Here is a 90,342-nt window from a genome sequence, read left to right on the forward strand (position 1 = left end):
CCCGGAGGCGCACCGTGAGCGGCGCGCCCCCGGGGGCGCGCCGCTCACGGTGCGCCTCCGGGCCCCACGCCGCCCCTGACGATGGAGTCACGATGACGACCGCATCGACGCCCGTCGACGCCGAGCTCCCCCGATCCGCGGGGCTCCGGCGCCGCCACACGGCCGGGCTGCTGATCCTCCTCGCCGCGGTGGCTCCGCTGCCCTTCACCGCCGCCTCCCCGGCCGTCGCCCTCGGCGAGCCGACCTCCACCGACCCGATCGCGCCGGACACCGCCGACCCCGCGATCGAGTTCCACGACGGCGACTGCTCCATGGTCGCGACAGCCCGGGCAACCCCGTCGTGATGCGGAAGGCGCCCACCCTCGCGGCACTCGGCACCACCGCCCCGACCACCGGGTACACCGACACGGACCCCGGCGGCTGATCCCTCGTGCCGGTCGAGCAGCTGCCCCTCCCTGCCGGTCGAGCAGCCGCCCGGCGGCGTATCGAGCCCTTCGTGCTCCGCACACAGGCTCCGACACGCCCCTGACGGCGCTGCTCGACCCAGCAGGGCTCGGCACCCCGAGATCCTCTCCCCCTCCCTGAACCGCACCACTCCACTGAAGGAGCACCATGCCCCCCACCACCACACCCGCGCGGCGAGCGCCGCTGCGCGCCGCGCTCGCCGCGCTCGGCCTCGGAGCAGTGCTGCTCTCGGGCCTCGTCGCCCCGGCTCCGGCAGCGCAGGCGGCCGATGCCGTGATCCCGCAGCAGGGCCTCCTCGCCGACTACCGGTTCACGCAGACCACCGGCAGCACGGTCCCGAACACCGTGAGCGGAGGCGTGGGAGCCGCCACCGTCCGCAACGCGACCGACGCGCTCTGGACCGGCACGTCGCTCCGCCTCACCGGCGGCCCCAAGAGCAGCACCACCGCCCCCTGGGTGCAGCTGCCCGCGAACCTGCTGACCGGTCGCTCGTCGGCCACCGTCACGATCGAGACCCGCGCCGACGCGTCGATGCTCTCGAACTTCCACTTCCTGTGGAACATCGGCAGCGACAGCACGAACCAGTACTGGTTCGCGTCCGTCCGCGACCGGGTGCGCACCGCGATCACGACCAGCGGAGGGAACGGCGAGAACAACGCCCGCAGCGCCTCCGCCCTGACCGCCGACCGCTGGTACAGCCTCACCTCGGTGATCGACGGCAGCGCCGGCACGATCTCGTTCTTCGTCGACGGCGTCCAGGTCGCCTCGGCGCCCACCGCTCTGCGCCCCTCGTCGGTGGCGGACCAGTCGCTGAACACGATCGGCCGAGCACCGTACCCCGACCCGTTCTACACGGGCGAGGTCTCGGCGTTCCGCGTCTACGACCGCGCGCTCACCGGGGCGGAGGTGGTGGCCGTGTCGAGCGTCGACGCGAAGCCTCACGCCTCCACGTTCTCCCCGATCGCCGCCGCCGTGCTGGCCGGGGTCGCCCCGCTCACCGTCGACGACTCGACCACGAACCTGCCCGACTACGGGGGAGCGGTGACCTGGTCCTCCAGCGACCCGACCCTGCGCGTCTCGGCCGACGGCCGCACCCTCAGCGCCGACCGCCCCGCCGTGGGCCAGGCCGCGCGCGCCTCGACGCTCACCGCGACGGCGTCGATCCGCGGAATCGTGCAGACCCGCTCGATCGCCGTGACGGTCGAGCCGCAGGTCGGCGTCGACACCCCCTACGGCTACATGATGGTCCACTTCGTCGAGGACTCCCAGGGCTACGCCGAGAAGATCTACCTCGACGTCTCCCGCGGCGACGACCCGGAGAAGTGGGACCCGCTCAACGGCGCGAAGCCGATCCTGGCCTCCGACCTCGGCACCACCGGTGTCCGCGACCCGTACCTGACCTACAACCCCGACACGAAGAAGTACTACATCATCGCCACGGACCTCCGCGTCTTCGGCGGCGACCGGGGCCCCAGCACCTGCGACACCTGGTGCTACTGGACCACCAAGGGCAGCACGAAGATGAACGTCTGGGAGTCGAGCGACCTCGTGTCGTGGAGCGACGTCCGGCAGTTCGACGTGGCGCTCGACGCCGCGGGGACGAAGAAGCTCGAGGCCGGCATGATGTGGGCTCCCGAGGCCACGTGGGTGCCGGACTACGCGGGACCCGGCAAGGGCGCGTTCGTCGTCTACTGGTCCTCGACGGTCTACCCGACCGCGGCGCACACGCCGGGCACCGGATCCTCCCGCGTGCTCTGGGGAGCGACCACGGACTTCACGCAGGCCACCTACTCCTACGGCGGCACCTTCATCGACACCGGGGCCGACACGATCGACACCACGCTGATCCAGGACTCCGGCACGACCTACCGGATCTCGAAGGACAACGGCACCGGCAAGGGCATCTACATGGAGTCGACCACCTCGGCGACCTGGTGGCTGCCGACGACCTCGTGGACGCAGATCCAGTCGCGCATCGGCGCGGTGTGGTCCGGCGGCAACCCCGGTGGGGTCGAGGGCCCCGCGGTGTTCAAGGACCACGGCGAGGACACCTGGTACCTGTACGTCGACGTGATCCCCGCGACCGGCTACAAGCCGATGGTGACGAACGACCTCGACACGGGCTGGACCCAGCTCACCGACCCGGGCTTCTCGCTCGCCTCGTCGACCAAGCACGGCGGCATCGTCTCGCTGACCGCGGGGCAGTACGCCGAGGTCCGCTCGGCCGACGCCGCCTCCGCGGTCCGCTCGGACCTCGGCGAGGTGACGGTCGCCTCCGGCACCGACGCCGCGGCGGCTCTGCCCGCCCGCGCCGACGTCGTGCTCGCCTACAACCGGGGCACCGCCTCGCAGCCGGTCACCTGGAACACCTCCGCGGTGGCGACGGCGCCCGGCCGCTACTCCGTCACCGGAGTCGTCCGCACGATCGGTGCGAACGACAACCAGTGGGTGGGCGCGAACGGATCGACGGCCTACAACGCCGCCGACCGTCGGCTCTCGAGCTCCACGGCCGTCACGGTCACCGCGACCGTGGTGGTGACGGCACCGACCTCGACGCTCACCGCGTCCACCCGCTGCGTCGCGGGCAAGGTCGTCCTCACCGGAGTGGTGAAGAACACGGGCACGACGCCCCTCTCGGTCGTCATCCGCTCGCCGTTCGGCGCCTCGCAGACGCTGACCGCCGCCCCCGGCGCCAGCGCCTCGGCCGCCTTCACCACCCGTCAGGCCTCGGTCCCGGCCGCCTCGCTCACCGCGGGCGCCCTGACCGCGGCCTACCCGGCGCGCACCTGCTGACGCACGCGCGCCGCTGACGCCGAGACGGCCCGCCCCCGCCGAGACACCGCCCCACTGCGGTGCCTCGGCCGGGAGCGGGCCGTCTCGGCGTCGAGCGCCTCGGAGCTCCGCGGCGGCCGCCCCACATCCCGGCACGGCAGGCTGTACGGATGAGCGCGCCTGGAACCACCGACCCCCTCGACCACGTCCGCGTGCGCGGCGCCCGCGAGAACAACCTCCGGAGCATCGACGTCGACGTGCCGCGCGACGCCCTCGTCGCCTTCACGGGGGTCTCCGGATCGGGCAAGAGCTCGCTCGCCTTCGGCACGCTCTACGCGGAGGCGCAGCGCCGCTACTTCGAGTCGGTCGCCCCCTACGCGCGGCGGCTGATCGACCAGGTCGGCGTGCCGGACGTCGACTCGATCGAGGGCCTGCCGCCGGCCGTCGCCCTCCCGCAGCGGCGCTCCGGAGGCTCGGCCCGCTCCACGGTCGGCAGTGCGACGACGCTCTCGAGCGTGGTGCGGATGGTGTTCTCGCGCATCGGCGCCTACCCCGAGGGCGCGCCGATGCTGCTCGCAGAGGACTTCTCGGCCAACACCGTGCAGGGCGCGTGCCCCAGCTGCCACGGCATCGGCCGGGTCTACGACGTCCCCGACGAGCTGATGGTGCCGGACGACTCCCTCTCGATCCGCGACGGGGCGCTCGCCGCCTGGCCGACCGCCTGGCACGGCAAGCAACTGCGCGACAGCCTGATCTCGCTCGGACACGACATCGACGCTCCGTGGCGCGACCTGCCCGCGGAGGACCGCGACTGGATCCTGCACACTCCCGACTCCCCGCAGGTTCCCGTGTGGACCGACCGCTCTCCCGCGGAGGTGCGCGCGGCCGTGGCCGCCGGTGACGAGCCGCGCTACATGAGCACGTTCCTCGGGGTGCGCCGCTACGTGCTCGACACCTTCGCCGGCTCGAAGAGCGCCCGGATGCGCGAGCGCGCGGCCTCGTTCGTCGTCAGCGTCGCCTGCCCGGTGTGCGGCGGCCGGAGGCTGAAGCCCGACGCGCTCGCCGTCACCTTCGAGGGGCTCGACATCACCGAGCTGTCAGCGCTCCCGCTCGAGGAGCTGGTCGTCGTCGCGCGGCGCGTGCTGGAGCCCGGCTGGACCCCGGCCGACGGCGCTCCGCAGACCCGCCTGGCCGCGCAGCGGCTGGTCGAGGACCTCGTCGCCCGCCTCGCGCCGATCGTCGACCTGGGCCTCGGCCACCTCTCGCTCGACCGCTCCACGCCGACGCTCTCCTCGGGGGAGCTCCAGCGGATGCGCCTCGCGACGCAGGTGCTCTCGCGCCTCTTCGGCGTCGTCTTCGTGCTCGACGAGCCGTCCACGGGCCTGCACCCCGCCGACACGGAGGCGCTGCTCGGCATCCTGCGGACCCTGCGGGCGACCGGCAACACCGTCTTCTTCGTCGAGCACTCCCTCGACGTCATCCGCGAGGCCGACTGGATCGTCGACATCGGCCCGGGCGCGGGGTCGGGGGGCGGCACCGTCGTCTACTCCGGCCCGCTCGACGGCCTGCCGGGCGCCCGCGGCTCCGTCACCCGCCGCTACCTCTTCCCCGAGGGCGACCCGGCGCCGCTGCGCTCCCGCCGCACCGCGGAGCAGTGGATCGAGCTCGCCGGAGTCTCGCGGCACACCCTCGACGACCTCTCCGTCGCGTTCCCGGTCGGGGTGCTCACCGCGGTCACCGGTGTCTCCGGATCGGGCAAGTCGACGCTCGTGAACCAGGCGCTGCCCGATCTGCTGCGCGCCTCGCTCCGCGCCGACGTCGCCGAGGACGCGCCGGCGGAGGAGGGCGGGGAGGCGGACCCGCTGCTCGACGCGGCGGCGGCGGCGACCCGCGGCACCGCCTCCGGGCCCGCGGACCGCCTGCGCCGGGTGGTGCAGGTGACCCAGACCCCGATCGGCCGGACCTCGCGCTCGAACGTCGCGACCTACACGGGTCTGTTCGACCGGGTGCGGACGCTCTTCGCGGCCACCCCGGAGGCGAAGCGCCGCCGCTTCTCGGCGAGCCGCTTCTCCTTCAACCTGCCCAGCGGGCGCTGCCCCGTCTGCAAGGGCGAGGGCTCCGTGGAGGTGGAGCTGCTGTTCCTCCCGACCGTCGAGGCGCCCTGCACGGCGTGCGGCGGCACCCGGTACAACGACGAGACCCTCGAGGTCACCCTCGGCGGCCGGACGATCGCCGACGTCCTCGCGCTGAGCGTCGCCGACGCGCGCGAGGCCTTCGCCGAGGACCGCGAGGTCGCCCGCCACCTCGACGCTCTGGTGGACGTGGGGCTCGGCTACGTCTCGCTCGGCCAGCCGGCGCCCGAGCTGTCCGGGGGAGAGGCGCAGCGGGTGAAGCTCGCCTCGGAGCTGCGTCGCGCCCAGCGCGGGGACACGCTCTACCTGCTCGACGAGCCGACGTCGGGCCTGCACCCCGCCGACGCCGACCGCCTGCTCGAGCACCTGCAGCACCTCGTCGACGCGGGCAACACGGTGATCGTCGTCGAGCACGACATGCGCGTCGTCGCCGACGCGGACTGGGTCGTGGACCTCGGCCCGGGGGCGGGCCGGGCCGGCGGCTCGGTGGTCGCGACGGGCACTCCGGAGGAGGTCGCCGAGGCCGCGGGCAGCCGCACCGCTCCGTACCTCCGGGCGGCTCTGGACCGGCGCCGCTGAGCGCTCGAGGACCCTGTCAGTCCTCTCACCGAAACCTCACCGAAAACTATTGTTAACGGTAACATTCGAGGCGGCCCGCCCCCCTGGGCCGGATTTCTCAACGACGAGAGGCCTCACGAATGAGACGACGACTCCCCCTGGCCACCGTGGCGGTGATGGCGCTGACGGCGGGTCTCCTGTCGGTCGGCCCCACGGCCCAGGCCGCCCCCACCACCTCGCTCGACGCCGCGAAGGTGCTCGAGCTCCCGTTCGACGGGTCGCTCGCCGACACCAGCGGTCGTGGTACCGCCCTCGGGATGCAGAAGGGCACCGCCTCCTACGGCACCGGCCTGAACGGCCGGGCGTTCGAGTTCACCGGATCGAACGCGATCTCGCTCGGCACTGCGGCGGCGCTGCAGCCCGCCGACCTCACCGTCTCGTTCTGGTACAAGCCGACCAGCGCGATGACCGGTGAGCAGGTCTTCACCTGGAACAAGACCACCTACAACTCCGACGGCTGGTACCTCACCTCCGAGGGCGACGGCACTCCGCTCGCCCTCTCGATCGGCCCGTCCGGCGGTCAGCCGTACAAGGTCGCCGTCGAGACCGCCCGCTCCGGCTTCTTCCCCGCGGGGGAGTGGACGCACGTGGTCGCCACGTACGACAAGAGCACCAAGGCCGTCGCCTTCTACCGCAACGGGGTGAAGCAGACCGCCGTCGTCAAGACCGCGCCGTCCTCCTCCGCATCCGGCGTCCTCGGCTCCGAGAGCACCTCGACGAAGACCCTCGGCTTCAACGGCCCCCAGTACAACGGCGCGCACCTGCGCGGCCTGCTCGACGACTACGCGCTCTACAACGGCGTCGCGACCACCACCGACGTCGTCGCCCTGACGAAGGCCGGCAACCCCTCCTTCGACCCCGCGAGCATCGCCCGGGCCGACCTCGAGCTGGTCGCCCCGCCCGCGAGCACCAGCACCGGCTTCACCCTGCCCACCGTCGGCGCGAAGGGGTCCGCCCTCAGCTGGACCTCCTCCGACCCGGCGACCGTCGCGATCAGCGGAGGCACGGCCGCGGTCACGCCGCCCACCGGCTCCGCGACGCAGGTCGTCCTCACCGGCTCCGCCACCTACGGGGGCAGCACCGCGGTCACGAAGACCTACACTCTCCAGGTGCAGCCCCGGGGAGTGAAGACGTCGAACTACCTTCTGGAGGCCGGCCTGTCCGACGTCTCCGTGCAGGACCCCTACCTCGAGAACGGGGAGCAGCAGACCGTCGAGTACCTGCTGAGCCTCGACCCCGAGATGTTCCTCTACTCCTTCTACCGCGAGGCCGGGCTCACGCCGACCACCAGCGGCGGATACGGGGGTTGGGAGCGCGAGAACGGCACCCGGTTCCAGGGCCACTTCTTCGGCCACTACCTCTCGGCGCTCTCGCAGGCCTACGCGACCGAGGAAGACGCGGCCACCAAGGCGGCACTGCTCGCGAAGCTCACCGCTTCCGTCGACGGTCTGAAGAAGGTCCAGGACGCCTACGCGCTGAAGGACCCCGCGAACGCCGGCTACGTCTCGCCGTTCCCGACCCGCTACCTCCCCTCGGGCGGCGACGGCCTGCTCGTCCCCTTCTACAACCTGCACAAGGTGCTCGCAGGCCTCCTCGACGCCCACGACCAGGCGCCCGACGCCGTCTCGCAGAAGGCGCTCACCGTCGCCGGCGGCTTCGGCAGCTGGATCACCGCCTGGGCGGGCCGCCAGGCCAACCCCGGGCAGCTCCTGAACACGGAGTACGGCGGAATGAACGAGGCGCTCTACCGCCTGTACGAGACCACGCACGACCCGGCGCACAAGCGCGCGGCCGAGTACTTCGACGAGACCGCGCTGTTCCAGAAGCTCGCGAACAACGAGGACGTCCTCAACGGGCTGCACGCGAACACGACCGTCCCGAAGCTGATCGGCGCGCTGAAGCGCTACCGCGTCTTCACCGACGACCCGGCGCTCTACGCCACGCTCACCGCCGCGGAGAAGTCGGATCTCGACATGTACCGCCGTGCCGCCGAGAACTTCTGGCGCATGGTCGACGAGACCCACACCTACGCCAACGGCGGCAACAGCCAGTCCGAGCACTTCCACGCACCCGGCACCCTGTACGAGTACGCCACGAACGGCCAGACCACCGGCTACGGCGAGAACTCGACCTCCGAGGGCTGCAACATCTACAACATGCTCAAGCTCACCCGGGCGCTGTTCCAGGTGACCGAGGACGTGAAGTACGCCGACTTCTACGAGGAGACGTTCATCAACGGCGTCCTCTCGGTGCAGAACCCGGACACCGGCATGGTGACCTACTTCCAGCCGCAGACCGCGGGCTACGCCAAGGTCTTCGGGCACGAGCTCGACGAGTTCTGGTGCGACCACGGCTCGGGTATCGAGAGCTTCACCAAGCTCGGCGACTCGATCTACTTCGAGAAGCCGAAGACCGTCTTCGTGAACCAGTTCCGCTCCTCGGTCCTCCGCTCCTCCGCGAACAACCTCCGGCTGACCCAGACGGCGGACATCCCGAGCACGGACACGGCGACCCTGAGGGTCGAAGCGCTGGCCGGAGGAGCCGTGGCCGCGGACACGACCCTCAAGCTGCGCGTGCCGTCCTGGATCGACGGAGCGCCGACGCTCACCGTGAACGGTGCCGTCCGTGCCGTCACGGCCCAGGCCGGATACGTCTCGGTCGCCGTCGCCGCCGGTGACGTGCTGACCTGGAAGCTGCCCGCCGCGGTCAGCGCGGTCGCGGACACGGAGAACCCCGACTGGACCGCGTTCCGCTACGGACCGGTGCTGCTGGCGACCGAGCTCAACCGCTCGAACGTCGAGGCGTCCTATGTCGCCGGCGTCCTGGTGCGCATGGGCACGGCCGACAAGTCCGTGAACTCGAACGTCGTCGTCGCGGACTCCGCGGCCTGGAAGTCCGCGGTCCGCGGCAACCTGGTCCGCCTGCCCGACGGCGCGGACGGCAACGGCCGCACGACGATGCGCTTCGGCATGAAGAACGTCGACGCCGCGTCCGCCGCCCGGGTGTTCACTCCGTACTACAGCCTCTACAACGCCCGCTACGCGACCTACATGACCCTGATCGAGCCCGACTCGGCCGCGGCCCAGGAGCTGATCCGGACGCAGAAGGAGCAGCTGCGCGTCGACGAGACGACGATCGACTCCCTCACCTCCTTCGACAACAACAACAGCGAGGCCGACAAGAACTACAAGACCGCGCGGTCCTCGGTGGGGACCTGGCGCGGCGAGGGGTACCGCGACGGCGAGCGCTCGGCGGAGGCGTACTTCCAGTACGACATGATCGTCGACCCGGCTCTGCCGGCGAACTACCTCGGGGTCCGCTACTACGGCGGCGACGCGGGACGCACCTTCGACGTCTACCTCAACGACGTGAAGCTCAAGACCGAGGTGGTCTCGGGAGCGGCCGGAGCGACGAGCTGGTACGTCCAGTACGACCGGATCCCGGCGTCGATCCTCAGCGGTCTCGCCGCGAAGGACAGCTACAAGCGCGACCAGAGCGGGAAGTACGTGCTCGACGCGAAGGGGCAGAAGATCCCCGTCGTCACGGTGCGCTTCCAGGGCACCGGATCCAGCTACGTCGGCGGTGTCTTCGGGGTCTACACGACCGAGTCGACCACCTACGCTGCGGACCCGGAGCTGACGAAGCTCTCCTCCGACGTCGGGACGCTCTCGCCGGCTCTCGCCGCCGGGGTCAGGGACCACACGCTCACGGTGCCGGCCGGCACGACGAGCGTCTCGCTCGACCTGGACCCGGCCGTGCCCAGCGGCCTGGTGAAGGTCGACGGCGTGCTGATCGACGACACCGTCCGCCGCACCGTGCCGCTCGCGGCCTCGGGGACGACGAGCGTGGTCGTCGAGTCGTCGGCGCAGGACCACACGACGACAGCGACCTACCGCCTCTCCATCGTCCGCGCCTCCGCGGCGACGGTACCGACGACCGTGGCGGCCACCAGCCGCTGCGTGGCGGGCAAGGTCGTGGTGACGGTCACCGCTCGGAACGATGCGAAGGTCCCGGCGGGGATCACCCTCGGCTCCGCCTGGGGCTCGAAGGCGTTCACCGGGATCGCTCCCGGGTCGAGCGCCTCGCACGCCTTCACCACCCGCGCCGCCTCGGTGGCCGCGGGCTCGGCGACGGTGACCGCGACGGCGACCGTGGACGGAGCATCGGTGACCACCACGAAGCAGGCCGCGTACTCCGCTCTCACCTGCAAGTGACGTGACGACGACGGCCGCCGGGGATCGCCCCCGGCGGCCGTCGTCGTCAGTCGGAGGTGCGGTAGAGGCCCTGGAGCAGCCCGATGACGTCGCCCAGGAGGGGCGGCGGGTCGCTCCGGATCCACGCGGCGTGCACGGGGACCGGCGGGGCGTCGCGGACGACCCGGTAGGCGAGGCCCTGCCGTCGGTACTGGCTCACCGTCGATTCCGCGGTCACTCCGCGGGCGGAGCCGCTGCTGATCACCGTGAGCCAGTCGTCGACGTCGGTCGTCGGGACGGTGATCCGCGGCCGGTCGTGCTCGGGCCAGAGGTCGAGCCGGGTGCTCCCGGTCCGGTCGTCGAGCGCGAGCGGAGCGGTCGCCACCTGGGCGAGCGTGACCGTGCGCTTCGCGGCGAGCGGGTCGTCGACGGACAGGGCGCAGTAGCGCTTCTCGGTGCCGATCAGAGCCGACTCGACGTCCGCAGCCGGAGATCCGCGCCGGAGGATCGCGAGGTCGCTGAGGCCCTCCGCGAGCCCCGCGGTGGGGGTGTTGGAGCGGATCAGCCGCAGCTCGTGGCGGGGGAGCGCCGCGGCCCAGCGGCGCTGGAACTCCTGGGTGTGCTCGCCGAGAGCCGACCAGGCGTAGCCGATCCGGATCGTGTCCGTTCCGGCCGCCGCCTCCTCGCGCAGATCGTCGACGACGGCCAGGACGCGGCGGGCGTGCCGAAGCACCCGCTCGCCCGCCGGCGCGAGCTCGACGCTGCGGGTCGTCCGGTGGAGGAGCCTTCGTCCGAGGACGGACTCGAGCGCCGCGACGTTGCGGGAGACCGCCGTCTGGGAGATGCCGAGGTCGATCCCCGCGTCGGTGAAGGTCCCGGCGTCCACGACGCCGACGAACGACCGGAGGTGGCGCAGTTCCAGATCCATGACCGCATCCTATTCATGCGGTTCCCGCATCGATCGGACCGGTGATGCATTGTGAGCCGGGGCCGGACGGCTCGCAGACTTCCGGCATGACGAAGCAGCTCCCCGGCGACGGACGGACCGTCGGCGTCGCGACCGCCCTCGCGAGCGCCCTCTCGAATCAGCTCGGGGCGGCCTCCGGGACTCTGGCCTTCCCGGTCCTGGGATCCGTCGGAGTGGTCGCCGTCCGGCAGATCGTCGCCGCGCTGATCCTCCTCCCGGTCGTGCGGCCGCGGATCCGCGACCTGACCCGCGCGCAGTGGTGGCCCGTCCTGCTCCTCGCCGTGGTGTTCGGAGCGATGAACCTCACGCTCTACGCGGCCATCGACCGCATCGGGCTAGGGCTGGCGGTGACCCTGGAGTTCTGCGGGCCGCTGGCGGTCGCGCTCCTCGGCTCCCGGAGCAGGACCAGCGCGCTCTGCGCCCTCGTCGCCGGAGCGGGCGTCCTCGCGATCGCCGGGCCGAGGCCCTCGTCCGACCAGCTGGGGATCGCGCTCGGTCTCGCGGCCGCGTGCTGCTGGGCCGCGTACATCCTGCTCAACCGGATCATCGGACTCCGGCTGCCCGGAGCGCAGGGGACCGCCACGGCGACCGGGATCTCCGCCGCCGTCTTCCTGCCCGTCGCCGTCTGGACGCTCGTCTCGACGCGCCCCGACGCGGGCACCGTGCTCCTGGCGGTCGGCGCCGGCGTCCTGGCGACGGCCGTCCCGTTCGTGGCCGACGTGATCGCGCTCCGGAGGCTCCCGGCGAGCGTGTTCGGGACGCTGATGAGCGTCAATCCCGTCCTGGCCGCCCTCATCGGCGCGGTCGTGCTCGGGCAGGACGTCGGCGCGGCCGGATGGATAGGGATCGCCCTCATCGTCATCGCGAACGCGGCGGTCCTCCGGCGGGGGCGTCGCGCGCGGTGAGGCCCGGCGGCGGGCCGAGCGAGAGGTGATCCCGTCGAGATGCCGCCGCTGTGCGTTACCTGTTCGTTATGAAAAAGGCGTTTACACGACCAAACCAGGGACACCCTGGGAAACGGCAGGTCGCGGGAGAAAACTCTCCTCCATGAATGAGACAGCGGCACCCGTGCGCGAGCATCGAGCTCTCTACTTCCTGCTCGCCGCCCTCGCGGGCATCGTCACGGGCGGAGTCCTTCTCGCCGTCGCCGAGCTCATCGCCCTCGCGGTCGCCCGCACCGCGAGCCCCGTGCTCGCGCTCGGCGCCTTCATCGTCGACATCGTCCCGCGCCCGCTCAAGGAGTTCGCGATCGAGACGTTCGGCGAGAACGACAAGACCTTCCTGCTCGGCAGCGTGGGCGCCGCGGTCGTCGTCGCCGCCGCGATCGCCGGAGTGCTCCAGCTGGTCCGCCCGCCGCTCGGCCAGGTGCTGCTCGTGATCGCCGGCGGCCTCTCGATCGCCGCCATCGTGACCCGCACCGGAGCGTCGCCGCTCGCTGCGGTGCCCACGCTGGTCGGACTCGTCGTCGCCGTCGTCGTCATGCACCTCCTCTTCACGCGCCTGCGCGGCTGGCGTGCGGCCCGGGCCTCGGAGGCCAGGGGAACATCCTCCGAGGCCCGTCCGGGCGCCCTCGAGCGCCGCGGCTTCTTCCGCATCGCGCTGATCTCCGCCGTCGGCGCGGCCGTCGTCGGCACCGGCGCCCGCCTGGTCAACGCGGCGACCTCCTCCCTCGCCGGCGTCCGCGACGCCCTGCGCCTGCCGTCCCCGCGCAGCACCGTCTCGGTCCCCGCGGGCGCCGAGCTCGACATCGAGGGCATCACGCCGCTCTACACGCCGAACGCCGACTTCTACCGCGTCGACACCGCCCTCACCGTGCCCAACCTGGACCCGTCGGCCTGGTCGCTGAAGATCACCGGCATGGTCGACCGCGAGGTGACGCTGAACCTCCAGCAGATCTTCGACATGGGCCTCGACGAGTACGGCATCACCCTCACCTGCGTCTCGAACCAGGTCGGCGGCAACCTCGTCGGCAACGCCAAGTGGCTCGGCGTACCCCTGCGCGACGTGCTGAAGATGGCCGGCGTGCAGAGCGGAGCCGACATGCTCCTCTCGACCAGCAGCGACGGCTACACGGCGTCCACCCCGATCACCGCGGTCACGGACGAGAACCTCGACGCGATCCTCGCCGTCGGCATGAACGGCGAGCCCCTGCCGTTCGAGCACGGCTTCCCGGTGCGGATGATCGTGCCCGGCCTCTACGGCTACGTCTCGGCCACCAAGTGGCTCACCGAGCTCAAGGTCACCACCTTCGAGGCCGACCAGGCCTACTGGACCCCGCGCGGCTACTCCGCCGAGGCCCCCATCAAGATGTCCTCGCGGATCGACACCCCGCGGATCGGCGTCCCCGTCACCTCGGGCGCTCTCAAGATCGCGGGCGTCGCCTGGGCGCAGAGCATCGGCATCGAGAAGGTCGAGGTGAGCATCGACAACGGCGACTGGCAGGAGGCGACGCTCTCGACCCCGGTCAACCTCGACACCTGGGTGCAGTGGTTCGTCGACTGGGACGCCCAGCCCGGCTCGCACTACGTCGCGGTCCGCGCGGTCGACAAGAACGGCATGGTCCAGATCGAGGACCGCGCACCGGTCGCGCCCGACGGCTCCTCCGGCTGGCAGCGCACGCTCATCAACGTCACCTGACGCCCCGTGGAGGCGCCGATCCCCGGGGGTCGGCGCCTCCGGCGCGTCCGGCGTCCGTCGCGACGACGCCCCCGCAGTGCGGACGGCCCTGACGCGACGTCGCCTCCGCGGCAGGCACCGCGGCACGTCCCGGCCCGGCGCGCAAGCCTCCGCGGCGGCGCGGCCCGCGAAAAGGCGCCGCTCTAGCCTTCGAGGATGCGCTCCCGGCTCCTCCACCTCCGCGAATCCTTCTGGTTCCTCCCCGCCCTGTTCGGCGTCCTCGCCGTCGGGCTGGCGCTGGGGCTGGTCGAGGTCGACCACCTGCTGGTCCGCGCCGGCGTCAGCGACATCCCCCTGATCGAGGACCTGTCGCCGACCGGCGGCCGGGCGATCCTCTCGGCGATCGGCGGGACGATGCTCGGCGTCGCCGCGACCTCGTTCTCGATCACGATCTCGGTGCTGGCGACCACGTCCTCCGCCTACGGGCCCCGGCTGGTCCGCAACTTCATGGCCGACCGCGGCAACCAGATCGTCCTGGCGGTGCTCACCTCCACGTTCCTGTACTCCCTGATCGTGCTGCGCGCGGTGCACACGGAGGAGGACGCGTCGCTGACGTTCGTGCCGGTGGTGGCCGTCTCGTTCTCGGTGCTGCTCGCGGTGGGCGACGTCGCGGTGCTCGTCTACTTCATCCACCACATCGCTCTGTCGGTGCAGGTGACGACGCTGCAGCAGCGGGTGCTCGGCGAGCTCGTCGACGTCATCGAGCGGCTGCACCCGGAGGACGGGGAGGAGCCGACGGATGCGGAGGGGGCACTGCTCGCGGAGGAGGCCCTGCCGCCGGCGGGGCGCGAGCCGGTCGTGCTGCGTGCGGTGCGCGGGGGCTACGTCGAGCAGCTCGAGGTCGAGCGGCTGGTCGCCCTGGCCCGCCGCGGCGACGCGCGGCTCCGGGTGCTCGCGCTGCCCGGCGACCACGTCCTCGTCGGCGACCCGGTGCTCGAGGTCCTGGAGGGGTCCGTCGCCCAGGAGGAGGCGGTCGCCGCGGTCGTCGTCGCCGACGCCCGCACCCCGCACCAGGACCTCCGCTACGCCGTCCAGCAGGTGGTCGAGATCGGAGTCCGCGGGCTCGCGACCGGCACCAACGACCCGTACACCGCGGTCGGCGCCGTCGAGGCCCTGACCAGCGCGCTCGTCGACCTCTGCGGCCGGCCGGAGGCGCGCGGCCGCTACTCCGACGCCGACGGAGTCGTCCGCCTAGTCGTCCCGTGGCCTCGAGCGGGCGAGCTTCTGGCCGACGTGTTCCTCGCCCTGCGCTCGTACGCGATGGAGCAGCCGCTCGTCGTCCGCGCCGGCGTGCGCCTCGCCGAGCGGCTCGCGGTCGTCGCCCGCGGCGGGACCCGCGTCGAGCTGCACCGCCAGGTCCAGGCGTTCGCCGCCGCGCACGCCGCCGCCGACGGCGACGCCCTCGAGGCGCCGGCCCTGCGCGCGTCGCTCGCCGCGCTCGAGGCGCGTCTCGCGGCCTGAAGCCGGCCTGCCGGATGCTCCGGGAAGCCGCACCGCCCATGGAGTGCTCGAATCGATTCGAGTAGGCTCGGCGCATGACAGAGAACACCACTGAGCTGCGCGTGGGGGTCGTCGGCCTCGGCTTCGCCGGCACCACCCACCTCGACGCCTTCCAGTCCCTGCCCGGCGCCCGCGTCGTCGCGCTCGCCGGCCAGGAGGAGGCGCGCCTGCACGAACTCGGCGCGACCCGCGGCGTCCCCGACCTCTACGCCGACTGGGAGGAGCTCGTCGCCCGCGACGACCTCGACGTCGTCTCCATCGGCGTCCCGAACCACCTGCACCACCCGATCGCCGTGGCCGCGCTCGCGAGCGGCAAGCACGTCTTCTGCGAGAAGCCGCTCGCCACCACCGCCGAGCTGGCGGCCGAGATGGTCGAGGCCGCCCGCACGAACGACCGGGTGCTCGAGATCGCCTACAACCACCGCCGCCGCGCCGACGTCGCCTTCCTCCGCGACTACCTCGACGACGCGCCGCTGGGCGACGTCTACCACGCCCGCGCGAGCTGGCAGCGGCGCACCGGCATCCCCGGCATCGGCTCCTGGTTCACCAGCAAGGAGCTCGCCGGCGGCGGCCCGCTGATCGACCTCGGCTCCCACGTGCTCGACATCGCGCTGCACCTGCTCGACGAGCCGCGCGTGACCAGCGTCTCGGCGGTCGCGTACGGCGAGATCGGCCGCTCCGGCCGCGGAGGGCGCCCGCACGGCGTCGCCGCCACCGGCACGCACGCGTTCGAGGTGGAGGACTTCTCGAGCGCCCTGCTGCGCCTCGACAACGGCCGCTCGCTCCAGCTCGACGCCTCCTGGGCCAGCTACTCGAAGGTCGACGAGGACATCGAGGTCGAGCTGCTCGGCTCGGCCGGGGGCGCGCGCCTCCACATCGCCGACTACGCCACGGAGGGGACTCTGACGCTCTACTCCGAGGTCGCCGGAGCGCCGACCGTCTCGCACCCCGACGTGAAGGTCCCCGCCGGGCACCACCGCTCGGTCATCGCCGAGTTCCTGGAGGCGATCGCCTCGGGAGCCGACGCGCCCGCGGGCGGCCCCCGCTACTCCGGCCACTACGGCGAGTACGCGCTGCACCGCAGCCGGGTGGTCGACGCGATCTACCGCTCCGCCGCCGAGAAGCAGGAGGTGACGGTCGCATGAGCGCCCCGATCGAGGTCCTCGTCTGGAACGAGTTCCGCCACGAGACCCGCGGCGACGAGACCGTGCTGCGCCACTACCCGGACGGCATCCACCGCGTCATCGCGGACGGACTCGCGGAGTCGCTCGGCGACGCCGTCTCGGTGCGCACCGCGACGCTCCCCGAGCCCGAGCACGGGCTCACCGAGGAGGCGCTCGCGACGACGGACGTGCTGCTGTGGTGGGGGCACATCGCGCACGAGGAGGTGTCGGACGAGGTCGTCCAGCGCGTCCTGCGGCACGTGCAGGAGGGGATGGGGATCCTGGTCCTGCACTCGGGCCACTACTCGTCGATCTTCAAGGCGCTCATGGGCACGACCTGCTCGCTGAAGTGGCGCAACGACCGCGACCGCGAGCTGGTCTGGACGATCGCGCCCACCCATCCGATCGCCGAGGGCGTGCCCAGCCCGCTGATCATCCCCGAGCAGGAGATGTACGGCGAGTACTTCGACATCCCGGTGCCGGAGGAGACGGTGTTCCTGTCGACCTTCACCGGCGGCGAGGTGTTCCGCTCCGGCGTGACCTACACCCGCGGCCTCGGGAAGGTCTTCTACTTCTCGCCCGGCGACCAGGACTACCCCGTCTACCACCACCCGGACATCCGGCGCGTGCTGGCGAACGCCGTCCGCTGGGCCCGCCCGACCCGTCCGGGCACGTCCCTCACGGCCGACCACCACCCCCGGGGCTGGTTCGAGTCCTGACGCGGTCCCCTCCCTCTCCGCGGGATGCCGCTCCGGTGCGCGACACGCCGTGCCGGGCGTACCGACGTGGCGTCTCACGGGGAGGTACTGGGGGGATGCAGCAGACGGAGGGGCGCGAGCCGGACGAGGTGCGCCGGTACGGGGAGGCGCCGGAGCAGATCGCGGACGTCTTCCGCGGGGCGCCCGGCGAGGCGCACCGGCCGGTCGTGCTCGTGCACGGCGGGTTCTGGCGGGCGCGGTGGGACCGGCGGCACGCCCGGCCGCTCGCGGCGGCGCTGGCCGACCGCGGGCACGACGTGCTCCTCCCCGAGTACCGGCGCACGGGCGACCCGGGAGGCGGCTGGCCGGGCACCGGCGACGACGTCCTGGCCGTGCTCGCGGCGCTCCCGGCGCTGCTGCCCGGCGCCGGGCCGGTCACCCTCGTCGGCCACTCCGCCGGCGGCCACCTCGCCGTCTGGTCGCAGGCCGCCCGTCCGTCGCCGCACGTCGCCGCTGTGGTGGCGCTGGCGGGCGTGCTCGACCTGGCCGCCGCCTCCGCCGACCGCCTCAGCGACGACGCCGTGGGGGAGCTCCTCGGCGGCGACCTCGCGCTGCTCCCGGGCGCCGACCCCGCGCAGTTGCCCGCGCCGCCGCAGCCGACCACGTTGATCCACGGCACGCTCGACGAGGACGTCCCTGTCGCCTACAGCCGCCGATACGCCGACCGGCACCCCGCCGTGCAGCTCCACGAGCTCGCCGACGCCGACCACATGGCGCTCGTCGATCCGACGACGCCCGCCTTCGCGATCCTCCTCGCCGCGCTCGCCTGACGCGGGATCGCACCCCCTCGCCCGTCGGCGTGCGCTGGGGACGGATCGCGACGCATCGCCCGCCGACGCGCGACGGAAACAGGCCCCCTACAGGACCGGCGGGTACAGGAAGAGCGGGACCTGCGCGGTGGGGAAGGTGCGGGTGACGTAGCTGTGCTTGCCGCCGTAGTTGTACTCCTCGAGGAGCACGGTGCCGTCGTCGTTGACCTTCTGCACGTACGAGACGTGGTTGTAGGTCCACCACGCGACGCAGCCGACGATCGGGACGCTGCTGGTCGCCCAGCCCTTCGCGGCCCAGTTGTCCGGCCACTCGTAGGCGCTGCCGCCGAGCGGGGTGATGTTCCCCCACGTGTACTTCCACGGCGCGGAGGTGCGGCCGGCGTCGCGGTTGAGGCGCCAGGCCACGAAGTCGACGCACTCGCGGTAGTAGTAGCCGAGGGGCGAGAGTCCGCCGCCGTCGTCGTCGATGGTCTCGTAGGGCCACGGGTAGTCGTCGCCGACCGCGCGGGTCTGCACGGTCGAGAACTCGCCGCCGTTGGATCCGGAGAGCACGGCCGCCTGGCGGCTGGCCTCGTCGAGCTGCGCCTGGGTCGGTGCGGCGAAGGCGTCGCGGACGGCGGTCTGGCCGGCGGCGTCGGAGGAGACGGTGAGGTTCTGGAGGCCGACCCGGTTCGCGGCGGCGCGGCCGGTCGCGGTGGCGGAGGAGCTGCGGGCGCCGTACGCGGGGATCGCGGCCGTGGCGAAGAGGCCGCCGACCACCGAGAAGGTGCCGAAGGCCAGGGCGCGGCGGCTGAGGCCACGGGCTCGGGCGGCCTCGGCGGCGCGGGGAGCGACGGGGCGGGAGGCGGACGCGCGGCGCGGAGAGGCCGGGATCGACCGGGAGGCGGGGGAGGCGACGGCGGGGACCTCGACCGACACGGTCGGAGCGGGCGCCACGGCCGATGCGGCGTCGACGATGGAGTCCGCGGAGTCGTCAGCGCCTGCGGAAGCGGCGGAGTCGTCCGATCCGCTGCCCTCGACCGCGGCACCGGCGGTCGCCGCGCCCGTCTCCGCCTCGGCCCGGGCCGCACGGCGCTCGGCCTCGCGGGCCTCGCGCCGGGTCGGGGGTGCAGTGGTCGGGGTGCCGGCACTCTCCTCAGGGGTGGGAATGCCTGGCTTCGACACGCGTGCGTTCTCCTCGGATGACGGTGGTGACGGGGGTCGGGGGCCGGTGGGAATCCGGCGACGAGCCACTCTAGCCCGAGGCCCGCGCATGACGGAACGATCACGACGGATCCGGCACGGATGCTCCGACCGCTCGCGCCCGTGCGGTGCCAGGATGGGGCGCAACCGGGAAGGAGCTCCTCATGACCGCACCCACCCCCACCGGGCCCGTCCTCGTCGGCATCGTCGACGGCCAGCGACCCGAGGTCCTGCGCACCGCCGCCCGCGTCGCCGCCGACGCCGGAGCCGCCCTGCTGCTCGTGTCGGTCTCGGCCGATCCGTACCTCGTCGGCGAGTACGTCGATCCGATGACCGGCGGCATCCCGCTCGGCTTCGTCGGCGCCGCGGCCGACCGCGGCGAGGGCCCGTCCCTCCCGCCCGGGCTCCGCGAGACGGTCGAGCACGAGCTGCACGGCAGCACCGTGCAGTGGTCGCTGCGCGCGGCGCGGGGCGAGCCCGCCCTGGCGCTCGCCGAGGTCGCCGAGGAGGTCGACGCGCGGATGATCGTGGTCGGCACCCGCGACGCGGGCGTGCTCGCGAGCATCGCCGAGTTCCTCAGCGGGAGCGTCGCCGCCCACCTCGCGCACCGCCAGCACCGCCCCGTGCTCGTCGTCCCGCGCGCCGACCGCGACCCGTCGCGCCCGGCGCCCTGGGACCTCGCGGAGTGACGCGACCCCTCCACCTGCGCCCCTCCGCGATCCTCCTCGTCGCGGCGGGTGGAGGCGTCGGCACGGCTGCCCGCGCCGCGATCGGCGCCGCACTGCCCCCGCTGGGCGTCGTGCCGGTCGCGACGCTCGCCGTGAACCTGCCGGGCGCGTTCCTCCTGGGCCTCCTGCTCGAGGCGCTGGCGCGGCGCGGGCCGGATGAGGGCGGGCGCCGCACCCTGCGCCTCCTGCTCGGCACCGGCGTGCTGGGCGGATTCACGACCTACAGCACCTTCTCGCTCGACACGGTCGCGCTGCTCGAGGGCGGCCACGTCGTGGAGTACCTGCTCTACACCGGCGGCACGCTCGTGCTGGGCGTGCTCGCCGCGGCGCTGGGCATCGCGGTCGCGGGGCGGCGGAGGGCGGCGGCGTGACGCCAGGCCTGCTGCTCGCGGTCGCTCTCGCGGGCGGAGTCGGAGCGGCCGCACGGCTCGTCGTCGACGGGGTCGCGCGGTCGCTCGTGCCGGCGCGCTGGCCGGTCGGCACCGCGCTGATCAACGTCAGCGGGTCGCTGCTGCTCGGAGTCGTCACCGGGCTCGTGCTGGCCGGTGTCCTCGACCCGGTGTGGCGGGCCGTGCTCGGGACGGGCGTGCTCGGCGGCTTCACGACGTTCAGCACGGCGAGCGTCGAGACCGCGCGGCTGCTGCTCGACCGGCGCTGGGCGGCCGGCCTGGGGTACGGCGTCGGCACGGCGGCGCTCGCCGTCGCGGCGGCCGCCGCGGGCCTCGCCCTGACGGGCGTCCGGCTGTCCTGAGCGGCGTGGCGGGCGCTCCGGAGCGGCGTGCGGCTCCGCTCCTCGCCGCCCTTCCCCGGAGCCCACCCCATGCCCCTCCGCGCCGCCTCGTCGACCCCGCCCCGTCACTCCTGATCCCCCCGCTCACGGGGCAGGCGCCCGCCGCCGCCCGCGAGCCGACGCGGATCCTCGCGCGGTGACCCCCGGTCGAGGGACGCCTCGACCTCCGGAGCATGGGTGAAGATGGGCGGATGACATCCGTGGGGGGCGTTCCGGAGCTCAGGCTGGCCGTCGTCGACGACCAGCCCCTCTACCGGCACATGCTGTCGTCGCTGCTGCGCGCGGTGCCGGGCGTGCGGAGCGTCGTGGAGGCCGGATCCGCCACGGAGGCGCGGTCGGTGCTGCGGCCCGCGGAGCTCGACGTGGCGATCCTCGACATCGAGCTCGGCGACGGGGACGGCATCGAGCTCGGGCGCCGGCTGCGGTCCACCGCGCCCGGGCTGGGCATCGTCCTGCTCTCGGCCGTCGACGCGATGCACCGCTTCCTCCGCCTCGACCGCGCCGAGGCCCGCGGCTGGAGCTACCTCTCGAAGACCTCCTCCCTCTCCGCCCCCGCCCTGCTCGCCTCCGTCCGCGCGACGGCGGACGGCCGCACCGTGCTCGATCCGGCGCTGGTCGCCGCCCGCGCGGCCCGCCGCGACTCCCCGGTCGCCGCGCTGAGCCCGCGCCAGTACGAGGTGCTCTCGGGCCTCGCATCGGGGCTGACCAACGCCGCGATCGGCGAGCGCCTCGGCATCGCGGTCCGCTCGGTCGACAACCACGTCAACGCCGTCTACGCGTCCCTCGGCGTCCGCTCGGACGGCGAGCGCAACCCGCGGGTCGACGCAACGCTCCTCTTCCTCGAGCACACCGGATGAGCGCCGGCCCGCGCGACGCGCGCGAGGACAACCGCATCGTCCTCGGAGCGATCACGCTCCTCGGCGGCGTCCTCTCGCTGCTGGCCGCGCTCCAGGCCGTCTTCGCGCTCGGGATGCTGTCGCGGACGCTGCGGGGCGTCGATCCGGGGCCGCTGCTCGACGTGACGACGCGCGTCCTGGTCAACGTGTCGACGATCGGGCTCGCGATCGCCCTGGTCGCGGTGCTGCGTCCCGAGCGCTCGACCGGCGGCGGCCGGGTGGCCCGGACGGCGGTCATCGCCGTGGGGATGGGGCTCGTCCGCTGCTGCCTCCAGGTGCTGACCGGCGTCTACCCGCTCTCGGCCCTCCCCGCTCTCGCGGTCGAGCTGGTCGTCGGATCCACGGTGATCGCGCTGATCACCGCCTACGGCTACCTGCTCGTGCGCGCGGCACGGCGCGTGCGCGAGAAGGAGCGGGAGCACGCCCGCGCCTCCGTGCAGGCGCTCGAGGCGGTGCAGGCCCTGCAGCGGGAGGAGCTGCGGGTGCGGCGCGACGTCGCGCAGAGCCTGCACGGCGGCCTCCAGAACGGACTCGTGGTGCTGACCGCCGAGCTGCACGCGGTCGCGAGCACATCCGACGAGGCGGCCTCGGAGCGGCTGCTCGCCATCGCCGCTCGGCTCGACCGGCTCCGCGAGGACGAGGTGCGCGCGGTCGGCCACGCCCTCTACACGGTCGAGATCGACCACGGCCTGGTCCCCGCCGTCCGCGACCTCGTCGCGCGCCTCCCTCCCGAGATCGCCGTCGACCTCGACCTCGGCCGCATCCCGGCGCTCGCCGCCGAGGGCGCCGAGCCGCCGCTCGACCAGCGGATGCTCCTGGTCCGGTTCCTGGAGGAGGCGGTCACCAACGCGCTGAAGCACGGCGGCGCCTCCTCGCTGCGGGTGCGCGGCGACGAGGAGGCGGGCGTCGTGGTGCTCACCCTCGACGACGACGGCCGCGGACTCGTCGAGGGGTCGACGCGCTCGGGCCTGGCGCGGCTGGAGCGGCACCTCGCGGTCTACGGGGGCTCGCTGGAGCTCTCGGACTCGCCCGTGCTGGCGGGGGCGCGGCTGAGGGCGCGGCTCCCGCTGTCCGACGCGGACGGCGGCGGGGCGGAGTAGCGGCACCGGCGCTCCCGCCGTCCCTCGCGTCGAGCACAGGGCGGTCCGAGGGACGGATTCACGCCGGATGACGAGCCGCCTCCTCGTGCCCGCCCCTCACGCCGGGTAGACCAGCAGATCCTCCGGAGCGACGGTGAAGCCTGCCTCGCGGCCGGGCGCGAGGTCGAGGCGCGCCGCGTCGGCCGCCGGGACGTCGGCGGTCAGGAGCGCGCTGCGCACCCGCACCGCGTCTCCCCGCTGCTCCACATCGGTGATCACGGCGCGGAGGCCTCCCTCTCCGACGGAGACGGCGGAGGGGCGGACCGCGGCGAGCACCGCGGCGCCGACCGCGACCGGCTCGGCCGCCACTCCCGACAGCTCGTGACCGTCGGCGGTGCGCAGACCCGTCGCGGTGCGGACGCCCTCGAGCAGCTCGAGCCCGGCGAGCTCGGCGGTGAACGCGGTGCGCGGGCGCGTGAGGACCCGGGCGGTCGGCCCCTCCTCGACCACCCGGCCGCCGTGCAGCACCAGAACCCGGTCGGCGAGGGTCCAGGCGTCGAGCACGTCGTGGGTGACCACGATCGCCGAGCGGTCGGCGAGCACCTCGCGGAGCATCCGGCGGAGGACCGGGGCGGTCCGGGCGTCGACCGCGGCCAGCGGCTCGTCGAGCAGCAGGAGGCGCGGGTCGGTCGCGAGGGCCCGGGCGAGGGCGACCCGCTGAGCCTGTCCGCCGGAGAGGCTCCCCGGGCGCCGGTCGGCCAGGTCGGCCACGCCCGCGGCGGCCAGCTCGCGCTCGGCCCGCTCGCGGGACCGCGCCCGTCCGGTGCCGGCGCTGCGCGGACCGAACGCCGCGTTCTCGCGCACGCTGAGGTGCGGGAACAGCAGCGGGTCCTGCGCCAGCAGGGCGACGGGGCGGCGGTGCGGAGGAGTCCACCGGCGGTCGTCGAAGAGCAGGTCGCCGCCGGCGGTCGCCCGCCCGGAGTCGGCGCGGACGAGGCCGGCGATCAGCTCGAGCACGGTCGACTTGCCCGCGCCGTTGGGCCCGAGCAGCGCGATCGTCTCGCCCTCGGCCACGTCGATCCGCACGTCGATCCCGCGCGCCGCGAGCCGCGCCTCCAGCCGCAGGCTCACCGCGGCACCCCCCGGGCGGAGCGGCCGTGCGCGAGACCGATCACGAGCACCGCGACCACCACGAGCACCAGCGCGAGGGCGACCGCCGCGTCCGGATCGCTCTCCCGCTGCAGGTATATCTCGAGCGGGAGGGTGCGCGTCGTGCCCTCGAGGCTGCCGGCGAAGGTCAGCGTCGCCCCGAACTCGCCGAGCGCCCGCGCGAACGAGAGGATCGCGCCCGAGGCGAGGCCCGGCAGGATCAGCGGCAGCGTGATCCGCCGGAGCACCGTCCCGGGGGACGCGCCGAGCGTCGCGGCGACCGACTCGTACCGCGCGCCGGCGCTGCGCAGCGCGCCCTCGAGCGTCAGCACCAGGAACGGCAGGGCCACGAAGGTCTGCGCGATCACGACGGCGGTGGTCGAGAACGCGATGCGGACGCCGAGGGCCTCCAGCGCGCCGCCGAGGAGGCCCATCCGCCCGAAGGTGAAGAGCAGCGCCAGCCCGCCGACCACCGGCGGCAGCACCAGCGGCAGCAGCACCAGCGAGCGGAGCAGGCGCTGGCCGGGGAAGGCCGTGCGGGCGAGCACGAGGGCCATCGGGGTGCCGAGCAGCAGGCACAGCAGGGTCGCGACGGCGGAGGTGCGCAGGCTCAGCAGGAGCGCGGCGACGGAGGAGTCGGAGGTGATCAGCGGCAGGAACTGCGGCCAGTCGACGCGGGCGAGGATCGCGGCGAGCGGGAGCAGCACCAGCAGGGCGCCGAGCGCGGCGACGGCCACGACCCAGCGCGGCAGGCCGGACCCGGTGCGCATCAGCCGCGGGCGAGCGGCGTCTCGACGATGACCGTGGTCGCCTTGACCACCGCCACCGCGGGAGACCCGGGCTCGAGCCCGAGCTCGCGGACCGCCTCGCTGCTCATCAGCGAGACCACGCGGTGCGGACCGCACTGCAGCTCGACCTGCGCCATCACGGTGTCCATCACGATGCCGGTGACGATCCCGACGAAGCGGTTGCGGGCCGAGCGCGCGACCGGGGACGGATCCTCCGGCAGCACGGCGTTCGCGCGGGCGAGCCGGGCGACCTCGAGGCCGTCGACGACGCGTCTCCCGGACGCGTCCTTCGCGCTCTCGAGCGTCCCGTTCTCGATCCAGCGCCGCAGCGTGTCGTCGCTCACGCCGAGCGCAGCGGCGGCGTCCCTGATCCGTATCTGCGGCATGGAGTCGATCCTACGTCCGCGGCTGAGCCTGCGCCGTGCCCGTCTCCTCTCCACGAGATACCGCTCCGGTGCGCTTCCTGCGGCGTGCCGCGCATCCGGGTGGCATCTCGCGGAGAGGGAGGAGCGGAACGCGGAGGGACGGACGCTGGGGATCCCGGGCCGCGCGCGCAACCCCCTGGAGGACCGGCGGGAGCACGACGCACGCTGAAGGGACGACGACACGGGAGGCGGCATGCGCGCGATGGTCTACCGGGGCCCCGTCAAGGTCCGCGTGGAGGAGAAGGACCGGCCGAGGATCGAGCACCCGAACGACGCGATCGTCCGGGTGACGATGGCGGCGATCTGCGGATCCGACCTGCACCTCTACCACGGGCTTCTCCCGGACACCCGGATCGGCCACACCTTCGGCCACGAGTTCATCGGCGTGGTCGACGAGGTCGGCTCGTCGGTGCAGAACCTCAGCGTCGGCGACACGGTGATGGTCCCCTTCACCATCTACTGCGGCTCCTGCTGGTTCTGCTCCCGCGGCCTCTACTCCAACTGCCACAACGTGAATCCGAACGCCACCGCGATCGGCGGCATCTACGGCTACTCGCACTCGGCGGGCGGCTACGACGGCGGGCAGGCGGAGTACGTGCGCGTCCCGTTCGCCGACGTGGGTCCGACGAAGATCCCCGAGTGGCTGCCGCACGAGGACGCCCTGATGCTCACCGACGCCTTCTCGACCGGCTACTTCGGCGCGCAGCTCGGCGACATCGTCGAGGGCGACACGGTCGTGGTGCTCGGAGCCGGACCGGTCGGCCTGGCCGCCGCGCGGTCCGCCTGGCTGATGGGCGCCGGCCGCGTCATCGTCGTCGACCAGATCGACTACCGCCTCGCCAAGGCCCGCGACTTCGCCTTCGCCGAGACCATCGACTACACCGAGGAGGACGACCTCGTCGTCACCCTCAAGAAGACCACCGGCGGGCTCGGCGCCGACGTCGTGATCGACGCGGCCGGCGCGGAGGCCGACGGCAACCTCCTCCAGCACGTCACCGGCGCCAAGCTCACGCTGCAGGGCGGCTCGCCGATCGTGCTCAACTGGGCGATCGACGGCGTCCGCAAGGGCGGCACCGTCTCGGTGATGGGCGCCTACGGTCCGCTCGCGAGCGCCGTCAAGTTCGGCGACGCCGTCAACAAGGGCCTCACGCTGCGGATGAACCAGGCCCCCGTCACCCGGCCGTGGCCGCGCCTGTTCGAGCACATCCGGGCCGGGCACATCACGCCCAGCGACCTGATCACGCACCGCATCCCGCTCGAGCACATCGCCGAGGGGTACCACCTGTTCTCGTCCAAGCTCGACGGCTGCATCAAGACCGTCGTCGTCCCGTAGGAGGATCCCGTGCCGTACACCGCCGACCGCCCCGTCCGCGTGCCGACCGCCGAGGAGCTGCGCGCCCGCATCCCGGGCTGGGGCGCCGACCTCGATCCCGCCGACCGGCCCGCCTTCCCCCGCGAGCGCAGCGACCTCGTGTCGGGCGCGCACTGGGAGCGCCCGGAGAGGATGCGGACGCACGGCCGTCGCGAGAAGAGCATCGAGCACCTCGAGCTGCCCGCCGTCTTCGGCACGGCGCAGCCCCTCCACGGGATCTCGGGCGCGATCCGCCGCTACGCCTACGACCGGTTCAGCGAGGGGCGCCACGCGCACTGGCTGCTGCTCGTGCTGGGTGACCGGGTGGAGTCGACCGGGGCGCACCTCCGCTCGCTGCTCAGGACACGGCCGGACGATCCGATCACCGAGACCGGCGTGCTCGCCGAGGTGCACGCGCACCCGATCGCCTCTCGCCGCGGCCGGACCGACGTGCGCCACCAGATCCTCGACCCGCTGCTCGTCGGCGGCCCCTGGGTCCTCGCCGCCCTCGGCGCCGTGGCCGTCGCCCGCCGCCTCCTGCGCTGACGCCCGTTCCCCTCTCGCGAGAGGCCGCTCCGGTACGCCTCCGTCGGCGTGTCGCGGACCGGAGCGGCGTCGCGCGGAGGAGGACGGGGGTCAGCGGCTGCGGGGCGCGGCGCCCGCGGTCGGCGCGGTGCGGGTGTCGACGCTCGCCGTGAGTGCCGCGGAGTAGCCGGACGCCGGGCTGCCGGACATCGTCGCGAGCTGCAGGGCTCCGCCGTCGTCGCCGAAGACGGAGTCCGAGTCCAGGCCGACCCGGGCGAGGTTCGCGGCCGAGCCCGCATACGACTCGAGGGCGTAGACCGCGGTGCACGCCTCCTCCTGCAGGGCGACCTGCGAGGTCGCGATCGCGTTCGACGCGTCGGTGATCGAGTCCACTCCCGGGTACACCTCGAAGTGGATGTGCGGCCATCGGCCGGAGTAGCAGGCCGGGACGATCGAGGCGAAGGAGACGACGCCCGACGCGTCGGCGACCTGCACGCCGCGGAGGTACGTCTCGTCCTCGACGCCGCTGGAGTACATCGAGTAGTCCCCGTGCGCGTCGCAGTGCCAGACGTACACGGCGGCTCCGGCGAACGGCACGCCCCCGCTCGCCGCGTCGAGGATCGTCAGAGTGAGGGCCAGGGGGACCCCGTCGGCCGTCGCGCCGCCGCCGATGCTGGTGCGCAGGTCGCTGCGGACGATCCCGGAGCGCTCGAGGACGTCGACCCCGTTCGAGCCGTCGCCCGGGTAGGGGCCGGCCGTCTCGTCGGGGATCTCGCCGGCGACCGCGGTGCCGGCCCCGGCCGTGGCGGTCGCGGTGGGAGTCGCGGTGGCGGTCGCGGCGGCGGAGGAGGCGGATCCCGATCCTCCGGTGGCGCACGCCGCGAGCCCGAGGGTCGCCGCCCCCGCGCCGACCAGCGTCAGCACGCCGCGCCGCGAGAAGAGGGTCCCCACGTCGAACGGGAGGCCCTGGTCGACCACCTCCTCCTCGGGGCGGTCGAGCCGGCGGCCCTCGTAGGCCGGTCCGTCGGGCGTGCTGCGGGGCTCCGGGATGCGGGTCATGGTCGTGCTCCTCGTCGATCGTGGTGTCCGTCGCGAGCAACCCTGGCGGCCGGGGCTCTGCGCCTCCGATGACCGTCCTACGACCCTCCTATGACCGACCTGCCGACCGCCCTGCAGGCCTCCTCCGACGCCGCGACGCCTCTCACGGTGCTCCGAACCCGGCCGCCGCGAGCACCGCGCGCCCGGCGTCGGAGGCGACGTACGCGACGAAGGCCGCCGCCGTGGCCGGGTCGCCCGCTCCGGTCAGCGCCGCGATCGGGTACGTGTTCACCGCCTCCGAGGCCTCATCGAAGGGAATGCCGGTGACCGAGCCCGCGGCCCCGCGGACGTCGGTCGCGTAGACGAGCCCGGCGTCCGCTTCACCCGAGGACACCTTGCCGAGCACGTCGGTGACCGACGACTCCTCGCTCACGGGGGCGATGTCGACCCCGGCGGCCTGCTCGACCGCGGCGGCAGCTGCTCCGCACGGCACCTGCGGCGCGCAGACGACGGTGGCGGTCCCGGGCCGGGCGAGGTCGGCGAGCGAGGCGACCTGCGCCGGGTTGCCGGGGGGCACGGCGATCTCGAGCGTGTTCGTGGCGATGTCGACCGGGTCCCCGTCGACGAGCCCGGCCTCGGCGACGGTGGACATCGTGCGCTCGTCGGCGGAGGCGAAGACGTCGGCCGGGGCGCCGTTGACGATCTGCGTCGCGAGGTCGGAGGAGCCGGCGAAGGAGAGCTCGACCTGCGCGCCGGGCTCGGCGGCCTCGAACCCCGTGGCGAGCTCGGTGAACGCGCCCTTCAGCGAGGCGGCGGCGAAGACCGTGAGGGAGCCGCCGGACGAGGACGTCGCGCCGCCGGTGGCCGTATCGCCGGCGGGGGTCGACGGAGCGGAGCAGCCGGCGAGCAGGAGGAGCGCGGCAGCGGCCGGGATGAGGGGGAGCAGGTGACGACGCACGGGGACCTCGGGATCTGGAGTCCGCAGATGCGGCGGACAGCTGATCCTAGGACCTCAGGTGCGGAGGCGGGCCGGAAGGAGGGCCTCACGTGCGGCGGAGAGACGATCCGAGGACCGGACCGGCCGGGCGACGCACCTGCGCGGGGAAGGACCGCCCGCGCGACGCACAGAGGCGGGCGGACCGCAGCCCTCCGGCTCCGGCCCGCCCGCCGCTCGTCGCGGCCGCCTCGACGGCGGTCCTCCGCTCAGCCCTGCGGCGGCGAGTAGAACTGGAGGTCGTTGCCCTCCGAGTCCTTGAAGGGGAGGATGCGGCCCCACTCGTGGTCGCTGATCTCGCCCTCGATCGACGCGCCGCGCGCCGTGAGGCGCTCCAGCTCGTCCTCGATCGAGCCCTCGGGCTGGAACGAGATGACCGCCCCGCCCTGCTCCGCGACCGTCGCCGACTCGCGGGCGTTCAGGCCGATCATCAGCCCGCCGGCGTCCAGCTCCGACCAGTCGTCCGAGGTGTCCTTGACCTCGAGGCCGAGCGTGTCGCGGTAGAACGCGACCGCCCGCTCCATGTCCGTGACGGGGACCCAGACCGTTGCGACTCCTGATGCCATGTCGTGCTCCTTCGCTCGATGATGCCGTTCCTCCGACGCTAGGTCGGGGACGCCCGGAGCGGGGGCCCTTGCGCCGACGCGCGGAGGCTGCTCTCGCGCGGGCGCCTCTCCGCCGAGACACCGCCCCTCGCCGGCGTCTCGGCGCGCAGCGGGACGTCTCCGCCCGGCCTCCTCGCGAACGCTCCCCGCCTCAGCGCTCGGCGACGAAGCGGTGCACCACCGCGAGGTCCTCGTCGCCGAGGCCGGCGTCGACCAGGTCGCGGAACACGGTGCGGAGCGTGCCGAGCAGCGGAGCGGAGGTGCCCGTCGCCTCCGCCTCGTCGGCCGCGGCCCGCAGATCCTTGTCCATGAAGGAGGCGACGCCGGTCGGCGTGTAGTCGCGGGCGACCAGGGCGGCGCGCTTGGTCTCGAGCACGCGGCTGCCCGCGTAGCCGCCCTGCAGCAGGGCGAGCAGCGTGTCGAGGTCGAGGCCGGAGCGCTCGGCGATGACGGCGGCCTCCGCGATCGCGGTCATGGTCGCGGCGACGACGAGCTGGTTGCAGGCCTTCGCCACCTCGCCGGCGCCGAGCGGCCCGAGGCGGACGGCGGTCCCGCAGGCGGACAGCACGGGCAGCACGCGGGCGACGTCCTCCTCCGCTCCGCCGGCCATGATCGAGAGGGTCCCCGCCTCGGCGCCCTCGGTGCCGCCGCTGACGGGGGCGTCGACGAGGCGGAGCCGCGGGTGGCGTCCCGCCAGCTCGCGCAGGCCGGTGGCGGACACGCTGGAGCAGACGACGAGCACGAGGTCCGACCCGGCGGCGAGCACTCCCTCTTCTCCCTCGAGCACCTCCTCGAGCTGCGGCAGGTCCGGCACCATCACGATCAGCACGTCCGAGGCGGCGGCGAGTGAGCGGGCGGAGTCGTGCCACTGCGCCCCGGGGACGGCGCGGCGGGCGCGGTCGGCGGAGCCGGGGCGCGCGGTGATCCCGAGCGGGACGCCGGCGGCGACGAGGCGCCGGGCCATCGGGGCGCCCATGCTCCCGAGCCCGACGAAGCCGGTGCGCGCGGGCGGGAGGGCGGCGGTCGTGATGTCCGGCATGCGCCCAGCATATCGAACAGGGTTCACAGGAGTGAAGTAGGGTGGGCGCGGGCCGATCCGGGGGAGAGCCTCCCGCGCCGTCCCGCGAAGGGACACCCGTGACCGATCGCCTCCGCGTCGTCATCGCCTCGCCGCTCAGCCCCGAGCTGATCGCCCGCATCGTCGAGCTCGAGCCGCGCCTCGACGTCGTCGCCGACCAGAGCCTCCTCCCTCCGATGCGCCACCCCGGCGACCACGGCGGAGACCCCTCCTTCCGGCGCACCCCGGAGCAGCAGCGCGCCTTCGACGAGCTGGTCGACTCCGCCGACGTGCTCTACGGCGTGCCGGACGAGACCCCCGCCGCCCTCGCGCGCACGGCGGCCGCGAATCCGCGCCTCCGCTGGGTGCAGACGATGCCCGCGGGCGGAGGCGCGCAGGTGCGGGCCGCGGGGCTCGACGACGCGCAGCTCGAGCGCATCGCGTTCTCCACCTCGGCGGGAGTCCATTCCGAGCCGCTCGCCGAGTTCGGGGTCTTCGGACTCCTGGCCGGCGCCAAGTCCCTCCCGCGCCTCCAGTCCCTCCAGCGCGAGCGCGTCTGGGGCGGCCGGTGGACGATGGGGCTGATCTCGGAGCAGACGGTCCTGATCGTGGGGCTCGGCACGATCGGGCGCGCGACGGCCCGCAAGCTCCAGCAGCTCGGCGCCAGCGTGATCGGCACGAGCCGCCACGAGACCGAGGTGGAGCACGTCGACGAGATCGTCGCCCCCGACGCGATCGCGGAGGTGGCGGGCCGGATCGACGGGGTCGTCGTCACGCTCCCCGGCACCGCCGCCACCGAGAAGCTGGTCGGCTCCGAGTTCTTCGCCGCACTGCGCCCCGGCGCCTCGTTCGTCAGCGTCGGCCGCGGGACGGTCGTCGACGAGGAGGCGCTGCTCGCCGCCCTCGACGACGGCCGCGTCGGCTTCGCCGCGCTCGACGTGGTGGCGGAGGAGCCGCTCGAGCAGAGCAGCCCGCTCTGGAGCCACCCGAGCGTCCTGATCAGCCCCCACACCGCGGCGCTGAACGTCGCGGAGGACCGCCTGATCGCCGAGCTCTTCGCGCGCAACGCCACCCGCTTCCTCGACGGGGAGCCCCTGATCAACCGAGTCGATACGGTGGAGTTCTACTGATCCCGCCCCCGGAAGAGGACGCCATGGCCCGCCCCGATGCGCCCCCGACGACGGTCGACTCCGACAGGGGCTCGGGCGCCCCCGCCGTGTCGCGCGCCATGCGGATCCTCGACCTCCTGGCCGACGCGGGCGGCCCGCGCACGCTGACGGACATCGCCCGCGAGCTCGGGATCGCCAAGTCGTCGACCTCGAACCTCTGCGCCGCACTCGAGGAGGGCCGGCTCATCCGCCGCGTCGGCTCCGGCTTCCTCCTCGGTCGGCGCACCGTCGAGCTCGGCAGCCACTACCTCGCCGGCTTCGACCCGGTGCGCGAGTTCTACCGGCTCTGCGAGGAGTCGCCGGTGCTCTCTCGTCAGCTGGTGCAGATCGCGCTGCTCGACGGCACGCGGGTCCTCTACCTGGCGGTGCACGAGGGGCGGGAGCGGTTCGCGCTGTCCGCGAGCGTCGGCGATCGGTACCCCGCCTCCGCCACGGCCGTCGGAACGGCGCTCCTGGCCGAGCTCGACGACAGCGAGATCGCCGAGCGCTTCGCCGACGACCGCGACATCGTCGTCTTCACCGACCGGTCCACGTCCTCGACCCGCGAGCTGCTCCGCAAGGTCGCCGCGGCGCGCGTGCGCGGCTACGCGATCGACGACGGCGAGCTGCACCCCAGCGTCCTGGGCGTCGCCGTCGCGGTCCCGGCCGCCACCCGCTCCGATCTCTCGGTCGCGGTCGGCGTCTCGCTGGTCCGGCCGGTCGCCGACGATCAGGAGGAGGTCGTCGCGGCCCTCCGCGAGGCCGCCGCGGCGCTCGGCCGCCCGCCCCTCGTCGCCGGAGCGCCCGCCTGACGCCTCGCCGTCCATTCCGTTGAATCCCGTTCACTGGGCTGTTACGCTCGGCCCATCCCGCCTCTGCGGGCCGGAGTGAGCGAGGCACCGTGGCGACCAGCAGAACGAGCAGCACGAGCAGCCGCACCGGCGTCGAGCCGAGGGGCGTCCGCTGATGCGCCTCGCGCGGATCCGGGCCGAGGACGGACCGGCCGTCGTCCTCCAGGTCGCGGGGGAGTGGCGCGAGATCGAGGACGCCTTCGCCGCGGAGCCGGTCGAGACGGGCCGCCGCTGGCCCGTCGAGGGCGCGCAGCTGCTGGCACCGGTGGAGCCCCGCGTCATCCTCGGCATGGCGCACAACGGCTCCGCGGCCGACCGGCTGCTGCCCCCGCAGGCCTTCCACAAGACCGCGCACACGCTGGCCGGGCCCGGCGATCCGATCGTCCTCGACGAGGGCATCGGCCCGGTGGTCGTCGAGGGCGAGCTCGCCCTGGTCATCGGCCGCACCGCGCGGCACCTCACGCCCGAGGACGCGCTCGCGCACGTGCTCGGAGCGACGGTCGCGAACGACGTCACCGCTCCGGGGATGATCGCCGCCGACGGCCTCTTCCTCCAGGGCAAGAACGGCGACGGCTGGACGCCGCTCGGACCGTGGATCGAGACCGGAGTCGACGTCGACGCGGTCGGCATCACGGTGAGCGTCGACGGGGAGGTGCGGGCCGTCTCCTCGACCGACCGCCTCGGCTGGCGCGCCGCCGAGATCCTGGTGCACCTCACCTCCCACCTCACGCTCCACCCGGGAGACGTCGTCCTCACCGGCTCGCCCGGCACGGCCGTCGAGGTCGGGCCCGGCCAGGAGGTGCTGATCGCCCTCGACGGGATCGGCGCGCTCGCGAGCCGCACCGTCGCGGGCCCTCCGCGCGCGGCGCCTCCGCAGCCCTGACACCCGCTCCGACCCTCTGGAGGAACCGTGCTCTTCGACCTGACCGACCGCGTGGCGCTCGTCACCGGATCCAGCCGCGGCATCGGCCGCGCCGTCGCCACCGGCCTCGCCGAGGCGGGCGCCACCGTCGTCCTGAACGGCCTCGACCCCGAGCGCCTCGAGGCCGCCCGCGCCGAGCTCGCGGAGCGGTTCCCCGGCACCGACGACCGCCCGCGGATCCACGCCCGCGCCTTCGACGTCACCGACGACGCGGCCGCCGAGGCGGGCGTCGCCTGGATCGAGGAGGCGGTGGGCCCGCTGCGCATCCTGGTCAACAACGCCGGCGTCCAGCACCGCGTGCCCCTGCTCGAGCTCGAGGTCGCCGACTGGGAGCGGGTGCTGCGCACGAACCTCACCAGCGCCTTCGTGGTCGGCCGGGCGGCGGCGAAGCGGATGATCCCGCGCGGCGCCGGGAAGATCGTCAACGTCGCCTCGGTGCAGGCCGATCTCGCGCGGCCGACGATCGCGCCCTACACCGCCTCGAAGGGCGGGATCCGCAATCTCACCCGCGCGATGACGGCGGAGTGGGCGCAGCACGGCATCCAGGTCAACGCGATCGCTCCGGGGTACATCCACACCGAGATGACGCAGGGCCTCGTCGACGACGTGGCGTTCAACAGCTGGATCCTCGGCCGCACGCCCGCCGCGCGCTGGGGCCGCGTCGAGGACCTGATCGGCCCCGCCGTCTGGCTCGCCTCCGACGGCTCGGACTACGTCAACGGGCAGGTCGTCTTCATCGACGGCGGCATGACCGTCGTCGTCTGAGCCACCCCTCGACCCACCGAACGGAACCCGCATGACCGCGCTCGTCCCCGCCTCCACCACCCGCGTCGTCGTCCACGCCGCCGGCGACCTCCGCGTCGAGGAGGCGCCGCTCGCGCCGCGCGGCCCCGGCGAGGCCCTCGTCGCCGTCGCGTACGGCGGGATCTGCGGCTCCGATCTGCACTACTGGACGCACGGCGCCGCGGGCGAGTCGATCCTCCGCGAGCCGCTGACGCTCGGCCACGAGGTGGTCGGCACGGTCGTCGAGGCAGCGGCGGACGGCTCGGGACCCCCGGTCGGCGCGGCCGTCGCCGTGCACCCCGCGACCGCTCGCGGCGAGTGGCCCGACGGGCGCCCCAACCTCGCGACCGAGGGCACCTATCTGGGCAGCGCCGCGCGGATGCCGCACACCCAGGGCGCGTTCGCCCGCCACGCGGTGCTGCCGGCGCGCATGCTCCGCGAGCTGCCCGCCGGTCTCGGGCTCCGGGAGGCGGCGCTCGTGGAGCCGGCGAGCGTCGCCTGGCACGCGGTGTCGCGCGCGGGGGAGGTGTCGGGACGGCGCGCGCTGGTGATCGGCAGCGGCCCGATCGGAGCGCTGATCGTCGCCGTGCTGAAGCGGGCGGGGGCGGCCGAGATCGTCGCCGTCGACCTGGCCGAGGAGCCCCTCGCGATCGCCCGGGCGGTCGGCGCGACCCGGACGATCCGCGCGACCGACGCCGACGCGATCGCCGAGGTCGCGGCCGACGTCGTCTTCGAGTCCTCGGGCAGCCCGCGCGGCCTCGCCTCGGCCGTCCGGGGCGCCGCCCGCGGCGGCACCGTCGTGATGGTGGGACTCCTCCCCTCGGGCGAGCAGCCGGCCCTGATCTCGCTCGCGATCACCCGGGAGCTGCGCCTGATCGGCTCCTTCCGCTTCGTCGACGAGATCGACGAGGTGCTGGCGGCGCTCGCCGACGGGAGCCTCGCGGTGGCGCCGGTGGTCACGCAGGTGCTGCCGCTGGAGCGCGCGCTCGAGGCCTTCGAGCTCGCCCGCGACGCCTCGCGCTCGAGCAAGGTGCTGCTCGACTTCACCCCGTGACGGGCGCTCGAGGCGCCTCCGGAGGGTCGGGATCGCCCGAGCGTTCGGGGTTCCCTCGGACGGCGGTGCCGCCGGAGCACTACCGTTGCACCATGGCGTCCACCGATACCCCCGATTCCGCCCCCGAAGCCGACACCGCTTCCGAGAGCGCCCCCACGCTCACCTTCTCCGACCTCGGTCTCTCCGACCCGGTCCTCAAGGCCCTCAAGGAGGTCGGCTACGAGACGCCCTCGGCCATCCAGGCCGCGACGATCCCGTCCCTCCTCTCCGGCCGCGACGTCCTCGGCGTCGCCCAGACCGGCACCGGCAAGACCGCGGCGTTCGCGCTGCCGATCCTCTCGCGCCTCGACGTCTCGCAGAAGACGCCGCAGGCCCTCGTGCTGGCTCCGACCCGCGAGCTCGCGCTGCAGGTCTGCGAGGCGTTCGAGCGCTACGCGTCCGGCCTCCGCGGCGTCCACGTCCTCCCCGTCTACGGCGGCCAGGGCTACGGCACCCAGCTCTCCGCGCTCCGCCGCGGCGTCCACGTCGTCGTCGGCACCCCCGGCCGCATCATGGACCACCTCGAGAAGGGCACCCTCGACCTCTCGCAGCTGAAGTTCCTGGTGCTCGACGAGGCCGACGAGATGCTCAAGATGGGCTTCGCGGAGGACGTCGAGACGATCCTCGCCGACACCCCCGTCGAGAAGCAGATCGCGCTGTTCTCGGCGACGATGCCCGCGCAGATCCGCCGCATCTCCGGCAAGTACCTGAAGGAGCCGGAGGAGATCACGGTCAAGAACAAGACCACGACCTCCGTCAACACCACGCAGCGCTACCTGATGGTGTCGTACCCGCAGAAGGTCGACGCCCTCACCCGCATCCTCGAGGTCGAGAACTTCGAGGGCATGATCGTGTTCGTCCGTACGAAGAGCGAGACGGAGACGCTGGCCGAGAAGCTGCGCGCCCGCGGCTACACCGCGGCGGCGATCAGCGGAGACGTGGCCCAGGCCCAGCGCGAGCGCACCGTCGAGCAGCTGAAGTCCGGCAAACTCGACATCCTCGTCGCGACCGATGTCGCCGCCCGCGGCCTCGACGTCGAGCGCATCAGCCACGTCGTCAACTACGACATCCCGATCGACACCGAGTCGTACGTCCACCGCATCGGCCGCACCGGTCGCGCGGGGCGCAGCGGAGCGGCGATCAGCTTCGTCACGCCGCGCGAGCGCCGCCTCCTCGCCGCCATCGAGAAGGCCACCCGCCAGCCGCTGACCGAGATGCGGATGCCGAGCGTCGAGGACGTCAACGTCACCCGCCTCTCGCGCTTCGACGACGCGATCACCGCGGCGCTCGCCGACACCGAGCGCCTGCAGCGCTTCCGCGACATCATCGGCCACTACGTCGAGCACCACGACGTGGTTGAGTCGGACGTCGCCGCCGCGCTGGCCATCGTCGCGCAGGGCGAGGAGCCGCTGCTGCTCTCGCCCGACGACCCCCGCTTCGCCCGTCGCGAGCGCGAGGACCGCGACTCCCGGCCCGACCGCGGCGACCGCCCCGAGCGCGGCGACCGCTTCGACCGCGGCGGCGACCGGGGCGAGCGTCCCGAGCGCCGTCAGCGCCCGGCGAACAGCAACCTCGCCTCGTACCGGATCGAGGTCGGCCGCCGCCAGCGCGTCGAGCCCCGCCAGATCGTGGGCGCGCTCGCGAACGAGGGCGGCCTCAACCGCGGCGACTTCGGGCACATCGACATCCGCCCGGACTTCTCGATCGTGGAGCTGCCGGCCGACCTGCCCCAGGACGTGCTCGACCGCCTCGCCGACACCCGCATCAGCGGCCAGCTGATCGAGCTGAAGCCGGACCGCCGTCCGAGCCGCGCCGGCGCCGACCGCGGCGGACGCCCCAGCGGCCCGAGCCGCTCGAGCGAGCGCCCGGAGCGCAAGCCGCGCTACTGACGGCTCCCGCCTCTGCGCACGGGCTTCCACGAGACGCCACTCCCGGTACAGCGACCCTTGCGTGTCGCGTACCGGAGTGGCGTCCCGCTTTCGTGCGGGGGCGGCCTCAGCGGCGCAGGACGCGCCGGGCCAGCACGTTGCCGAGCAGCTGTACCAGCTGCACGATCACGATGATCACGAGCACCGCGGCCCAGGTGACGACCGGCTCGAACTGCCGGTAGCCGTACTGGATCGCGAAGTTGCCGAGCCCGCCGGCGCCGATGTACCCGGCGACCGCCGACATGTCGATCACGGCGACGAACACGAACGTGTAGCCGAGGATCAGCGGACCGAGCGCCTCCGGCAGCAGCACCGTGCGGACGATCCGGAACCGGCTCGCTCCGACCGACCGCGCCGCCTCGATCACGCCGGGCTGCACGGTCAGCAGGTTCTGCTCCACGATCCGCCCGATGCCGAAGGCGGCGCCGAGCGAGAGGGTGAAGACGATCGCGTCCGTGCCGATGCCGGAGCCGACCACCAGCCGGGCCAGCGGCTGGGCCGCGGCGATGAAGATGATGAACGGGATCGGCCGGAACACGTTCACGATCACGTTGAGCAGTCCGTGGACCACCCGGTTCGCGTAGAGGGCGCCGCCGCGGGTGAGCGCGAGGCCCAGCCCGATCAGCAGTCCGCCGAGCCCGCCGAAGAGGAGGCTCAGCGCGACGATGTAGAGCGTCTCGCCGGTCGCCTGGACGAGCTTGGGCAGGAGCGGGATCAGCTCGTTCATCGGGGCACCTCCGTGAGGGCGACGCGTCCGCCGAGGCGGGCGAGGAGGGGGTCGACGACGCCGTCCGGCGCGTCGAGGGCGACCGTGAGGTGGCCGAAGGCCCGCCCGCGGACGTCGGTGATGCCGCCGTAGACGAGCTCGAGCGGCACGCCGGCGGCCGCGACCTCGGCGAAGACGTCGCCCTGGGAGGCGGAGTCGTCCGAGAACGAGAGCGTGACCATCCGGCCGCGGTGGCGCGCGCGCAGCACGGCCGCCTCCGCGGGCGAGGGCACCGAGCGGACGACCGTGGAGACGAAGCGGCGGGTGACCGGCTCGCGCGGGGCCGAGAACACGTCGAAGACGGGCCCGCGCTCCACGATGCGGCCCGACTCCATCACCGCGACCTTCGTCGCGAGCTGCTGGACCACGTCCATCTCGTGGGTGATCACGACGATGGTGACGCCCAGCTCCTCGTTGATGCGGCGGAGGAGGGCGAGCACCTCTCCGGTGGTGTCCGGGTCGAGCGCGCTGGTGGCCTCGTCGGCCAGCAGGATGCGCGGGGAGGCGGCGAGGGCGCGGGCGATGCCGACGCGCTGCTTCTGCCCGCCCGAGAGCTGCTCCGGGTGGCTGCGCGCCTTGTCGCTCAGGCCGACGAAGCGGAGCATCTCGTCGACGCGGGCGCGCTGCTCCGCCCGCGGGACGCCCGCGACCTGCAGCGGGTAGGCGACGTTCTGCCCCACGGTCTTCGAGCCGAACAGGTTGAACTGCTGGAAGATCATCCCGATCCCCAGGCGCAGCCGGCGCAGCTCGCGCTCGGGCAGGCCCACGGTCTCGCGGCCGTCGATCTCGATGCTGCCGCTGGTCGCGGGCTCGAGGGCGTTGACGAGGCGCGCGAGCGTGCTCTTGCCGGCGCCGGAGTAGCCGATCACGCCGTAGACGTCGCCCGCCTCGATCTCGAGGCTCACGCCGTCGACGGCCGCGGTCGGGGCGGCGCCGCGCCCTGCGCCGGGGTACACCTTGCGCACGTCGGTCATGCGGATGAGCGGCACGGGGCGCCCTTTCTGTTGCGGGGGAGGCGCGGGACCGCGCCGGTGGGGAGCTCCGCGAGCGGATAACCCGACCGGCGCGGTGCCGCGGGTGCCGGAGTCAGGAGGCGGCGGAGATGTCGGTCTCGGCGGACTCGAGCGAGGTCTCCAGCTCGGAGGCGGGGGTCTTCAGGAAGACCGCGGTGCCGCCGGACTGCTCCGAGACGCCGTCGAGCACGTCCTGGCTGTCCTGGTAGATCGAGACGAGCTTCGTGTAGGTCTCGTTCTCGGCGTCGTCGGCCCGGGCGGCGAAGATGTTCGTGTAGAGCAGGGAGGCGGGGTCGCTCGGGTCGTCCTGGGCGATCGCGTCCGAGGCCTTGAGGCCCGCGTTCTCGATGAAGTCGTTGTTGATGATCGCGGCGGCCACGTCCGGGAGCGACGTCGGGGTGAGGGAGGCCTCGAGCGCGGTGACCTCCACCTTCGAGGAGGACTCGACGTCGTCGACGTTCGAGAGCACTCCGCCGCCGTCCTTCAGCTCGACGAGCCCGGCCGACTGCAGCACCAGCAGCGCGCGCGCCTGATTGGTCTCGTCGTTGGGGATCGCGACGGTGGAACCGGCGGGGATGTCCGCGACGTCGTCGTACTGCGAGGAGTAGAGGCCGAGCGGGTAGATCGCGGTCGCGCCGATCGGCACGAGGTCGGCGTCGGCCGAGGTGTTGTACTGCGCCAGGTAGGCGATGTGCTGGAACTGGTTGAGGTCGATCTCGCCCTCGGTGAGGGCGGGGTTGGGCTGGTTGTAGTCGCTGAAGTCGACGATCTCGACGTCGATCCCGGCGTCGGCGGCGGCCTTCTCGTAGGTGGCCCAGTAGGGGTCGCTCGCGCCGACCACGCCGATGCGGACGGTGTCGTCGCCGCCGCCCGCGCCGGAGCAGCCGGCGAGGAGGAGGGCGGCGGAGGCGGCGATCGCGGAGGTCGCGAGGAGTCGGGTGCGCAGGGTCATGGCTGTGGGGATCCTTCCGTGGAGAGGATCCGGGCACTCGGCGCCGACCGAGCGGTGCTGGTCACCGCCGGCGCTGCGACCGGCCTCCGGTCGCTCGGCGCCGCGACTGCACGGATCCCGGGGATCACCTTACGAAGGCGTTCGGACCCGCGCGGAACCCGCGCGTAACACGGCGACTCGGAGGCAGCGGAGGTGCGCGCTCACCGCCTGAGCGCGCCGTCGCGGCCGCTCAGCGCGGGATCGCGCCGTGCCGCGCGCACGAGCTCTCGAGAGCGCTGGGGCTGCTGCTCAGCGCCTGACCGCGCCGCGCCGGGCGCTCAGCTCGCGAGCGCGCCGTCCTCGCCCGCCGACGCCTCGTGCTTGGCGATCCGCTTCGCGATCGCGTCCCGCTCGGCCCGGAGCGACGCGATGGTCGGCTTGTCCAGGCGGGGGTCGGCCAGGTCGGCGAAGGGGCTCGCGGCGCCGGTGCGCGCGGACACGAGCGCGGCGTACGCCTTCGTCGCGGCGCGGAGCTCGGCTCCCGCCCGTTCGACCTTCCGCGGCTTCGACTCCTTGTCCGAGACGAGTCGGGCGTGCTTGTCGAGGGCGTCTACCAGCGCGCGATGCGCGGCGTCAATCTTCTTGCTCATAGGCGCATTATGGCGCAGGATCGGCGCGCGGCGCCGAACGCGTTCCCGCACCCGCCCTCTGTCCCCCTCCGCGAGAGGCCGCTCGGGTACGCGACACGCAGGGGAGGCGTACCGGGGCGGCATCTCGCGGGGAGGGGTCGGGTCAGCGGGCGACCGGCGTGGAGACGGACGACGCGCCGGCGCTGGTGGCCACCGCGTCGAGGACGCGCTGCACGTCGAGGGCGTCGGCGAACGTGGGCGTGACGGGGGTACCGCCGGCTATCGCCTCGACGAGGTCGACGACCTGGTGGGTGAAGAGGTGCTCGTAGCCGATGCCGTGCCCGGTCGGCCACCAGGCCGACATGTACGGGTGCGCCGGCTCGGTGACCTGGATGCGCCGGAAGCCCTGCGCCTCCTCGGGGTCGCGGGCGTCGTAGTACTCGAGCTCGTTCATCCGCTCGAAGTCGAACGCGATCGAGCCGAGCTCGCCGTTCACCTCGATCCGGTTGGCGTTGCGGCGGCCGGTCGCGACGCGGGTCGCCTCGAAGACGCCCAGGGCGCCGCCCTCGAAGGAGGCGGTGAAGGCCGCGGCGTCGTCGACGGTCACGGCGCCGCGCGGGGCGTCGGCACCGGCGCGGCCGCCGAGGCCGACCTGCTCGCTGAGCACGGGGCGCTCGGTGGTGAAGGTGCGCAGCGTCGCCGAGACCGAAGTGATGCCGCGGCCGGTCAGCCACTGGGCGGTGTCGATGCTGTGCGCGCCGATGTCGCCGAGGGCGCCCGAGCCGGCGCGCTCCTTCTGCAGGCGCCAGGTCAGCGGCGCCTCGGAGTCGGACAGCCAGTCCTGCAGGTACTGGGCGCGCACGTGGCGGATGTCGCCGAGGCGGCCCTCCTCGATGAAGCGCTTCGCGAGGGCGAGGGCCGGGGTGCGGCGGTAGCTGAAGCCGCACATCGCCACCTTCCCGGAGGCGGCGGCCGCGGCGACCATCCGCTCCGCCTCCTCGACGGAGTTGGCGAGGGGCTTCTCGCACAGCACGTGCTTGCCGGCCTCGAGGGCCGCGATGGCGATCTCGGCGTGGGTGTCGCCCGGGGTGCAGATGTCGACGAGGTCGATGTCGTCGCGGGCGATGACGGCCCGCCAGTCGGTGGAGGCCTCGCTCCAGCCCAGCCGCTCGGCGCGCTCGGCGGTCGAGTCGGGGTTGCTCCCCACGAGCACGGCGAGCTCGGGGCGGAGAGGGAGGGGGAAGAAGCGGGAGGCGGTGCGCCAGGCGTGCGAGTGGGTGCGGCCCATGAAGGCGGTCCCCACCATCGCGACGCGCAGGGCTCGGTCGTTCGACATCGTCGTCCTTTCGTCGGCCGTACGACCCTGCCACGGGTCGGGGCGCGGGCGCTACCGCGCTCGGCGAGGCCGCCCCCGGGGCGACGCGCCCGGGCTGCACGGACATGAGCACGTTCATAGGGTTCGGAGAGCGCTCTATCACGGACGGAATGTCTCAACAGGCGCCGTCAGATGTCGCGTAATCCCGCGGATCCCAGCCCTGACGCGGTAGCAGGAAGCCCTCGGGGCGACTGGGCGATCACCCGAACCGCCTTCGAATCGGTTCAGAACTTTTGCTTGACCCGCGACGTAAGTGGAAGTAGCTTCATCCGCATGGTCACCGCAGACCCCCGCAGCACTGCTGCACAGCCTCTTCCCCGCACCTCCGACGAGTCTCAGCAGCTGCTTCTGCAGATGCGCGGCATCGTGAAGGTCTTCCCCGGCGCCCGTGCTCTCGACGGCGTCGACCTCGATGTCCGACCCGGTGAGGTGCACTGCCTCCTCGGCCAGAACGGCGCCGGCAAGTCCACCCTCATCAAGACCCTCGCCGGGGCCCACCAGCCCACCGAGGGCGAGGTCCTCGTCGACGGGAACGTCGTCACGATCCCGTCCCCGACGGCGGCCCTCGCCCTGGGCATCGCGACGATGTACCAGGAGCTCGACGTCGTCGACGGCCTCTCCGTCGCCGAGAACATCTTCCTCGGCCACGAGCTCTCCCGCGGCGGCTTCACCGCCCGGGCGAAGGCCACGAGGATCACCCGCGAGCTGATGGAGCGCCTCGGCCACTCCGAGATCTCGCCGAACCGCGAGGTCGGCACGCTCTCCGCCGCCGGCAAGCAGATCGTGCAGATGGCCCGCGCCCTCTCGCACGACGCGCGGGTCATCATCATGGACGAGCCCTCCGCGGTGCTCGACTCCGAGGAGGTGGAGAACCTCTTCCACGTGGTGCGCCAGCTCACCGCCTCCGGCGTCGCCATCGTCTACATCTCGCACCGCCTCGACGAGATCCGCGCCATCGGCGACCGGATCACCGTGATCAAGGACGGCGCCACCGTCGCGCAGAACCTCGCGGTCGCCGACACCCCCACCTCGCAGCTCATCACCCTGATGACCGGCCGCGCCGTCGAGTACGTCTTCCCGGACCGCCAGGAGCTCGACGTCGAGGCCGAGACGCTGCTGAAGGTCGAGAAGCTGGGCCTGCAGGGCTCCTTCTCGGACGTCTCCCTCGAGATCCGCGCCGGCGAGGTCGTCGGCCTCGCGGGGCTGGTCGGCTCCGGCCGCTCCGAGATCCTCGAGACCATCTACGGGGCGCGCCGCGCCAGCACCGGGACGGTCAGCGTGGCGGGCAAGCGCCTGCGCGCCGGATCCGTCACCTCGGCGGTCGACGCCGGTATCGGCCTCTGCCCGGAGGAGCGCAAGAGCCAGGGCCTGCTCCTGGACGAGCCGGTCTACCGCAACATCACCCTCTCGACCTTCGACCGCTTCGCCAAGCGCGGCTTCCTCGACGAGCGCTCCGAGCGCGCGGCGGCGGCCGAGCAGGCGGTCTCCCTCGACCTGCGGCCCTCCGGGGTCGACCGCGACGCCCGCACCCTCTCCGGAGGCAACCAGCAGAAGGCGCTCCTCGCCCGCTGGCTCGTGCGCGGCTGCCGCGTCCTGCTGCTCGACGAGCCGACCCGCGGGGTCGACGTCGGCGCACGGGCCGAGATCTACACCCTGATCAGGGACCTCGCGACCAACGGCGCCGCCGTGCTCGTGGTCTCCAGCGAGATCGGCGAGGTCCTCGGACTCTCCGACCGAGTGCTCGTGATCTCCGACGGCGCCGTGGTCCACGAGGGCCCGGCCGATTCGATCGACGAGCACCGCGTGCTCGATCTCGTCATGGAAGGAAGTGCAGCGTGAGCGGACAGCTCGACACCGCGTCGCCGTCGATCGGCGGTCCGCAGGAGGACGCCGCCCGTCACGTGTCGGCCGCGACGGGAGGCTCCTCCGGGGGCGTGCCCTCGAAGGACTCCCGCTCCGGGATGGCCCGCCTCATGCAGGGCTCCCTCGGCCGCAACGTCGGGCTGCTGCTCGCGCTGGTGATCCTCTGCATCGTCGGATTCGCGACCGCGGGGGAGCGCTTCGCCAGCGTCGACAACGTGCTCACGATCCTCCGCCTCGCCGCCGTCATCGGCGTGCTGAGCATCGGCATGACCTTCGTCATCACCTCCGGCGGCATCGACCTCTCGGTCGGCTCCGTGATGGGGCTCGCGACGGTCTGGGCGAGCACGGTCTCGACCCAGTACTATGCGGCCAACACCTCCTGGCTGGTGATCGTGCTCACCGCGGTCGTCGTCGGCCTCGTCTGCGGCCTGATTAACGGCGCGCTGATCGCCTACGGCCGGGTCGTCGCCTTCATGGCGACCCTGGCGATGCTCGTCGCCGCCCGCGGCTTCGCCGAGCTGATCTCGAACCGCCAGACGCAGGTCGTCACGGTCACGCCGTTCCTCGACTTCTTCCGCGCCGACGTGCTCGGCATCCCGGTGCTCGTGCTGATCTTCGTGGTCGTCGCCGTCGCCGGCTGGATCCTGCTCAACCGCACCACCTTCGGCCGCCGCACCATCGCGGTCGGCGGCAACCCCGAGGCGGCCCGCCTCGCCGGCATCAAGGTCCGCCGCCACACCATGTACGTCTACGGCCTCGCCGGGCTCACCGCCGGCATCGCCGCCGTCATGATGCTCGCCCGCACCACCGCCGGCAGCTCGACCAACGGCCTCCTCTACGAGCTCGACGCCATCGCGGCGGTCGTCGTCGGAGGCACGCTGCTGGCCGGCGGCCGCGGCACCATCGTCGGCACCGTGTTCGGCGTCCTCATCTTCACGACCCTGACCAACGTGTTCACGCAGAACAACATGTCGACCTCGACTCAGGCCGTCGCGAAGGGCGCGATCATCGTCGCAGCCGTCCTGCTGCAGCAGCGGTTCGCCGCCCGCGGCAGGAAGTCCTGACCCCGGGGCTCCGGCCCCGCTCCTCCACACACAGCAACCCACCCGACCACTCAGGTCACCTCTCCGCAGGACACGCGTGCCCTCGGACCCCTCGGATCGATCGAAGGAGATCACTTCCATGCCCGCACGCCCCTTCACCCGCAGCCGCCTCTCCCGCACCGCCCGACTCGGCTCGGCCGGCGTCGCCTTCGGCGCCGTCGCGCTGATGCTCACCGGCTGCATCTCGAACGCCCCGGTCGAGACCGGCAACGCCGCCTCGGGCGGGACCGCCGCCGCCGTGGCCGCCTCGGACAACGACGCCTCCGGCGACAACGTCGTCATCGGCTTCACCGCTCCCGCCGCCGACCACGGCTGGATGGGCGCGGTCAGCCGCGCCGCCATCGCCGAGGCCGAGAAGTACGACGACGTGGAGCTCCGCACCGCGGAGGGCACCAACGACGTCAACCTCCAGATCAGCCAGGTCGAGACCTTCATCAACGACGGCGTCGACGCGATCGTGCTCCTGCCGATCGACGGAGCGGCGCTCACGCAGGTCGCCACCCAGGCGATGGAGGCGGGCATCACCGTCATCAACGTGGACCGCGAGTTCTCCAGCCCCTTCGCCGCCCGGTCGACCATCCTCGGCGACAACTACGGCATGGGCGTCAGCGCCGGCACCTACATCTGCGAGGAGCTCGGCGACAACCCCGACGCCGTCGTCGCCGAGATCGCCGGCATCGACTCCCTCCCGCTGACCCAGGAGCGCAGCCAGGGCTTCTCGGACGCGCTCGAGGGCTGCGGACTCGACGTGGACAACCGCGTCGCCGCCGACTTCACCGTCCAGGGCGGAGAGCAGGCCGCGGCCAACCTCCTCCAGGCCGCGCCGAAGATCGACGCCATCTGGAACCACGACGACGACCAGGGCGTCGGCGTCCTCGCGGCGATCGACACCGCCGGACGCGACGAGTTCCTCTTCGTCGGCGGCGCCGGATCGGCCAACGTGATGCGCGCGATCGAGGCCGACGACTCCGTCGTCAAGGCCACGGTCGTCTACCCCTCGACCCAGGCCGCGGACGGCATCAAGCTCGCCCGCCTCGTCGAGCAGAACAAGTCGATGGCCGACACCAGCTCGCTCGGCGTCCCGCGCCAGATCCAGCTCTTCGCGCCGGTCGTCACCAAGGACAACGTCTCCGAGTACCTGCCCTCGGCCTTCGAGTCCTGATCGGCCCCACCAGCCCGGGTCGGCGCGGGAACCATCCCGCGCCGGCCCCCACCTCGGCGCCGCCCCGGGATCACTGACGACCCGCAGCGCAGCGCCACCGGCATCCGCGAGAGGAGGAGGAGTGCAAGACACCGGCCCCAGGGCCGGACAGGAGGAGACCGGATCCGCTCGGTCGTGCGGACAGCGACGGACCCGGCCTCTGCGATGAACACCTCATTGAAGGAATCACATCACGCATGAATGGTAAGCGATCCTCGAGAAGAAGCATCAGGCGTCTTCTCGCACTCGGCATCGCCGGGATGGTGACGGTCTCCGGACTCACCGCCCTCGGCCTGCCCGCCTCGGCCCACGACGGAGTGGACCACGGTTCCGAGGGCGGAGCATCCGCTCTCGACTGGAGCAACTACGAGAAGGTCCTGCTGACGAAGAACGTCGGCGAGCCCCTCGACCTGGCCGTCCTCCCGGACAAGTCGGTCCTCCACACCGCTCGGAACGGCGAGATCCGCCACACCGACCCCAAGACCGGCACCACCCGTGTCGTCAACACGATCCCCGTGTACCAGAACTCGGAGGACGGACTGCAGTCCGTCGGCATCGACCCCGACTTCGCCGAGAACAAGTGGGTCTACCTCGTCTACGCGCCCCCCGGGAACACCCCGACCGGCGCGGCCCCGAACATGCTGCCCGAGGGCGCGACCGACAGCTACTGGGACCAGTGGAAGGGCATCAACCGCCTCTCCCGGTTCAAGTGGACCGGCTCGGGCCTCGACCTCGCGAGCGAGCAGAAGATCATCGACATCGAGACCCAGCGCGGGCAGTGCTGCCACGTGGGTGCCGACTTCGACTGGGACGCCGACGGCAACCTGTACCTCTCCACCGGCGACAACACGCCGGCGAGCGCTCCGGGTGCCGCGGGCTTCGCGCCGAACAACGACGCGCCCCGCATGAACCCGGGCTTCGACTCGCGTCGCGGCGCCGGCAACACGAACGACCTCCGCGGCAAGATCCTCCGGATCACCGTGCAGGAGGACGGCTCGTACACGATCCCCGAGGGCAACCTCTTCCCGGTGGGAACCGAGAAGACCCGCCCCGAGATCTTCGTGATGGGCGTCCGCAACCCGTTCAAGATCGACGTCGACGCCGAGACGAACACCCTCTCCTGGGGCGACTACGGCCCCGACGCCACGAAGGCCGCTGCGGCCGACGGCGTCCGCGGCCCGATGGGCCTCGTCGAGTGGAACGCGACCGGACTGGACGAGCCGCACAACTCCGGCTGGCCCTACGTCCACGGACCCAACGCGCCGTACAACGAGTGGAACTTCGAGACGTCGACGCCCCGCGGCTTCTTCGATCCGGAGAACCTGAAGAACAACTCGCGCTGGAACACCGGCCTCGTCGACATCCCGGACGCCAAGGCGGCGACCGTCTACTACGGCGACAACCCCGGCGACCAGCCGTTCGACGAGCTCGTCAACTTCGGGACCAGCACCGGCCAGGGCCCCATGGGCGGACCGGTGTACCACTTCGACGCGGACAACACCTCGACGTCGAAGTTCCCGGAGTACTGGGACAAGAAGACCTTCTTCGGCGAGTTCTCGCAGGACTACATCGCGGCGTTCACGCTCGATGAGGACCGCGCGGTCACGCACATCGAGGACTTCCTCCCCAACGCGGCGCTCAGCCAGGCCGCGCAGCCGATCCACGACAACCCGATGGACATGGAGTTCGGCCCCGACGGGTCGATGTACGTGATCGAGTACGGCGACGGATTCTTCCGCGCCAACCCCGACGCGGGCCTGTACCGGATCGACTACGCCGAGGGCAACAAGGCGCCGCAGGCCCGCTTCACCGCGACCCCCCTGTCCGCCTCGCAGACCCCGCTCGAGGTCACGTTCGACGCCAAGGGATCGACCGACCCCGAGGGCGACGCGCTCACCTACGACTGGGACTTCGACGGCGACGGCACCTTCGACGCCACCGGAGTGACCGTCAAGAAGACCTACACCGAGCTCGGACAGTTCACGGCCCGTCTGCGCGTCACCGACGCCAAGGGCAAGTTCAGCCTGACCTCGCGGGTCATCTCGGTCGGCAACCAGGCGCCGCAGATCCAGATCCAGACGCCCGGCAACGGCTCGTTCTTCAGCTGGGGCGACGCGATCCCCTACCAGGTGACCGGCAAGGACGCTGAGGACGGCGACCAGATCGTCAGCAGCCGCGTGGGCTGGACCTACGGCCTCGGCCACGACGAGCACGCCCACCCCGAGGTCACCGGCACCGGTGCCAAGGGAGCGTTCCCGACGTCCAAGGACTCGCCCGAGCACGGCCCCGGCGCGCTGCTGTACGGCACCGTCGTCGTGACCTACACGGACGGCGGCTTCAACGGCCTGCCCCCGGCTGCGGCCGAGGCGACGCTGCGGCTGAACCCGAAGACGCAGGAGGCGGAGCACGCCGCCCGTGAGGGCGTCCTGCCCTACGCGGACACCACCGCCAGCGGCGGCAACGCCGTCAGCGGACTCGGTGCGGGATCCTTCCTGCGCTGGGACCCGGTGAACTTCGCCAACCTGACCGGCGTCGTGGTCCGCGCCACCGGTGAGGGCACCGTCGACCTCCGCTGGAACGCCGCCGACGCAGCGCCCTTCGGAACGGCGACCATCCCCGCGGGAGCCGGCTGGAAGGACGTCCTCGTCCCCTTCGGCACCAACGTCCCCCGCGGCACCGGCTCGCTCTACGTGACCTCGCCCAGCGGCCTGTCGCTCGACTCCCTCACCTTCCAGGGTGTCGGCGCCGGTGACAAGACGGCTCCGACCGTCGCGGCGACCCTCGACCCGGCAGCGCCTGCGGGCGTCGGCGGCGTCTACAACAAGCCCGTGACCCTCGGCCTCACCGCCACGGACAACGGAGCGCTCTCCACCGTCCAGTACTCCGCCGACAACGGCACGACGTGGACCACGGTCCGCGCCGTCAACGGCGCGTACACGGTCCCGTTCACCACGAACGGCGCCCGGACGATCCAGTACCGCGCCACCGACACCGGCGGCAACGTCTCGGCGGTCGGCACGGTGAAGTTCACGATCGACCTGGCCGCGGCGAACGCCCCGACCGCCGCGTCGACCACAACCGTGGCGCTCTCGGCTCCCCGCGTGACCTTCGGGGCACCGGGCGAGGCGACCGTCACGGTCACCGGTCAGGGTGGGAACCCCGGCGGAGAGGTCGTCCTCTACGAGGGCGCCACCGAGCTGGGCCGCGCGACGCTGAAGGACGGCAAGGCGACCTTCGCCCTGCCGAAGACCCTCGGCGCCGGCACCCACACCCTCCGTGCGGCGTACGGCTCGGACGCCACCTTCAAGGCCTCGGAGGGCACCGCCCGCCTGATCGTCTCGAAGGCCGCTTCGGAGCTCACCGCGACCGTCTCGCCCAACCCGGTCAAGCCGGGCGCCAGCGCGCAGGTCACGGTCGACGCGAAGTCCTCGACGGGTGTCGCCGGCACCGGTCAGGTGAGCGTGATGGTGAAGAGGAACCTCTCCACCGTCGCGATGCTCACCGGGACCCTCGACGAGAACGGGCACGTCGTGGTGACGCTCCCGAAGCTCGCGGCGGGCAGCTACAAGCTGACCGTCACCCACACCGCCACGGCGGACACCAACGCCGCGTCGGCGCTGCTGAACCTCACCGTCCAGCAGTAGCCCCCGCGCAGGGGCCGGCCGGCTCGACCGGGCCGGCCGGCCCCCCACCCCCTGCACCATCTGCCATTTCGAAGGAGAAATGATGCACCACCACCACGCATCCATCGCGGCCAAGCCGATGAGCCGGCGCTCGCTGATGACGGCCCTGGCCGCATCGACCGTCGCGGTCGGCGTCGGAGCGGGAGCCCTCGCGGCACCCGCCACGGCCGCCCCCGCGCCCTCGTCCGGATCCACGCGCCTGGTCCCGATCAACCGCATCGGCATCCAGCTCTTCAGCGTCCGCGACAAGGTCTCGTCGCTCGGCTTCCGGGCCGTCTTCGAGGAGCTCGGCCGCATCGGCTACAGCGAGATCGAGTTCGCCGGGTACACCCAGGGCAACGTCGGAGCGATCACCCCGCAGCAGATCCGCCAGCTGCTCGACGACAACGGCCTCCGCGCCGTCGGCTCGCACGTCGGCACCAACCTCCTCCGCTCGGAGCTGGGCAAGCAGATCGAGATCGCGCAGATCCTCGGCACGCCGCACCTCGGCACCGGCAACGCGCCCACCAACGTCAACACCAAGGCGGGCTACCTCGCCGCGGCGGAGGAGTGGAACAAGTGGGGCCAGCAGGTCTCGGCCGCGGGCATGAAGCTCTACCAGCACAACCACGCCGGTGAGTTCGGGTTCGCCACGGACGACCCCAAGACCCGCCTGTACGACCTCTTCTACGACAACACCGACCCGCGTCACGTGTACCTCGAGATGGACGTCTACTGGGCGTACGTCGGCAAGAAGCTCTACCCGGGCTTCGAGCCGCTCGACTACATCAAGCGCAACCCGCGCCGCTACCCGATCCTGCACCTCAAGGACGGCAAGACGAACAACGCCAACACCAACGGCTACGACATCGTCGAGTTCGGCGCGGGCAACCTGCCCTACCAGGCGTTCCTCTCGGAGCTGCGCGACCGCGGCCAGCGCTTCGGCGTCTGGGAGCAGGACACCGCTCCCACGCTGGCGACGCCGCCGAGCACGGGGAACTCCCTCGAGGCCGCTTCCCGCAGCTACTCCGCGATCGCTGCGCTCCGTGGCTGAGCGCACCCCGCGCCGCGCGCGCCGCACCGACAGCACCATCACCAGCACGACGCGCACGAGCGCACCGAGGAGAACCCCCATGAAGTGGAAGACGCCCACGGCGGTCCTCGCGGCCGCCTCCCTCGCGATGGTCGCCGCACCGTCCGCCTTCGCGGCGACGACGGACTGCACCACCGAGCTCGGGAACCAGACGATCACCGGAGATCTCAACGTCGGCGCGGGCCAGACCTGCGTGCTCGGCAACGTGACCGTCACCGGCAACGTCATCGTCGGCGACGACGCCTGGCTGGACGCCACCTCGGCGACCATCGGCGGCGACGTCATCGGCACCGACGCGTACGGCATCTCGATCGACGGCACCAGCGTCGGCGGAGACGTCGTGTCGTTCTCGGACGGCAGCCGCAACGGCTTCCTCTACCTGCGCGACCTCACGGTCGGCGGCATGGTCGAGGCCGGCGGGATCGACGTCGAGTTCAGCGACCTCTCGGTCGACGGCTCGGTCAGCACCGACGCGGCGAACTACGTCGACGTCGACCGCACCAGCGTCGGCGGCGACGCCACCTTCGCCGGCAGCGACTTCGGCGTGAACGTGCAGGGCGCCGTCGTCGGCGGCTCGCTCGCCGTCACCGGCTCCTCGCGCGGCGTCCTCCTGGGCGCGAACGAGGACGGCTCGGCCTCGGCCCTCGGCAACACGGTGGGCGGGAACCTCACGCTCTCGGGCAACTCCGGCAACGTCCAGCTCGCGGGCTCGACGGTCGGCGGGCGCATCGCGCTCGCCGACAACGCGCCGGCGGTCAACTTCGGCGCGGGCAACACCGCCGCCGGAGTCGACGGCACCTTCACGGGAACGGCGGCGGGCGCTGCGGCGGCCGGCGACCAGGCCGTGGCCGTCATCGTCCCCGAGGCCAACAAGGGCGAGCTGACCTGGACGCTCGAGGGCACCAGCAACCTGGTGAACCTCGGCGTCGCCGAGGAGCAGGGCGACCACTTCGCCGCCTCCGGTGAGCTCGTGCCGGTCCGCGTGACCGACACCCGCCTCAACGGCCCGGCCTGGTCGGTCACCGGCCAGCTGAGCGACTTCCGCTCCGGCGAGAAGACGTTCTCGGGCAAGCACCTCGGCTGGACCCCCGAGGTCCTGGAGAACACGGGCGGTGCCGTCGCCGGCGCAGCCGTCCCCTCCGGGTTCGACTCGGGCAACGGCCTCGCCACGCCCCGCGTCCTCGGCTCCGCCGCGGCGCAGCACCCGACCGGATCCTCGGTCCTGGGCGCCGACCTCGACCTGAAGCTCCCGCTCTCGGTCGGAACCGGCACCTACACCGCGACGCTGACGCTCACCGCGCTCGGCTAGCACCGGTGGGGCGACCTCCGGGCCGCCCCACCCTCCCCCCGTCTCCCCGCGAGACGCCACTCCGGTCCGCCCCGCTCGGCGTGCCGCGTACCGGAGCGGCGTCCCGCGGGGAGGCATCCCCCCTTGCAACGGAAGCCTGATCGATGTCGCTCATGCCACGCACCTCCCGCACCACCGCCGCCCTGCTGCTGATGACGCTCCTCGCAGCCGGCGGCCTCTCGGCTCAGGCGGGTGCCCAGGAGGCGGACCCCGCCTCCACGCCGGTCACCTGGGGGGTGCGCCCCGCCGACACCGAGCAGGGCAGCGAGCGGCCGAACTACGCTTACGCCCTCGATCCCGGCGGACGCCTCAGCGACGCCCTGATCGTCTCCAACTACGACGACGAGGAGCAGACGTTCCGCGTCTACGGCTCCGACGGCTTCATCACCGAGGCCGGCCAGCTCGACCTGCTCCCCGCCGCGGAGCCCTCGACGCAGCTCGGCAGCTGGATCGCGTTCCCCGAGCCCGAGGTCACCGTGCCCGCCGGCGAGAGCGTGCAGGTCCCGTTCGAGGTCGTCGTCCCCGACGACGTGACCCCGGGCGACTACGCCGCGGGCGTCGTCTCCTCGATCCTGGTGCAGGGCGAGACCGGAGTCTCGGTCGACCGGCGCCTGGGCTCGCGCATGTACCTCCGCGTCGGCGGCGAGCTCGCCCCGCGCCTGTCGATCGACGGCCTCGCCGTCTCGTACGAGGGCGGCTGGAACCCCTTCGCCCCCGGCTCCGCGACCGTCGACTACACCGTGACCAACGCGGGCAACACCCGCATCGCGCCGGGCGCCGAGATCAGCGTCGCCGGCCTCTTCGGCCTCGCGCCGGTGTCCGCGACCGACCCGGAGCCGCTGCCCGAGCTCCTCCCCGGAACCTCCGTCTCGCGCACCGTGACGGTCGCCGGAGTCTGGCCGCTCTTCGTCGCGACCGCCCGCGCCGCGCTCTCGGGCACCGTCGTCACCGCCGACCAGGCCGCGCAGGCCGACTCCGCCGTCGTCGTCCCCGACGTGCCGGTCGCCACCGCCGAAACCTCGGCCGCGGCCGTGCCGTGGAGCGCCGTGCTCCTCCTCGCCCTGCTCATCGGGCTCATCGTGCTGACCGTCGTCCGCCGCCGCCGCCGGGCCGCGGGGGAGCAGGCGCGCATCGACGCCGCCGTCGCCGCCGCTCTCGGCGCCCAGCCGGAGGACGCCGACCGCGCGGAGGTCCGCTCCTGACCGGGTGCGGCCGACGCGGTCCACGGGGGATCGCGCCGGCGCGGCCCGCCGCCTCCGGGCGCGCGGCCGCCGCTCTAGCGGACCGCCCGCCCCTCGGCGCGCAGCTGCTCGAGGAAGCCGTCCACCACGGCGGGGCTGAGCAGGTGCCCGCGCAGCATCAGCGCGGCACCGCGCACGCCCCCGCTGCCGCCCAGCTCGGCGGTCACGACGTCGAGCCGCTGCGTCGCGAGGGGGAGGGAGCGCTCGTCGATCACCGAGCGCACGGCCGTCAGGATCTCCGGGCTGGCGAGGGCGACCGCGCCGCCCAGCACGATGACGGACGGGTTGAGCAGGCTCACGCAGGTGGCCAGCACCTCGCCGAGCTGGAGGCCCGCGATCCGCGCCGCCTCGACGGCCTCGGGATCGCGCGCCTTCAGCAGGTCGATCAGCTCGCGCACCGACTGCACGTCGCGGCCCGCCCGGGCGAGCCCGGCGGCCAGAGCGGAGCCGCCCGCGACCGCCTCGAGGTCCCCCTCCTGACCGCCCGCCGCGGCCGGGGCCGTGCGCGGCACCTGGACGTGGCCGAGATCACCCGCGGAGCCGAGGGCTCCGCGCTGGAGCAGCCCGGAGGAGACGATGCCCGCGCCGATGCCGGTGCCGACCTTCACGAACATCAGGTCGAGGGCGTGCGGGAACCGCGAGGCCCGCTCGCCGAGCGCCAGCAGGTTCACGTCGTTGTCGACGAGCACCGTGGTGTCGTAGCGCCGGCGCACGAAGGCGGGGATGTCGAAGCCGTCCCAGCCGGGCATGATCGGCGGGCGCACCGGGCGGCCGCTCGCGTGCTCCACCGGGCCGGGCACGCCGACCCCGATGCCCGCGAGGGCGGAGCGGTCGACGCCGGCCGCGGCGAGGATCCCGTCGCAGACGTCGAGCGCGTGCCCGAGCACCGCCACGGGGCCCTGCGCGATGTCGAGCTCCTCGCGGCGCTCGGCGATGATGCGGCCGTCGAAGTCGGTCAGCGCGATGGTCGAGTGCGCCGCGCCCAGGTCGATGGCCAGGAGCGATCGGACGGCCGGGTCGAAGACGAGACGCGCGGACGGACGGCCGCCGGTCGACGGAGCGCGGTCGAGGTGCGCGATCAGTCCGAGCTCGAAGAACTGCTCCAGGCGCGTCATCACCGCGGTCCGCGCGAGACCCGTCTCCTCGACCAGCTCGGCGCGGGTGCGCGGTCGACCGTCGGCGAACAGCCTCAGCATGTCGCCGGTCGCGGTACCGGCGCGCTCGGCCACGCTCAGCTCCTTCTCTCGGCCCGGAGGACGGGTTCGGGGGACAGCACACCTGAGGAAACCAGTCGACGCACGGTTGCGCAATCTCGGCGGGCCCTGCGTGCGGGTCCTGCGCAACACGGCCGGCCGGAGGCGCGTCGCGCGCCCGGCCGCGGCCCCTCCCCACTCCGATCGCCCGGGTGCGCCCCGACGATCGCCGCTCAGCCAGCCCTTCCAGACAGGAGAGAACGATGACCTCGTCCGACACCACCACAGGCGCCCCCCGATCGAGTGGGCGCATCGGCCTCTGGCTGATCGGGGCCCGGGGCAGCGTCGCCACCACGGCCGCCGTGGGCCTGCACGCCATCGCCGCCGGAGCCGCGCCCAGCTCGGGGTGCGCCACCGCGACCCCCGCCTTCGAGGACGTCCCGCTCGCCGGGTTCGCCGACATCGTCATCGGCGGCCACGACGTCTCGCCGACCCCGCTGCTCGAGAAGGCCACGGGCCTCGCGGCCGGCGGCATGTTCCCGACCTCGGTCGTCGCCGAGGTGGCCGACCGGATCGACGCGACCGACGCCGAGATCCGCCTCGCCCCCGCCGACGCCGCGTCGCAGCAGGAGGAGATCGACCGCCGGGCCGCCGACATCGTCGCCTTCCGCGAGCGCCACGGCCTCGCCCGGGTCGTCGTGATCGACGTCGCCTCGACCGAGGTGCTGCCGGCCGACCGTCCCGAGTTCCACGACCTCGCCGCTCTGCGCGCCGCCCTGGCGCGTCCGGGCGAGCGCCTCCTGCCGCCGAGCTCGATCGCCGCCCTCTCGGCCGTCGTCGCGGGCGCGGCCTACGCCTGCTTCACTCCCTCGACCGCGCTGGCCCTGCCGGCCCTGGAGGAGTGGGCCGCCGAGGCCGGGATCCCGATCGCCGGCCAGGACGGCAAGACGGGGGAGACCCTGCTCCGCAGCGTGCTCGCGCCGATGTTCACGGCGCGCGGGATGCGCGTGCTCTCGTGGGCGGGCGCGAACCTCCTCGGCGGCGGCGACGGGCAGACCCTCGCCGACCCGGAGGCGGTGCGATCGAAGCTCGTCTCGAAGAACCGCGGACTCCGCAGCCTCCTCGGCGACGACGTCGTCACTCCGCTCCACATCGACAACGTCCCGGACCTCGGCGACGTCAAGACCGCTTGGGACCACGTGCACGCCGAGGGCTTCCTCGGCTCGCGGATCACGGTGCAGACGATCTGGTCGGCGTACGACTCGGCCCTCGCGGCGCCGCTGATCCTCGACCTCGCCCGCCTGCTGGCGCTCGCGGACGAGGCCGGCGTCTCGGGCCCCGTCGGCGAGCTCGGCTTCTTCTTCAAGGACCCGTGGGGCAGCGACGTGCACGGCTTCGCCGAGCAGACGGCGGAGCTGGTGGCCTGGTCCGCCCGCACCGGCGCCCTCGTCGCCGAGCGCCGCACCCCGGTGACGAGCGGGACGCGGAGCGATGGCTGAGCTGCGCGACTACCTCGAGCTCGTCCGCGCGAAGGCCGCGCTGACCGTGATCGGCGACACCGTCGCGGGCGGAGCGTGGGCGGGCCGCGGAGTGGGAGCGCGCACGGTCGCGCTCCCGCTGTCCTCGGCGCTGCTCTACTCGGCGGGCATGGCGCTCAACGACTACGCGGACGCCGAGCTCGACGCCCGGGAGCGGCCCGAGCGGCCGATCCCCTCGGGTCGGATCCGGCGCTCGGCGGCGCTGGGCACGGCGGCCGCGCTGACCGCGGCGGGGATCGCCGTGGCGGCCGTCGTGGACGGGCGGCGCTCGCTCGCACTCTCGCTGCCGCTCGCGGCCGGGATCTGGTCGTACGACCTGCTCGCGAAGCCGACTCCGCTGGGCCCGGTCGTGATGGCGGCCTGCCGCGGTCTCGACGTGCTGCTCGGCGCGGGCGTCGACGGCGTGCGCGCGGCGGCCCCCGCCTCCGCCGCCGTGGCCGCGCACACGCTCGGCGTCACCGTGCTCTCGCGCGGCGAGGTGCACGGCACCACCCCGGTCACGGCGGGAGCGGTCTCGGCCGGCACCGCGGCGATCGCGCTGTCCACCGCAGCCGGCGCTCTGGCCGAGCGCCGGGCCGCCCCCGCCGCGGTCGCCGCCGCGGGCCTCGGGCGCTGGCTCCTGCTCGTGCTCACCGCGCAGCTGCAGTCCGTGCGGACGCCGACGGCCGCGGCCGCGCGGACGGCGACCCGCGCGGGCATCACCGGGATGATCCCGCTGCAGGCCGCGCTCGCCGGTCTGAAGCGTCCCGAGCTGGGGGCGGCGCTGCTCGCGCTCGACGCGCTCGGCTCCCTCCTGCTCCGCCGCCCGCGGACGGCGGACATCACATGAGCGCCACCGGACCCGTCCTCGGCTACGGCACCAACGGCTTCGCCGACCACACCCTCGACGACGCGCTCACGGTGATCCACGCCGCGGGGTACCGCGCCGTCGCGCTCACCCTCGGGCACCCGCACCTCGATCCCTTCGCGGCCGACTGGCGCGAGCGGATGCTGGCGCTCCGGACGCGGCTCGACGAGCTGGGCCTGCGCGTGGTCGTCGAGACGGGCGCGCGGTACCTGCTCGACCCGTTCGCGAAGCACCGCCCCACGCTGGTCGACGAAGAGGCCGGCCCCCGCGTCCGCTTCCTCGAGCGCGCGATCGAGATCGCCGCGCTGCTGGACGCCGACGCCGTCTCCCTCTGGTCGGGGATCGTGCCGGCGGGCGCGGATGCGGCCGCGGCCTGGCGGCTGCTCGTCGAGCGGATGCGCGGCGTCGTCGCGACGGCCGAGCGCCACGGCGTGCGGCTGGCCGTCGAGCCCGAGCCGGGGATGCTGGTGGAGACGGTGGCCGACGCGCTGCTGCTGCGCCGCGAGCTCGGCGACCCGGAGTCGGTCGGGCTGACGGTCGACCTCGGCCACTGCGTCGTGGTGGAGCCGGACGGCGTGGTCGGAGCCCTCCGCAGCGCTGGGGACCTGCTCCTGAACGTGCAGGTCGACGACATGCTCCCGGAGCGGCACGAGCACCTCGAGCTCGGCACCGGATCGCTCGACCTCGCGGCCGCCTTCGCGACCCTCGCCGAGATCGGCTACCGCGGGATCGCCGCCGTCGAGCTGCCCCGGCACTCGCACGACGCGCCCCGCCTGGCCGTGGCGAGCCTCGCGGCGATGGAGGAGGCGCTCGGCGGCGCCTCCTCGCACGCCGAGCACCCGTGGACCGCGGCCGCCCGTTCCGCCGTCCTCGAGCGCCCGTCGCGGATCGAGCGCTTCTTCCCCGCCGCGGGCCGCGAGGCCGGACGCGAGCCGCTCCGGCCCGCCGAGGACCCGCACGGCCTCGTCCACGGCACGCACGACGACGCGGCCCGCGCCGCCCTGGTGCAGGCCGCGGCGCAGGCGCTCGGCGACGACGACCTGGCCGCTCTCCTCCTCCGCCTCTACCGCGGCGGGGACGGGGCCGAGCGCCGCGGAGTGCTGGCCGGGCTGAACGCCCTCGGCGACCCGGGACCGGCGACGAGCCTCGCCGGCCTCGAGCTGACCGCCGACGCCCTGCGCGCCAACGACACCCGGCTCGTCGCCGCGGCGATGGGCTCCTTCGCCCGCCGCCACCTCGACGCGCACGCCTGGCGGCACGGGGTGCTCAAGCTCGTCTTCCTCGGCGTCCCGCTCGCGGCGGTCGCCGGGCTGGAGGAGCGCAGCGACGCCGAGCTGCGCGCGATGGCCGGCCGCTTCGCGGACGAGCGCCGCGCGGCCGGGCGCCCGCTCCCGGACGATCTGGCGGTGCTCCTGCCGAGCTGACCGCCCCCGAACGCCGCCCCGACCGCGGGGCACCACCACCGATGAGAAAGGCGCGACGATGCGCATCTTCGACCCGCACATCCACATGACCTCCCGCACCACCGACGACTACCAGGCGATGTTCGACGCCGGCGTCCGCGCGGTCGTCGAACCCTCCTTCTGGCTCGGCCAGCCGCGCACGAACGTCGGCTCGTTCACGGACTACTTCGACGCCCTGATCGGCTGGGAGCGCTTCCGCGCCGCGCAGTTCGGCATCCGCCACCACTGCACCATCGGGCTCAACCCGAAGGAGGCGAACGACCCGCGCTGCCGGGCCGTCCTGCCCGAGCTCGACCGCTACCTCGCCAAGGACGGCGTCGTCGCGGTCGGCGAGACCGGCTACGATTCGCTCACCCCCGAGGAGGACCAGGTCTTCCGCCAGCAGCTCGAGCTCGCCGGCGAGCACGGCCTCCCCGCGATGGTGCACACCCCGCACCGCGACAAGGAGTCGGGCACCCGCCGGACCCTCGAGGTCGTCGCCGACTCGGGGCTCGAGCCCGGGCGGGTCCTCGTCGACCACCTCAACGAGGTCACCGTCGACGCGGTCCGCGACTCCGGCTGCTGGATGGGCTTCTCCATCTACCCCGACACGAAGATGGACGAGACGCGCCTGGTGACGCTGGTCGAGCGGATCGGGCTGGACCGCGTGCTGGTCAACTCCGCCGCCGACTGGGGCCGCTCCGACCCGCTCACGACCGCGAAGACCGGCCGCCTCCTCCTCGTCGCCGGCTTCAGCGCGGGCGACGTGGACCGGCTGCTCTGGCAGAACCCGGTCGAGTTCTACGGGCAGAGCGGACGCCTGGACCTCTCGCCCGTCGCGGGCTTCGACGTGCAGGAGTCGGCCGGCCGCACCTTCGAGGGCAACTCCGTGCTCCGGGGCGCGCCGCGCGTGGCGGAGGTCGTGTGATGCACCTCTCCTACTGCACCAACGTCCATCCCGCCGAGGACCTGGCCGGAGTCGTCCGCCAGCTCGACGTCTACGCCGGACCCGCGCGCGTGGCCGCCGGGCTCGCCCTGGTCGGAGTCGGCCTGTGGATCCCGCGCGACCTCGCGGCCCGCCTGGTCGCCAGCGCCGAGGACCGCGCCGTCCTCCGCGCGGCCCTGCAGCGCAACGGCCTGGAGGTGCGCACGCTCAACGCCTTCCCGTACGCCGCGTTCCACGCCGAGGTCGTGAAGCTCGACGTCTACCGCCCCGACTGGACCACGCCGGAGCGCCTGCAGTACACGATCGACTGCGCGCGGATCCTGGCCGACCTGCTGCCCGCCGGCGCCGACGGCAGCATCTCGACGCTGCCTCTGGGCTGGCGCGAGGGCTGGGGACGGGAGCAGGACGAGGCCGCCTGCCGGAACCTCGCCCGGCTCGTCGAGGAGCTGCGCGACCTGCGCCGCTCCACCGGCCACGCGATCCGCCTGGCGATCGAGCCCGAGCCCGGCTGCATCCTCGACACCGTGGACGACGTCGTCGACTGGCTGCACCCGCGCATCGGAGTGGTCGACCCGGCGTACGTGGGCGTGTGCCTCGACACCTGCCACCTCGCCGTCTCCTTCGCCGACCCGGTCTCGGCCGTTCGCCGCATCCGCGACGCGGGCCTGCGCGTGGTCAAGGTGCAGGCCTCGGCCGCGCTCCACCTGGAGGACCCCTCGGGCCGCGCCGCGCTCACCCCGTTCGTCGAGAAGCGCTACCTGCACCAGACCCGCGAGAACGGGATCGACGGAGTGCTCCGCGTCGACGACCTGCCCGAGGCGCTGGACACGCTCCCCGGCACCGGCCCGTGGCGCGTGCACTTCCACGTGCCGCTGCACCACCGGCCGGAGGCGCCGCTCTCGGCGACCACGGCCGTCCTGGCGGAGGCGGTCTCGGCGGTCGACGCCGCCTGGCCGTACGACGAGATCCACCTCGACGTCGAGACCTACACCTGGTCGGTGCTCGCCGACGCCCCGAGCGACCTCTCGACGGGCATCGGCGCCGAGCTCGCCTGGGCGGCCGCGCACCTGCTCACGCCCGCCTCCCGAAAGGCGCTGCTGGCGCCCCTCCTCCCGCAGGCGGCGGCGCTGTGAGGCCCGTGCTGCTGCTCGACGTGGTCGGGCTGACCTCGTCGGCGCTCGCCGACATGCCCCGCCTCTCGCGGCTGGCCCGCGGGGGCGGGCGCCTGCCGCTGGACACGGTCCTGCCCGCGGTCACCTGCAGCGTGCAGTCGACCATGCTCACCGGCTCGATGCCCGCGCAGCACGGGATCGTCGGCAACGGCTGGTACTTCCGCGACCTCGGCGAGGTGCACCTGTGGCGCCAGCACAACCGCCTGGTCACGGGGGAGAAGGTCTGGGAGACCGCGCGCCGGCTGAGCGGGGAGCCGTACCGCGCGGCCAACATCGGCTGGTGGTACGCGATGGGGGCGACGACCGACGTCACCGTCACTCCGCGCCCGATCTACCACGCCGACGGCCGCAAGTCGCCGGACGCGTACGTGCGCCCGCCGGCGCTGCACGACGAGCTGGTCTCGCGCTTCGGCGCCTTCCCGCTGTTCCAGTACTGGGGGCCGACCGCGTCGCTCCGCTCGACCCAGTGGATGGTCGACGCGACCCGGCATGTGCTGGCGGGCGACGGCTCCGGCCCGCCCGAGCTGACCACGGCGTACCTGCCGCACCTCGACTACGACCTCCAGCGCTTCGGACCGGACTCGCCCGAGGCGCGCCGGGCCGCGTCGGAGCTCGACGTGGTGCTCGCTCCGCTGCTCGACGACGCGGAGGCGCTGGGCGCGTCGGTGATCGTGGTCGCCGAGTACGGGATCGCCGACGCCGACACCCCGGTCGACGTGAACCGGGCGCTCCGCCGCGAGGGCCTGCTCGAGGTCTACGTGCAGGACGGCCGGGAGCAGCTGGACCCGTGGACGTCGCGCGCGTTCGCCGTCGCCGACCACCAGGTCGCCCACGTCTACATGCAGGACAAGGCGGACCTGCCGCGGGTGCGCTCGATCCTCGAGGGGCTCGACGGCGTCGACGAGGTGCTCGACCGGGAGGCGCAGGCCCGCTACGGCCTCGACCACGAGCGCTCGGGCGAGTTCGTCGTGGTCGCCCGGCCGGGGGCGTGGTTCACCTACTACTACTGGCTCGACGACGACCGCGCGCCCGACTTCGCCCGCGGCGTCGACATCCACCGCAAGCCCGGCTACGACCCGGCCGAGCTCTTCTTCGACCCGGCCGACCCGCTGGTGAAGGCGAAGGCGGCGGGCAACCTCGCCAAGAAGGCGCTGGGGCTGCGCTACGCGATGAACCTGGTGCCGCTGGACGCGTCGCTCGTGCGCGGCACGCACGGGAGGCTGCCGTCCTCGTCGGCGGACACTCCGCTCGTGCTGGCCTCGGACGCGGACCTGCTGCCGGCCGGAGCCGCGTCGCTCCCGGCCACCGCGGTGCGCGACCTGGTGCTCGCGGCGCACGGCCCGGCCCTCGCGAAGGAGGCGTCGGCGCTCGCGCGCTGAGGGAGGGGACGCCCGGCGGCCTGCGCTCGTGTGCGGGCTGTCGGGTGTCGGCGGATCAGCCGGGGTCGCCGCGGACCTTGCGAGCTCGGGCGAGCTCGCCGCGGGCCGCAGCGGGCTCAGGTCCTCGCCGCGGATTCAGGTTCTCGCCGCGGGCTTCGTCCGGGCCGCCGGGCGGCTCAGCGCGGCACGAGCCCGGTGAGCCGCGCCGTCAGCCGCTCGACGGGGCCGGCACCGAGGAACCGCCACCACAGCACGGCGGCCGTGCACAAACCGAGCACGAGGGCGAGAGCGGCGAGCGGAGTGTCGGCGGAGTAGCCGAGGCCCGCCCGCGCGAGCGCCGCGACGAGAGCCACCTGCAGCACGTAGACCGAGAGCGCGAGCGTGCCGATCGCCCGGAGCGGCACCAGCAGCCGCTGGACCGCGGTGGAGCGCGACGTGGTCAGCAGCACCACCGCGACGTAGGCCAGGAGCACGAGCCCGAGGTCGTGCAGGGTGTCCGGGAGGCTGCCGGAGGGCGACTCCACGCCGAGCAGGAGCGCGACCAGCGGCCGCACCGGATACGCGACGACCGCGACCGTCGCGAGCACCGGCAGCAGCCGGTCCCGCTGCGCGCCGTGCCGCAGCAGCAGGGCCCCGAGGAGGAAGAAGGGGAGCAGGTTGGTCGCGCGGTAGCTCGGCCCGGTGAAGAGCCAGAGGGCGAGCGGAGAGCCGGATGCGGCGGCGGCGACCGCGGCGTTCGCGGGCCCGGCGGCGAGCGCGAGCACGGCGGCCAGCGCGGCGATCGTCCGGGAGCGGAGGAGCAGCAGCGGCGTGCCGAGCACGAGCACGACGCCGAGGTACTGCAGCACGATCGCGATCCAGCTGCCCCAGGTCTCGAGCCAGACGCCGAGCGCCACGAGCACCGCGCCGCGGATCGCGTTCCGCAGCAGCACCCGCCCGGGGGAGGCACCGGGCCGCGCGAGCACCAGGGCCGCCGACATCCCCATCACCAGCGCGAACAGCGGCGACGCGAGATCGTTGACGTTCCACGCCAGGAACCCGACGACCCCCGTGCGCGCGCTCGGCACGAGCGGCATCGCGTGCGCGACGAGCATGGCCGCCACCGCCACTCCGCGCAGCACATCGGGGGCGACCAGTCGGTCGTGCCGGAGTCGCGGAGCCGTCGCAGTCATCCCGCGAGAGTAGGCGCGCCCCCGCCGCCGCGCCCCGCGTGAGCGCACCTCGCGCCACCGGCCGTCCGCCGGGCCGTCCGCCGGGCCGTCGGCCGCGGTGCCGCCCGCCCCGCCCGCGGGCGCCGGGCTGTCGGCCGCGGCGCCGCCCGCTCCGCCGACGGGCGCTGCTGTCCGCTCCGCTCCGTCGGCCCGGGCCTCCGGCCGCCCGCTCCGCTCCGTCGGCTAGGGCCTCCGGCCGCCCGCTCCGATCCGTCGCTGACGGCCCGTTCCGTCCTCCCGCACGGGCCGTTCGTGACGGATCGACGCCCGGCGCCCTCCGGCAGGCCCGCGCTCGCTCCGCATGCGGCGCCCAGTCGCGCCCGGCCCGCTCCGATCCGTCGCGGACGGCCCGTCCTGCGCTCCTCCGCGGGCCGTGAGCGACGGATCAGCGCCCACCCGCGCCGCCGCCTCGCGCGGATCCCCGCCGCGATGCCCCGGCCTCGCGTCGGCCCGCTCCGATGCGTCACGAACGGCTCCTTCCGTCCTCCCGAAGCGACCGTTCGTGACCCCTCGGCGCCCGTTCGTCCGTACGCGCGCCCGCGCCGCCGGCTCGCGCTCGGCGCCGCCGCGACGTCCCGGCCTCGCCGCGGCCTGCTCCGATGCGTCACGAAAGGTCCCTTCCGTCCTTCCGAAGCGACCGTTCGTGACCCCTCGGCGCCCGTTCGTCCGTACGCGCGCCCGCGCCGCCGCCTCGCGCTCGGCGCCGCCGCGACGTCCCGGCCTCGCCGCGGCCTGCTCCGATGCGTCACGAACGGCTCCTTCCGCCCTTCCGAAGCGACCGTTCGTGACCCCACGGTGCCCGCTCGTCCGCACGCCCGCCCGTGCCGCCGCCTCGCGCTCGGCGCCGCCGCGACGTCCCGGCCGTGCCTCCGGCCTGCTCCGATGCGTCACGAAAGGTCCCTTCCTCCCTCCCGAAGCGACCGATCGTGACCCCTCGACGCCCGCCCGCCCGCGAGCGGCCTGCACTCGGCCCGCACCGAGCACGACCGGGCATGCTGGACGGATGACCGACGCCGCCCCGTCCCCCGACCGCCCGCGCCGTGCCCGCAGCCAGCACGTGCTCACCGTGCTGCGGACCGAGCGCCTCACCGGTCACCTGGTCCGCGTGCACCTCGGCGGCGACGGGCTCGACGCGTTCCTCGCCGAGTCCGACCCCGAGCGCCTCGCCGCGACCGACCGCTACGTGAAGCTCCTGCTCCCGCCGCGCGGCTCCGGCCTCCAGCCGCCCTTCGACCTCGACGCGCTCCGGGCGAGCGTCGCCCCCGAGCAGCTGCCCGTGCGCCGCACCTACACCGTCCGCTCGGTCGACCTCGAGCGGCGCTCGATCACCGTCGACTTCGTCGTGCACGGCGACGAAGGGGTGGCGGGACCGTGGGCGCTCGCCGCGGCTCCCGGCGACCGGATCGCCCTCTCCGCGCCCGGCGGCGCCTGGTCGCCGAGCGCCGACCCCGAGGCCGTGCACCTGCTGCTCGGCGACGACTCCGCTCTGCCGGCGATCGCCTCCGCCCTCGAGGTGATGCCCGCGCACGCCCGCGGCCTGGTCCTGATCGAGCTGGACTCGGCCGCCGACGAGCTCGATCTTCCCGCCCCGGCCGGAGTGGAGGTGCGCTGGCTGCACCGCGGCGGTCTCGAGGCCGGCCGGGCGCTGGTCGCGGCCGTCCGGGCCGAGCGGAGGCCCGAGGGCGTGCTCGAGGTCTTCGCGCACGGCGAGCGCACCGCGATGAAGCAGCTGCGCGCCCTCCTGCAGGACGAGTGGGGCGTGGAGCGCCGGGCGCTCTCGCTCTCGGCCTACTGGGCTCTCGGCCGCGCCGAGGACCGCTTCCAGGCCGAGAAGCGCGAGCCGGTCGGCGCCATCTTCGCCGACTGACGCGGGAGCGCACTCCGTCCGCGCACCTGCGGGAAGGGACCAGGTCACGATCACCACCCGGGACGGCTCGAGCCGCGAGGCTACCGCCCGTGAGCGGGCCGCGGCACTCCCGTTCGGACGGGCCGGAGCAGGAGGGGACGGGTGCGCGCGTCCTGTCCACGCGCTTCACCGACGTCCACTACCTCGACGAGGGCCCGGCGGACGGCACTCCGCTCGTGCTCGTGCACGGCTTCCCCGACGTCCCCGCCACCTGGGACGGCGTCCTGGAGCTGGTTCCCCCCGGGCTCCCGGTGGTGCGCCCCTTCCTGCGCGGGGTCGGGCGGACTCGCGTCGTCGACCCCGGGGCGCGGTCCGGGCAGGTGGCCGCGCTGGCCACCGACCTGCTGGATCTCCTCGAGGCGCTCGACCTCGGGCCTGTCGTGCTCGTCGGCCACGACTGGGGAGCACGGAGCGCTCACGCCGTCGCGGCGCTCGCGCCCGAGCGGGTCGGCGCACTGGTCACCCTCGCCACCGCGTACGGACCGTCGAGCGAGCTGAGCGGCGGCGAGGTCCTCGACGACGCCGCCGCGGCCTGGTACCGCTACTGGCTCTGCACGGCCGCGGGAGCGGAGGCGTTCCGGGGCGACCCGGCGCAGCTCGTCCGCTGGGCCTGGCGGGAGTGGTCGCCTCCGGGCTCCCTCCCGTCGGAGGCCCTGGAGGAGGTCCTCGCGGCGACGGCGACCAGCGGCTTCGCCGACACGGTCGTCGACTACTACCGGCACGGCGCCGGGGAGGCGCCCGGCCGGGCCGTGTACCGCGCCGCGCAGGAGGCCCTCGACGCCTGGCCGCGCCTCGACGCGCCGACGACCTTCCTCCTCGGGACGGCCGACGGCTGCGAGACGCCCGCCCTCGCACGGGCGAACGGCAGGTACTTCTCCGCAGGCCGCGAGCTGATCGAGCTCGACGGCGTCGGCCACTTCGTGCAGCGCGAGGCCCCCGGGGCGGTCGCGGCCGCGATCCTCCGGCACCTCCGACCGCTCGCCCCCTCACCCGCACCTCCCGGGACGCGCTAGAGCGTCTCCGGCCGCGGACGGTCCGTGCCCACCCCGCGGACGCTCCTGCTGGAGGCCGCGAGGAGCGAGGCGACGAGGACGAGCGCGGCGCAGCCGAGCAGGGTGCGGTCGAGCCCGACGAGGTCGGCGAGCGGGCCCACGAGCGCCTCCCCGAGCGGCACGGCGAGGAAGGAGCCGACCATGTCGTAGGAGTAGACCCGGGCGAGCGCCTCGCGGGGGACGTGGGTCTGCAGCGTCTGGTCCCAGGCGATGGCGAAGATCTCGAGCGCGACTCCGCCGAGGGCGAAGGCGAGGAGGAGGGCGGGGAGCGCCGGGAGGATCCCGAGGGCGGCGACGGGGACAGCCGTCACCGCCATGAGAGCGACGCCCGCCCCCAGCGCCCGGCGGGGCCGCCAGCGCAGCGCGATCACGGCCCCGATCACCAGACCGACGGTCTGTGCGGCGATCACGAGGCCCCACGCCGCTCGGCCGAAGGACCGGTCGGCGACGACCGGGCCGAGGACCGTGGTCGCGCCGACGAACGCGGCGTTGACGGCGGTGAACTGCGCCACGACGATCCACACCCAGCGCCGGCTCGTGAACTCCCGCCACCCCTCGCGGAGGTCGGCGAGGACGGAGGCGCCCGGGCCGGAGCGGACCGTCCGCGGCAGCCGCACACGGGAGTAGAGGACCGCGGCCAGGGCGAAGCCCGCGGCGTCGACCGCCAGCCCCCACCCGGGACCCACCAGTGCGACGAGCGCGGCCCCGCCCGAGGCGCCGACGATGCTCCCGGCGTTCAGGCCCAGGCGGAGCAGGGCATTGGCCGGGCGGAGCTCGCCGACCGGCACCGTCTCGGGGACGAGGGCGGCCGCGGCGGGCAGGCTCATCGCCGCGACGGCGCCGTTGAGCACGCTGAGCACGACCAGGGCCGCGACGGTCGCTGTCCCCGTGATCACCGTCACGGCGACCGCGGCCTGAGTGGCCGCCGCCGCGAGCGAGGTGCCGACGAGGATCACGGAGCGGGGGAGCCGGTCGGCGAGGACGCCGCCGAGCAGCATTACGGCGACGTTGGCGAGGGAGCGCGCGGCGACGACGAGTCCGAGGTCCGTCGGCGAGCCCGTCAGGTCCAGCACGGCGAAGGCCAGGGCGATCGGAGCGACGGCGTTGCCGAGGACCCCGGTCGTGCGGGCGGCGAGGAGCCAGCGGAAGGGGCCGTGCGCGAGAGGACCGTGCGCCAGCGGCCCGCGCCCGTCGCGGGTCACGGCCGGCGGAGCGGGAACATGGCGGTCGTCATCGACACCGGCGAGGTACCGGGCGTCCTCGGCGGCCGGGCCGCCGCGTGCAGCAGCGCGGACGCCTCCCCGACGTGCCGCACCACCCGCCGCCAGACCTCGGGGTCGACCCAGAGCTCCGCGTCCGTCGAGAGCTGAGGACCGTCCGCCCGGCTCGACGAGCGCCGCCGGAGCTCCTCGATCAGGGCCTCGAGGTGCAGGTCCCGCTCCTCCTCCGGCCCGGCGTCCACTGACGCGGTCACGTCGAAGGGCCTTCCGGAGGCCTCGTGCCGGTACCTCTTCGCCTCGCCGCCCCGCAGGCGCACGGTCTCGACGACGGCCACGAGCCCGGCGCGCTCCAGCACGCGGAAGTGGTAGCTCGCCGTCGCCTGCGACAGCTGCAGCTCGCGGGCGGCCTCCGCGGCGCTCATCGCCGCTCCCGTCACCAGGGACAGCAGGCGGAGGCGGATCGGATGCGCGGTGGCGCGCAGCTCGTCGAGAGAGGACATGCGGCCATGGTGACCGGCGGCTCCCGCACCGTCAAACAGGGCTTTGGGGGTGGGGCGGCGCTCATCGGGCCGCTCCGGTGCACATCGGGCGGCGCTCGCCGGGCCGCTCTGACGAGCGATCCGGAGGGCCCACCGCTCTCCCCGGCGATCCGGGATCGGGGCCCGGAGTCGTCCTCCGGGCCCCGTCGCTCACACCTGGGCGGTGCCGCTGTCCTCGACCGGGCCGGACGCGTCCGACTCCTCGGTGATCTCGGTGTCGGTCTCGTCGGCGCGGTCGCGGAGCGCGTCGGCCATCGCGCCGGCGCCCTCGGCTCCGTGGTCGTGCTCGACCTGGTCGATCAGGCCGCCGAGCTTCTCGTCGTTGCTGGCGTCCTCGGCTCCGTCCATCACGGGGCTGTTCTGCTCGTTGTCGCTCATGGCGCTCCTCCTGGGTCGACCGGCCTCTGCGCCGGTGGTCCGACGCTACGCGCGCGGCCCGTGCGGTGCAGGTGATCGACGGGAATCGGCCAGTCCGGTATCGAGCGCTCGATGGGCGTTCCCGGTCATCCCCGAGTCGAGCGGATATCGCTTTCCACCCTCCGGAGAGGTGAGCGGATATCGCCTGTCGAATGAGCCCCTATCGCTTTCCGGCGAGGTGAACAGTTCTCTCAGAGAAGTGCCCCTCGGAGACCCTCCCTGCTATGATCGGGCGACTTCTGCACCAGGGACCGGGGGGTCGTTCTCGGCGGACGATCGATCATCCACACGCCTGTTATCTCGATCATCACCAGTGAAGGCGCGTATGGCTTCGTATCTCTTCGTCTGCTCCGGCGGCGGGCATCTCAAGGAGATGTTCGCCCTCTCGGGGCTCCTCGGAGTCGACCCGGAGGAGCAGCACTGGGCGACCGTCGACAGCGCCCTCAGCCGCACCCTCCTCGCCGACCGGCGCGTGACCCACCTCGCCGATCCGCCGCCCCGGGCCGTGGTGCCGGTGCTCCGCAACGCGATGATCGGCCGCTCCCTGCTGGCCCGCGGGTCCTTCGACGCCGTCTTCAGCACCGGCGCCAGCCCCGCCCTCTCCTTCCTGCCGCTCGCGGCCTCGCGCGGCATCCCCGCGCACTACATCGAGAGCGCCGCCCGCGTGCTCGGCCCGTCGATGACCGGTCGGATCCTCGCCCGGGTCCCCGCCGTCTCGACCTACACCCAGTACCGCTCCTGGGCCGACGACCGCTGGAGCTTCGGCGGCTCGATCTTCGACACCTACCGCGTCGAGGACGTCGTCCCGCAGCCGATCCGCCGCGCCGTGGTCTCGGTCGGCACGCAGGACGGCTACCCGTTCCCCCGCTTCTTCGCCGCGCTCGCGCCGCTGCTCGAGGGCGTGGAGGTGCTCTGGCAGACCGGAGCGAACGACGTCTCCGGGCTCGGGATCGACGGCCGCCACTCCGTACCGCACGACGAGCTCAACGCCGCGATGAAGGCGGCCGACGTCGTCATCGCGCACGGGGGAGTGGGCACCGCGCTCAGCGCCATCGAGCAGGGCCGGGTGCCGATCCTGGTCCCGCGCCGCGCCTCGTTCGGCGAGCACGTCGACGACCACCAGGTGCAGATCGCCACGCGCCTGGCCGACTCCGGCCTCGCGGTCACCGTCGACATCGAGGGCCTCTCCCGCGAGACGCTCGAACTCGCCGCGGCGAGGCGGGTCGTCTCCGCCGATTCCGCCGTGCCCTTCGTGGTGCACGAGACGGCCGAGAAGTCCTCGAGCCTCTCCCGCCGACTCTTCCCCTCCTCCCGCTGATCCCCGCCCGAGCGACCAGACGTGATGAGAACGACATCCACGCGTCATCCGCGGCCCGTACACTCTCGAATGGGTTGGGGGGCCGGACGTCACTTCATGTGCGTCGAATTCGGAATGGTCGGCCGACTCGACACTGATGGCGAAAGCTCCGAAGGATTCTCGATATGACTGACACCCCGCGCGGCCTCTCGCGCCGCCTCCTGCTCGCCGCCTCCGCTGTCGGAGCCGCCGCGACCGCCTCCGCTCTCGTAGCGACCCCGGCGCTCGCCGCGCCGAACTACAGCGTGATCCCGAGGCTCCCGGGCGAGGTCTCGCGCCTCGACACCGTCCGCTCAGAGTCCGGCGGCAAGCCGTACGAGGTCATCGACGTGAAGATCGGCAACGATCCCGCGCGCCTCTTCGTGCCGCACAGCGCTGTGCCGGGCAAGAACCTCTCGGTGCCGGTCGTCTGGTACTACCACGCGAGCGGGAGCGACTGGAAGGCGCTCTCCGGCGCCTACAAGAACTCTGCCGAAAAGCTCGTCGACCAGGGATTCGTCAGCATCTGCCCGCAGTACAGCGGCAGCAGCGCCTACACGAGCGCCCCCGCACTCGCCGCTCAGAAGGCTGCCGTCGAGTGGGTGACGAGCCAGTGGTCGATCCGCGCGAGCTTCCTCCGTTCGAACTCGGGCGGCGGCGCTCTGCTCTGCTGGGCCTACGCGAACCGTCTGGTCCCGAACATCTACGGCGCCTACCACGCCAGCGGCGTCTACAACATCGAGGACACCGAAGCGCGCGACCCCGGCCGTGTCCTCGCTGCGTACGGCGGCAACGTGAACGCACTGCGCGCGGGCAACCCGTCGCGCCTGCCGCAGTCCCTCTGGACGGGCACGCGCCTGCGGATCACCGCCGGTTCGGCCGACACTCTCGTGCCGGCCGAGCTCCACGGCGGACGGCTGCGCCGCCTCGCTCAGCCCGTCGCGCGAGAGACGACCATCGCGTACCACTCCGGTGACGGGGGCCAGTTCGGTCACGTCGTGCCCCCCTTCACGAACAACGACATGGTTCAGACCTTCCGCCGCTGGCTCCAGGAGGGCCCCGCCTGATCCGCGGCAGGACCGACGCGACCCCTCCTCCCCGGGGGTCGGCGCCAGGGTCGAGCAGTGGAGGAGGAGGGCACGGCATCGCAGGCGTCCCAGCCGCCGAGAGGCGGCTCGCGAGGGCATCGCGATCCTCATCGAGGCCGACGGGACCACTCCCGTGAGCGCCGCACCGCCCGCCCCCTCCTCCACCACTCCGCTCCGACGCCAGAAGGACTCCCTGACGTGATCGACATCCTCCCGCGACGACTCCTCGTCGGCGTGCTCTTCTCGGTCGCCCTGGTGATCGTCCTCGGGATGGGGTACATCTTCTCGACCCGGGAGCCGGCCACCGGCCTCCTGGTGATCGCCGCCGGAGTCGGCGGCATCGTCGGGGCCTACGTGCTGCTGCGGGTCCCCGCGCACTGGCTGCCGGCGATGGCGCTCGCGTTCTTCGCGCTCGTCCCGACGCCGCTGACCCCCTCGACCCTGACGTTCCGCATGACGCTCTGGGCCGTCATCCTCGTGATCTGGGCGATCCGGCGCGGGCTCGCTCCCGAGCTGTGGCGCGCCCCCGTCAAGGCGTGGACCCGCGAGCTCGTGCTCTCCCCGTGGCGGGCCGTGGTGATCCTCGCGTTCATCGCCCTCATGCTCTGGTCGGCCCTGGCGACGGTGCGCAGCTCCTATGCGACCGAGGGCGTCTCGTGGATGTTCAGCTTCGCGATCTGCGTGGGCGTGCCGATGCTCGTCTTCGACGCCCAGCGCGAGGCCGTGCTGCTGCGCAAGACGTGGGTGATCCTCTCGGGGGTGCTCGCCCTCTACGCCGCCCTCGAGCTGGTCGCGCAGAGCTCCCCGATCCTCGGTGCCGTCTACGGCGCCCTCGGCTACGAGCAGGACCAGCACTGGTCGCTCTACCGCGCCGAGATCACCTTCGGCCACCCGCTGCTCGCCGGCACCTTCCTCACGGTGGGCGCCGGTCTCGCGTTCGGCTCCTGGCTCCAGGGCTCCCGCAAGTCGGACCTGCTGCTGGGCATCCTGGCCTCGGGCGGCGTCGTCGCGACCGTCTCGCGCGGACCGATGGCGGCCATCGCCGTCGCGGTCGTCGTCGCGCTCGTCGCCGTGGGCTTCCTCAACCCGAACCGCTCGCTGCTCCGGCCCGGCTCGATCCTGATCGCCGGGCTCGTCGCGGGTGTCGGAGTCCTGAACTTCGAGCCCGTCACCGCCCGCAACAACAACCTCGACGCCTCCATCTCGGCCGGCGCCCGCGACCTCGCGGTGACCGTGTCGCTGAAGGCGGCCGAGCTCACGCACTGGCTCGGCTCCGGAGCGGCGACGTCCGGCATCAGCGGCAGGCGGTTCTCGGACGTCGTCATCGAGAACTCGTTCCTGCAGCTGCTGATCAGCGTCGGCATCCCCGGCCTGCTGCTCTTCGTGATCATGGTGGCCGCGATGTTCGGCGCCACGCTCAGCCGTCGCGACGTCGGTCCTGCGGCGGGCCTGCTCGGCTTCATGGTCTGCCTCGCCGGCTACAACGCCATCGACGCGGTCCGCCCCAGCCACCTGCTCCTGGGCTTCCTCGTCATCATCTGCCTCAACCCGGTGCACGTCCCCGACTTCTCGAAGGGCATCCGGATGCGCCAGCCCCTCGGGGCGAGGATCTTCGACGCGCCGATGGCCGTCGGGATGCGGGGCGAGCGATGAGCCGCCTCGCCCGCAGGAACGACTCGTCGCCGGCCGCGCTCGTCGTCCAGCAGTCGCTCGCGCCGCCGGACTCGACCACGCAGTACGTCGACTCGATCGTCGACGGCCTGGCGCCCGGCGTCGAGCTGCTGTTCTTCTCCTGGCGCAGCGCCCTGCTCGCCGACTACGACGTGCTGCACGTGCACTGGCCCGAGCTGATGATCCGCGGCCGCAGCCCGCTGCACCGCTTCCTCCGCCGCCGCGCCCTCGACGTGCTGCTGGTGCGCCTCGCGCTCCAGCGCATCCCGCTCGTGCGGACGGTGCACAACCTGCACCCGCACGAGCTCGGTCCCGCCGCCGAGCGCCGCTCGCTGGCCCGGGTCGACCGCGCGACCGACCTGTTCGTCCGCCTGAACCCGACGACCGTCGCTCCCGGCCGGGCGCCCGCCGTCACCGTGCTGCACGGCCACTACCGCGACCAGTTCGCGCAGCACCCGCTGCCCGAGCGCGAGCACGGCCGCGTCCTCTACTTCGGCATCATCCGCCCGTACAAGGGCGTCGTCGAGCTGATGGACGTGTTCCGCGGCGTGGAGGACGACTCCCTCTCCCTGCACGTGGTCGGCAGCCCCAGCACGGGCCAGCGCGAGCTGGTCGAGGAGCGGGCCGCCCGCGACACCCGGGTGCGCACCACGCTCCGCCGGGTCGACGACGCCGAGATGGTCGACGAGATCGGCCGGGCCGAGCTGATCGTCCTTCCCTACCGCGAGATGCACAACTCCGGCTCGATCCTGGTCGCCCTCTCGCTCGGCCGGCCGATCCTGGTGCCGCGCACGCCCACCAACACGGCCCTGGCCGAGGAGGTCGGCAGCGACTGGGTGATCGAGTACGACGGCGATCTCACGCCCGAGCTGATCACCTCCGCGCTCGAGCGCACGCGCACCCGCCCGCCGGAGGGGCTCCCCGCCCTCTCCGGCCGCGACTGGGACGTCCTCGGACTCCAGCTCAAGAAGGCCTACGAGGGCGCGATCGCCACCAAGAAGGGCTCGACCCGATGACCGGGACCACGCAGAAGCCGTCCCCGAGCCTCGGCCGCTCCGCGAGCCGCGGCGCCGCCGTCACCATCGGCGGGCAGGCGATCCGCATCGCCGTCCAGCTGGGCAGCATCGTCGTCCTCGCGCGCCTGCTCGCGCCGGCCGACTACGGCCTGCTCGCGATGGTCACGGCGATCATCGGCATCGGCGAGATCTTCCGCGACTTCGGCCTCTCCTCCGCCGCCATCCAGGCGAAGGAGATCACGCCGGGCCAGAAGAGCAACCTGTTCTGGATGAACGCGGGCATCGGCCTCACCCTCACCCTGCTGGTCATCGCGGCCTCGTGGCCGATCGCCGCCCTCTACGGCGACGACCGGCTCCAGCTGCTGACCGTCGTGCTCTCCTCGACCTTCCTCCTCAACGGGATCTCGACGCAGTTCCGCGCCGACCTCGCCCGGCACCTCCGCTTCGTGAAGCTCACCCTGGTCGACATCGTCGGCCAGGTGCTGGGCCTCGTGGTCGGCGTGCTGATGGCGCTCGGCGGCGCCGGCTACTGGGCGCTGGCCGCGAGCCAGGTCGTGCAGCCGCTCATCGGCGTGCTGATGCTGGTCTTCATCACGGGCTGGCGTCCCGGCCGCTACCGCCGCGGCGAGGCGATGGGCCACTTCCTCCGCTACGGAGGCGGCGTCTTCGCGACCCAGGCGCTGACCTACGCGAGCAAGAACGTCGACTCCGTCATCATCGGCGCGCGCTTCGGCCCGGTCGACCTGGGCCTCTACAACCGCGCGTTCCAGCTGATGATGCTGCCGCTGCAGCAGCTGAACGCCCCGGCGCAGCGCGTCGCCCTGCCCGTGCTCTCCAAGCTGCAGGACGAGCGCGAGCGGTTCCGCACGTTCATCCTCTTCGGCCAGTCGGCGATGCTGACGGTGATGGGCCTCGTGCTCGCCGTCCTCGGCTCCCAGTCCGACTCGGTCATCCGGATCCTGCTGGGGGAGCGCTGGCTCGCCTCGGTCCCGATCTTCCAGATCCTGCTCGTGGCCGGGTTCTTCCAGGCCACGGCGTACTGCTCCTGGTGGGTGTTCCTCTCCAAGGGCCTCGTGCGCCAGAGCGTCTGGTACAGCCTGGCGACCCGCCCGCTGATGGTCGTCCTGATCCTGCTCGGCTCCAACTGGGGAGTGACGGGCGTCGCGGTCGCGTACGCCGGCTCGCTCGCCCTCACCTGGCCGATCGCGCTGATCTGGATCGGCCGCACCTCCGACGCCCCCGCCCGCGAGATGTTCACCAACGGCCTCCGCAGCGGCATCGCGTTCGGCTCGATCACGGTCGGCTCCTTCTTCTCCACCGTCTGGATCGCCGCCGACCAGCCCGTCCTCCGCCTCCTCGTGGGCGGTGCCGCCGTCCTGGTCGGGGTCGGGCTCTGGATGCTGATCCTCCCCGCGTTCCGCCGCCAGATCCTCGGCCTCGCCGACCTGCGCCGCCACTTCCGCCGCAGCCGCCCGGCCGCCGCTCCCGCCCCGGCCACGGTCGACGCCACCAGCCCCACCGGTGACAGCGCGCTGGTCGACGGAGCCGTCACGGCCGGCACCCCCGACTCCGAGCGGCCTCCCGCCGCCGTTCCCCCCACCGAAAGAGATCGATGAAACTCAAGCTCGGCGTCGTCAAGTCCTGGAAGAAGGACTTCGTCACGACGACCCGCCTGCCCGCCCGCCGCGACGCGGCGGTGCTCCGCGCCGCCCTCGCGGACCTCCGACCCGAGCCCGAGTCGCACCTCGTGATCGCCGCTCCCGGCAGCGGCAACATCGGCGACCAGGCGATGCTGGAGGCGTTCCTCGAGAACACCACCGGTCCTGTCGTGGTCGTCCAGCGCTACGCCGGCGACGTCGTGATCCCCGAGGAGCAGGCCGACCGGGTCGAGGTCGTCGAGCTCCCGCACCTGGTCTACGGAGTGGGCGACGCGCACGCCGCCGACCTCCGCGCCTACGCCGCGCTGATCCGCCGCGCCCGCTCGGTCTCGGTCGTCGGCGCCGACATGATGGACGGCAAGTACAGCCTCCGCGGCTCGGTCCGCCGCTCCCTGCTCGCGCAGGCGGCCGCCGAGGCAGGGGTGCCCACGCGCATCCTCGGCTTCTCCTGGAACGCGGCGGCCCGCCTCGCCGCCCGCCGCTCCCTGATCGCCGCCTCCCGCGCCGGCGTCGTCCCGATGCTCCGCGATCCGCTCTCGGCGGAGCGCGCCCGGAGCATCGGCGTGCAGCGCGTCGAGGAGGTCACGGACATCGTCTTCTCGGCGCGCACCCGCGACCGCAGCTTCCGCGAGGGGCTGGGACTGCCCGAGGGCGTCCCCTTCGCGCTCGTGAACGCGAGCGCCCTCGTCGCCGGCATGGTCGACCAGGTGCCGGAGTACGAGCGCATCGTCGACCGCCTCCGCGCCGCCGGCGTGCACGTCGTGCTCCTCCCGCACGTCTCCCGCCCCATCGGCGACGACAAGGTGGCCGTCCGCGCGGTCGCCGAGCGCGTGGGATCCGAGGGCGTCACCGTCGTCGACCGCGTGCTCATGCCCGCCGAGATCCGCGGCCTCGCCGAGGACGCCCTGCTGACCGTCACCGGCCGCATGCACCTCGCGATCATGTCGCTCTCGCTCGGCGTCCCCGCGATCACCCTCGCCACCCAGGGCAAGGTCGAGGGCATCATGCGCCTCATCGGCCTGCCGCAGCTGTGCGTCGAGCCGGTCCCCGGCTTCGCCGACCGCGTCCTCCCGGTGATCGACCGCATCCTCGCGGAGCCGGGCGACGGCGGCGTGCGCGCCACCATCGACGCGGCCATGCCCGAGGTGCGCCGCCTCTCGGCGCTCAACACCCGCGGCCTCGGCGCGGAGGTCGTGCGATGAGCGCGGCGCAGGAGAAGGGACCGCGCATGCGGATCATGTTCGTCGTCACGTCGCTGCACGGCGGCGGAGCCGAGTTCGTCGCCCGCACCTGGATGGGCTGGCTCCTCGAGCAGGGCCACCACGTCGACGTGGTCACCACCTCGGTGAAGGGCACCGACGAGTACCTCCCCGAGGGCGCGGTGCTGCACCGCATCGGCGAGGGCAAGGGCCACGTCGGCAAGGCGCGGATGCTCAAGGAGCTGTTCCGCCGCCGCACCCCCGACGTCGCGGTCGCCCTGCAGGGCTACCCGAACATCGTGCTCCTGGCCTCGGCCGAGATGACCGCGAAGGCGGACCGCCCGAAGACCATCGTGAGCGAGCGCAACCTCGTCTCGCTCGGCATCCCGGGCTTCTCGAGGACCCAGAAGGTGCAGCTCGGGCTCGCCAAGACGCTCTACCGCCGCGCCGACCACGTCATCGCGATCTCGCACCCCGTCGCGGGAGAGCTCGTCGCCGGCTTCGGCGTCTCGGGCGAGCGCTGCACCGTCGTGCCGAACCCGGCGACCGCCAAGGTCGACCGCTCCCGCCAGGTCTCGCGCACCCCCGGCACTGCGGCGGGCCTGCAGATCGTGCTGCCCTGCCGCCTCGTCGTCCAGAAGCGCCCCGAGCTCGCGATCCTCGCGGCCGAGGAGCTGGAGCGCCGCGGCATCCCCGCGAAGGTCGTCTCCTTCGGCGGCGGCCCGCTGCTCGGCAGCATGAAGGCGGAGGCGACCGCGCGCGGCGTGGACTTCCAGGACATGGGCTGGGTCGAGGACTGGTTCCACCACTTCGACGAGAACGCCGTCGTGCTGCTCCCGTCGCTGCGCGAGGGCTTCGGCAACGTGCTGGTCGAGGCGGCCGCCGCCGGCGTCCCCTCGGTCGCCGTGTCCGGGGCGCTCGGAGTCGCGGACGCGATCGTCCCCGGCCTGACCGGCGAGCTCGCGCTCACCCCCTCCGCCTCCGACCTCGCCGACGCGCTGATCCGCGCGAGCGAGCTCGAGATCACCGGCATCGACCGCTGGCTCGACCGCTTCTCGCTGGAGTCCAGCGGCCGCGACCTCGAGACGGTGCTCCGCCGGGTCGTGGGGCAGAAGTGACCCTCGTCTCGGTGGTGGTCCCGGCGCACCAGGAGGAGGCGCACCTCGCCTCCGCCCTGGAGCGCCTGCTGCGGCAGACCCACGCCGAGCTCGAGATCCTCGTGGTCGACGACGCCTCGACAGACGGGACGGAGGCTATCGGCCGCGCGTTCGCCGAGGAGCACGAGCGGATCCGCTACCTCCGCCAGGACGAGAACCAGGGCGTCGCCGCCGCTCGCGAGCGCGCTGTCGGCGAGGCCGCCGGCGAATGGGTCTGGCTGGTCGACGCCGACGACGAGTGGCCGGAGACCGCGGTCGAGGCCATGCTCTCGGCGGGGGAGGCGGGCCGCGCCGACGTGGTGGTCGCCCAGGCGGTCACGGTCGACGCCACCGGATCCACGCCCGTCGGCTCCCTGCGCGGCCCGCTCGCGCTCTCGGGCCGGGGCGCCTTCACCGCGCTCCTGGTCGGGGAGCTGACCGGGCACCTCTGGAACAAGCTGTTCCGCCGCGAGCTGTTCGACGGCATCGACTTCACGCGGATCCGCCAGCACTCGGACCAGGCGCAGGTCGCGCAGCTGCTCGCCGCGGCCGACGAGGTCGTCGTCGTCCCCGACTCCGTCTACGAGTACCGCCTCCGCTCCGGCTCGATCATCCGCTCGGGCGCGAAGCGCGCCGACTCGCTCGCCGGACTCGCCGCCGTGATCGAGCGGACGGCCCGCGGGCTCGACCCGCGCATCCTCGACTCGCAGGACTACTCCTACTACCGCGCGCGCTTCTCCCTGCTCTCCCGCTTCAAGGACGCCACCTCGGGCGCGCACAGTCCCGAGGAGGCGGACCGGCTCTGGCGGGCCGCGCACGACGAGGCGGGACTCCGGCACCTGGTCGCGCTCGTGCGCCGGCGCGACCTCAAGCGCTCCGTCCTCTTCGGGCTCGCCGCCGCGGCGCCCGCGCTCTACCGAGCGGCGATGAGCGCCGGGAACGGACGCCGGTGACCGTCGTCTCCCCGGTGCGCGGAGAGGCCGGAGTGCGCTTCCCGGCAATCGAGTCCTCGTCACTATTCCGTCGAATGTGCGGCGCGGACGATACACCCTTAGTCTTGATCCTCGGTCGCATTCTGCGACTGAGCCTGCGTCCTTCTCTGAGCCTTGTTCACCTCGGATGGAATTCACGAGCGGTACGACCGGGCACAAGGGGGAGAGAATGAAGCTGCTGAAGCCTGCGGGCGGGGCCCGACGCGAATGGGTGGATTTCGCCAAGGGTGCCGCCATCCTGATGGTCGTGTACTACCACACGTCGTTGTACCTCGGTGACATCGGGGTCGAGAACACTCTCGGCCGCATCAAGGTCGTGTTCGAGCTGTTCCCGATGCCCCTCTTCTTCCTGGTGTCCGGTCTCTTCGGCTCGCGCATCCGCACCTGGAGCTTCGGCGACCTCTGGCGCCGCAGGCTGTACCCGCTGCTCTGGCTCTACGTGGTCTGGTCCGTGATCCGCATGGCCTTCTACCTGGTCGTGCCGCTCGCGAACGGCGGACTCGGCGAGCTCCCCGCGACCGACCCGCTCAACCTGCTCCTGCTGTTCTTCTGGCCCAGCAGCAGCTACTGGTTCATCTACGGCCTCGTCCTCTTCACGCTCGGCGCGTGGCTCCTGCGCAAGGTCGACCACCGCGTGCAGGTCGCCCTCGCCGCGGTGATGGGGACGATGTTCACCACCGGTCTCCTCAACACGACCAACGTGGGCTGGAACCGCATCGGCGCCCTGTTCGTCTTCTTCCTGGTGGGCACGCTCTACTCGAAGAGGATCATCGACTTCGTCGAGCAGAAGGGGAGCCGCGCGTTCCTCTACGTCACTCCGGTCTTCGTCGTGCTGAGCGCGGTGCTCTTCCTCTTCCCGATCCGCTGGGTGCCGTTCCTCGCCCTCGCCGGCCAGATGGCCGCCGTCGCGATGGGCATCCTCGTGTCGCGGGCCCTCTCCCGAGTGCGATTCCTGAACTTCTTCACGATCTGCGGCGAGCGCAGCCTGCACATCTACCTGCTGCACCTCTACTTCATCGTGATCGCCATCACGATCCTGCGGGTGATCCTCCCCGAGGACCGCTCCGAGATCGGCGGCTTCGAGGTGCCGCTGCTGCTGGTCGTGATGGTGCTCGCGGTCGTCCTCTCGCTCTTCGTGACCCGCTACCTCTCGAAGGTCAAGTGGATCTACGTCCCCCCGGCCGCCCTCGGCGGCCCCGGCAAGCGGCGCAAGCCCGTGCCCGTCCCTGCGCGCGGCCCCGGAGTCGTCTCCGATCCCGTCGCGGTCCCGGCCGATGAGCCCGGCACCTCCCCCAGTTACGAGAAGAAGAGAGCGGAGTCCCACGAGTGAAGACGACACGAGCACGCAGAGCCGGAGTCCTGGCGGCCGTCGTGGCCGTCGCCCTCGGGCTGGCCGGCTGCTCCTCGCAGCCCGAGCCCGTCCGCACGCCCGACGGCTTCACGACGGAGAAGGCGATCGAGTACCGCTCGGTCGACGGCGTCTCGCTGAAGGCCGACGCCTGCCTCCCCACCGCGGGCGGCACCGACCGCCCCGCGCTGCTGATGCTGCACGGCGGAGGGTTCGTCGACGGCGCCCGCGACGAGGGCGGGATGACCGAGCTCTGCGAGTACTACGCCGAGCGCGGCTTCGTCTCGGTCTCCGTCGACTACCGCCTCCTCCAGGACAGCCGGTACCCCGGCCAGATCGAGGACGCGCAGGCCGCCGTGGAGTGGCTGCGCGAGCCCGCGCAGGTCACGCGCTTCGGCCTCGACCCCGCCCGCATCGGCGTGATGGGCAGCTCCGCCGGAGCGATCATCGGAGCGACCATGGGCACGCTCGGCGAGGGCTCCCTCACCGAGGGCTCGCGGGTCAAGACGGTCGTCGCCTTCTCGGCGGTGGCCGACATGACCGAGACCGGGATGTCGCTGGGCACGCCGCTGCCCGAGGCGAAGGAGCAGATCCTCTCCTACCTGGACTGCGACGAGATCGACTCGACGACCTGCCCGCAGAGCATCCCCGCGTCGCCGATCACCTCGGTCGACTCCACGGACGCCCCGCAGATCTGGCTGACCTCCGAGGACGAGCTCGTCCCGGTCGAGCAGGCCGACGCGATGCAGGTCGCCCTGCAGGACGCCGGAGTGGCGTCCGAGGTCGGCGTGGACGGCTCCGGCCACCACGGGCTCCAGAACAACACCCCGAACAACAAGAAGGCGATCCTCGCCTTCCTGCAGGCCCACCTCTGATCCACCGCTCCCGCGCGAAACCTCGCGGCCGGTTCCGCGCAACGCGGACGACACATCACGACGCTACAGTCAGACCCCCTGCACTCCGGTGCAGTCGACGAAAGGGACACCACACACCATGACCTTGAACGGACTGTTCGCCGGCATCGGCCGGAGGTGGGTCTACATCGTCGCCTTCGCTCTGCTCGGCGCCGTGGCGGCCCTGGTACTCAACGCCGTCCTCCTCCCGCAGTACAAGGCGGACGCACGCGTGTACGTCGCGGTCTCCTCGTCCGGAGTCCTCTCGACCGCGGACCGGGTCGCGGCCAACAGCGCCGCCTCCCAGGCCACGGTCACCTCCGTCGCCCTCGGCACCTCGGACACCGTCCTGCAGGGCGTCATCGACGGCCTCGGCATCGACGAGCCCATCGAGGAATTCGCCAAGCGCGTGACCGTCCTCGCCGAGCCGGAGTCCGTGGTCATCACGATCTCGGCCACCGACCCCTCGCCCGAGCAGGCCGCGGTCATCGCCAACGCGGTCGCCGCCCAGCTCGACGCGGCCGTGAAGGGCGCCGATCCGGCGACCACAACGAACGGCGTCGCCGTCCCGCAGATCCAGCTCCAGGTGCTCAGCCAGGCGCTCCCGCCGGAGCTGCCGGTCACCGGTGGCATCCTCGTCCTGCTCGCGCTCGGCATCCTCGGCGGCGCCGTGGTCGGCGTGGGAGTGGCGATCGTGATGACCGCCCTCGACCGCCGCCTCCGCAGCGGCGACGACGTCCGCTCCGCGATCGACCGGCCGCTGCTGGGCATCGTCCCGGTCAAGGCCACCAAGCTCGACGAGATGCTGAACTCGACCGAGATCCCGGCCCGCTACTCGGCCGTGGCGTTCGAGCTCTCCGCCATCGCGCGCACCCGCTCGTACTCCTCCTTCGCGATCGCCCCGGCGTCCGAGAAGACCCCGCACACCGCCAGCGCGGTGCTGCTCGCCAAGGCGCTGGCCGTGCTCGGCTCGTCCGTCGTGATCGTGGACGGCACCGCCGAGGGCTCGGCTCTCGCTTCCGCCTCGGGCGGACGCCCGGGCCTGCGCGAGGTGCTCGCCGGAGCCGCCTCGCTCGACGACGCGATCATCAAGCGCTCGACCGACCGCGTCGACCTGCTCCCCGCGGGCGGCGCCCAGGCCGGCACGCCGATGCCGACCGACGCCCTCCGTGCGCTGGTCGAGGAGCTCGAGAAGGTCTACGACATCGTCCTGATCGTCACCGGCACCCTCGGCGCGACCGAGCAGTCGCCGACCTTCCGCGGCGTGGCCGACGGCGCCGTCCTCGTCCTGATCGAGGGCAAGGTCGACTCGCCCCAGGCCGCCGCCGACGTGCACTGGATCGAGACCGCCGGCACCCCCGTGGTCGGCGCGGTCGTCCTGGCCCGCCACAAGCTGCAGAAGGCCCCCGCGATCGTCTGATCGCGTCCTCGCACGCTGCGGAAGAGCGCACCCCGGCCCCGGCCGCGGTGCGCTCTTCCGCGTTCGGGGACTGGGGGGCTCTCCGCGCGGGCCCGTGCGGGCTCTGCGGACCCCGGCCGGCCTCTCCGGTCCTTCAGCCTCTCCAACGCCCGCCGTGGCCGGACCGGGCCCTTCTCCGTCCCCCGCGAGCCCGCTCACCCCGCGAGTCCGCACGAGTCGCGGTAGTCGCGCGCGAGCACGCCGACTTCCGCGGACTCGAGAGGAGGCGGCGTCCCCGTCCTAGGCCAGCGGGCTCTCCGGGGCGGGCCCGTGCGGGCCCGTGCGGGCTCTCCAGGGCATGGCCGGCCCCTCCGGACCTCCTCCGGCCTCTCCAGCGCCCGCCGTGGCCGGACCAGGTGCCTCACCGGCTCCCGGGAGCCCGCTGACACCGCGAGGCCGCAGAAGTCGCGGTACTCGCGCGCGACTCCGCCCACTTCTGCGTGCTGGAGAGGCGCGGGCGCGTCAGCCGGGCACTGATCGCGTCACCGTCCGACCGGCCCACTCCTGCGGTCCCGGAGACGCCGAGCGCCCGCCCGCGCCCTCGCGAGTCCGCGGTGGTCGCGGTCGTCGCGCGCGACCCCGCCGTCCGCGCCTGGTCGGCGGGAGGCGGGCACACGCGGAACCGCCGCCGTCGAGGGGACGACGGCGGCGGTTCTGCGCGCGGGGAGCGGATCAGGTCACGGCGTGCAGGCCACGTTCCCGATCAGGTCCTTCCCGGAGTTGGAGCAGCTCAGCGTGTTTCCGCTGGTGGACCAGTTGGACGGCTGGTGGAGGTAGACCACCGCGTTGCTGGTCTTCAGCGCGAGGTTGCCGCTGATGGTGTTGTCGTTGCCCGAGCCGTCGGCGCGGGTGATCACCTGGTAGCCGTAGGTGGTGGTGCCCGCGGCGGAGTTGCCCGCGGCCAGCCAGCTGTTGCCCGAGACCAGGATCAGCGAGACGACGTCCGAGGCGAGCCGCGATCCGCCGAGGACCGTGTTCCCGATGATGTCGCCGTCGAGGGTGCCCTCCTTGGCCTCGATCGGCTCGGCGCCGGTGTCGCTGATCGCGTTGTCCACGACCGCGATGCGGGCCGTGCGGTCCGGGTCGCAGTCGTTGTACTCGCACCAGTTGCGGTCGGAGGTGCCGACGTAGACGCCCTCGCCGTACTTGGCGGAGACGAGGCCGGTGCGGCGGATGGTGCTGCCGACGATCAGGGAGTCGGTGGTCTGGCTGCGGAAGTGGACCGCCTCGTAGCCGATCTCGCTCACCGTCAGGCCGGCCATCTGGACGCCCTTGCTGGCGAGCACCTGGATGCCCTGGAAGGAGCTGCGGACCGAGAAGCCCACGAGGTGCACGTCGCTCACCGTGTTCAGGATGAGCGCGGTACCGCTCGAGGTGGATCCGGAGGTGAGGACCGCGTTGGGCGAGCCGCAGATCCAGATCGAGCCGGGCTGGGCGGCGGTGCCGCGGAGGGCGAACTTGCCGGTGTAGACGCCGTCGGCCAGGCGGATGACGTCGCCGGAGGAGGGGTTGGTCAGGGCCGTGACGAGCTGCGCCGAGGTCGACACCGTCTTGGTGGCGGCGGGGCAGTCGAAGGCCGCGAGCAGCGAGGCGCGGGAGGCGAGGATGTCGGCCGAGGTGGTGGCCGACTCCTTCAGCCGCGAGTCGCGGCCGGCGTCGTCGGTCGCCGTGACGGTGTACGTGTAGGCGCGTCCCGCCTCGGCGGTCTCGTCGCGGTACTGGCGCACCGGGTCGGCGACGGTGCCGACGACCGTGTCGCCGGAGCCGTCCTCGTTCGAGCGGTGCACGTCGTACGAGACGACCCGCGAGCTGAAGGGCGCGTCCCAGGCGACGGTGTAGCCGTCGGTCAGGGGGGAGAGCTCCACGGCGTCGGTCGCGAGGCCGTCCTCGGCGAGGACGAACGCGTCGATGATCAGGTTCTTGTCGGTCGACTGGGAGTTCTTCGTCCCCGTGTAGGAGATGGTCACGGTGTGCGTGCCCTCGGCGAGGTCGGTCGTCTCGTAGACCGGCACCTGGTACTGCGCGGTCGAGCTGTAGCGGTCGACCTTGGTGACGGGTCCGCCGTCGACCGAGACCGCGGCGATGCCGGAGGAGGAGGTCTTCCGGCTGATCCAGCGCCACGACGTGCCGACGAAGGTGAACTTCACCGATCCGGCGGAGGTCAGGTACTTCATCCCGCCGCCGCTGTCGCCGCCCGCCATCGATCTCCACGAGCCGGTGTACTGCAGCGCGGGGTCGGTCTCCTGCACGAGGAGGCTGGTCGCTCCGGAGGGATCGAGCACGGGGCCGTCGTCCTCGCCGCCGCCGGTCTCGTCGGTCGGCTCCTCGGTGGCGGGAGTCGCGCGGGTGATGTCGAACGCGTCGATGACCAGGTTCTTGTCGCTCGCGGAGCTGTTGGCCGTGCCGCTCCAGGCGATCTTGACCGTGTGGACGGTGTCGGCGAGGTCCTTCTTCGTGAACACCGGGACCTGGTACGCCGTGGTCTTCGTGTACCGGTCGACCGAGGTGCTCGCGCCGTCGACCGTGACGGTGGCGATGCCGGCGGAGGCGGTGGTGCGGCTGACCCAGCTGAAGCCGGTGCCGCGGAAGCTGAACGAGACGGAGCCGGTGCTGTTGAGGAACTTGATCCCGCCGCCGCTGTCGCCGCCCGTCATCGTGCGCCACGAGCCGCTGTAGGTCAGCGAGGAGTTCGTCTCCTGTATCCGCGTGCTCTGCCCGGCGCCCGGGTCGAGAGTGGCCGCGGAGGCGGCGGGCGCCGTGAGGGGGGCGACCAGGATGCCGAGAGCGGCGATCAGAGCGGTGGTGAGGGAGAGGCGTGCGCGTCGTCGGCGAGGGCGGGTCGGGTCTGGCGTCGTCTGAGGATTCACGATCGGCTCCGGGTCTTCGAGGGGGCGTCGGGGGCGGTTCGATGGGGCTGCTCAAGGGGGTGGTGCTGGTCCTCCCGACGCTATAGACGGGCCTTGCGACTGATGGCTGGATGAGACGGATTCAGGTTGTAGTACCCCATTCGGGCGTGGTGGTCGGGCTTATATCAGCGATTCCGCTGAAGGACTGGCGGACCGCCGCGCATGCGTGTATACGGAACGGTCACACGCGCTGTCGACGACGGATCGGAGGGCGGATGTCGGATCGGGAGGGGACTCCGGGAATGCCCGTCCGCGGAATGGACGAGGGGGAGTGCTGCTCGGTCGAGGAACGGCGACCCTACCCGGCGACTCTGGACACGGCCCCGGGCCGGGCCGCTGGGCGAGAGAATTGACCGGGCGTTCACCGGGCCGACCCCTCGCCGAAACACTGCGATGATGGGCTCTCCACTGGTGATCGCCGTCGCACCCGCGTCGCGGATCACCCGCCGCGGGCGAGCGGCGGTCCCGACGAGAGGGAGGACGCGATGGACACGGCCACGACCGCGACCGGCGACCGCCCGTCCACCCCGCCGTCCCGGGAGCGCCCGAGATGCCCCCGGGTCCGCGCTCGCACCGTGATCGGACGGCTCCTGCTCGTCCCCCTCGTGGTGCTCGCCCTCTTCGGCGCCGGGATCCCGCTCTACGTCACGCCCCCGATCGACCCGATCCCTGAGCAGGCGGACGCGGTCTTCGTGCTGGGCCCCTCCACGAGGGCACGAGTCGAGTTCGCCCGCCGGATCATCACCTCCGGGGCGACGGACACGATGGTGCTCTCGGTCGGCCCCGGCGAGATGAACGCTCCCTACGAGGCCAAGAAGTACAAGAAGTGCAACGAGCCCGGCGGCGACGTCCTCTGCTACTCCGCCGACCCGCTCACGACCCAGGGAGAGGCCCGGCAGCTGCGCGACATGGCCGAGCAGTACGGCTGGGACCACGTCATCGTGATCACCAACGCCTCCCACCTCGTGCGCGCCGAGATGATCATCGAGCGCTGCTACTCCGGCGAGCTCTCGATGGTGCCCTCGGGCGAGCCGATGGGCCTGGACTACCTGGTGAACCAGTACGTCTACCAGACCGGCGCGTTCCTCAAGGCCTTCCTGGTCACCAACGGCTGTTGACGCGAGCACTCCTCCTCGAGCCGCCGAGCCGGCCTGCGCTAGTCTGCCCGGGGCGCCATCGGCCCCGAGCCCGCTCCTGCGGAGCCCGGCCGGCCCGGCCCACGACGGCAGCGCGGCAGGAGGATCGACCGGGGAGACCCGCGACGCTCCCCGCTCCGCACCGGTCACCCCCACGCGAACCCCTCCGAAAGGCCCGCCCGTGACACCTGCCCGATCGATCTTCGCCGTCGGCCGCGGCCAGTACGAGAACATCGGCGACATCATCCTGCGTCGCCAGCTCCTCGACTGGCTCCGCGAGTCGGGTCCGCTCCACGTCTACGTGGGCCACTCGCCGTGGGGCTACGACGACGGCCTGCGCCTGGGCCCGGACGACACGGTGTACCGCTCGCTCCTGCGCTGGTACGCGGCGCTCGCCCGCGAGGCCCTCGCCGGCCGGGCGAACTCGGTGTTCAAGCCGGGAGAGATCCAGCTGACCCTGATCGGGATGAAGGAGCACCTCGTGATGCTCCCGGGCATCGCCCTCGTGCGCCTCGGCGGCGGCCGCGTGATCCGCGCCGGCGTGGGCACCCGCAACTTCGCCCCGCTGCCCCGCGCGATCATGTGGCCCTCGATGGCGCTCTCGAGCTACACCCGCTGGCGCGACGACAAGACGGCCGGCTACATGCGCGTCGGCGCCGCCATGCCCGACCTCGGCTACGGCGAGGGCTCGAGCGACGCGGAGCTGACCGCGTTCGCCGCGCAGCCCGACGAGGAGCGGCGCGTTCTGGTCCTCTCCCTCCGCGAGGACCACGAGGTGGACGCCCGCCCCTACCCCGAGCAGGAGTGGCTGGCCGCGATCAAGGGCTTCGCCGAGCGCGAGGACCTCGACATCGTCGTCGTCACGCAGGTCGCCGTCGACGCCGAGCGCTCCCGCCGTCTCGCCGCCGACCTCGACGCGGACATCCTCGACTGGGATCCGGCGCACACCCACGACGAGCACGAGATCCTGCTGCGCGAGCTCTACCGCACGGCCCGCGTCGCGATGAGCGACCGGCTGCACGTGATCATCATGGCGTTCACCGAGGGCGCGGCCCCGGTGAGCCTGCAGATGGACGGATCGACGAAGGCCTCGCGCCACTTCGAGACCATCGGGATCCACGACGTCACGGTCGACATGTCCCGGACGACCCCGGCCGCCGGCGTCGAGACCTTCTCCGCCGTCGTCGCCCGCCGGAGCGAGCTGCTCGAGAAGCTGCTCGTCGCCCGCGGGCGCCTCCGCGGCGTTCGCGACGACATCCAGGCGCTGCTCGCCGTGCCGCCCCGCAGCCGCCCGGCCGCCGCGGCAGCCCCTGCCGGCCCGAAGACGCGGGTGTACCACGTCGGCCGCAGCGGAGAGGTCCCCGGAGGCATGACGCAGGTCGTCAACGGGTACCTGCGCTGGCCGTTCGAGCGCTCGGACGTCCGGGTGATCTCCTCCCGCACCGCTCCGGGCGAGCACGTCGCCGCGGCCCGCCTGGCCGCCGGCGCCGCCGCCCGCATCGTCGCGATCGCGCGCCGCGAGCCCGGCGCCGTGATCGTCGTCCACCTCTCGGAGCGCGGCTCGTTCCTCCGCGAGGGGTCCCTCCTCCGCCTCGCGCACCGCCTGGGCCTGCGCACGGTCGCCCACCTGCACGGCAGCGAGTTCGCCGCCTTCACCGCCGCGCACCCGCGCCTGGTGAAGGACGTGCTGCGCAGCGCGGACGAGATCATCTCGCTCTCGGAGGAGACCTCGGCGATCTGCCGCCGCTACGTCCCCGCCGAGCGCGTGCACCTCGTGCCCAACGCGCTCGAGCAGGGCACCCCGCGCGACAAGACCCGCACCGTCGTCTTCGGCGGCGTCGTCAGCCACCGCAAGGGCGTCGACGTGCTGCAGAAGGCGTGGGCGCAGGTCGAGGGCAAGGAGGGCTGGCGCCTGCTGGTCGCCGGTCCGATCCGCGAGCCGGAGGTCGTCGACCGCGGCGTCCCGGGGATCGAGTTCCTCGGCTCGCTCGAGAACGCCCGCCTGCTCGCCCTGCTCGACGAGGCGTCCATCGCCGTCCTGCCCTCGCGCGACGAGGCGATGCCGATCTTCATCCTCGAGGCACTCGCCCGCGACGCGGCCGTCGTCTCGACCGCGGTCGGCGGCATCCCCGAGGTCCTCGGCGACGGCTGCGGCCGCGTGGTCGCGCCCGGAGACGTGGAGGGCCTCGCCGCCGCGCTGACCGAGCTCATCACCGACGAGGACGCCCGGGCCGAGGTCGTCGAGAAGGCCGGGGCGCGCTTCCGTGAGCGCTTCTCCGCCGACGCCGTGTTCCCGCGGGTGGAGGAGGTCTGGCTCGGCTGAGCCGCCTGCGACTTCGCCCCGGATCGCGCCCCCGGCCCCGCTCCGGGCCTGGGCGGAGCCGCGGGAGCGTAAAATCGCTGGAGTCCGCGTCGCCGTGCCGTCGCGCGCCCAGCCGTCCGCTCCCGGACGCCTTCTCCCTCCATCCCAGAGAGGCTCGACCGTGGCCATCGCCGCCGACTCCGACCGCCGCCTGTGGACCCTGCCCCTCGCGCGCGCCGTGATCGCGGCGGTCGCCGGCTGCGTCGTCACCTTCTCGCCCGACCACGGGCCCGCCTTCGGCCTCGCCGTCTTCGGCGGCTTCGCGATCGCGACCGGCGCCGTCTCGCTCGCCCTCGGGCTCCGCAGCTGGAGCGGCCGGGCCCGCCCGCTCGCCCTCGGCTCCGCGGTGCTCACCCTGGTCGCCGGAGTCGCGGCGCTCGTCGCGCTCCCGGTCGCCAACCTGCTCTCCTTCGTCGCCCTCGTCGCCGGCTGGGCGCTGCTCTCCGGCTTCCTCGAGTTCTCGAGCGGCCGCCGCGGTCAGGGCCTCGCCGCACGCGACTCCGTGATCGTCGGCGTCGGCACGATGCTGCTCGGCGCCGCCTTCGGACTCCTCCCGCCCCACCCCGTCGTCACCGTCGGCCTCCTCGGCGCCTACGCCGTGATGGTCGCCGTGTTCCTCGCCATCGCGGCGTTCTCGCTCAAATGGGCCGCCGGCGCCGACGCAGCCACCGGACACGATCCCGTCGCCCCCACGACACCGACCTCCGGAGGAGACCGATGACCGCCGAAGGCCAGCAGCCCGACCCCGCCTCTCCCGCCGACCGCGCCTCGGCGGCCGACTCCGCCCCGGCGCGCGACCCCGGCGAGTTCACGCCCCGCACGTTCCAGCCGACCCGCAAGGACCGCCTGCGCCCGCTCGAGCTCATCGGCTTCTCCGCGGTGATGGCGGCCTTCGTCGGCCTGGTCGTCATGCTCTCGACCCGCGAGCCGGTCGTCGCGCTCATCTCGTTCGGCGTCGCCTTCATCGTCGTGCTCGTCGCGATCGCCATGTTCTCGCTGACCTTCAAGCCGGACGAGGCCGAGATCGCGGACATCGACGAGCAGGACTCCGCACACTAGGCGAGGGACGGCTCCGCCGCTCCCAGTCGACCGGGAGCACGCCGCGCGGGCGGATAGTCCCTTCCGCCGCGCATGCTGATGGAGCAGCCCGGAGGGCGTCTCGAGATTCCGCCTGCGCACGCGGGCGCCGCTTCCGCGTCGGTGGTCGCGCGTAGCGTGCGGAGGGTGGCGGAGGCGATCGGGCGGTGGTGGCAGCGGCGGCGGTTCTCGCGCGGCGCCGACGTCCCCTACGCGGTCGGCACCTACCGGGAGGCGTGGGCGTCCTACCCCGTCCTGGTGCGGCAGTACCGGCCCGAGTACAACGAGGGCATCGTGCTCAGCCAGATCCCGCCCGCGGCCGACGTCTACCTGTGCTGGCTCTGCGACGCCGGGCACGTCTTCGTCGCCACTCCCGAGGAGCAGCGCCACCGTCCCGGCCGGGAGCGGCGCCGCTCCTCCTGGTGCCCCGACTGCGCCGAGCTCGCCTCGCCGCGCCTGACCCGGGCCGCGCCGATGATCGGCGGCCGGCTCGCCGAGGTGCTCGCGCCGACGTCCGCCCCCGACGACGGCTCCCTCGTCCTCCTGGCGCCACCCGCCGTGATCGCGCGAGGGCTCCCGACGTCCGCGTCGCTCACCGGCCGCGGGTCCGTGTCGCCCACCGGCCCGAGCGG

73 protein-coding genes and 1 pseudogene are annotated in these 90,342 nt (G+C 73.3%); 54 read left to right on the top strand and 20 right to left on the bottom strand.

Going from position 1 to position 90,342, the window contains the following annotated elements; all coding sequences use genetic code 11:
- Positions 1-92 precede the first annotated feature (92 nt).
- The 4 genes from C5D04_RS01605 (at position 93) to C5D04_RS01620 (ending at position 10,201) form a co-directional block, all read left to right on the top strand.
- The gene (locus C5D04_RS01605) at positions 93-344 is read left to right on the top strand and encodes a hypothetical protein (protein WP_104226573.1); all 252 of its coding nucleotides are present in this window, start codon (positions 93-95) and stop codon (positions 342-344) included.
- 268 nt (positions 345-612) lie between these two features.
- The gene (locus tag C5D04_RS01610; protein WP_104257749.1) at positions 613-3,258 is read left to right on the top strand and encodes a LamG-like jellyroll fold domain-containing protein; all 2,646 of its coding nucleotides are present in this window, start codon (positions 613-615) and stop codon (positions 3,256-3,258) included.
- A gap of 149 nt (positions 3,259-3,407) precedes the next feature.
- The gene (locus tag C5D04_RS01615) at positions 3,408-5,948 is read left to right on the top strand and encodes an excinuclease ABC subunit UvrA (protein ID WP_104234493.1); all 2,541 of its coding nucleotides are present in this window, start codon (positions 3,408-3,410) and stop codon (positions 5,946-5,948) included.
- A gap of 119 nt (positions 5,949-6,067) precedes the next feature.
- Positions 6,068-10,201, top strand: a complete 4,134-nt coding sequence (locus C5D04_RS01620; RefSeq protein WP_104347106.1) for a beta-L-arabinofuranosidase domain-containing protein — start codon at positions 6,068-6,070, stop codon at positions 10,199-10,201.
- Positions 10,202-10,247: 46 nt separating this feature from the next.
- Here the strand turns inward: C5D04_RS01620 and C5D04_RS01625 are convergent, their stop codons facing one another.
- Positions 10,248-11,108, bottom strand: a complete 861-nt coding sequence (locus C5D04_RS01625) for a LysR family transcriptional regulator (protein WP_104222432.1) — start codon at positions 11,106-11,108, stop codon at positions 10,248-10,250.
- A gap of 86 nt (positions 11,109-11,194) precedes the next feature.
- Between C5D04_RS01625 and C5D04_RS01630 the strand changes: the two genes are divergently transcribed.
- The 6 genes from C5D04_RS01630 to C5D04_RS01655 all read left to right on the top strand — a co-directional run bounded on the left by C5D04_RS01630 (position 11,195) and on the right by C5D04_RS01655 (position 18,014).
- Entirely contained in the window at positions 11,195-12,052 is an 858-nt protein-coding gene (locus C5D04_RS01630; protein ID WP_104347107.1) for a DMT family transporter, read from the top strand.
- A gap of 142 nt (positions 12,053-12,194) precedes the next feature.
- A complete protein-coding gene (locus C5D04_RS01635; protein ID WP_104347108.1) occupies positions 12,195-13,784 on the top strand; it encodes a molybdopterin-dependent oxidoreductase in 1,590 nt (529 codons plus the stop codon).
- A 195-nt stretch (positions 13,785-13,979) separates the two neighbouring features.
- Positions 13,980-15,284, top strand: coding sequence for a DUF2254 domain-containing protein (locus C5D04_RS01640; RefSeq protein ID WP_104347109.1), 1,305 nt, complete (start codon positions 13,980-13,982; stop codon positions 15,282-15,284).
- 74 nt (positions 15,285-15,358) lie between these two features.
- Complete coding sequence (locus C5D04_RS01645; RefSeq protein WP_104347110.1) at positions 15,359-16,468, top strand: Gfo/Idh/MocA family protein; 1,110 nt, start codon at positions 15,359-15,361, stop codon at positions 16,466-16,468.
- Positions 16,465-17,205: a ThuA domain-containing protein gene (locus tag C5D04_RS01650; protein ID WP_104347111.1), complete on the top strand. Its 741-nt coding sequence runs from the start codon at positions 16,465-16,467 to the stop codon at positions 17,203-17,205. The genes C5D04_RS01645 and C5D04_RS01650 overlap by 4 nt, the downstream gene beginning before the upstream one ends.
- 95 nt (positions 17,206-17,300) lie before the next feature.
- A complete protein-coding gene (locus C5D04_RS01655; RefSeq protein WP_104347112.1) occupies positions 17,301-18,014 on the top strand; it encodes an alpha/beta hydrolase in 714 nt (237 codons plus the stop codon).
- An 87-nt stretch (positions 18,015-18,101) separates the two neighbouring features.
- Here the strand turns inward: C5D04_RS01655 and C5D04_RS01660 are convergent, their stop codons facing one another.
- Entirely contained in the window at positions 18,102-19,178 is a 1,077-nt protein-coding gene (locus C5D04_RS01660; RefSeq protein ID WP_181134688.1) for a CHAP domain-containing protein, read from the bottom strand.
- Between the two features lie 182 nt (positions 19,179-19,360).
- Between C5D04_RS01660 and C5D04_RS18090 the strand changes: the two genes are divergently transcribed.
- From C5D04_RS18090 to C5D04_RS01680, 5 genes are all read left to right on the top strand, one after another.
- Positions 19,361-19,885, top strand: coding sequence for a universal stress protein (locus C5D04_RS18090; protein ID WP_104308825.1), 525 nt, complete (start codon positions 19,361-19,363; stop codon positions 19,883-19,885).
- On the top strand, positions 19,882-20,295 hold the full coding sequence (locus tag C5D04_RS18095; RefSeq protein WP_219814998.1) for a CrcB family protein: 414 nt from the start codon (positions 19,882-19,884) through the stop codon (positions 20,293-20,295). Before C5D04_RS18090 ends, C5D04_RS18095 begins: the two co-directional genes overlap by 4 nt.
- Positions 20,292-20,675 carry a CrcB family protein gene (locus C5D04_RS01670; RefSeq protein WP_104226584.1) on the top strand — a complete coding sequence of 128 codons (384 nt, stop codon included), beginning with the start codon at positions 20,292-20,294 and terminating at the stop codon, positions 20,673-20,675. The genes C5D04_RS18095 and C5D04_RS01670 overlap by 4 nt, the downstream gene beginning before the upstream one ends.
- Positions 20,676-20,905: 230 nt before the next feature.
- On the top strand, positions 20,906-21,571 hold the full coding sequence (locus C5D04_RS01675; protein ID WP_104237929.1) for a response regulator transcription factor: 666 nt from the start codon (positions 20,906-20,908) through the stop codon (positions 21,569-21,571).
- Complete coding sequence (locus C5D04_RS01680) at positions 21,568-22,710, top strand: sensor histidine kinase (protein ID WP_104347114.1); 1,143 nt, start codon at positions 21,568-21,570, stop codon at positions 22,708-22,710. The genes C5D04_RS01675 and C5D04_RS01680 overlap by 4 nt, the downstream gene beginning before the upstream one ends.
- A 96-nt stretch (positions 22,711-22,806) precedes the next feature.
- Here the strand turns inward: C5D04_RS01680 and C5D04_RS01685 are convergent, their stop codons facing one another.
- From C5D04_RS01685 to C5D04_RS01695, 3 genes are read right to left on the bottom strand one after another with little or no spacing between them, the layout of a single operon-like run.
- Positions 22,807-23,820 carry a sulfate/molybdate ABC transporter ATP-binding protein gene (locus C5D04_RS01685; RefSeq protein ID WP_104347115.1) on the bottom strand — a complete coding sequence of 338 codons (1,014 nt, stop codon included), beginning with the start codon at positions 23,818-23,820 and terminating at the stop codon, positions 22,807-22,809.
- A complete protein-coding gene (locus tag C5D04_RS01690; RefSeq protein ID WP_104222446.1) occupies positions 23,817-24,608 on the bottom strand; it encodes an ABC transporter permease in 792 nt (263 codons plus the stop codon). Before C5D04_RS01690 ends, C5D04_RS01685 begins: the two co-directional genes overlap by 4 nt.
- On the bottom strand, positions 24,608-25,012 hold the full coding sequence (locus tag C5D04_RS01695) for a molybdopterin-binding protein (RefSeq protein WP_104222447.1): 405 nt from the start codon (positions 25,010-25,012) through the stop codon (positions 24,608-24,610). Before C5D04_RS01695 ends, C5D04_RS01690 begins: the two co-directional genes overlap by 1 nt.
- 232 nt (positions 25,013-25,244) lie before the next feature.
- Here C5D04_RS01695 and C5D04_RS01700 point away from each other — a divergent pair, with 232 nt between their 5' ends.
- Complete coding sequence (locus C5D04_RS01700; RefSeq protein ID WP_104347116.1) at positions 25,245-26,384, top strand: zinc-dependent alcohol dehydrogenase; 1,140 nt, start codon at positions 25,245-25,247, stop codon at positions 26,382-26,384.
- Between the two features lie 9 nt (positions 26,385-26,393).
- Positions 26,394-26,948 (top strand): hypothetical protein, encoded by a 555-nt coding sequence (locus C5D04_RS01705; protein WP_104347117.1) that lies wholly within the window; start codon positions 26,394-26,396, stop codon positions 26,946-26,948.
- A gap of 90 nt (positions 26,949-27,038) precedes the next feature.
- On the opposite strand, the gene C5D04_RS01710 is transcribed toward C5D04_RS01705, so the two are convergent.
- The 4 genes from C5D04_RS01710 to C5D04_RS01725 all read right to left on the bottom strand — a co-directional run bounded on the left by C5D04_RS01710 (position 27,039) and on the right by C5D04_RS01725 (position 30,603).
- Positions 27,039-27,986, bottom strand: coding sequence for an intradiol ring-cleavage dioxygenase (locus C5D04_RS01710; RefSeq protein ID WP_104347118.1), 948 nt, complete (start codon positions 27,984-27,986; stop codon positions 27,039-27,041).
- Positions 27,987-28,128: 142 nt separating this feature from the next.
- The gene (gene modA, locus C5D04_RS01715; protein WP_104347119.1) at positions 28,129-28,923 is read right to left on the bottom strand and encodes a molybdate ABC transporter substrate-binding protein; all 795 of its coding nucleotides are present in this window, start codon (positions 28,921-28,923) and stop codon (positions 28,129-28,131) included.
- Between the two features lie 245 nt (positions 28,924-29,168).
- Positions 29,169-29,525 (bottom strand): VOC family protein, encoded by a 357-nt coding sequence (locus C5D04_RS01720; protein ID WP_104233520.1) that lies wholly within the window; start codon positions 29,523-29,525, stop codon positions 29,169-29,171.
- 190 nt (positions 29,526-29,715) lie between these two features.
- Positions 29,716-30,603, bottom strand: coding sequence for an NAD(P)-dependent oxidoreductase (locus C5D04_RS01725; protein ID WP_104347120.1), 888 nt, complete (start codon positions 30,601-30,603; stop codon positions 29,716-29,718).
- 98 nt (positions 30,604-30,701) lie between these two features.
- Here C5D04_RS01725 and C5D04_RS01730 point away from each other — a divergent pair, with 98 nt between their 5' ends.
- From C5D04_RS01730 to C5D04_RS01755, 6 genes are all read left to right on the top strand, one after another.
- A complete protein-coding gene (locus tag C5D04_RS01730; protein ID WP_258068812.1) occupies positions 30,702-31,751 on the top strand; it encodes a D-2-hydroxyacid dehydrogenase in 1,050 nt (349 codons plus the stop codon).
- 23 nt (positions 31,752-31,774) lie between these two features.
- A complete protein-coding gene (locus C5D04_RS01735; RefSeq protein WP_104237937.1) occupies positions 31,775-32,581 on the top strand; it encodes an IclR family transcriptional regulator in 807 nt (268 codons plus the stop codon).
- Positions 32,582-32,735: 154 nt separating this feature from the next.
- The gene (locus C5D04_RS01740; protein ID WP_104296006.1) at positions 32,736-33,503 is read left to right on the top strand and encodes a fumarylacetoacetate hydrolase family protein; all 768 of its coding nucleotides are present in this window, start codon (positions 32,736-32,738) and stop codon (positions 33,501-33,503) included.
- Between the two features lie 27 nt (positions 33,504-33,530).
- Complete coding sequence (locus C5D04_RS01745; RefSeq protein WP_104257860.1) at positions 33,531-34,307, top strand: SDR family oxidoreductase; 777 nt, start codon at positions 33,531-33,533, stop codon at positions 34,305-34,307.
- 31 nt (positions 34,308-34,338) lie between these two features.
- The gene (locus C5D04_RS01750) at positions 34,339-35,379 is read left to right on the top strand and encodes an L-idonate 5-dehydrogenase (RefSeq protein WP_104347122.1); all 1,041 of its coding nucleotides are present in this window, start codon (positions 34,339-34,341) and stop codon (positions 35,377-35,379) included.
- A gap of 92 nt (positions 35,380-35,471) precedes the next feature.
- A complete protein-coding gene (locus C5D04_RS01755; RefSeq protein WP_104222455.1) occupies positions 35,472-37,307 on the top strand; it encodes a DEAD/DEAH box helicase in 1,836 nt (611 codons plus the stop codon).
- A gap of 106 nt (positions 37,308-37,413) precedes the next feature.
- Here C5D04_RS01755 and C5D04_RS01760 read toward each other — a convergent pair whose 3' ends face one another.
- The 5 genes from C5D04_RS01760 to C5D04_RS01780 form a co-directional block, all read right to left on the bottom strand.
- Positions 37,414-38,073 carry a methionine ABC transporter permease gene (locus tag C5D04_RS01760; RefSeq protein ID WP_104233527.1) on the bottom strand — a complete coding sequence of 220 codons (660 nt, stop codon included), beginning with the start codon at positions 38,071-38,073 and terminating at the stop codon, positions 37,414-37,416.
- Positions 38,070-39,101, bottom strand: a complete 1,032-nt coding sequence (locus tag C5D04_RS01765; protein ID WP_258068813.1) for a methionine ABC transporter ATP-binding protein — start codon at positions 39,099-39,101, stop codon at positions 38,070-38,072. Before C5D04_RS01765 ends, C5D04_RS01760 begins: the two co-directional genes overlap by 4 nt.
- 97 nt (positions 39,102-39,198) lie before the next feature.
- Complete coding sequence (locus C5D04_RS01770) at positions 39,199-40,077, bottom strand: MetQ/NlpA family ABC transporter substrate-binding protein (RefSeq protein ID WP_104237943.1); 879 nt, start codon at positions 40,075-40,077, stop codon at positions 39,199-39,201.
- 317 nt (positions 40,078-40,394) lie between these two features.
- Entirely contained in the window at positions 40,395-40,706 is a 312-nt protein-coding gene (locus C5D04_RS01775) for a hypothetical protein (protein ID WP_104233529.1), read from the bottom strand.
- A gap of 142 nt (positions 40,707-40,848) precedes the next feature.
- The gene (locus C5D04_RS01780; protein ID WP_104335832.1) at positions 40,849-42,021 is read right to left on the bottom strand and encodes a Gfo/Idh/MocA family protein; all 1,173 of its coding nucleotides are present in this window, start codon (positions 42,019-42,021) and stop codon (positions 40,849-40,851) included.
- Between the two features lie 393 nt (positions 42,022-42,414).
- On the opposite strand from C5D04_RS01780, the gene C5D04_RS01785 reads away from it, so the two are divergent.
- The 7 genes from C5D04_RS01785 to C5D04_RS01815 all read left to right on the top strand — a co-directional run bounded on the left by C5D04_RS01785 (position 42,415) and on the right by C5D04_RS01815 (position 53,532).
- Entirely contained in the window at positions 42,415-43,899 is a 1,485-nt protein-coding gene (locus C5D04_RS01785; protein WP_219815001.1) for a sugar ABC transporter ATP-binding protein, read from the top strand.
- Between the two features lie 122 nt (positions 43,900-44,021).
- Positions 44,022-44,987 (top strand): ABC transporter permease, encoded by a 966-nt coding sequence (locus C5D04_RS01790; RefSeq protein WP_104222491.1) that lies wholly within the window; start codon positions 44,022-44,024, stop codon positions 44,985-44,987.
- Between the two features lie 118 nt (positions 44,988-45,105).
- Complete coding sequence (locus C5D04_RS01795) at positions 45,106-46,188, top strand: substrate-binding domain-containing protein (RefSeq protein WP_104222461.1); 1,083 nt, start codon at positions 45,106-45,108, stop codon at positions 46,186-46,188.
- Between the two features lie 236 nt (positions 46,189-46,424).
- Complete coding sequence (locus tag C5D04_RS01800) at positions 46,425-49,871, top strand: PQQ-dependent sugar dehydrogenase (protein ID WP_146083623.1); 3,447 nt, start codon at positions 46,425-46,427, stop codon at positions 49,869-49,871.
- An 82-nt stretch (positions 49,872-49,953) separates the two neighbouring features.
- Positions 49,954-50,943, top strand: coding sequence for a sugar phosphate isomerase/epimerase (locus C5D04_RS01805; RefSeq protein ID WP_258068814.1), 990 nt, complete (start codon positions 49,954-49,956; stop codon positions 50,941-50,943).
- Positions 50,944-51,022: 79 nt separating this feature from the next.
- Positions 51,023-52,291, top strand: coding sequence for a hypothetical protein (locus tag C5D04_RS01810; protein ID WP_104347124.1), 1,269 nt, complete (start codon positions 51,023-51,025; stop codon positions 52,289-52,291).
- Between the two features lie 152 nt (positions 52,292-52,443).
- On the top strand, positions 52,444-53,532 hold the full coding sequence (locus C5D04_RS01815) for a hypothetical protein (RefSeq protein ID WP_146076959.1): 1,089 nt from the start codon (positions 52,444-52,446) through the stop codon (positions 53,530-53,532).
- 74 nt (positions 53,533-53,606) lie between these two features.
- Here the strand turns inward: C5D04_RS01815 and C5D04_RS01820 are convergent, their stop codons facing one another.
- Positions 53,607-54,800 (bottom strand): ROK family protein, encoded by a 1,194-nt coding sequence (locus C5D04_RS01820; RefSeq protein WP_244229502.1) that lies wholly within the window; start codon positions 54,798-54,800, stop codon positions 53,607-53,609.
- A gap of 227 nt (positions 54,801-55,027) precedes the next feature.
- Between C5D04_RS01820 and C5D04_RS01825 the strand changes: the two genes are divergently transcribed.
- From C5D04_RS01825 to C5D04_RS01850, 6 genes are read left to right on the top strand one after another with little or no spacing between them, the layout of a single operon-like run.
- On the top strand, positions 55,028-56,263 hold the full coding sequence (locus C5D04_RS01825) for an inositol-3-phosphate synthase (protein WP_104292626.1): 1,236 nt from the start codon (positions 55,028-55,030) through the stop codon (positions 56,261-56,263).
- Positions 56,256-57,131 (top strand): SCO3242 family prenyltransferase, encoded by an 876-nt coding sequence (locus C5D04_RS01830; RefSeq protein ID WP_219814999.1) that lies wholly within the window; start codon positions 56,256-56,258, stop codon positions 57,129-57,131. Before C5D04_RS01825 ends, C5D04_RS01830 begins: the two co-directional genes overlap by 8 nt.
- A complete protein-coding gene (locus C5D04_RS18595) occupies positions 57,128-58,573 on the top strand; it encodes an EboA domain-containing protein (protein WP_104347125.1) in 1,446 nt (481 codons plus the stop codon). The genes C5D04_RS01830 and C5D04_RS18595 overlap by 4 nt, the downstream gene beginning before the upstream one ends.
- A gap of 58 nt (positions 58,574-58,631) precedes the next feature.
- Entirely contained in the window at positions 58,632-59,519 is an 888-nt protein-coding gene (locus C5D04_RS01840; RefSeq protein WP_104222466.1) for a TatD family hydrolase, read from the top strand.
- Positions 59,519-60,670, top strand: a complete 1,152-nt coding sequence (eboE, locus tag C5D04_RS01845; protein ID WP_104347137.1) for a metabolite traffic protein EboE — start codon at positions 59,519-59,521, stop codon at positions 60,668-60,670. The genes C5D04_RS01840 and eboE overlap by 1 nt, the downstream gene beginning before the upstream one ends.
- Positions 60,667-62,088, top strand: coding sequence for an alkaline phosphatase family protein (locus C5D04_RS01850; protein WP_104347126.1), 1,422 nt, complete (start codon positions 60,667-60,669; stop codon positions 62,086-62,088). The genes eboE and C5D04_RS01850 overlap by 4 nt, the downstream gene beginning before the upstream one ends.
- 176 nt (positions 62,089-62,264) lie before the next feature.
- Here C5D04_RS01850 and C5D04_RS01855 read toward each other — a convergent pair whose 3' ends face one another.
- Positions 62,265-63,260, bottom strand: a complete 996-nt coding sequence (locus tag C5D04_RS01855) for a DUF418 domain-containing protein (protein WP_104347127.1) — start codon at positions 63,258-63,260, stop codon at positions 62,265-62,267.
- 1,042 nt (positions 63,261-64,302) lie between these two features.
- Between C5D04_RS01855 and C5D04_RS01860 the strand changes: the two genes are divergently transcribed.
- Positions 64,303-65,166: a siderophore-interacting protein gene (locus C5D04_RS01860; protein ID WP_104347128.1), complete on the top strand. Its 864-nt coding sequence runs from the start codon at positions 64,303-64,305 to the stop codon at positions 65,164-65,166.
- A gap of 89 nt (positions 65,167-65,255) precedes the next feature.
- Complete coding sequence (locus tag C5D04_RS01865) at positions 65,256-66,218, top strand: alpha/beta fold hydrolase (protein WP_181137657.1); 963 nt, start codon at positions 65,256-65,258, stop codon at positions 66,216-66,218.
- On the opposite strand, the gene C5D04_RS01870 is transcribed toward C5D04_RS01865, so the two are convergent.
- The 3 genes from C5D04_RS01870 to C5D04_RS01880 all read right to left on the bottom strand — a co-directional run bounded on the left by C5D04_RS01870 (position 66,215) and on the right by C5D04_RS01880 (position 68,394).
- A complete protein-coding gene (locus tag C5D04_RS01870; protein WP_258068815.1) occupies positions 66,215-67,459 on the bottom strand; it encodes an MFS transporter in 1,245 nt (414 codons plus the stop codon). The two genes, C5D04_RS01865 and C5D04_RS01870, sit on opposite strands and share 4 nt — an antisense overlap.
- A complete protein-coding gene (locus C5D04_RS01875; protein WP_104260669.1) occupies positions 67,456-67,977 on the bottom strand; it encodes a helix-turn-helix domain-containing protein in 522 nt (173 codons plus the stop codon). Before C5D04_RS01875 ends, C5D04_RS01870 begins: the two co-directional genes overlap by 4 nt.
- Before the next feature lie 189 nt (positions 67,978-68,166).
- Positions 68,167-68,394 (bottom strand): hypothetical protein, encoded by a 228-nt coding sequence (locus C5D04_RS01880; protein ID WP_104222474.1) that lies wholly within the window; start codon positions 68,392-68,394, stop codon positions 68,167-68,169.
- 364 nt (positions 68,395-68,758) lie between these two features.
- Between C5D04_RS01880 and C5D04_RS01885 the strand changes: the two genes are divergently transcribed.
- The 11 genes from C5D04_RS01885 (at position 68,759) to C5D04_RS01935 (ending at position 82,190) form a co-directional block, all read left to right on the top strand.
- Positions 68,759-69,751: a glycosyltransferase gene (locus C5D04_RS01885; protein ID WP_104324895.1), complete on the top strand. Its 993-nt coding sequence runs from the start codon at positions 68,759-68,761 to the stop codon at positions 69,749-69,751.
- Positions 69,752-69,915: 164 nt separating this feature from the next.
- A complete protein-coding gene (locus C5D04_RS01890) occupies positions 69,916-70,836 on the top strand; it encodes a hypothetical protein (RefSeq protein ID WP_104249975.1) in 921 nt (306 codons plus the stop codon).
- 219 nt (positions 70,837-71,055) lie between these two features.
- Complete coding sequence (locus C5D04_RS01895) at positions 71,056-72,510, top strand: O-antigen ligase (protein ID WP_104347130.1); 1,455 nt, start codon at positions 71,056-71,058, stop codon at positions 72,508-72,510.
- Entirely contained in the window at positions 72,507-73,544 is a 1,038-nt protein-coding gene (locus tag C5D04_RS01900; protein ID WP_104296019.1) for a glycosyltransferase, read from the top strand. The genes C5D04_RS01895 and C5D04_RS01900 overlap by 4 nt, the downstream gene beginning before the upstream one ends.
- Positions 73,541-75,160 (top strand): lipopolysaccharide biosynthesis protein, encoded by a 1,620-nt coding sequence (locus tag C5D04_RS18805; protein ID WP_104233542.1) that lies wholly within the window; start codon positions 73,541-73,543, stop codon positions 75,158-75,160. The genes C5D04_RS01900 and C5D04_RS18805 overlap by 4 nt, the downstream gene beginning before the upstream one ends.
- Positions 75,157-76,404, top strand: coding sequence for a polysaccharide pyruvyl transferase family protein (locus tag C5D04_RS01910; protein ID WP_104233543.1), 1,248 nt, complete (start codon positions 75,157-75,159; stop codon positions 76,402-76,404). Before C5D04_RS18805 ends, C5D04_RS01910 begins: the two co-directional genes overlap by 4 nt.
- Positions 76,401-77,519, top strand: coding sequence for a glycosyltransferase (locus C5D04_RS01915; RefSeq protein ID WP_104222481.1), 1,119 nt, complete (start codon positions 76,401-76,403; stop codon positions 77,517-77,519). Before C5D04_RS01910 ends, C5D04_RS01915 begins: the two co-directional genes overlap by 4 nt.
- Positions 77,516-78,490, top strand: a complete 975-nt coding sequence (locus C5D04_RS01920) for a glycosyltransferase family 2 protein (protein WP_104347131.1) — start codon at positions 77,516-77,518, stop codon at positions 78,488-78,490. The genes C5D04_RS01915 and C5D04_RS01920 overlap by 4 nt, the downstream gene beginning before the upstream one ends.
- A gap of 208 nt (positions 78,491-78,698) precedes the next feature.
- Positions 78,699-79,859 (top strand): acyltransferase family protein, encoded by a 1,161-nt coding sequence (locus C5D04_RS01925; RefSeq protein WP_181027202.1) that lies wholly within the window; start codon positions 78,699-78,701, stop codon positions 79,857-79,859.
- Complete coding sequence (locus C5D04_RS01930) at positions 79,856-80,752, top strand: alpha/beta hydrolase (RefSeq protein WP_146076557.1); 897 nt, start codon at positions 79,856-79,858, stop codon at positions 80,750-80,752. The genes C5D04_RS01925 and C5D04_RS01930 overlap by 4 nt, the downstream gene beginning before the upstream one ends.
- Positions 80,753-80,870: 118 nt before the next feature.
- Entirely contained in the window at positions 80,871-82,190 is a 1,320-nt protein-coding gene (locus tag C5D04_RS01935; protein WP_104233544.1) for a Wzz/FepE/Etk N-terminal domain-containing protein, read from the top strand.
- A gap of 716 nt (positions 82,191-82,906) precedes the next feature.
- Here C5D04_RS01935 and C5D04_RS01940 read toward each other — a convergent pair.
- Positions 82,907-85,096, bottom strand: coding sequence for a hypothetical protein (locus tag C5D04_RS01940; protein ID WP_104347132.1), 2,190 nt, complete (start codon positions 85,094-85,096; stop codon positions 82,907-82,909).
- A 614-nt stretch (positions 85,097-85,710) separates the two neighbouring features.
- On the opposite strand from C5D04_RS01940, the gene C5D04_RS01945 reads away from it, so the two are divergent.
- The 5 genes and pseudogenes from C5D04_RS01945 to C5D04_RS18610 form a co-directional block, all read left to right on the top strand.
- Complete coding sequence (locus tag C5D04_RS01945) at positions 85,711-86,253, top strand: YdcF family protein (protein WP_146084859.1); 543 nt, start codon at positions 85,711-85,713, stop codon at positions 86,251-86,253.
- A 199-nt stretch (positions 86,254-86,452) separates the two neighbouring features.
- Positions 86,453-88,594 carry a glycosyltransferase family 4 protein gene (locus tag C5D04_RS01950; protein ID WP_104347133.1) on the top strand — a complete coding sequence of 714 codons (2,142 nt, stop codon included), beginning with the start codon at positions 86,453-86,455 and terminating at the stop codon, positions 88,592-88,594.
- Positions 88,595-88,754: 160 nt separating this feature from the next.
- A complete protein-coding gene (locus tag C5D04_RS01955) occupies positions 88,755-89,354 on the top strand; it encodes a DUF308 domain-containing protein (RefSeq protein WP_104225185.1) in 600 nt (199 codons plus the stop codon).
- Positions 89,351-89,692, top strand: coding sequence for a hypothetical protein (locus C5D04_RS18605; protein ID WP_258059918.1), 342 nt, complete (start codon positions 89,351-89,353; stop codon positions 89,690-89,692). The genes C5D04_RS01955 and C5D04_RS18605 overlap by 4 nt, the downstream gene beginning before the upstream one ends.
- Before the next feature lie 165 nt (positions 89,693-89,857).
- Positions 89,858-90,342 (top strand): annotated as a pseudogene (locus tag C5D04_RS18610) (hypothetical protein); the annotation flags it as partial.

Origin of the sequence: Rathayibacter sp. AY1D2, assembly GCF_002932695.1 — a bacterium.
Taxonomy (GTDB): domain Bacteria; phylum Actinomycetota; class Actinomycetes; order Actinomycetales; family Microbacteriaceae; genus Rathayibacter.

Coding starts and splice junctions, on each gene's coding strand:
- C5D04_RS01635 (WP_104347108.1), top strand. CDS start 12,195: ATGAATGAGACAGCGGCACCCGTGCGCGAGCATCGAGCTCTCTACTTC.
- C5D04_RS01890 (WP_104249975.1), top strand. CDS start 69,916: ATGACTGACACCCCGCGCGGCCTCTCGCGCCGCCTCCTGCTCGCCGCC.
- C5D04_RS01750 (WP_104347122.1), top strand. CDS start 34,339: ATGACCGCGCTCGTCCCCGCCTCCACCACCCGCGTCGTCGTCCACGCC.
- C5D04_RS01805 (WP_258068814.1), top strand. CDS start 49,954: ATGCACCACCACCACGCATCCATCGCGGCCAAGCCGATGAGCCGGCGC.
- C5D04_RS01860 (WP_104347128.1), top strand. CDS start 64,303: ATGACCGACGCCGCCCCGTCCCCCGACCGCCCGCGCCGTGCCCGCAGC.
- C5D04_RS01695 (WP_104222447.1), bottom strand. CDS start 25,012: ATGCCGCAGATACGGATCAGGGACGCCGCCGCTGCGCTCGGCGTGAGC.
- C5D04_RS18805 (WP_104233542.1), top strand. CDS start 73,541: ATGACCGGGACCACGCAGAAGCCGTCCCCGAGCCTCGGCCGCTCCGCG.
- C5D04_RS01720 (WP_104233520.1), bottom strand. CDS start 29,525: ATGGCATCAGGAGTCGCAACGGTCTGGGTCCCCGTCACGGACATGGAG.
- C5D04_RS01710 (WP_104347118.1), bottom strand. CDS start 27,986: ATGACCCGCATCCCGGAGCCCCGCAGCACGCCCGACGGACCGGCCTAC.
- C5D04_RS01830 (WP_219814999.1), top strand. CDS start 56,256: ATGGCTGAGCTGCGCGACTACCTCGAGCTCGTCCGCGCGAAGGCCGCG.
- C5D04_RS01785 (WP_219815001.1), top strand. CDS start 42,415: ATGCGCGGCATCGTGAAGGTCTTCCCCGGCGCCCGTGCTCTCGACGGC.
- C5D04_RS01780 (WP_104335832.1), bottom strand. CDS start 42,021: ATGTCGAACGACCGAGCCCTGCGCGTCGCGATGGTGGGGACCGCCTTC.
- C5D04_RS01725 (WP_104347120.1), bottom strand. CDS start 30,603: ATGCCGGACATCACGACCGCCGCCCTCCCGCCCGCGCGCACCGGCTTC.
- C5D04_RS01935 (WP_104233544.1), top strand. CDS start 80,871: ATGACCTTGAACGGACTGTTCGCCGGCATCGGCCGGAGGTGGGTCTAC.
- C5D04_RS01675 (WP_104237929.1), top strand. CDS start 20,906: ATGACATCCGTGGGGGGCGTTCCGGAGCTCAGGCTGGCCGTCGTCGAC.
- C5D04_RS01680 (WP_104347114.1), top strand. CDS start 21,568: ATGAGCGCCGGCCCGCGCGACGCGCGCGAGGACAACCGCATCGTCCTC.
- C5D04_RS01825 (WP_104292626.1), top strand. CDS start 55,028: ATGACCTCGTCCGACACCACCACAGGCGCCCCCCGATCGAGTGGGCGC.
- C5D04_RS01755 (WP_104222455.1), top strand. CDS start 35,472: ATGGCGTCCACCGATACCCCCGATTCCGCCCCCGAAGCCGACACCGCT.
- C5D04_RS01775 (WP_104233529.1), bottom strand. CDS start 40,706: ATGAGCAAGAAGATTGACGCCGCGCATCGCGCGCTGGTAGACGCCCTC.
- C5D04_RS01770 (WP_104237943.1), bottom strand. CDS start 40,077: ATGACCCTGCGCACCCGACTCCTCGCGACCTCCGCGATCGCCGCCTCC.
- C5D04_RS01880 (WP_104222474.1), bottom strand. CDS start 68,394: ATGAGCGACAACGAGCAGAACAGCCCCGTGATGGACGGAGCCGAGGAC.
- C5D04_RS01875 (WP_104260669.1), bottom strand. CDS start 67,977: ATGTCCTCTCTCGACGAGCTGCGCGCCACCGCGCATCCGATCCGCCTC.
- C5D04_RS01810 (WP_104347124.1), top strand. CDS start 51,023: ATGAAGTGGAAGACGCCCACGGCGGTCCTCGCGGCCGCCTCCCTCGCG.
- C5D04_RS18595 (WP_104347125.1), top strand. CDS start 57,128: ATGAGCGCCACCGGACCCGTCCTCGGCTACGGCACCAACGGCTTCGCC.
- C5D04_RS01910 (WP_104233543.1), top strand. CDS start 75,157: ATGAAACTCAAGCTCGGCGTCGTCAAGTCCTGGAAGAAGGACTTCGTC.
- C5D04_RS01630 (WP_104347107.1), top strand. CDS start 11,195: ATGACGAAGCAGCTCCCCGGCGACGGACGGACCGTCGGCGTCGCGACC.
- C5D04_RS01650 (WP_104347111.1), top strand. CDS start 16,465: ATGAGCGCCCCGATCGAGGTCCTCGTCTGGAACGAGTTCCGCCACGAG.
- C5D04_RS01790 (WP_104222491.1), top strand. CDS start 44,022: ATGGCCCGCCTCATGCAGGGCTCCCTCGGCCGCAACGTCGGGCTGCTG.
- C5D04_RS01885 (WP_104324895.1), top strand. CDS start 68,759: ATGGCTTCGTATCTCTTCGTCTGCTCCGGCGGCGGGCATCTCAAGGAG.
- C5D04_RS18605 (WP_258059918.1), top strand. CDS start 89,351: ATGACCGCCGAAGGCCAGCAGCCCGACCCCGCCTCTCCCGCCGACCGC.
- C5D04_RS01800 (WP_146083623.1), top strand. CDS start 46,425: ATGAATGGTAAGCGATCCTCGAGAAGAAGCATCAGGCGTCTTCTCGCA.
- C5D04_RS18090 (WP_104308825.1), top strand. CDS start 19,361: ATGACCGCACCCACCCCCACCGGGCCCGTCCTCGTCGGCATCGTCGAC.
- eboE (WP_104347137.1), top strand. CDS start 59,519: ATGCACCTCTCCTACTGCACCAACGTCCATCCCGCCGAGGACCTGGCC.
- C5D04_RS01815 (WP_146076959.1), top strand. CDS start 52,444: ATGCCACGCACCTCCCGCACCACCGCCGCCCTGCTGCTGATGACGCTC.
- C5D04_RS01855 (WP_104347127.1), bottom strand. CDS start 63,260: ATGACTGCGACGGCTCCGCGACTCCGGCACGACCGACTGGTCGCCCCC.
- C5D04_RS01900 (WP_104296019.1), top strand. CDS start 72,507: ATGAGCCGCCTCGCCCGCAGGAACGACTCGTCGCCGGCCGCGCTCGTC.
- C5D04_RS01735 (WP_104237937.1), top strand. CDS start 31,775: ATGGCCCGCCCCGATGCGCCCCCGACGACGGTCGACTCCGACAGGGGC.
- C5D04_RS01690 (WP_104222446.1), bottom strand. CDS start 24,608: ATGCGCACCGGGTCCGGCCTGCCGCGCTGGGTCGTGGCCGTCGCCGCG.
- C5D04_RS01840 (WP_104222466.1), top strand. CDS start 58,632: ATGCGCATCTTCGACCCGCACATCCACATGACCTCCCGCACCACCGAC.
- C5D04_RS01620 (WP_104347106.1), top strand. CDS start 6,068: ATGAGACGACGACTCCCCCTGGCCACCGTGGCGGTGATGGCGCTGACG.
- C5D04_RS01645 (WP_104347110.1), top strand. CDS start 15,359: ATGACAGAGAACACCACTGAGCTGCGCGTGGGGGTCGTCGGCCTCGGC.
- C5D04_RS01605 (WP_104226573.1), top strand. CDS start 93: ATGACGACCGCATCGACGCCCGTCGACGCCGAGCTCCCCCGATCCGCG.
- C5D04_RS01700 (WP_104347116.1), top strand. CDS start 25,245: ATGCGCGCGATGGTCTACCGGGGCCCCGTCAAGGTCCGCGTGGAGGAG.
- C5D04_RS01740 (WP_104296006.1), top strand. CDS start 32,736: ATGCGCCTCGCGCGGATCCGGGCCGAGGACGGACCGGCCGTCGTCCTC.
- C5D04_RS01610 (WP_104257749.1), top strand. CDS start 613: ATGCCCCCCACCACCACACCCGCGCGGCGAGCGCCGCTGCGCGCCGCG.
- C5D04_RS01925 (WP_181027202.1), top strand. CDS start 78,699: ATGAAGCTGCTGAAGCCTGCGGGCGGGGCCCGACGCGAATGGGTGGAT.
- C5D04_RS01795 (WP_104222461.1), top strand. CDS start 45,106: ATGCCCGCACGCCCCTTCACCCGCAGCCGCCTCTCCCGCACCGCCCGA.
- C5D04_RS01615 (WP_104234493.1), top strand. CDS start 3,408: ATGAGCGCGCCTGGAACCACCGACCCCCTCGACCACGTCCGCGTGCGC.
- C5D04_RS01625 (WP_104222432.1), bottom strand. CDS start 11,108: ATGGATCTGGAACTGCGCCACCTCCGGTCGTTCGTCGGCGTCGTGGAC.
- C5D04_RS01760 (WP_104233527.1), bottom strand. CDS start 38,073: ATGAACGAGCTGATCCCGCTCCTGCCCAAGCTCGTCCAGGCGACCGGC.
- C5D04_RS01655 (WP_104347112.1), top strand. CDS start 17,301: ATGCAGCAGACGGAGGGGCGCGAGCCGGACGAGGTGCGCCGGTACGGG.
- C5D04_RS01640 (WP_104347109.1), top strand. CDS start 13,980: ATGCGCTCCCGGCTCCTCCACCTCCGCGAATCCTTCTGGTTCCTCCCC.
- C5D04_RS01915 (WP_104222481.1), top strand. CDS start 76,401: ATGAGCGCGGCGCAGGAGAAGGGACCGCGCATGCGGATCATGTTCGTC.